We start from the raw sequence: 93,593 nt of genomic DNA, 5'->3' as shown, positions 1-93,593 counted from the left end.
ACCGGCTGGCTCCACCCGCTGTCCTCACCTGCTGATCCCACCCGGCGGCTCCACCGGCTGGCTCCACCCGCTGTCCTCACCTGCTGATCCCACCCGGCGGCTCCACCGGCTGGCTCCACCCGCTGTCCTCACCTGCTGATCCCACCCGCCGACTCCACCCGCCGACTCCACCCGCTGACCCCACCGGCGGAGCCCACCCGCCGACTCCACCGGCGGAGCCCACCCGCACCGCCCCGGAGGGGAACCGGCCACCCCACCCCTCCCGTCACACCGTCATGGACAAGCAGCGACTGACCCTCAGCGTCCTGACCCTGCTTCCGCTCGCCGTGGCCTGTGGCACCGAAACGGGGGGCGGCGGCTCCGTGGGGACCGGATCGTCCCCGGTCACCGGCGTTCACTGGAGCGTCGACACCTTCACCACGCATGGCCGGACCCGGCAGGCGCCGGACAGCGCGTATCTGCGGATCGGCGAAGACGGTCGCGTCAGCGGCAACCTCGGCTGCAACACTTTCGGCTCGACCGTCACCCTCAAGGGTGACCGTGTCGACTTCGGGAAGATCGAGGCGACCGACATGGGCTGCCAGAAGGACCCCATGAGCTTCGAGCAGAGCCTCAGCCGCGCCTACGTCGACAACACGTTCACCAGCGAGGTCAAGGGCGACAAGCTGACGCTCACCACCGACGGCGGCGACCGCGTCAGTCTCACCAAGGAGCCGGACGCACCCCTGTACGGCACGAAGTGGACGGTCACCTCCCTCGGGGACGGTGGCGTGGCCCAGTCCCTTCCCGAAGGGGCCGACGCCCACTTCACCCTCGACAAGGCGAACGGCACCCTTTCCGGACGCCTCGGCTGCAACCAGGTCACCGCCAAGGCCACCGTCCGCGACGGACATATCACCCTCGGCGCCGCCAAGACCACCCGGATGATGTGCGACGGCTCACTCATGGACACCGAGAGGACCTTGCTGGGCCTCTTCGGCAGCACGGTCGTATACGACTTGAACCACCGATCCATCGCGCTGACCAGCACAAACGGAAAAACCGTCCAAGCCGTCGCCGACGAGTGATCCGTCAAAGATCCGTATCCCCAATTCGGACCAGTGGTCGATCTCGCCTACACTCGGTGGCGTGCCACGTGGTGACGGTCGACTCAATCATGATCTGCTCCCCGGCGAGAAAGGCCCCCAGGACGCTTGCGGCGTCTTCGGAGTCTGGGCCCCGGGTGAAGAGGTCGCCAAGCTCACTTACTTCGGGCTGTACGCCCTCCAGCATCGAGGCCAGGAATCCGCGGGTATCGCGGTAAGCAACGGCTCCCAGATCCTCGTCTTCAAGGACATGGGCCTCGTGTCCCAGGTCTTCGACGAGACCTCGCTCGGTTCGCTCCAGGGTCATATCGCGGTCGGTCACGCCCGCTACTCGACCACTGGCGCCTCCGTGTGGGAGAACGCCCAGCCGACGTTCCGTGCCACCGCGCACGGCTCCATCGCGCTCGGCCACAACGGCAACCTCGTCAACACGGCGCAGCTCGCCGAGATGGTCGCCGACCTCCCCAAGCAGGACGGCCGCACCACCCGCGTGGCCGCCACCAACGACACCGACCTGCTCACCGCGCTCCTCGCGGCCCAGGTCGACGACGACGGCAAGCCGCTGACCGTCGAAGAGGCCTCCGCGAAGGTCCTCCCGCAGGTCAAGGGCGCCTTCAGCCTCGTCTTCATGAACGAGCACACCCTGTACGCGGCCCGCGACCCGCAGGGCATCCGCCCGCTGGTCCTCGGCCGACTGGAGCGCGGCTGGGTCGTCGCCTCCGAGTCCGCCGCCCTCGACATCTGCGGCGCGGCCTACGTCCGTGAGATCGAGCCGGGTGAGTTCGTCGCCATCGACGAGAATGGCCTGCGTACGTCCCGATTCGCGGAAGCGAAGCCCAAGGGCTGTGTCTTCGAGTACGTGTACCTGGCCCGCCCGGACACGGACATCGCCGGCCGGAACGTGTACCTCTCGCGCGTCGAGATGGGCCGCAAGCTCGCCAAGGAAGCCCCTGTCGAGGCCGATCTGGTGATAGCGACCCCGGAGTCCGGAACGCCCGCCGCGATCGGTTACGCGGAGGCCAGCGGCATCCCGTTCGGCGCCGGCCTGGTCAAGAACGCGTACGTCGGCCGGACCTTCATCCAGCCTTCACAGACCATCCGTCAGCTGGGCATCCGTCTGAAGCTGAACCCCTTGAAGGAAGTCATCAAGGGCAAGCGCCTGGTCGTCGTCGACGACTCGATCGTGCGCGGCAACACCCAGCGGGCCCTGGTGCGCATGCTCCGCGAGGCGGGTGCGGCGGAAGTCCACATCCGGATCTCCTCTCCCCCCGTGAAGTGGCCCTGCTTCTTCGGCATCGACTTCGCGACCCGCGCCGAACTGATCGCCAACGGCATGACCATCGAGGAGATCGGCACCTCGCTCGGCGCCGACTCCCTCTCGTACATCTCCATCGACGGCATGATCGAGGCGACCACCATCGCCAAGCCGAACCTGTGCCGCGCCTGCTTCGACGGCGAGTACCCGATGGACCTTCCCGACCCCGAGCTGCTCGGCAAGCAGCTCCTGGAGACCGAGCTGGCCGCGGGTCCCGCAGCCACGGCCGCGGCTGACGCCATCCGTCGCCCGTAAGCGCCGCAGAGCCCCGTTTCACCAACCCGAAAGATCCCAGGCAATGTCTGCTGTATCTGATCAGTCGACTTCGTCGACGGGCACTGCTTCCGGTGCTTCCTACGCGGCTGCCGGCGTCGACATCGAAGCGGGCGACCGCGCCGTAGAACTGATGAAGGAGTGGGTGAAGAAGACGCAGCGCCCCGAGGTCCTCGGCGGCCTCGGCGGCTTCGCCGGCCTCTTCGACGCCTCCGCCCTCAAGCGTTACGAGCGCCCGCTGCTCGCCTCCGCCACGGACGGCGTGGGCACCAAGGTCGACCTCGCCCGTCGGCTCGGCATGTACGACACCATCGGCCACGACCTGGTCGCCATGGTCATGGACGACATCGTGGTGTGCGGCGCCGAGCCGCTCTTCATGACCGACTACATCTGCGTCGGCAAGGTCCACCCGGAGCGCGTGGCGGCCATCGTGAAGGGCATCGCCGAGGGCTGTGTGCTCGCGGGCTGCGCCCTGGTGGGCGGCGAGACGGCCGAACACCCTGGCCTGCTCGGTCCGGACGACTTCGACGTCGCGGGCGCCGGTACGGGCGTGGTGGAGGCCGAGCGGCTGCTCGGCCCGGATCGTATCCGTACGGGTGACGCGGTGATCGCCATGGCGGCCTCCGGTCTTCACTCGAACGGGTACTCGCTCGTCCGGCACGTCCTCTTCGACCGGGCGAACCTCAGCCTGGACCAGCACATCGAGGAGTTCGGCCGCTCGCTCGGCGAGGAGCTCCTGGAGCCCACCAAGATCTACTCGCTGGACTGCCTGGCGCTGACGAGGACCACCGAGGTGCACGCGTTCAGCCACATCACCGGCGGCGGGCTCGCGGCCAACCTGGCCCGGGTGATCCCGGACGGGCTGCACGCGATCGTGGACCGCGAGACCTGGACGCCGGCCCCGGTCTTCGACCTCGTCGGCAGGACGGGCGAGGTCGAGCGTCTGGAGCTGGAGAAGACGCTGAACATGGGCGTGGGCATGATCGCGATCGTCCCCGAGGAATCGGCGGACGCGGCGCTGGCCACCCTCGCGGACCGCGGCGTGGACGCCTGGATCGCCGGTGAGATCACCGAGCGCGGCGATCACGCGACGGGCGCGGCCCTGATCGGCGACTACGCGAGCTGAGGCCCTCGGGGCAGCACAAAACCCGGTCCGGCGTTGAGGCCCCGGACCGGGTGAAGTGCGGTTGCTACGAGAAATCCGCCAACAGAGATCTGCTCACCGCTACAGCTACGAGAGATCGCGGAAACCGCGAGGGACGCTGGTGCGTCAAGCGCCGCGACGTTGAGACTGTGGACCGGACTCGTCCTCATCCTCATCGTCGTCGTTGTAGAGATCCGCGTACTGGGCGTACGGGTCGTCTTCCTCGTCGTCGTCCTCGAACGGCTCGCCATTCGGCGGCTGGCTCGAAGTCGAAGCGCCCAGCTCATTGGCCAGACGCGAGAGGTCAGTCCCGCCGCTGCTGTACTTCAGCTGGCGGGCGACCTTCGTCTGCTTGGCCTTTGCCCGGCCGCGCCCCATGGCTCGACCCCCTCGGATACGGGGCTCGGTGGCCCCAGAGTCTTGACACGCGTTCATGATCTGGAACGGGCTCTCCGTGGAGAGACCGGTCCGTAGGGCTTCCACGGTACCTGAGCCCGCGCCCATACGGTACGTCGCCCGCAGGACGCGCCTTGGCCCAGAACCTGCGAGGTGCCCTGTCCTCGCTGGTCAACCGCGATTTTAACCTCTTCTTGGCGGACGACCCGCCGACGGGAGTGAGAGTTCTCTCGAAGTGTCCCCTCGGCGGGTCCCTGACAAGCGTCGAGACGCACGCGGAATGCGACGGAATGGAGGGTTCCGTTATCCGCGGCGGCGCGCCTCCGCCATCCGCTGCTCGGCGATCCGGTCGGCCGCGGCGGCCGGCGGAATCCCGTCCTCCTTCGCACGTGCGAATATGGCCAGCGTGGTGTCGAAGATCTTCGTGGCCTTCGCCTTGCACCGGTCGAAGTCGAAGCCGTGCAGCTCGTCGGCGACCTGGATGACACCGCCCGCGTTCACCACGTAGTCGGGCGCGTAGAGGATCCCGCGGTCCGCGAGGTCCTTCTCGACACCCGGATGCGCGAGCTGGTTGTTGGCGGCGCCGCACACGATCCGCGCGGTGAGCACCGGCACGGACGCGTCGTTCAGCGCCCCGCCCAGCGCACAGGGGGCGTAGATGTCCAGGCCCTCGGTGCGGATCAGCGCCTCGGTGTCCGTGGCGGCCGTGACGCCCGTCGGGTGCTTGTCCAGGATCCGCCGTACGGACTCGTCGCGTACGTCCGTGATCACGACCTCGGCGCCGTCCTGGCGTAGATGGTCCACCAGGTGGTGGCCCACCTTGCCGACGCCCGCGATGCCGACCTTGCGGCCGCGCAGCGTCGGGTCGCCCCACAGGTGCTGGGCACTGGCCCGCATGCCCTGGAAGACCCCGTAGGCGGTCAGGACCGAGGAGTCGCCGGCGCCGCCGTTCTCGGGCGAGCGGCCCGTCGTCCAGCGGCACTCGCGCGCCACGACGTCCATGTCGGAGACGTACGTACCGACGTCGCACGCGGTGACGTAGCGCCCGCCGAGCGAGGCCACGAACCGGCCGTAGGCGAGGAGCAGGGCCTCGCTCTTGATCTGCTCGGGGTCCCCGATGATCACGGCCTTGCCGCCGCCGTGGTCGAGACCGGCCATGGCGTTCTTGTACGACATCCCGCGCGAGAGGTTCAGCGCGTCGGCGACGGCCTCCTCCTCGTTCGCGTACGGATAGAAACGCGTCCCGCCCAGGGCGGGGCCCAGAGCGGTGGAGTGGATGGCGATGACGGCCTTGAGGCCGCTGGCCCGGTCCTGGCAGAGCACGACTTGCTCATGACCCCCCTGGTCCGAATGGAACAGGGTGTGCAGGACGCCGTCGGTTACGTCGGTCACGGTGGTGACTCCCAGGTAAGTAGCGGCGGTTGTGGACGGTGCCCGTGCGGATGGCGGGCTTCCGTGGGCATGAGATTAGAGCCTGTGCCCGGTCGCCATCCGCGCAGTGTTCAGGATCACCTCCTCCTGGAGTACGTTTCCGCACGGTCGTGGGACGATTTGCAGTGATTTCCCGGTCGCCCGCGTGCCGCTCGCCCGGGATCCAGCCCGGGTTTCGTGTCCGGTCCGTTGGGGAGGGAGCAGGGGTGCCCAAGGTGTCCTCGGTGATCGTCCCGTACGCGTCCTATCTGCGCGTGTACGAACCGCTGGCCGCCTTCCCGGAGCCTGAGCGGACCCACTGGGCGCGTTACGCACGGCGCGCCGAGCGCCCGTCGTACCAGGACGAGTTGCGCCGCTCCCTGGCCGACCTGCTGCCCACCCCGCCGATCCCCGTGCCGGTGCACGAGAGCGCGGACGCGTTCGTGCTGAGCGTCGACGGGGTGCTCTGCGTCTGTCCCTGGCGCACCCGGCTGCGCGGCTGGCAGGCGCTGGAGGAGCTGGCCGACGAACTTCCCGTGTCCGTCCTGGACGCGGTCCTGCCGCCGCTCGTACGCCGCCAGACGGCCCTCGACTACGAGCGCTGGCTGGCCCGCAACCCCGACGCCCGCCCCTGGATCCGCACCTCGACCTGGCAGGTGCCGCTGAACTGGTTCGTGCTCGTCACCGACGAGGAGCGGCGGTACGAGAAGGGGGCGGGCGGCGACGGAGCCGCGCCCTCGCTGCGCTACCGGACGCCGATGGTGCAGGCGCGGCGGCGGACGGCACGCGCTCTGAAGACCCTGCGGGACACCCTGGACGAGGGACCCCTCATCGACGGTCTGGTGGACGTGGGGCGCTGGCTGGAGGAGTTCCATCCGCGCTCGCTGGTCGAGCTGGACTACGGCGGGCTCGTGCACGCCCTGCCGGCCGGGCACCTCGAGGACGACCACTCGGCGGCCGACGTCGCCGAGGGCATCGAGGCGCTGCGGCACGGGGACGGGGCGGCGGCGGGAGAGGCGTACGGGCGGCTCGTGGAGCGCTGGCGCTCGGTCCGGGACCGGCGTTCGGCGAACTGAGGGGCGTCCAGGGTCTTTGGGCCCGCGGGGCGCGTGGGTCCTGTGTGTCGCGTGGGTTCTGTGGGTTCTGTGGGACCGGTGCGTTCTGTGGGGTGTCTGAGTGCCTCGGGACGTTTGAGCGCCTCGGTACGGCTGGAGCGGGTTTGCCGCACGAGAAGTGTGATGTGCTTCTCACTGGTGTTCGCCCGAACTGACGTATGGTCCTCGCACGCTGAAGAACCCTCACTGCGGGAGAAGACCACGCAGGCCGGGACCTAGGTCCCGATCCGGTCTTTTGTGTCAACGATGTGTCAAGCGTGACGTATGGCACTTACCTGGCTCTTGCATCGCTTGCCCTTCCTCGTGCCAAAATAGGACAAGGAGCCCGGGGGAGGGCTCCATCCGTCCATGTTCGGACGGGAATCTCGGTATTGCGCGCTATGGGGGGTCTGACGACTCCTGATCGCCCTGTGACTGATCGTCACAGTGGCGTGACTGTCCGCTATGGCATGGTCCATCGGCTTCCGTCGCTGATGAACACCTGGGAGGGCAATTCCATCGGTTTGGCCGACGCGGCTGGACGGATGGTGTAGTTGTAGTGCCGAGGACAAGCCGTTCGTCCTATAACCGACTCGACTCGCGTCCGCCATTTCGGGCAACGCGGGTCAAGGTGCAGAATTTAGAGGAAAGAACCGAGAAGGTTCGGTTCTCCCGAGGAGGCCGCTCATGACCGCTCGCACCCCTGATGCCGAGCCGCTGCTGACCCCGGCTGAGGTCGCCACGATGTTCCGCGTCGACCCCAAGACGGTCACGCGGTGGGCGAAGGCCGGCAAGCTCACATCCATCCGCACGCTCGGCGGGCACCGCCGCTACCGCGAGGCTGAGGTCCGCGCGCTACTCGCGGGTATCCCGCAGCAGCGCAGCGAAGCCTGAACAATCGCATAACCGGGCAATTCGGCGGGTCCCCCAACCTGTCAAGACGCCCGAACCACAGCTCCAAGCGACGCGGGTCCTGCCCCAACAGGGCTCACGCCCGACCCAGTTACACATGCGACAAGGGTGCGTCGTCGATCGCGCTGGACTCCGCCGGGTCCAGCGCGATTTTTTTTATGCCCTGCTCAGGTGCCGAAGGGGCTCGGGTGTGGGCCGTGCGGTGGGCCTGTGAGCGGCCTTGTCGGAGTCTGGGGAGGGCTGTCGGATCTCCTGTGGGAGCCCTCGGAGAGTGGTGCAATTGCACATATTAAATTGACCAGTTGTAGGTGGGGTGTAAGTTCCGCACTTCTGAAAACTTATGCGGTGACACCCGTCACATGCCAGAGTCCTTGTTGCCTGAGACGCGTCTGCGCTAAAGGAGTTGGGCGGATGTTCCCTCCCGCGCGAGGTCACGCATGGGAGGAGGTTTCGTCCTCGGCCGCCATCTCGTCCTCCTCGCCGTGCGCGGAGGGCTCCATGGCCAGTCTCAGGAGCTGATGGCAGATCGGGCAGTGCCGCGTCAGATGGCGGTACCCGGAGGCGGCCGACAGATGGGCGCGGAGCAGCGCGCGCGTCTCGTGCCGAGCGGACGCCGCCATGAACCACCTCCGGGAGGTCGAGTGCCCTGGATTCCGGGGTACCCGCCGAATGTGACGGCGTCAAGGTGCGGGGAGCTCCGCCGGTGGGGGCGGGACTGCGTCCGGCGTTCGGTGGGAGGGCCTGGGGGGGCGGCCGTGTGGAGGTGGGGGCGCGTGAAGGGGCGTACGCGGCGCTCGGAGTCTGCGGATGCGCGCCCAGGGGCCCGAGCGTGCGCTGCCGGGCGCTCGGTCCGCGCGGGGTGGTTCGCGCGCGGGTGGGTCGGGAGTCCAGAGGCGCGAGGGGTCCGTGAGTTCGTACGGCCGCGCGGAGCGTGTACGCACGAGAGCCCGGGTCCGAAGACCCGGGCTCTCGTATCTCTTGCGGTCCTGACGGGATTTGAACCCGCGGCCTCCACCTTGACAGGGTGGCGAGCACTCCAAACTGCTCCACAGGACCAGGTTTCGCAGTCACTTTCTTGCGCTGTGCTGCGAGAAGAGACTGTACAGGAGGGTGAGCCCGGGGTCGAACTCACCCACCGTGCAGGTCCGGTTACGGCACCGCCGCGTCGATCGCCTTCACGATGCGCTTGTCGGAGACGGGGTACGCCGTGCCGAGCGCGTGGGCGAAATAGCTGACCCGGAGCTCCTCGATCATCCAGCGGATGTCCAGGACCGATGAAGGGATCGGCCGGCCCTGCGGCATCTGCTCCAGGAGCCACGCGTATTCGTCCTGCATCTCGTGGACCTTCTCCATGCGGGTGGTGTCCCGCTGGACGCCGGTCGGCATCTGCTGCAGGCGGCGGTCGGCGGCGACCAGATAGCGCATCAGGTCCGGGAGCCTGCGCAGCCCGGTCGCCGTGACGAAGCCGGGCTTCACCAGGGCGTTCAGCTGCGTCCGTACGTCCGTGAGGTTGGCCAGCAGGGTGGGGCTGCCGGTGGCCTTCAGACGGCGCTCACAGGCCTGCCAGGCGGCGAGGACCTGCTGCACCTGGCCCACCGTCCGGACCGTCGTGTCGACGATCTCGGCGCGCACCTTGTCATACAGCTTCCGGTACGACTCCTCGTCCCACGCCGGGCCCCCGAAGTCGCCGATCAGCTTGTCCGCCGCCGCCGTCGCGCAGTCGTCGAACAGGGCCTGCACGGAGCCGTGCGGGTTGGCGGACAGGGCGAGCTTCTGGGCGTTGGTGAGCTTGTCCGAGGCGAACTTGGCAGGGTTCACCGGGATGTTGCGCAGGATCAGCCGCCGGGTGCCCGTCCACATGGCCTGCGCTTGCTCGGCCTCCGTGTCGAAGAGACGTACGGAGACGGTGTTCGCCGTCGGGCCGTCGTCGACCAGGGCCGGGTAGGCCTTCACCGGCTGACCGGCCCGGCGCGTCTCGAAGACACGCGTCAGCGTGCCGATCGTCCAGTCCGTGAGGCCCGTGCGTTCCAGGGACTCGCCGCCCTCGCGCTCCGCCGTCGCCGCCGCGGCCTGCGAGATCGCCTTGCGTGCCTTCGGTTTCAGCTGGAGCTGGAGGGTCGGGAGGTCCTTGTCCTCAGCCAGTTTGCGGCGCCGCTCGTCGACGATCCGGAAGGTGATCTTCAGGTGGTCGGGGACACGGGGCCAGTCGAAGTCCTCGGCCGTGACCGGCACACCCACCATCCGCTTGAGCTCGCGGGCGAGGGTCGTCGGCAGCGGCTCCTGAAGGGGCACGGCCTGGTCGAGGAACCGCTTCGCGAAGTTCGGGGCGGGGACGTAGTTGCGGCGTATGGGCTTGGGGAGGGAACGGATGAGCTCGGTCACCACCTCTTCGCGCAGACCCGGGATCTGCCAGTCGAAGCCCTCGTCCGTCACCTGGTTCAGGACCTGGAGCGGGATGTGGACCGTCACGCCGTCGGCGTCCGCGCCCGGTTCGAACTGGTAGGTCACCCGGAACTTCAGGCGGCCCTGACGCCACGAGTCGGGGTAGTCGTCCTTGGTGACCGACCCCGCCTTCTCGTTGATGAGCATCGAACGCTCGAAGTCGAGGAGCTCGGGCTCGTCATGGCGCTTGTGCTTCCACCAGGAGTCGAAGTGCGCGCCGGACACGACGTGGGCCGGCACCCGCTGGTCGTAGAAGTCGAACAGCGTCTCGTCGTCGACCAGGATGTCCCGGCGGCGGGCACGGTGCTCCAGCTCCTCGACCTCGGTCAGGAGCTTGCGGTTGTCGGCGAAGAACTTGTGGTGCGTGCGCCAGTCGCCCTCCACGAGGGCGTTGCGGATGAAGAGGTCGCGGCTCGTCTCGGGGTCGATACGACCGTAGTTGACCTTGCGTTGGGCGACGATCGGGACGCCGTAGAGGGTCACCTTCTCGTACGCCATCACGGCCGCCTGGTCCTTCTCCCAGTGCGGTTCGCTGTAGGTGCGCTTGAGGAGGTGCTCCGCCAGGGGTTCGACCCACTCGGGCTCGATCCTGGCGTTCACCCGGGCCCAGAGACGGGAGGTCTCCACCAGCTCGGCCGACATCACGAAACGCGGCGGCTTCTTGAACAGGGCCGAACCCGGGAAGATCGCGAACTTGGCGTTGCGGGCACCGAGGTACTCGTTCTTGCCCGTGCTCCTCCCGCTCTCGCCCCCGGTCTCCTTCACGTCCTTCATGCCGACGTGCGAGAGCAGGCCGGCGAGGAGGGAGACATGGACGCTCTGCTCCGCCGCGTCGTCCTCGTTGAGGTGGATGCCCATCTGCTTGGCGACCGTGCGCAGCTGGGTGTAGATGTCCTGCCACTCGCGGATGCGCAGGAAGTTCAGGTACTCCTGCTTGCACATGCGGCGGAAGGCCGACGAGCCCCGCTCCTTCTGTTGTTCGCGGACGTAACGCCAGAGGTTGAGGAAGGCGAGGAAGTCGCTCGTCTCGTCCCTGAAGCGGGCGTGCTGCTGGTCCGCCTGCGTCTGCTTGTCGGCGGGGCGCTCGCGCGGGTCCTGGATGGAGAGCGCCGCGGCGATCACCATGACCTCGCGCGCACAGCCGTTCTTGTCGGCCTCCAGCACCATGCGGGCCAGCCGGGGGTCGACGGGGAGCTGGGCGAGCTTGCGGCCGGTGTCCGTGAGGCGCTTGCGTACGTCCTTTTCGGACGGGTCGAGCGCGTTCAGTTCCTGGAGGAGCTGGACGCCGTCTCGGATGTTGCGGTGGTCCGGCGGGTCGATGAAGGGGAACTTCTCGATGTCGCCGAGGCCGGCCGCCGTCATCTGGAGGATGACGCTCGCCAGGTTCGTACGGAGGATCTCCGCGTCCGTGAACTCCGGGCGGGTGTTGAAGTCGTCCTCGGAGTACAGGCGGATGCAGATGCCGTCCGACGTACGGCCGCAGCGGCCCTTGCGCTGGTTGGCGCTGGCCTGCGAGACCGGCTCGATGGGCAGGCGCTGGACCTTGGTGCGGTGGCTGTATCTGGAGATACGGGCGTTGCCCGGGTCGATGACGTACTTGATGCCCGGGACGGTGAGCGAGGTCTCGGCGACGTTGGTCGCCAGAACGATCCTGCGGCCGGTGTGGGGCTGGAAGACGCGGTGCTGCTCCGCGTGGGAGAGGCGGGCGTAGAGGGGGAGGACCTCGGTGAAGCGGTACTGCTTCTTGGTGAGTGCGTCCGCCGTGTCGCGGATCTCGCGTTCGCCGGAGAGGAAGACCAGGATGTCGCCCTTGCCCTCGGCCTGCAGTTCCTCGACCGCGTCCGTGATCGCGGTGATCTGGTCGCGGTCGGCGTCGTCGCCGTCCTCCTCGAGGAGCGGGCGGTAGCGGACCTCCACGGGGTACGTACGGCCGCTGACCTCGACGATCGGGGCGTCGCCGAAGTGGCGGGAGAAGCGCTCCGGGTCGATCGTGGCCGATGTGATGACGACCTTGAGGTCCGGGCGCTTGGGGAGCAGCTGGGCGAGGTAGCCGAGCAGGAAGTCGATGTTGAGGGAGCGCTCGTGGGCCTCGTCGATGATGATCGTGTCGTACGCGCGCAGCTCGCGGTCCGTCTGGATCTCGGCGAGCAGGATGCCGTCCGTCATGAGCTTGACGAAGGTGCCGTCCGGGTTCACCTGGTCGGTGAAGCGGACCTTCCAGCCGACGGCCTCGCCCAGGGGGGTGTCCAGTTCCTCCGCCACACGCTCGGCGACCGTGCGGGCGGCGATGCGGCGGGGCTGGGTGTGGCCGATCATGCCGCGGACGCCGCGGCCCAGTTCGAGACAGATCTTGGGGATCTGGGTGGTCTTTCCGGAGCCGGTCTCACCTGCGACGATGACGACCTGGTGGTCGCGTATGGCGTCGGCGATGTCGGACTTCTTCTGGCTGACCGGGAGCTGCTCGGGGTAGGTGACGGCGGGCACACGGGTGCGGCGCTCGGCCATGCGGGCCTCGGCCTTGGTGACCTCCGCGTCGATCTCGGCGAGCACGGCGGCGCGGGCTTCGGGCTTGCGGATCCGGCGCGCGCCCTCGAGCCTGCGGCCGAGCCGGTGCGCGTCGCGCAGGGACAGCTCGGCCAGGCGGGGGGCGAGGTCGCCGAGGACGGGGGCAGGATGCGTAGACATACGCCGTCCAGGATCTCACCTCGCCGAAATTACTGGCGAGTGCTTTATCTCGGGCCCCGTGGGGTGCCTTGCGCGGGTCCGCTGTCCGCGGGTGCCGGGTGCCGGGTGCCGGGTGCCGGGTGCCTGGTATCGGTGGTGGGTGCGCCTGGTGCCGGTGGGTGGGGCGGGGCCGTGGCGGTACGTCGAGCCCGTCGCCGCTGGATCAGACGTGGGCCGGGCATGGGAGCCGCTGCTCGATCCGGACGTAAGCGACGGGCTTGCGACGTACCGCCACGGCCCCTCGCGTCGCAGGGCGGCCTCGCGTCGCAGGGCGGCCTGGCGTTGCAGGGCGGACTCGGGTGGCAGGGCGGCCTCGGGTGGTCGGCGGCCATGGGCTGTGGGTGGTCAGGGGTGCGGGTGGTCAGGGGTGCGGGGGGATGGAGGCGTGGGGGTGGGTGTCTCGGCGGGTGTGGTGGGCGGTGTCGGCGTCTCGGCCGGGGGCGTCGGGGTGCGGTGGGGGGTGCCCTGGGCCATCGCCTGGGCGGTGTTGGAGACGGCCTTGATGCCCAGGTACGCCGTGGTCATGGTGCTGACCGCGGTGAAGGCCGCCGTCAGTACGCCGATGATCACCGACTTGTCGCCGCCCAGGCGCCATACGCCGACGATCGCGACGGCCACGATCGCGAAGTTGCTCAGGACGACCGCCGTCAGCCCGTACAGGGCCCGGTATCGCTCCAGGTCGAGCTCCCTGATCGGCTTCGCCCTGTCCTTGCCCACCCTCACTGGTCCCCCTTGCTCACCACACGACGTCGGTCAGCCAGAACGTAGTGTCCTGCCCGGGGCATGCCAAGCTCGGCTCGCATCGGAGGTACGACGAAGGCCCCGTCCGTAATGGACGGGGCCTTCGTTGTGGTGGCTGGGGCCGGGGTCGAACCGGCGACCTATCGCTTTTCAGGCGATCGCTCGTACCAACTGAGCTACCCAGCCACGAGGTTTCATAGGAAACCTCAGCGGTCCTGACGGGATTTGAACCCGCGGCCTCCACCTTGACAGGGTGGCGAGCACTCCAAACTGCTCCACAGGACCAAGCTGTTGCGTGCGACGCGTAAACAGTGTCGCACACGGTGTTGCGTGCCCCCAACGGGATTCGAACCCGTGCTACCGCCTTGAAAGGGCGGCGTCCTAGGCCGCTAGACGATGAGGGCTATCGGCCCGCCTGGGCGCTTCTCAGCGCGTCGGGGACGTCAGAAGCATATGGGATGGCGGGAGGTATCGCCAAAACGGTTTACGGGGCGGTCGTGGAGGTGGTCGGGGAGGGGGAGGAGGACTGGGGCGCGCCCGGTTGGTTCTCCTTCGGGAGGTGGCGGCTGACCTCGGCCGTCGTCAGGCCCAGGCCGCCCAGTTTGATCTCGTCCCAGGCCTGGAGGTGGCGGGTGTCACGGTCGACGTAGAGGACCGAGGCCTCGATGGGGTCCGGGTACGTGCCCTCGATCGCGCGCAGGCCGCTGCCGCCCGTCGAGCCCTCGACGCGCAGGCGGGTTCCGTACTTCATGACCTCCGTCTGTTCGTGGTGGAGGTGACCGGCCAGGACGAGGGGCACCTCGCCGTCCGTCCCGCGGGCCGCCGACGGCTCGTGGGCGATGGCGATGTCGACGGGGGTGCCTGCCGTGCGCTGGTCGCGGAGGGCGGAGGCCAGGCGGGCGCCGGCCAGATCCTCCGCCGCGCCGCCGCCCGGGGTGACCGAGCGGTCGGGGGTGAACTGGGGGTCGCCGATGCCGGCGAAGCGCAGGCCCGCGACCGTGACCGCGCGGCCGTCGTCCAGGACGTGCACGTTCTTCAGGCGTTGCAGGTAGCGCTGGGTGACGAGGCTGTCGTGGTTGCCGCGCACCCAGATGTAGGGCGCGCCCAGGTCGGGGATGGGGTCCAGGAAGCCGTTCTCGGCCGAGGTTCCGTGGTCCATGGTGTCGCCGGAGTCGACGATCACGTCGATCGCGTACTGCTTCACCAGTGACGCGATGATCTTCCAGCTCGCGGGGTTGAGGTGGATGTCGGAGACGTGCAGGACCCGGATCGTGGACGGGTCGGGCTCGTACGTCGGGAGCGTGGAGGTGACGTCGTACAGCTTCGTCACGTTCGTCACCAGACGCGCCAACTCCTTCTGGTAGACGTCGAATTCACTGACGATGTTGCGGGCGTTGCCGACGAGGGAGGGGGCGGAGGAGAGCAGTCCGGAGAACCTCGGTTCCAGCACCGAATTCGGGTTCCAGGTGGCGAAGGCCGTCGCGCCGGAGGCGGTGAGCAGGGTGAGGGCCAGGCCGCCGGCGGCCAGGGCGCGGCGCGGGCGGCGGTAGACCGCGAGGCCGAGGGCCGTGGCGCCCGAGACGACCGCGACGCAGGACCGTACGGCCAGGTCGAGCGTGCCGTGCTCGACGTCCTGCGCGACCTCGTCCTGAAGGCCCGAGAGCCGCTCGGGGTGGTCGACCAGGGCCTGCGCGCGGACCGGGTCGAGCTGGTCGACGTTCACGTCGAGGCGGACCGGGGCGATGTGGCTGTTCAGCTCCAGGGCGCCGAGCGGGGAGACGTTGATCTTGGTGCCGCCGCTCACCGAGGGGCGCAGGGTCATCGTGGTGTTCATGGGGCCGACCGGGACGCGCACATTGCCCACGATCAGCAGGCCCAGCCAGGCGCCGAGGAGGACGACCGCCATCAGGCCGAGCGCCCGGGCGTACGGGTTCGGCTGCTGGACGAGTTCCTCGGTGACGGGGCGGAAGCGGCGGGTGTGGCGGAAGTGGCGGGAGCGGAGGGTGTGGTGCTTACGGGTCAGGGCGGTGGTGACGGCGGATATGGAGGTGGTGACGGCGGATGTGACGGCGGATATGGAGGTGGTGACGGCGGATGTGACGGTGGTGACGGCAGCGGGGACGCGGGCCATTGGTCCCGTATGCCCAAGTGCGGGGGTGGGTATGCGGGGTGTCCGGGGCTGTCGTCGACTCTCCTGCGAGCCGGTCGTGCCGGACAATGGCCGTGTGCTGGAGATGACGCGCGAGGAGTTCGAGGAACTGGTCGCCGAGGCGCTGGACCGGATTCCGCCGGAGCTGACGCGGTTGATGGACAACGTGGCGGTGTTCGTCGAGGACGAGCCCGACCCCGCCGATCCCGAGCTGCTCGGGCTCTACGAGGGAACTCCCCTGACCGATCGCGGGGAGTGGTACGCGGGGGTGCTGCCGGACCGGATCACGATCTACCGGGGGCCGACCCTGCGGATGTGCGAGACGCGGGAGGACGTGGTCGCGGAGACCGAGGTCACCGTGGTGCACGAGATCGCGCATCACTTCGGCATCGATGACGAACGGTTGCACGCGCTCGGCTACGGGTGAGCGAGCGGGGAGGGGGCGGCGGGGTCCGGCGCCCCCTGGGGCTCGGGACGCGTGTCATGTTCCCGCGTGTCCTCTTGCGGGCGGCGGGAGTTGGGCAGGGGGACTCCCCGATCCATCCCCAGGCTCTCGGCCTCGCCGAGCAGGGGAGACCCCCTCCGGAGGTGGCTGCCCGTGCGCGCCTTGTACGTACCCGTCCGTCTGGCCGCCACGGTCATCGTCGTCGCGTCCGCCGCTGGCTGTGTGAGCGTGGGTGACGACGCGGGCCGGCCCGGGCCCGCGCACTCGGCGGGGCGGCACGGCGGCCAGGCCCCCGACGGGGGGTCCGCGGAGAGCGGGGGCGGTGGCGGGTTCCACGGAGGGACGGGTGTGAAGGGCGGCGCCTCCGCCAAGCCCGGTGAGCAGGCCTCCGGGTCGGCGTCCGCGTCGGCCTCCGGCGGCGCGAAGCCGTCCGCCGGGGCGACGGGCAAGGGGGACGGCAAGGGGCAGCCGGAGCAGCCTCCGCCGTCGAACGGGGTGCCGAGTTCCACGCACGCCACGTCCGATCCGACTCCGCCGCCCCCTCCTCCGCCACCGCCCGTGTCGCCGACGCCCGATCCGACCACGGCGGAGCCCTCGTCCTCGGCGCATGAGCAGACCACGCAACTGGTGGATCGGGAGCCGGCGCCGCGGGCGGGCCAACCGGCGTGAACGGGGTGGTGGACGGGCGGCGGGGAGGGGCGGAGGAACGACGAGCGGAGGGGTGGCGGGAAAGTCGGCGGAGGCGGCGGGAATACGCTCGGCCATCGCTGGTGTTGGAAGCCCTGCCAGCAGACGTAAGACCTCCCCTGCATGCCTGACCTGCCCCTTTGGGGGTCAGTTTGCCTTCAGGGGTGGGGGGTGCGTATGGTGGTAGATCGTTTGATCCCATTTGCCCGGCGCCATTGCAGAGAGCGCCGCGTGTGGCGCGTACTCTCCCTTGCCGTGGCCGGACCGCATAGAGGCGGTCGATTGCGACTTCACGGAGTTTGGGCGCGTGCCGAAGAACTCCGGAAGGTTCGCATTTCGCATGTCTGTTTCCAGTACTGATCACGTCGTCGTGCCCGAGAACAACGAGAACGACAACAACGAGGGCGTCCAGGCCGCCGTCGAGACCGTGGAGACGGTCGAGACCGTCGAGGCCGTCGACGCCGCCCCCGAGATCACCTTCGACTCCCTCGGCCTCCCCGAGGGCGTCGTCCGCAAGCTCGCCCAGAACGGTGTGACCACCCCGTTCCCGATCCAGGCCGCGACCATCCCGGACGCCCTGGCCGGCAAGGACATCCTCGGCCGTGGCCGTACCGGCTCCGGCAAGACCCTCTCCTTCGGTCTGCCGACCCTGGCGCGGCTCGCCGGCGGTCACACCGAGAAGAAGAAGCCGCGCGCCGTCATCCTCACGCCGACCCGTGAGCTGGCCATGCAGGTCGCCGACGCGCTGCAGCCCTACGGCGACGTCCTCGGCCTGAAGATGAAGGTCGTCTGCGGCGGTACGTCGATGGGCAACCAGATCTACGCCCTGGAGCGCGGCGTCGACGTCCTCGTCGCCACCCCGGGCCGCCTGCGCGACATCATCAACCGTGGCGCCTGCTCGCTGGAGAACGTCCAGGTGGCCGTTCTCGACGAGGCCGACCAGATGTCCGACCTGGGCTTCCTGCCCGAGGTCACCGAGCTGTTCGACCAGATCCCGGCCGGCGGTCAGCGGATGCTGTTCTCGGCCACGATGGAGAACGAGATCTCCACGCTGGTCAAGCGCTACCTGACCAACCCGGTCACGCACGAGGTCGACAGCGCCCAGGGCAACGTCACGACGATGTCCCACCACATCCTCATCGTGAAGCCCAAGGACAAGGCGCCGGTCACCGCCGCGATCGCCTCCCGCAAGGGCCGCACGATCATCTTCGTCCGCACCCAGCTGGGCGCCGACCGTATCGCCGAGCAGCTGCGCGACGCCGGTGTGAAGGCCGACGCGCTGCACGGCGGCATGACCCAGGGCGCGCGGACCCGGACGCTGGCCGACTTCAAGGACGGTTACGTCAACGCGCTCGTCGCGACCGACGTCGCCGCCCGCGGTATCCACGTCGACGGCATCGACCTCGTCCTGAACGTGGACCCGGCCGGTGACCACAAGGACTACCTGCACCGCTCCGGCCGTACGGCCCGTGCGGGCCGCAGCGGCACCGTGGTGTCCCTCTCCCTGCCGCACCAGCGCCGTCAGATCTTCCGGCTGATGGAGGACGCGGGCGTCGACGCCGCGCGTCACATCATCAACTCCGGTACGGCCTTCGAGCCCGAGGTCGCCGAGATCACCGGCGCCCGGTCGATGACCGAGGTCCAGGCCCAGTCGGCCGGCGACGCCGCGCAGCAGGCCGAGCGTGAGGTCTCGGAGCTCACCAAGGAGCTGGAGCGCGCGCAGCGTCGTGCGGTCGAGCTGCGTGGGGAGGCCGACCGTCTGGTGGCCCGTGCCGCGCGCGAGCGGGGCGAGGACCCGGAGGCGGCGGTCGTCGCGGCCGCCGAGGCACTGGCGGAGCAGGCGGTGGCGGAGGCCCCGGCCGAGGCCCCGGCCGTGTCCGAGCAGCCCGTCGCCGAGCGTTCGTCCTACGAGCCGCGTCAGCGCCGTGACGAGCGGGGCAACTACGAGCGCCGCGACAACGACCGCGGTGACCGTGGTGGCTCTGGTTTCCGTCGTGACAATGACCGTCGTGATGACCGTGGTGGTCGTTCGTTCGAGCGTCGTGACGACCGTGGTGGCTCCGGTTTCCGCCGTGACAATGACCGTCGTGATGACCGTGGTGGTCGTTCGTTCGAGCGTCGTGACGACCGTGGTGGCTCTGGTTTCCGTCGGGACAACGACCGTCGTGACGACCGTGGTGGTCGTTCGTTCGAGCGTCGTGACGACCGCGGTGGCTCCGGTTTCCGTCGGGACAACGACCGTCGTGACGACCGTGGCGGCTTCGACCGCGACCGCCGGGACGGCGACCGTGGTGGTCGTTCGTTCGAGCGTCGTGACGACCGCGGTGGCTCCGGCTTCCGCCGTGACAACGACCGTGGCACCGCCGGCCGCTCCTTCGAGCGCCGCGACGACCGTGGCGGTCACCGTGGCAGCGACCGTCCCTTCAACCGCGACCGCCAGGACAACCGTCCCTCCAGCGGTTTCCGCGCCGGCAGCCACGACCGCCCGTACGGCCGTCGCGACGACCACCGCGGCACCGGCACGGGTACCGGCACCGGTTCCTTCGGCCGCCGCGACGAGAAGCCCCGCTGGAAGCGCAACGGCTGACGTCCGATGACATCTGCTGACGTCCGCTGACGTCCGCGCATGCTGAACGCCGTGGCCCCCACCGATCCGGTGGGGGCCACGGCGTTTTCCGTATCCGTGGCTGTGCCCCACTCGTCATGCCTTCGTGCGCCTGCGTCTCGGCGCGGCCTCCGCGGTGCTGGCGGCCGGCCTGAGCCCGCTGCGGTCGCGGACGCGGACGAAGGTGGCCGCGGGCTGGGGCGGGTCGTACAACGTCGTCGTCGGCGCCGGAGACATCACGGGTGACGGCAAGGCGGATCTGGTCGCGCGGGACACCGCGGGGAATCTGTACCGTCAGAACGGCACCGGCAAGGGGTCGTTCGCGGCGCGGGTGAAGATCGGGAGCGGCTGGCAGGGCCACAGGGGTCTTTTCTAGCCAACCCCACGTCTTGATCGGTGCATGCCGATCCCCCGGCGAGGGAATCGCTGGTGGCATGACAGATGACGCCAAGGCGAGTGGGCTGTCGGACGAAGAACGGCTTGCCCAGCTCGGCTATACGCAGGTGCTCGCCCGCCGCATGTCGGCGTTCTCCAACTACGCGGTCTCGTTCACGATCATCTCGGTCCTTTCGGGGTGTCTGACGCTGTATCTGTTCGGCATGAACACCGGCGGCCCCGCCGTGATCACCTGGGGGTGGGTCGCGGTCGGACTGATGACGCTGTTCGTCGGGCTGTCGATGGCCGAGATCTGTTCGGCCTATCCGACCTCGGCGGGGCTGTACTTCTGGGCCCACCGGCTGGCGCCCGCGAGGTCGGCCGCCGCCTGGGCCTGGTTCACGGGGTGGTTCAACGTCCTCGGGCAGGTCGCGGTGACCGCCGGGATCGACTTCGGTGCGGCGTCCTTCCTGGGCGCGTATCTGAACCTTCAGTTCGACTTCACGATCACGCCGGGCCGCACGATCCTGCTCTTCGCCGGGATCCTCGTCCTGCACGGGCTGCTGAACACCTTCGGGGTCCGGATCGTCGCCCTCCTCAACGACATCAGCGTGTGGTGGCACGTGCTGGGCGTCGGGGTGATCGTGGGCGCGCTGGCCTTCGTGCCGGACCACCATCAGTCGGCGTCCTTCGTGTTCACGCACTTCGTGAACAACACCGGGTGGGGCAGCGGCGTGTACGTGGTCCTCGTCGGCCTGCTGATGGCGCAGTACACCTTCACCGGGTACGACGCCTCGGCCCATATGACCGAGGAGACCCACGACGCGTCGACGGCGGGCCCGAAGGGCATCGTGCAGTCGATCTGGACCTCGTGGATAGCCGGATTCGTCCTCCTGCTGGGCTTCACCTTCGCCATCCAGTCGTACGACAAGGAGCTGGGCTCGGCGACGGGCGCGCCGCCGGCGCAGATCCTGCTCGACGCGCTGGGGGCGACGGCGGGCAAACTCCTGCTCCTGGTCGTGATCGGCGCGCAGCTCTTCTGCGGGATGGCGTCCGTCACCGCCAACAGCCGCATGATCTACGCGTTTTCGCGCGACGGGGCGCTGCCGTTCTCCCGGGTCTGGCACACCGTGAGCCCGCGCACCCGCACGCCGGTCGCGGCGGTGTGGCTGGCGGCCCTGGGCGCGCTCGTGCTGGGGCTGCCGTACCTGATCAATGTGACGGCGTACGCGGCCGTGACGTCGATCGCCGTGATCGGGCTCTACATCGCGTACGTCATCCCGACGCTGCTGCGGCTGCGCAAGGGGGAGGCGTTCGAGCGGGGGCCGTGGCACCTGGGCCGCTGGTCGCGCGCGATCGGCGTCGTCTCGGTCGCCTGGGTCGTCGTGATCACGGTCCTGTTCATGCTGCCGCAGGTCTCCCCGGTCACCTGGGAGACCTTCAACTACGCCCCGGTCGCGGTCCTCGTCGTCCTCGGCTTCGCCGCGACCTGGTGGCTGGCGTCGGCCCGCCACTGGTTCCTCAACCCCGACCACGCCCGCACGCTCGCCCGCGTGGCGGCACGCAAGGACGCGCCCGAACCGGTTGATCCATAGGGCTGTTCGCTGTTGGCGTGGCCGGGACGCGGATACCCGATCGGACTCCCGGCCACGTCCGGCTATGCTCGGGGATGCATCGGCACGGGATCGATACGGGCCGACGTGTGGACCCTTAGCTCAATTGGCAGAGCAGTGGACTTTTAATCCATTGGTTGTGGGTTCGAGTCCCACAGGGTCTACCTGACGATCAGCCCCCGACCTGCGGCGCGAGTGCCGGAAGGCCGGGGGCTCAGTCGTTTTCCGGTGGGCAGAGATCGTTAGCTCGGCCGATGCTCGGACGAAGTGCAATGGATCAAGACATGAGGAGGCCCCGGCCGGGGATGATCCGACCGGGGCCTGGTCCCGCCCGCCCCGAGGGAACTGCTTGCCGTCGGCGGGCGGGAGTCGTTACGCCCACGTGCTCCCGGACGTGTCCGTGAGGTTCGTGCGGCCGTTGTGGCGGTCTTCGTGCCGGCCGCCATGACCGGGCGGGCGGGTGCACCGGCCCGCCCTGCCCGGGTTCCGTGCCCAGCAGTAGCCGGCCGCCCCCCGGCTGCGCGGGACTTCTCCTCGTCGTTTCCGCGGGTCTTCACCGGGTGCCTCCCACACAGGCCGTGCGCCGTACCGCTGACCACTGCCGGCGCAGTGCCCCGGCTCGGGGGCACTCCCGCTCAGGCACGGCCCGGCACGAGTAGCACTTCACGCCGTGGTCCAGGAGCGCCTGGTACTCGGCATACGCGGGGGGTGTGATGGTCCGCTGACTCATGACCGCACCTCGACCCGGGGCGTGGGCTGGTCGGCGAGCGGGACCAGGCCGTACCGGATCTGGCACGGGTGGCACGCGAACTTCTGGCGGCCTGCTCCCGTGCCGGATCCCGTCTCTTCGATCTGGATCAGGCGGACGTCTCGCGTGACCCCTTTATGCCAGGAGCAGTAGGCGTAGGCCGCCGGGGTGGTGGGTGCGCCCGCGGCCTGCGTAGGGTTTGCCATGTCGACTCCAACCAGTCGGCCACACCCCGGGGCCGTTCACGCGGTCGCCGGGGTTCGTCGTACCTCCCGACGCTAGAAGCGTGAACAACGGCATTGCCAGGAATGTGCACCGATGTACACGTGACCTGATTGCGACCTTGACCAGCACAGCCAGGCACAAGACGGTGGTGTACATCTCTGAACACGGCATACGTCGGAGGCAACCGTGGATCTACAGTTCATCGGGATCGACCCGAACACCGGGGACGGCGAAAGCCCCACCGTGTGGATCGACCAGGAGAAGAACGAACTCGTGCTCCAGGGCTGGAAGCCGGGCCCCGAACTCGAAGAGCGGTGCGCCGCGTTCGAGGTACCCGGCCACGCGGTGGGCATCCCGGACCACGAGGCAGTCATCCGTATCCCCGCCAGGATGGCCCCGATGATCAGGGAGGCGTGCGATGCCCTCGAGCGTCCCGACGTTCCCTGAACTCCTCGGCTCGGCAACCAGCACGGCCGTCCACCTGGAGATGCGCGACAGCTACGCGGTCGACTACGAGAAGGGCCCCTTCGTCGACTGGCGGGCAGGACACCGCCCCGACCCGGCGGACCGTGCCTCCTGGTGGCGGCCATGGCTCGACCTCATCCAGGAGACCGTGGGCCGCGGGGTCGTCGTCCGCCGCGCCCGGATCGTGTCCGAACCGGTCAGCGAATACACCCGCTTCCTCTACGACGGCACCTTCACCAACGTCGCTGCGGGCGAGCGGGTGCGGTGGCTGCCGCGCCGGCGCGCCTCGGACATCCCGCTGCCGGGCAATGACTTCTGGCTGATCGACGGACGGCTGATCCGGTGGAACCACTTCACCGGCGAAGGCGCCTCGGGAGGCGGCGAGATCAGCGAGGACCCGGCCGCTGTGAAACTGTGCGCCGACGCCTTCGAAACGGTGTGGTCGCGCGCCGTCCCGCACGACAACTACCAGATCAGCTAACGAGAAAGCGCCCAGGCCAGCTCATGCCCACCTCTCCGTCATCCTCGGCCCAGGCCGCCCGCGAAGCAGTCGCCGGACGCCTGAAAGAACTCCGCGCCGACGCCGGAATTACCGGGCCTGAGCTGGCCGCACGCTGCGGCTGGTCCCATCCGAAGACGTACAGGATCGAAGGCGCCCGCACCCCGCCGTCGCCAGACGACATCCGTCGCTGGTGTGAGGCCTGCGGCGTAGCTGGGCAGGCGGACGACATCATCGCTCAGTCCCGCACCGCCGAGTCGATGTACGTCGAGTGGCGGCGCAAGGTTCGCACCGGATTGAAGCAGCTGCAGCACAGCTATGTCCCGCTGTTCAAGTCGACGAAACTGTTCCGGGTCTACTCGCCGACCATGGTGCCCGGCCTGCTCCAGACCGAGGGGTACGCGCGCGGGCTGATGACGTCGATCACCCGCTTCCGGGACATCCCAGACGACGTCGCCGACGCGGTGGCCGCCCGGCTCGAACGGTCCCGGATCATCCACGAACCGGGGCACCGGTTCGCCATGGTCATTGAGGAACCAGTGCTGTACTACCGGCTCGGCGACCAGGACGCGATGGCTGCCCAGCTCGGCTACCTGCTCACCGCCGGCGCCTTGCCGCAGGTGTCGCTTGGCATCATCCCCAGCGCGACCGCGGAGCGCTCCCTGTGGCCGCAAGAGCTGTTCCACGTGTACGACGAGACGCTCGTCTCGGTCGAACTGCTGGCGGCCCGCGTGCAGGTGACGCAGCCATCCGAGATCGCCCTGTACGTGAAGGCGTTCGAGCAGCTGCGCGGCACGGCGGTGTACGGCGCGGATGCGCGTGCCCTGATCGTGAAGGCTCTCGGCGCACTGCACTGACCCTGGACGCACGAAAGCGGCCCCGCCCTCCCGAAGGAAGGCGGGGCCGCTTGTCAGGGGGGTCACGCGTACTGGCGCCGGCTGGGCACGAGGCCCATCGACAGCAGGCCTCCACCCTTCTGCGGTGTCGGCTGGGGGGCGCCATCGCGGCGGCAGATGAGGGCGTCTGGGTCGGAGGCGGGCGCCTGGAGGCTGTACCCGTCGGGACAGGCCGGGCCTGCGGGCCCCTGCTCTCCCTGCGGTCCTTGCTCGCCCTGCGGTCCGGTCTCACCCCGAGGGCCCTGGGGTCCGGCTGGTCCTGCCGGCCCGGTGGGGCCGACCGCTCCGGGGCTTCCTGCACTGCCCGGCTGCCCGGCCGTTCCGGACTTCCCGTTCGTCCCGGGCGATCCCGACGGGCCTGGCGTGCCTGACGGGCCCGGGTCGCCCTTCGGCCCCGGCGGTCCAGGAATGGGCACCGGCACCTCAGCGCGGTCGGGCAGGTCCTTGACGGCCGTGGTGGGGTCCGGGGCAACCGGCGTGCCGCCCTTGGCCTTGACCTGCTGGCGCAATGCCCGGACGTCCCCGGCGAGCGTTGATACGGCGGTGCCGCGCAGGTCCGCCTCGGCGGCCAGCTGGTCGGCGCGCGTGGCCTCGGCCTGGACGCGCACGTACACCAGGAGCACGGCGCCGGTGAGCGCCAACAGGAAGGCCAGGAGAGCCATCGGCTTCCACCGGCGGGCGAGCACCCGTTCGGCGCGCGTCATGAGGTGCCTCCCAGCGTCTGCACGATCAGCCGGAGCCGCGCCGACTCTGCCCGCTCTTCCGCGAGTTCTAGCTTGAGCGTGGCCACCTCGGTGCGCAGCTCCTTGCGCTCTTCCTGCAGCTGGTCCGTGAGGCTGTTGAAGCCGTTCACCGCGTTGCCCTCCCGTTGGGCGCGCCCCGAGATCCGGGATCCGTACATGGCTGCCGCCCCGGCCACGACGGCGCTGCCGATCACGCCGAGGGCTGTGACGAGGGCGGCGTCCATGCCACCTCCAAGACGCTCGCATCGTGCAGGGTCAGACGCCCTTGGCCAGCGACGCGCTGTTCTTTGTGCCGAACGCTCTGGCGAGCATGCCCTTGAGCAGGGAGCCCCCGGCGGCGACTCCGGCCGCGCCCATGGTCTGCCAGAAGCTCGCGTGGAACATGTCGGCCGGTCCCGCGGCGACGCCGACGCCAGACGCCGCGACGACGAACGTGGAGAGGGTGCGCTCGGCGAGGTCGCGGCCGTAGGTTGCGGCGGTCTTCACGACGGTGTTGACGTTGGGCAGGTTGATCTCAGACATGGTCAGTCTCCTTCTGCTCGGCGAGCCAGCGCCGGACGGTCTGGTTGTGGCGGGCGTCGGCGAGCGCGTTGTGCTCGCCGGATTCCTGCTGCGGCAGGTCGTCCCAGCGGAAGCCGAGCCGGGCGCGTTCCTGCTGGATGTCGTGGGTGAACATCGGCACCCCGTCGGGGAGGGCGATCATCGGCCCCCAGAGTTGAGCGAGGCAGACGTGGTCGTAGGCGCCGTAGTTCGCCCACAGTTCGACGTCCGGTCCGGCGGCGCGGATGAAGTCCATGACGTCGTCCGCGATTTGATCGCGACGCTTCACGACCGGGTCGGCGTAGTCGAACAGCCAGGACTTCGGTACGTGGTTCCGCCGGTCTCCGTGCCCCTTCGGCAGGCCCGGTACGACGTTCTCCATCAGCCACGCGTGCTTCCGGATCTTCCGGACGGGCATGTCCCGGTTGACGGCGTAGTACTCGCGGCCGTCGTCGCACACCATGCCGATGGAGATCAGCTCGATGGTCCGGCCGTCCTCCAGGAATTCGAGATCGTAGAACAGGTCCGTCACGGCTCACCTCAGACGTTGGGGACGTGGAGGCGGCCCCACGAGGTTGGGCCGGGTGTTCCGTCGGCGCCGCTTCCGGCGTAGCCGAGCTTGCGCTGCCAGGCGGCATACGAGCGGACGTCGCCGGGCCCCCACACGTCGGCGTTGGCCGAGCTGGAGTACTTGTTGCAGCCCTCGGCGACGAGCCGCTTGTGCATCGCGGCGATGATCGGGGACTTGCGTCCGGCGGTGAAGAAGCTGGTGCCGGGGAACGGCTCGTCCTTCGGCTTCGCGGGCGGCGTGGCAGGCTTCGGCGCGGTCGCGAAAAGGTTCGGCATCGGGCCCGGGTCGACGTGGCTGTTGCCGGGGATCTGGTTGTGGCCGTAGTGCCCGCCGCGGCTCGTCCACGTGTCGAGGGAGACAGTGTCGCGGGCGAACGCGGTGGGGGCGCCTCCGGGCCACGTGTCGGCGATGCCGAGGCTCCGCAGCCACGCCATGATGCCGTCGAGGCCCTTGCATGGAGTGTCCCGAACGGTGGCGTACTTCTTGCCGTTGACGGTCTCATCTGCGGTGAACACCGTCTCGATCTGCACGCAGTACTTGCCGGTGCGGTTCGTCTTAACGGCGCCCGCGTTCTGCAAGGAGAGACTGCGGCTGTCGGCGGGGAAGAACTGCGCGATCTCCCCGGTGAACGGTTCCCACAGCAGGTGGGGGGCGACATCGGCGCCGCCGCCGGTGAACCAGCCGAGTTCGTTCTTGAACGTCCAGTCGTGCTCGTTGCTGGTGATGTGCCAGACGGCCCGCGCGGGGCCGCCGTTCATCGCCCCGGTGTTGCCGACGGCATGCCGGGTCGCACTCGGCATCCACAGGTCAGGCATGGACTCTCCAAAAATGACGAAAGCCCCGGCCATCAGGCTCGGGGCTGCGGGGTGGTGCTGAGGTCAGGAGAACTCGGGCTGGGGGTCGAGGAGGGTCGCGGTGAGGATCTCCATGTTCTGGCGGCAGATGCCGCACTGCACGTAGTAGTGGATGCCGTCGTTGGAGTAGAACGGGTTGACATCCCAGGTCGTGTCGAAGTTTCGGCACTCGGGGTTGTTGTCGCGGGCGGTGACGGCGTAGTACAGGGCGGGCTCGAGGACGGGCGCTGGCGTGCTCATACGGCGACCACCATCCAGCTGATTCCGGTGCTCGTGTTGTTGGTGCGGGTCAGCCACACCGTGAGGCCGGTTGCGCTGACGTTCTGGACGCCGACGCCGGTGACCTGGGTGCCAGGCACGGTCGTCTGCGCGGTGACGAACGCGGTGAAGGTCGTGCCCTTCAGGCTCAGGCCGCCGATGGTGAACGAGGTCGGCACGTTGGGGGACGGGGTGATGTTGATAGTGCCGTAGGCGATGTTCGAGGCGGTGAAGACGCCGAGGACGTCCATGTTGCACTGGTTGGAGTTCTCGGCCTGCACGTACACGTAGGGGCTGCCGCCCTCGAACGTCGACTCCAGCGTGAGCATGGCCCGGTGGGCGGACGGGGCGACGTTCCCGGAGGTCAGGATCAGGTCGGTGTACTGGAAGGCGTCCGAGTCGTAGGTGATGCCCGCGGGCATCGCGACCCGGTTGTCCTCGACAGGTCGGAACTGCAGCTGCCCGGAGGACAGGTAGGCGCTCATGTTGATCGGGTCCTGTAGGCCGCGCGTCCACAGCCCGCCACCACCGTCGGCGCCGGCCTCTGGGCCCAGCTCTGCCAGCAGGGTCGTTCCGTCGTCCGCGTACACCTTGAGGGTGCCGACGGACGCAGCCGTCATCCGGCGCGCGGCCCGCAGCTCTTTCACCTCGCGCTCGAGCGCGGCCAGGCGGCGCGCCAGCGAGGTGGCGTCCGGCGGGAGTTGGTCGATCTGGCGGGGCATTCAGCCCTCCTCTACCAGGATGGGCCGGACGCGGTCGGCGCCCGGGTCGAGCTCCCACGACCAGCAGCGGGCCACGGTGTCGGTGCCCTGCGGGTGACGGGGCGAGCGTTCGACGGCGAGGTGGATGGTGTCGCCGAGCCCCCAGTCCCGGCCGAGCCGGGGCGAGCGGGAAGCGACCGCCTCGAGCGTCCACACCTGGGCGCCTTGCTGCATGAGGGCCAGCGACTGTGCGGCGTGCGCGTCGAGCTGGTCAGGGTCCGTCACGCCTGTCGCCGGGGTGAAGCGGTACTCCCAGCGCGGCCAGCCTGCGGCGAGGAGCGCGGTCGCCTCGTGCGGGCTGGACGTGAGCCGAGATGATCCCTCGCCCTCGCCTCGGGCCAGGACGACGGTGGCTCCCTTTCCGTCCTCGTAGGACTCGGAGAGCGTGTACGTCGAGACGCAGCCCGGGAAGTCGAACGTCACCGTCGTGGCGGTCTGGATGCCGATCTTCGGGCGGACACGGAGTGGGAACTGGAACCCCGAATGGCTGGCGTTCCAGACGACGTCGATCGTCCACTCGGGGCCGCCGTCCAGGCCCATGACCTCCTGCAGGCACGACAGGATCGTCTTGTCGTCGCCGTCCTGGACGTAGTAGTCCATGACCACTCCAGTGCTGGGGGCGTCGATGGCGATCGGCGGCCCGGCGGTGAGGGCCGGTGTCACGAGTGCGGAAATGACGGCGGCCTGGTCGGTGCCGACGAGGGTCTGAGCCCCGGGGTACCGGCTGTTCAGGTAACGCTCCAGGGTGGCCGCGCCGAGCTGCACGCTCTGCACGCTCCCGGCATCTCTGGTCAGGACTGCACCGCCCCACACCGGGGTGTCGGTGGCGGTGTCGACGGCGACCAGCAGACTGCTGCCCGGCACGGTCGCCTCATCCCAGTTCGCGGCAGCCCCGGGCAGGTTGAGGTCGAACTGCAGCGTTGTCGAGTCGCCCAGTTTCCTTGCCAGCGCCCCGGTCGGCTTGAGGGAGGGCAGGTCCTCGACGATGCCGCCCGTCCCCAGGTCGCAGCCGTACCAGGCGAGCTGATAGGGCGTCTCCGTCATCAGACCGACTCGTAGGAGCCGGTGATGCGGACCTGGGTGGTGCTGTTCATGGTCTCCGGCACTGTCCCGCTGTGGAAGGCCAGTCGGCAGTCACCCAAGGCGGGCGGGAAGAACGTGCTGATGCTCGTTGCCGTGGGCGAGACCACGATCTGTCCTGCCCACCGGTTCGTGCCGAGCAGCTGGGCGACGCCGATCATGCTGGCGCCCAAGTTGGCGGCCGTGAACGGCAGCGTCCAGTTGTAATTGCCGGAGCCGAAGGTGGTGTTCGTCCCGCAGGTGAGGTTGATGTGAAACCGCACGTCGCGGCCGATCTTCTGGTACCGGCCGATCAGAGTGCCGTTGGCGCCCACGTTCGGGTTGGTGGTGGATCCGGTCCACACCGGGGTGTACGGGATCCAGGCGGCCGGCACTTTGTAGTACGTGTCCCAGGAGCTGCCGTTCCAGCGGAGCAGGTCGGTGCCGTTGTCGTAGTACTGGCCCGTATATGGGCTGGACGGGGCGGCCGAGCTGGGCAGGATGCCGCCCGGGGCCACGGTGTTCGGGCGGACCGCGGTCGACACGGAGGCGGTGCTGCCGTTCGACACGGACAGCACGCTGATCGTGGCGAGCGGCATGTAGATCTGCGTGCCCGCCGGAGTCGGGGCGACCGGCGTCGACGACGGAGTGCCCGCCAGGTAGACGATGTCCCCCTTGTTCAGGCCGGACGCGTCGACGCTGGTGTCCCACACCCGCAGATATACGAGGTCGATGCGGTTGAGGGTGGCGTGCGGGGCCGTGTACGTACCCGGGGACACCGATGACGGGAAGGCGACCCGGTACACGCCCTGGCCGCTGTAGGCGACCGCGGCCACGCCCGCGCTGCAGTTGATCGTCGTACCGGCCAGGGTGACCGTGAGGCCCGGGTCGCCGGGCCGGACGCCGGACACCGAGCCGAGCGCGCTGCCGTTCGCCATAACCGTCATGGCCTCGACATTGCGGGCCTCCAGGCCCGAGAACGTGAGGCTGTCGATTGCCCATACGTCTACCGGCATAACTGCCTCCTCACATCCACGCCGAGCGCCACGTGGCGGTCAGCATCGCGAGCGCGTTGTAGGTCCCGGACTGGAACTGGTAGTTGACGCTGCTGGCCGCCGGGACGGTGGGCCAGCCGGACGGGACGGTCATGAAACGGCGCCTCGACGTGCTGCCGTTCAAGATCACGGTGTGGGCATCGGTGTCGATGGTGAGGACGTCGCCACTGGCCAGATCCAGGGAGTAGATGAGCTGCCGCACCGTGCCGTCCGCGTAGAGGGCGGAGACCACGGGCGCCACGACGGGCCCGGCGATCGTCAGCACCGGCCTGGTGTCCATCGAGCCAGAGTTCGCCGCATTGATCTGCCCGGACACTGTCGTCGCCGAGAACGTGATCGGAAACGCGACCGGGAACGTCAGACCACCGGTCGTGGCCGGCAGCCCCGTCGTCCCGGACTGCAGCGTGGTGCTGTACCGGCGCGGATCGGCGGCCGTCACGAGCACGCTGTAGGTGGCGACGCGGTCGGTGACGTACTGCGCCAGCACCTTCCCGGACCGTCTGACGGTCGCCTGCTTGGGAGTGGCCTCCCACACCGTCAGCGTCGTGTCCGTCAGGGCCGCCGCCGCGTACAGCTGGTCCAGCGCGCCATCGAGGGAGGCACGGTCCGGCGCCTCCACCGTCCCCGTCAGGGTGATGGGCCGGGACCCGAGGTAGACGGTCGAGGCCCACGAGCCGTGATCCGCCTCCCGGTCCTGCAGCTCGGCCCGCACCTCGGGGCTGTCCCAACCCTCCACGCCCTGCAGGAACCAGGCCACCCCCGAGCTGTCGACCGCGCCGAGGCGCAGCGTGCCGAGCGTGGCCTGACGGCCGTCCATGTCCGTACCTGGGATGTAGGCCACCCGTACCTCCTCTCAGCCGACGAACGCCATGTGCCGGGCAACGTCCATCGCCTGCTCGGCGGTGGTCTGCTTGGCGCCATACAGGTTCACCGTGATCTGCCGGGTGACCTCCCGGGCCATGGCCGCCGCGGACACCGGACCGCCCGCGTACCGGCCCGCCGGGGTGAGCCGGTAGCCCATCGCGGAAGCCGTCTTGGCGAGCAGCGCCCTCGAGCGCGCCGAGCCATTCCAGGGGATCCACGACTCGCGGTCGCCAGCCTCCCCGCCGAGGACCATCGTTGGCCTGGACAGGATCCCGCCGGCCGCCATCGCCTTGCCGCCCTGGGCGACCCACTGCCGCACGAACGTCGCCTTGTTCGGTGCGGGCAACGAGCCGATCTGTGCGGTCATCTTCGGCACCAACGCCTTGATGGTCGCGGGGTCCAGGCCTGCCGCGATCAGGTCGGCGTATCCGCGGCCTGGTCCGCCGCGCAGGGTGGACAGCAGGACCAGGCTGTTGGCGAGGTCATCGCCGGTGAGCGTGTTCTGCGCCTTGCCCACAGCCGCGTTGGCGGACGCGGCCTGCGTCTTGCTGCCCGCCGCCTGGTGGGCGAGGGTCTGGGCGTTGGAGTCGCCCTGCGCGGCCAGGGCCTGGGCGAGGTCGCCGAAGCCTTGTGAGGCGAGGGTCTGTAGATCCTTGGCGAACTGCTGATTCTCCGCCGTCGACGCGCCGAGCTGCTTGGTGAAGTCCTGCAGGGTCGCCTTGGCGAGCTCCCCGGTCTTTTGCAGCTTCGTCGTGATGCTCTTGAACTGCTTGTCCGAGGCGCCGGCGAGGGAGTTGACGAGGGCGTAGCCGTCCTCGCCCATCCCCTCGAGGAGCGTCTGCAGTTCCTTGCCGCCCCGCTTGCCGATCTTGTTGAGGTTGCCGCGCCACTTCTCCGTCGCGGCCACCGACTTGTTCAGCTGTGTCTCGTAGGCCGCCAGGTTGAAGCCGCCGGGCGCCTTCGCCCCCTTCTTCACGCCGAGGGCCTTGTCGGCGGCGTTGACGTCCCCGCGCTCCTTGCGGACGGTCGCGTCGGACGCCTTCTTCGCCGACTTCGCCTTGTCGACGCGAGACTCGGCGGCCCGCAGCTGGGCCGCCGTGTGGTGACCGTGGCGGACCCGGGCGAGGTTCTTCTCAGCGTCCTTGAGGGCGTCGGCCTTCTTCTTGGCGTCCTTCACCGCTGTGTTGAGGTCGTCCCAGGCCTTCTTGAGGGCCTCGACGGCCTTGTCGTACCGGCTCTTCGCGTCCGACGGGCCACCCAGTACCGCCTGCGCGGCCGGGGCGTAGTTGAAGCCGGCCAGGCCGCCGGACGCGTACCGCTTGGCGTTGAGCCGGTCGAACATGGCCACGCCGTACTTGCGGACTGCGTCCGCCTTGATGACGTACTCGCCGTTCGAGACCAGCGCCGGGATACTGTCCGAGGTGCCCGTCCCCGGGCCCCTGACCGCCCCGCCGAACGGGATGACCTGCACCGTCCCGCCGTCCGCGTACCGGCCGATCAGCCCACCCCGGGCATTCTTGGTGATGCCCGGGATGTGCGGGCCTTCCTGGACCTTCTTGTAGTGCTCGACGGTGTAGACGCCGATACCGAGGGTCTTGCCCGACATGTTGTTGATCGCGCCCTGAATGATGCCGATCGCGTTCTTCGGCGGGCCGGTCGGGATGGTGATCGACACCTTCCCGTTCTTCATGTGCGTGACCTTGAAGCCCAGATCCTTGAGGTTCTGCTCGGCGGTCTTGGTGAGGGCGTTGACCGTCACGGTCCGGCCCTTGGTGCCGCGGAGCTTGTCCTGGACGATCTGCAGGTCCCTGACTGCGCCCTGCGTCTTCACGTCGACCTTTGTCGATACGTTGTCGGGCAGCTTCAGGTAGGCCGCGGCGAGAGCGTTGACCGCGTCCTTGGAGAAGCCACGCGCCAGCATGTCCTTCTTCAGCAGGTCGATGTCCTTCGAGAGGACGGCCTGCCCGGCTTCCTGGCTGCCCTTCTGCTCGGCGACCGCCTGGGCGTGCGCCATGGCGGCCTTGGCCGCGTCGAGGAACGCGCCCTTCACTTTGCGGCCTGCCTCGGTGGAGACGTTCAGCGAGTGGCCGTTGTCCTTCACGGCGCTGTTGAGGTCGGCCACGCTCTGCCGGAAGGAGATCTCTGCCTCGGCGGAGTTGATGGCCACGCCGTTCAGCGTGTTCAGGGCGTCCGTCAGCTTCTCGGCCTCGGTCCGCTGGTCCTGCATCTCGTTGGCCGTCAGCCCTGCCGCGGCGCCGAGCTTCGCCTGCGAGTCGGCGGTGAGCTTCGACTGCGTGTCCGTGGACGCCAGCGCGTCCGAGTAGCCGGGCAGCAGCGTCATCAGCTTCTCGGTCGACGTGCCCTGGGCCTGGGCCTCGATCGACAGCTTCGCGAACGCGTCCGCGGCGGTGTCCGCAGCCCCGCCCGACACCAGCCCCGCCAGCGCATCGTCGACCGACTTGATCTGGTCCCGGGCATCCTGCAGAGCAATGTCCGACTCGGCAACGCCTTCGGTCAGCCCCAGCGTCAGTGAGTTGACGATGTCGGTCGCCCGGTTCGCCCCGGTCGGGTGGGCGACACGCTGGACGGCCTTGCCGAAGCCATCGAGGTTCTTCCCGAAGATCCGTGCTGCCTCGCCGCCGACCTTCCCGCTCTTGCCGAGGTCGACGAGGCTGTTGGCCATCTTCGATACCGACGGCGGCGCGTCCTTGAACTGGTCGGTGATCTGGTGTGCGGCGTATGACACCAGCTCCAGGCCGGCGACGACGGCGCCGATCTGCCCGAGTCGCATCATCGCCGTGCGGGTCCGTGCGGCCGTGATACCCATGGACGCCATCGCGGCCCGGGTCGAGGCGATCCGGGGCAGCAGGAGCACGAAGCCGGTGACCGCGAGGGTGGCGGCGCCCCCGACGCCGGTCAGGAGCGTGACGGCCTTCTGCAGCTCCGGGGGGAGACTGCTGTAGGCGTTCACGGCCTTCGTGATCCACTGCGTCATGGTGCGCAGGGCCCCGTTGGCTGCCGAGCCGCCCTCGATGAGCGCCACCTCGATGGCGCCCCGGAGGCGTTCCAGGTCGCCGACGAGGTTGTCGGTCTGGATGGCGGCCATACGGCCGGCGGCGCCCTGGTCGTTGACGCTCTTGACGTACTTGTCGATGCCCTCGGAGCCGAGCTCGTACAGGATCGTCGCCGAGCGGACGGCGTCCGCACCGAAGATCGTTGCCATGGCCGAGTTGCGGGCCTCTGGCGTGAGCTTGCTGAACGACGTCTTCATGCGGCCCGCGAGCTCGGACAGGCCGACGAACTTGCCCGAGGCGTCGTAGGCCGAGAATCCGATCTTGCTCATGGCGGCCTTGGCCTCGTCCGACTGCGGGACGAGCCTCTGCAGCATGACCTTGAGCGAGGTACCGGCGTCCGAGCCGATCAGGGCGTGGTCGGCGAACGCGGACAGGGTGCCCACGGTGTCTTCCAGGCTCAGGCCGGTCTGGTGGGCGAGCAGGCCGCCCATCCGCAGGGACATGCCGAGCCCGTGGACGTCGGCGGCGCTCTTGTTGGCGCCGGCCGAGAGGACGTCGGCGATGTGCGTGACGTCCTTGCCCTTCAGGCCGAAGGTGTTCATCGCCTGCGCGCTGATGACCGCGGAGTCGGCCAGGTCCATCTGTCCGGACGCCGCCAGGGCCAGGGAACCCTTCAGGGCGCCACCGGTGATGTTGGCGACGGAGACGCCGGCGCGCGCGAGTTCGGCCTCTGCGTTGGCGGCCTCCGTGGCCGTGAACGAGGTGCTCTTGCCTGCCTCCAGGGCCGCCGCCCGGAGCTTGCTCATGTCCTTGGATGACGCCCCGGTCACCGCGCGGACGTTCGACAGGGCCTTGTCGAACTTTGCGGCGGCCGCCGCGGCGATAGCGAAGCCGGTGATCATTGCCGTGCCCACGGCTGCGCCGGCGCCCGCCAGGCGAGAGGTCTGGTCGGCTGCCGTGCGCATGCCGCGGGTGTAGCTGCTGATGTCGGCGCGCAGCCGGACGGTGACAGTACGGGTCGCCACAGGTCACCTCCGGTCGCGTTCGACGTTCACATGCAGGCCGTCGGTGTCGCCCTTGCCGTCCTGGTGGGCACGGACTGCTTTTGCTGAGATCGCGCAGGCGTGGCACTTCACGAGGTCCGCCCTGTAGGCGTCCTCGTTGTCCGGGGCGGTGGCCTCGCTCCACCGCTGGCCGCAGTCGGGGCAGGCGTCCGCCTCGACCTCGGCGAGGGCGAGAGCCCACCACCGGTCCTCGGGCAGCCACAGCGGCTCGCCGTCGCCGACGACCCGCCCGAGGAACACGGAGCGCGGCACGCCCCAGGAGCGTGCCGCCTCTACTTCCCGTCGATGAGGGAGGCCAGGAGTGCGGAGGCGGCCAGCGAGAAAGGGATGACGTCACTGCTGTTGTGGACGTCCCAGGCGGCGTCGAACAGCTTCTTGATCTCGCCCTCGTTGATGACCTCGAACAGCTCGATGACCTGCTCTTCCGTCATCTCCGGCTGGACGCACGAGGCGGCGACCAGAGCCCGCGGGAACGTGACGCTGTTGAACGCCTCCTGGTCGTTGTCCGCCGGGTGCGCGGCCAGCAGGTCCGAGTACGCCCGGTCGCCGATGTACCGCAGCGTGAACGGCTCCTCGGCCTCCCGCACCTGCGCGTGCACCGCCTTGAGCTGCTCGGCGATCGCGCGCCCCGGGTGCACGGCGGTGAGGTCTGCCGGTTCCCAGTCCTCCGAGACCTGCGACAGCTCGTCCTGCAGGCGTTCGGCCTCGCCCGCCAGGTCGCCCCGGACGCAGATCTTGACGGTCTTCTCGCGGGGCTTGGCGGCCTTGAGGATGTCCTCGATGCTCTTGGGCATCAGGCCACCGTCGCGGCGGTCGCCGGAGCCGAGGTCACCTTCATGGGCGAGGTGAACTTCATGACCTCGTTGGAGGCGGGGGCGTTGTTCATCGGCTCGCCGCAGGTGATCGGGTACACCTCGCACTTCTGCGACGTGGCCCAGGCGGTGGCGTAGGCGACGCCGCGGCGCACGACCAGGTAGCCGCTGACGCCGTACTTCAGCGTCGTGTACGGCAGGTCCTCGCCGCCGGTGGTGCCGCGCTTGAAGGTGACCTCTGTGTCGTAGGAGATCCGGCCGACGGTCTTGGTGTCGAAGGTGCTCGCCAGCGAGCTCGTGTCGACGTCTGCCGTGCTGGGGTCGAGCTTGAGGCCGTCCGGGGTGATGCGCGGCGTGTAGTCGGCGCCCGCGTTCAGCTCGGTCGTGGTCGGGGCGTTGATGTTGGCGATGGTCGACGCCCAGACCACCTTGGTCATTCCGTCGTTGATCAGATCGGACATGGGGCCCTCCTCGGGGCATAAAAAAAGCCCCGGTCAACGGGGCGGAGCGGGACGGGGGAGCGTCAGATGACGAGGCTGGCGACGGTGACGCTGGTCGTCGACGAGTAGGTGATCGACGCGCTCACGCCGTCCGCGGCGGAGGCGAAGAGCTTGCTGGTGAGCGGGCCGATCATCTTGTCGCCCGTGGTCGCGGGGACCGTGACCACGAGATCGGTCACGGGCTGGCCGTCGACCTGGGCGGTCGCCGTGACCGTGACGGTCATCGAGCTGCCGTTGGTGTTCTTGACGTGCAGGAACGAGCGGTCGCCGCACGTCACCGTGGTGGACGCGGCGGCGGCCGAGTAGGTCGGGGTCAGGCCTGCGCGCGCAATGGCCTGTTGGGCGAGAAGTGCCATGAGGGGATCTCCTGTCAGGCGGGCATGGACATCAGCCGGTACTGCACCGGCACGAACCAGGACGGCGGATTGGTGTCGTCGTCGCGCTGCACCGGAGGCCCGCCCAGATCCTCCGGCCGCCACGTGGTCCGCCCTGCCACCGCCAGCGGCGCCGACAACGCGCTGCGGGCCTTGTCAGCCGCCCACAGCGCACGCTCCATCGAGCCGCCCACACAGGTGATCTGGAAGGTCGTGGTGAAGTCGGTGCGCTCGTCCGCGAGGGACTCCCGCACAGCCGCGCCGGGCTCCGGGTAGAGCACGACGTACAGCTCCGGCGGCGACCAGCTGGAGGCGGTGGGCGCGCCGCCGAGATAGACGGTCAGGCCCGCGTCCTCGAGCGCGGCCTGCACCGCGTCCACGTGCGGCAGGACGGCCGGTGTACTCATCTGCTCACCACCAGGCCAGGCCGCGTTCGGCGATCAGGGCGAGCTGGGCCTCGAAGCGCGGCTCCTCGACGTCCAGGGCGCGGCCGCCGTCCCGGTGCGGCGGGTTCTTCACCGAGCCGTACTCCAGCAGGTTGCCGAGCGCTCCCTGCGGGCCGCCCTTGTCGGGGCCGATCGTCGCCATGACGATGTCCCGGCCGTAGCCGGCGATGTCGTAGCCGATCGACTTCGGGTAGTGCGGGGCGTGCTTCGGCGCGGACGCACGGGCGTTGGCCCGCCAGTCCTTCTTGATGTTCAACGCGCCCCGCACGACCACCGCGCGGGTGTCCCGGCGGGCCCGGGGGACGACCCGGGCGAGGTGCGCCTCCAGGCGCCGCACATCGCGCATGTCGAATTGGGCACCGCTCACGATCGGTCCTCCACTCTAATCCGCCACGCTGTGGACTGGTCGCTGAACGAGGCGCTGAGCACCCACAGGAGCAGCCCGACCATGCGGGCATCCGGTGAGGCCGTGACCTCGATACGGGCCCCCGGCAGGACCCGCGTGCCGGGCGGGAGAGGCGTACTCCAGGGCAGGGACACCTCGTACTCGCGCAGCAGGACTTCCCGCTCGCCAGCCTCGGTGTCCACGCCGGTGGCCGCCGCGACGGACTTCACTCGGGCCTTGCCCGCGTACAGCTCCGACTGCGGCCCCGACACCGTGGTGCCGTTGCTGCGGTCGAAGACATCGGGGCCCTGCGTGTACAGGCGCACCGTGTCCCGCATGCGGTCCTCGGCTGCCGCGCGGCCCGATGCGAGGGCGCCGTCGACGTTCACGTGGCCCCCAGCACGATGCTGAACGCGCCGCCGCCAGGCTGGGGCCGCAGCTCGGCCGCCTCGTCGTCGGAGAGATAGACCTCGCCGCGCGAGCGTGACGAGTCGACCGTGTACGAGTAGTCGTCCACGGCCTCCTGGCGCTTCCCGTCCGGGTTCGTCAGGACCCGCAGCACCATCGCGCAGCACACCTTGGTGGAGATGTCCGTGGGCAGGCTGGCGTACTGCGGGAACCGGGCCAGGATCAGGGCAGAGGCGTCGGTGAGCCAGGCGGTGGCCCGACGCTCCTCGGAGGCCGTCAGGTCTCGGCCGAGCCGGTCCGCCAGGTCCATGAGGGTCGCCAGTGCCACGGCCGCCTCCTACTTGTCGTCGCCGCCGGCGGACTTGGCGGGGGCCTTGGCCTCGGCGATGCCCTCGTCTTCCGGGATGGCCCGCAGCCGCTTGATGACGCCGGCGTCCGAAGTCTCGAACTCGCCGTCCTCGAACTGGGCCCAGATCCCCTTGTCGTCCTGCAGGGTCAGGGCCGGGTACTTGCTGCTGGTGAACGTTGCCATGACGGCGGTCTCCTTACGAGAGGTCCTTGATGATGCCGTGGTAGGACTCGGCGCCGTACTCGAGGCCGACCTCCCCGTACAGCTGCCACTTCTCCGAGGCGCCCACCTTGGCGATCGGCTCGGCGAACAGCAGGCCCTTGCCGGGGATCTCCAGCCACACCGGGGCGCAGACCGAGAGGTCGACGACCGCGATCTGCCCGGTGGGCATCCAGCGGTTGAGCATGACGCCGAAGGTGCCGAAGTCGGTGACCAGCGTGTCGACGGCGACGCCACCGATGTTGCGGGTCATCGTCGGCTGGTTCAGCGTGGCCGTGGTGTAGAGGTTCGAGAGGTTGACCTTCTGGCCGGGGCCCGTCATCAGCACGGTGGAGTCCTGCGGCAGCTTCGCGCCGCTGGCGAACATCGTGGACAGGGTCGCGTCCACAATCGCCTTGGACAGGGCCCGCGGGGTGCCGCCGTTGGCGTTCACGTTGGTCGTGATCGCCGTGAGCAGGCCACGGGTGCGGCGGGCCGTCGAGTTGTTCGCCGGCTTCTGGTAGGCGCCGGACAGGAACGACAGCTCGACGTCGACCGCCATGGACTCCAGCTCGGCCGAAATCTGCGCGGTGAGCTCGTCGTCGATGGGGTTGTCGTCCATGCCGATGTTGATGCCCGAGTACATGCCGGTCGCGGCCTGCCGGGTGTAGGACACCTCGACGGCGGACTGGTGGATCTCGACGACGTTCGAGACGGCCGCGCGCGAGCGGGCCACGCCGGTCGGTGCGGCGGCGCCTTCCACGACGGAGTTGTTCGCGGTCGACGCCCGGCGGTCGATGGTCTGCCACTCGAACTCGACGGACTTGGTCCGCTTGCCGCCCGACAGGCCGCCGATCGCGGCGAGGAACGGGGTCTCGGTCGGGGTGACCGAGTACAGCTGCCCGTGGTAGTTCGGCAGGTTGTAGGTCGTGCCCTGCCCGCTGACTGCGCCCATTGAGGGCTCCTTCCTGAGGGTGAGGGCGTGGCCTGCGGCCTGCCCTTACTTGCCTGGTTGCTTGATCTCGCGCAGCTGCTGCGTCTTGAGCGCCAGCGCGAGCTTGGTGTTGCCCGCCTGCTCCGCTTCCGCGATGCGCTGCGGGAGGTTGGGGGGAGTGCCCGGACGGGCGCCCTGGGCGGGATCCGGGCGCGGTGTGCGCGGGCCGGGCTCCCCTGCCGCCCAGTGCGGCTTGCGGGTCAGCAGGTCGTCCAGGGCCGTCGTGATGGCGGCCGCGTCGACTGCGCCGTCCTCGCTGACGTAGGAGCCGCCAGACAGCGCGTCGACGGCGTCCTGAGGGTCCTGGAAGCGGCCCGCCGCCAGCGCCTCGACCTTGGAGGACACGGCGAGGCGTGTCGCCGTCTCCGCGCGGGTCTCCGCCGCCTTGAGAGCGTCGGCCTGCCGCTCCGCCTCGGTCTTCTGGGCGTCCTCGAACGTCTTGAGGCGCGCGGCCTGGTCCTTGGTGAGCTGCTCGGCTTCCTTGGCGCGCTTCTTCCACTCCGCCAGGGCCTTTTCTCCCGCCGGGCCGAGCTGGGGATCCCCGTCGCCGCCCGAGGGCGGCGTGGCGGGATCGGCCGGCGGCTGCGGCTCGGGCGGGACTGCCGGAACGGGCGGCGGGTTGCCCGCTGCCGGATCCGTGATCGGTTCGGTCGGGGTCGGTGTACTCATTACGGCTCCCGTTGCAGGAGGTTGGGACCGCGGCGTTGCACCGCGGTCAGGTCAGGTAGCCGAAGCGCCGCAGCATGACGAGCGCCTCGTCCCGGCTTTCGGCGAGCCGGAAGATCTCCTCGGGCATCAGGCGGGGCGTCGTCAGCCGGTACTGGCGCCCGATGTTGGCGGGCACCCGGCCGCGGGCGATGTCCCGAGCCCGTTCCTGCCGGTAGAAGGCGCCTCGCGTCGTCGCGCCCTCGCGGGTTGCTCCCAGGCGGCGGCCGTAGGCGTCGGCGGTGTACATGCCGCGGCGGGCGTTGACGATCTGGCCCATGTCGCCGCCCTCACGGATTGCCCGTGCGCCGGCCTCGCCGAAGACGCGGTCCTGCTCCGCCCGGGACAGGCCGTTGAAGTAGGTGCGCGGGTCGATGAACCCGGGCGATCCGCTGCCCGGCCTGGTCGTCGGCGAGAAGCTGTCCGACCCGATCCGGTCTCGGTGCTGGTGGCGGGCGATCAGCGTGGTCGGCAGGTGGATGCAGTCGCACCGTGGATGCCGCTGAAAGCCCGAGTTCCAGCCGTACTCCTTGCCCGCCAGGATCACGCACCGGGCGCAGGCCGGAGGCTGCACCACCCGCACGTAGCCCTGGATCGTGCGCCGCCCTGCCATCCCCACACTCGTCGCCCCGCGCCCAGCATCCGCAACCTGCGTTGAGGTGATCCGCAGCGCGCTGGACAGGGCGCCTCGGGCCGCGTCCTGCATCGACTGCCCGGCCAGCATCCGCACCTTCCAGTCGATGACCGGCTGGTAGAGCAGGGACAGCAGCGGGCGGCCGTCGGAGGCCGTCCCGGCGAGCGATCCGGGCACGACCCGCCCCTCGGCCGTCGGGTCCGCGCCCTCGGCGGCCAGGACGGCGTCGAGGTACGGATCGGCGAGCCGAGCGGCCTGGGTCTGGGCGTCGATGACGGCGCCCATGAGCATCGGGGAGAGCTGCTGCCAGGAGCCCGTGATGTCGCCGCGGTCGATCTGCTGCCAGATCGCCTGAACGCGGTTGACGGCCATTCGGACGATGACCTGCTGGCGCCGGTACTGGTCGAGTGCGATCGCGCGCAGGGCCTGGTCGACCATGGCCTACGCCGCTCCGGGCGGCGCCACGTCCGCCGCTCCCTGGTCCGGTTTGGGCCCGTATCCGGCGGCCAGGTCGCCGCCCATGGCCCGTCCGAGGGCGTCGTCGTCCATCTGCCGCATCCGCTGCCGCTGCACCGCGGTGTAGCCGAGGTCCTCGCGGCCCTGCTCGACGGGCAGGATGTTCGCCTGCACCAGCTTCACGATGGCGTCCGCCTTCTGCGCGAACGTCGGCGTGCTGGGGTCCCGCCAGAGCGTCTCCAGGTTCATCGCCCGCGGATCCCAGCTCTTGTCGCGGAAGCGCAGGATCAGCCGGTTCATGTCCTCATATGAGCCGCCGAACGACCGTTGGCGGCGCTCGGCTCGCTTCACCAGGCGCGTCTCTGCGGACCGGATGGCGTCCGCGGAGGGCGGATTGTTCGTGTCCAGGCCCAGGAAGTGAGGCGGCAGGCCCGCCAGTCCGCCGACGAGCCGGGCGAGCAGCTCGATGGTGGCGTGGAAGTTGCTGAGCTGGGCTTCGGGGAACTGGACGACGTCGGCGCCGTCCTCGCCGCCCTTCTTCTTGGACATGGCCCAGATGCGGCCGGCGATGCGGGACCACTTGGAGACCTTGTTGCCGTTCTGGTCGACGAAGTCTTCCTCGTCGACGCCGAACGCCACGCGCCTGGGGACGGCGTGGAACTCGGCGGACACCATCATGTCCGTGGCGATCTTGCAGGCGGCGTCACTGAGGGGCAGCACGCGCGCCAGCTCGGAGACGCCGTTCGGCTTCATGATGCGACCGCGGTTCACCAGCGGAACGACCGGGACCTGACCCAGCTTGTGCTGATCGCGTTCCGTCTCCGCCCAGGACGTCACCGACGTCTGCCGGTAGTAGACCGTCTCGTCGGGCAGGTACAGGGCCGCGTACCGGTCCGTGACGGCGTCGGTGATCGGGTCCTGCTCGTGCCACCGCTTCAGGGCCGCCCGCACGCACCGGGTCCGCGGGTCGCGGTCGACCTGCATCTGCAGCGGCGATTCGACCGTGACCAGCGGCATAGAAGCGTCCTTCTCGTTCGTCCCGACCACGAGGAAGGACCGCCGCATCACCAGGGCGTCCACGTGGGCCTGCTGGGACTTCTCGTCCATGCCGTTGGCCTGCCAGATCGCCCACAGGTCCTCGGCCGCGGACTCGTCGTCGGCGTACCGGAACCCCTCGACGTCCAGGCGCTCCTCGAGGGAGTCCACCACCAGGGAGGGCCAGTTGATGACCACCTGCCGGATCTGGTCCCCGAGCTCCTCGAGCAGCTCCGGATTGAGGTAGGACAGTTCCTGTTTGCCCTCGTAGTACCGGTTCAGGTCTTCCAGGCCCGACTGAAGGCCCTCATGGACGCGGGCGAGGTAGGCCACCCAGTCGGCAGGGGTGCGGTCCTTGGCTTCCACGGCTGCACCCCCTTTCACAGGACGATGACGGTGGATTTCCGCTTCGGCTTGTTCAGGCCGGCGGCGATGGCGTCGCATGCGGCCTCGTGGGCGAGGGTCGAGATCACGGCAAGGTCGATCTTCTGGACGTGCGTTGCCTTGCGCAGGACGTAACGCTTCGCCGGTCGGGCCGCCTTGCGGGCGTTCCGGACATGGATGGACGTGGACTCACATCCGTCATGCCGGAACGTCGTGTCCTTCTTCGTGACGTCCGTCAGCAGCTGCTCGCAGGCCGCATGCATCTGCACGACTCGGTAGGTCTGCCACTCGGTGACGCGCTTCTCGCCGTAGCGGGCCTGCCACGCGGCGACCTCGCTGGTCCAGTACGGCGGATCGCAATAGAAGCGGACGACGTTGTAGCGGCCCATGAGTTCGTCTACGGCAGCGTCGACCTCGAGGCGCGGCACCTGGCCATCCCACTCCTCCGGGTTCCAGATGCACGGCCTGTTGTCGGGGCCGTAGGTGGGGGTGAACTGGTAGCCGTCCAGGGTCTCGGCCCTGATGCCGGTCCAGTCGTCGACATCGGAGCCGTCGAAGCCCAGAACGAGGGTCGTACCGTCCGGCACGTCCTCCAGGGCGATGCGGGCGTCCCAGCGGTCTTGCAGAAGCCAGGCACCCATACCGGCGGTGATCCGGTTGCCGTAGAAGCGCTCCGCCTCCGCCGGCTCCTTCTCCAGCAGCTCGGCGGCCTCGCCCTCGATGGCGTCGAGGTCGATGTGCGTGCTGCCCAGGTACACGGCGCCGTGGATCCGACGCCGCTCGGCCTTGTTGGTGTACGACAGGCCTTTCGGCGGCAGCCGGTGGTACCGGTAGACGTCCTCGACCTTGGTCTCCGCGGTCTTCTGCGCCACGGCGTTCTCTGTCGGATCCCAGGCGTTCGTCGTCTCCAGCGAACGCCCGGACATGCCCGCCAGGCCGCGCCGTTGGGTGGTCGCGACCTTCGTCATGCCGTTGCCCTCGGTCCAGATTCCGGTCTCGTCCATCACGGCGAACGTGATCGGGTTGCCCAGGCGAGACTGGGCACTGGAGGTCACGACGTCGATCCGGCCGTCGTTGGGCAGCCGGATGAACTGCTCCCCGACCTTCATCACTTCGGACAATGGCCCGTTGCGGATCATCGCCTGCAGCGGCCGGTACGTGTTGTCGGTCTGGTCCTCGGACGTCGCCGTGATCTGGATCAGCGGCTGATTCCACGGCCGGCCCATCGGCTCCCCCGGCTCGTACTCGTACAGCCAGCCGCAGCCGCAGCGGTGATCCGCGCAGCGGTACCTCTCACCGCCCTGCGCCCAGCCGTTGAACAGAACCGGTCCAACAGCCTCGGCGGCCACCACGCTCGCAGCCCACGGTCCTTTCCCAGACTTTTGGGGTGCCACCGCCTGCGCCCGCCGGTAGTGGAAGGCGGTCGACAGCTGGCCGAGCTCGGCGGTTGCCCTGACCCGGTACAGGTTGGCCGTGATCCGCAGCTGCCAGTCGTACATCTCGAACGGATGCGGCCTGTTATCCAGACCGCCGACTGACTGGAGGCGGCAGTGCCGGGCAATCCAGTCCGGGACGACGTACAAGGTAGGGAAGTCGAGGGACCAGGTCCCGTCGTCAGCCGCTACCACCGGACACCGCCCTCAGCCTGGCGCGCGCCGAGTTCGGGGCGATGGTCGGGACCGTGTCGGGCCCGGCCGGCTGCTCGTCCTGCTCGCTGGACCGGTCGACGCGCCACCGGTTGGCGCGCATCCCCGGCGTGGACAGACCGAGGGAATCGGCCAGTTGCCGGACCAGCGTCGACAGGGCGACGGAAGACTCCCGAGCCTCCGCCTCGGCCAGGCGGCGCACGTACAGCGCCACCTCAATTTCCTGGCCGTACCGCTCCCACATGAGGGCCTGCGGCATCTGCCAGAGCCGATCCCACAGTTCGGCCTCGCGTTCGGTCCGCTCGGTGAGCGGCCATTCAGGCATTGCGCCTTCTCGGCCCTCGGCAGGCAGGATCGTCCACTCGCCGGCGTCCCGTTCACGCCGCAGCGCGTCGGGATCGGGCGCCGGGCCGGACCTGGTGCGTGCTCCACCCTTCGGCATATTGATCACTCCAGTTGGCCGCGTTGCGCGACGTCAGTGCCATCACATTGCGTGACAGCGGAGTCAAGATCACCAAGGCTCTGAACCCGCCAGACCAGGGAGTCACCTCCCCGGCGGTCTTTGTTGGATCTTGGTTTGGGGTCCCTCCCCCGGGGTGATCATGGTGAATGTCACCCAGAGTCACGGACCTTCGCCGGCCAGCCTGGACGTCCCGGACTCCATGCTCTCGGCGATCCGAAGCATGCCGGCGCGCTCGATCCAGCCGAGACCGTCCGAGTAGGCCATGCTCAGGCGCACGTCGCCGTCGGTGTCGATCACCTTGAGCAGCACCACGGCGCCGGCCACCAGCTCGCCGCTGGTCTCGTCGAGGGTCGCCTCGATGCCGAGGCCGTCGAGGACGTCACCGATGGGCCTCGCTTCCTCGTTCACCCTTCGGCGTCCTTCGGCGGCGTCCAGCCGAGCACCTGCAGCGCCTCGGCCACGCCGTTGCCGAGCACCACGTCCGCTTCGACGCTGCCCAGCTCGGTGACGTCGATGAGCTGCAGGTCGAGGCGCAGCGTCGGGCACTGCTGGTCGATGCCAGCTGTGAACGACAGGTTGGTCACGGCCTTGGCGATGTCGTGTCCGTCGATGAGGACTTGGCCGCGTGTGCCCTCGGTGCGGATCTCTACGTGGTGCCGTGCCATCGGTTCGCCTTCCCTGTCTGTGGTGCGAGCCGTGGTTGTCACCAGATGTAGAGCGCGTCACCGTCGAGGTGCTGGTGCTGGTGGTCGGGGGTGCCGGGCGGGAGGTCGGGGTCGGGTTCCGGCTGAGTGCATGTGACGTGGGTGAGAGCGGGCAGGAAGTGCGGCTTCCCGCACAGCGACTGCGTCACCTCGGTCGGCTGCGCCTCGCTGATGTCCTGCGGCGTCTCGTCGTCGGCCTTGGCCTTGGCCTTCGTGGTCATCGGTTCCATCCTCCTGGCTGCTCGCGTGCCGTGCTGCTGCTGTGGCATGGACCGCACAGACCACGACCATGCTCCGGATCGTTGGGGTCGAGGCCTGCAGCGACCAGCTCGCGCCGGCTGAGTGGCCAGTGGTCGGCGTGCACGCTGGGCTGACCGCACGGTCCGCGGTGTCCGCACGTCTCGTTGGTGCACACGCACAGTGGATCGCGGGCGAGGACACCAGGACGGAAGCGGGTCACGTGGCCCTTGCCGTAGCCGCGCTGCCGTGCGCTGCCCCGCTGCTTCTCCGCCTCGCGGCGGTGGTCGTCGCACTTCCCGTGCTGCGTGTACTCCGGGCACCGGGGTACCGAGCAGACGCGCCAGCTCTGGGACTTGGGCATGCCACCTCCGCTACCGTGTCCGCTCTTGGGGGTGGTGGACATGAAGAAGTTGGACGTGCCGCTCGGCATCGTCGTGGCTGGCCTGGTGTTGATGATCGGCTGCCGGTTGATCACGTGGTGGCCAGGCGTGATCGTGGGGGCCGCGGTGATCCTCGGCGTCCTGGCCTCAGCGGCGATGAAGCGGCGACCGAGGGGGTAACGGCGGCGCGGGCAGGCTCCCTTCCTGCACGCTGACGGCCGCTACCCGTCCTCCGCGCCGCCGTTCGTTCATGGTGTCAGCTGGCCGCTGCCCACACGTTGTTCGCGTCCGGGGTGTAGCCGGACAGCGTGATGGTGGCGGGCAGGGCTGTCTGTCCGGCGGCGCTGCGGCAGAACCGGTAGGCGCCTGCGGTGAGGTTGGCGTTGCCCGGGGTGAAGGCTGCGCCGAGCGTGGACCCGCAGGCGAAGGTTGGGCTGGTCGTTCCGTTGAACAGGAACGCGGCGTACACCTTCCCGGCGGGCGCCGAGTACGGGGCCAGCAGGTTCATGGCCTTGTTGCCGGCGCTGTTCCACACGGCGGACTGGTCGGCGGTGAGGCCGACTCTGTTGCCCGCGGTGTCGTAGTAGCCGGCCAGGCACTGGCTGGCGGTCAGGCCTGATCCGGCGGCGCCGAGGACGGCGTGCACCTTGTTCAGGGTCGTCGGCTGGCGGAGCTGCAGCTCGACGAGGTAGATGAATCCGGCGGACAGCGTCGTGCCGGTGGTGGACGACGAGGCCGGATCGAAGGACCACGCCGAGAGTCCGTGGTCTTGGGGTGTCCAGGCGTTGATGGGCGGTGTCGCCGTCTGCCAGGTGCCGGGCGTACCATCCGCCGTGCACAGGTACCAGGCGCCTGCCGAGTCGAGGATGGCGTCGCCTGCGGTCCACGTACCAGTGGTGGGAGCGCCAGTGGTCGCGCGCCTCCCCGCGAGCCTGATGTTGGTCAGCGCGTTCTTCGCGCCGAGGCCAGCGACGCCGGTGGTCGCGTCGATGTGGTGCACCTCGTCGAACGGGCCCGTGCCGAAGACGCTGCGGCCGATGAGGTGCGGGCCAGCGCCCTCCCACCGCATCACGTTGGTCTGGGCGCCGGTGAAGTCGGCGTTCGCCCACTTGGACACGAAGACGTCGAGGCCTGCGATCTCCAGGTCGAGGCCGGAGCCGGTGACGCGGAAGCGGTAGCCGCCGGTGTCGTCGGCCCGGGTCACGGTGAGGTTCGCGCCGTCGATGACGAGGTCGCCTGTCAGGGTGCCGCCTGTCTTGGCGAGCAGTGCGGCAAGGGATGCGGCGAGGCCGGTTACTTGCGACTGTGCGACCGTCACGGGGTCGGTCCCACCTGAGCCGTGCGTGGCCGCGTGTGCGGTCGGCGTGCGCGCGTCCGCCAGGCGGGGATCCGTGGTGGTGACGAACGAGGCGGTGGTCGCCGCGGACAGCTGCGGGTTGGGGTACGAGCCGGTGAGCGCTCCTCCGGCGGGGCCGGTGGGCGGGAGGCTTTGGCCGCTGCCGTCGGGCGCGGAGACCGGGGCCAACTGCGAGAGGTCGACCGACGCTCCGAGCGTGGAGGGCAGGTCGATGAAGTAGGGGGGACGCCGGGTGCCGCCTGCGGGCCGCTCGTCGACGCGCCAGCGCCAGCCGGTGGGCTGGATGTCGGTGTCGTCGTTGCAGAGCAGCAGGGCGCTGAAGTGGCCGCTGGCGTCGAGGGCGACTGGCCCGCCGCCGCTGTAGATGGCGTGCTGGGTGGAGTCGACGAGGACTGCGGTCGGAGTGAAGATGACCTCCCCATCGCGGGCGGTGCCGCCGACGGGGACCGGGAAGGTGCCGGTCAGTGTGATCGTGGTGGCGCCGGCGGGGAAGGGCATGGCCACCTCCAGGGCGTCGCGGGCCGGGTGTTGCTGACACGACGAAGCCCCGACCGGGGGGACCGAGTCGGGGCTTCGCGTGCGTCTGTGGTGCCGGTTGAGGGCACAGTTGTACACCCGGATCGTGACACGGCCCTGACCTGCGGTCAAGCGGCGTTGCGGGTGGCCCTCTTGAGGGCGAGCGCGGTGACGTCCTGGACGGCGTACCAGGGCTGTCGGGGGCTGCCGCCGGAGCGTGTGAGCTGGCCGCGTCGGACGAGCTGGCGGACGCCGTCGAGGCTGATGCCGAGGGTCCGCGCGGTCTGGTGGGCGGTGAGGTGGCCGGGCCGGATGTTCAGCGACTCCATGGCCTCCATGATGCCGCCTGGGGCGCCTGGTTGGGGGGTACCGCGTACCCCCTCTACCCCCATGACCTTGCAGGTGGGCGCCCATGACCGGGGGCATGACCTTGGTAATGGGCCCCCATGACCATGGAGCTTGTGGTGATGGGGGCCGAGGAAGGGCTTCGGTAGAGGGGCGGGTAGAAGGGGTGGCCTCTACCGGGCGGCGAGGAGCTCGACGGGGACGGCGTCCTCGACGTCGCGCCGCTGATATCCGGCGAGGGACTTGCCCTCGATCTTCACCTGCTTACTGGCCCGGTTGACGCCGGCCTTGTCGAGCTCGTAGGCGAGCTTCTCGGCGTCCCAGTCGCCGTAGGTGTCCTCGTCGAGGTTCACCAGGCCGGAGAGCAGGTCGACGGTGAACATGCGGCTGGAGTGCCGCATGACCTCCAGGACGTCGGTGATGACGGCCGGGATGTTGATGCCGCACTCCTCGGCTGCCGCGGTGACGTCGCTCGCCGCGTCGCCGGTGAGCTGGCCGACGGCCTGGCGCAGGGCGCGCCCCTTGGCGCAGATCGCGGCGAAGCCGGGGCCGTCGAGCAGGTCGGCCTTGACGGTGACGAACGAGGCGGGTCCGGTGACGAGGACGCCTACACCCCGGTGTTCCTCGGACAGGACGGACGCGTCGGCGCCCTGGGACGCCTTGCCCTTGCCGAGGACCATGTCGGAGGACGTCTGGTCGACGACCTGGGTGGAGTACCGCAGGGTGATGATCTCGCGGAGCTTGGTGGGCACGGATTCGGCGTCGGGCCGCTGGCTGGCGAAGTTGCAGATGAATCCGGCGGCGGGGCCGCGGCGGGCGACGCGGCACAGGTCGGAGATGACCTGGTCGCGCTCCTCCTTCTCCATGGCGGTGAGGTATTCCTGCAGCTCGTCGACGGTGACGAAGATGAACGGCAGCTTGTACTTCTCCACGATCTGCTTGGTGAGCTTGCCCTCGGGGCACAGCGAGGTGGGCAGCGACCTGAACAGGGCGAACCGGTATTCCATCTCGGCGATGAGCTCTTTGAGCATCGCCTTCAGTGCGGCGATGGCGTCGTCCTCGGCGCCCATGACGAGGCGGTGGGCGACGGCCTTCGCGGGCATCCAGTCGGCTCCGCCCTTGCCGTCGGCGACGTAGTGCCGCACCCACGGGTCGAGGATGCCGGCGGCGGACATGAGGCGCTGGGTGAAGGTCTTGCCGCGTCGGGGCAGGCCGCCGAAGAACATGGACTGCCAGACGACGGGGACGTCGATGCGGCGTCCTCGGGCGTCCTGGCCGAAGGGGATCGGGTCCCACACGCTGAACGTATCGAGGCTGGCCAGCGGTGAGGGGACGGGGTCGGCGAGATAGGGGTCGTCGTCGGCGACCCACATGTTGACGCGTCCCGCGTTGCCGCCGCCGTGGGCGCGGACGCGGCTCATGATGACCTGGATCTCGTCGACGCCCAGCTCGGCCGCGATGGCGGTGCGCTTGGCGAGGACGTCGGCTGCGGTCTTCCCGCCGCCCTTGGGCAGGTCGAAGATGACGGACCAGCCGTTCCCGTCGCGAAGCGGCCCCATCATGCAGTTGACCCTGGGGCCTTCGTCGTCGCCCTTGCCCTGCTTGAGCAGGCCGGTGGCGCGCAGGGCGTCGTTGAGCTGCTGGGCGTCCATGGCGATCCGCAGGGGCGGCGTGCCGTGGTCGAGGATCTGGGCTTCGTCGGACCAGCCGATCGCGGAGAGCCCGCCGCACGTGAGGCAGCTGGCGGCGAGCTGCAGGCCGAGGCTGGCGTAGTTGAGGGCGACGGATGCGGCGGCGGCCAGGCCGAGGGCGGCACCCCAGCGCCAGCGGCGTGCAAGGGTGCGGTCTCGGTGGGCGACCTGGTAGCGCAGGGCGAGCGCCTCGTCCTCGGGCTTGGCCTTGGACTGGGCGGCGAGAGCTTTGACGGCGCGGGTGTGGTCCTGGGCGGCGAGGACGGGCCACAGGCGGCGGCCGCCGCGGAATGCGCCGCGCGCCGAGTATCCGGCGATCTTCACGCCGTACTTGGGGCTGCGGAGGGCGTGGTAGCGGGTGTGCCACCAGGTGACCTTGGCGAAGGCTCCGCTGTTGGCGCGGACGGATGCCCAGTTGCGTGCCCAGGCGGGCAGGATCGGGGCGTCGGGGACGGTGAGCCAGTCGGCGAGGGGGTTGTCAGGACGGTCGACGGCCTCGACTTCTGCGATGGCGTCCTGGGCGTCCTCGGGTGCGTCCTGTAGCGGCTTGACGAGGGCGATTGTCATGATGGGGGCTTCCTGCCTCGTGATGGGTGCGGGACGCCCGGGGACGGCGGTCTTCTTGGCAGCGGACGCCGTCCCCGGGGTGGATCTACTTGCCGCGGGCGGCCCTCTTGCGGGCCTGCTCGCGGACGCGCTCGATGCGGCGGTCGATGTCGGGCTGGTGCTCGATGCCGGCGGCGGCGCGTTTCACGCCCTGCGCCTCGATGGCGACGATGCGGGCTCGGTCCCAGAACGTGAGCTTCGGCTTCGGCTCAGACATCGGTGTCCTCCTGGGCGTCCTCGGGCAGCAGGACGGCGATGTCGGCGTGGCCGCGGGCGATGGCCACCCACAACGCGCCGGCCGCGGCGAGGGGCTGGGCCCTGTGGCGGGACTCGCTGTGGCGGGCGTGCAGCTCGGCGTCGCGGGCGAGGTCGGCGGCCCTTTCCATCGCGGCGTTGGCCATGGTCAGACGCTGTTCACGGGTCACGGTCTCTCCTCAGGTTGCGGGCCGGACTGTCCGACCCCACCGCGCCCCCGCAGTCGTTGCTCGGAAGGCAACGACTGGCGGAGGACGGAAGGGCCGTCAGCCCTTGCGCTGGATGTCGCGCCAGATGGAGCGCAGGATCAGGGCGAGGATCGCGACGGATACGGCGCCGATGGCGACGGCCACCGCGAACAACGAGGCCACCAGGCCCCCGGCGATGCCGAGGCCGCCGATGGTCAGCCACTTCTTGGCGTCGAACTGCGGCGCCGGGGCGGGCGCCTGGACGGGCGCCTGCTGCTGCGCGGTCGCCGCCTTCGCCAGCTCGACAGCGGCCAGCGCGATCTGTACGGCCGCGGTGTCGACCGCGGCCTCTCTCGCTGCGGCCTCGGCCTTGGACAGTGCGTCGCTCATCGGGCCCACCCCCGGACCGTGCGGGCCACGCGCGGCCACAGCAGGACGCCGGCGGCGAACACCAGGACCGGGGGCTGCGAGACGACCGCGGCGACGACGGCCAGGACGATGGCGCCGAGCGTCGGGTAGGCGACGAGGAGTCCGAGGATGGCGCCGAACAGGATGCGCATCATGCGTATCCGCCTTCCATCGGTGTGGCCGGGGTGTCGGGCTGGTCCTTCTTCGCGGCCCTCGACAGGGCGGTGCGGATGTACGGCTCGGTGACGACTAGGCGTCGGTGCCGGGCGACGTGCTCGGCGATCTCGCGAGCCTTGGCGTCAGGGCCGAGGATGGATGCGGCCTCGACGACGGCGGCCTCCAGCGTGACGGGCTCCAGCGCTGCGACCTGCTGCGCATCAGCCGCATCAGGTCGATGCACCTCGTACTCCGGGGCCGTCTGGCCGAGGACCAGGGCGACCGCTACGGCGTCCACGGGAACCCCGTAGGTGCCGAGGAGGTGGGCGAGTTCGACGGGGGCCGCATCAGGTCGCGCATCGTGTGCGAGGCGGATGGCGTCGGCCGGGTCCATGTCTGCGAAGCGGGCGCGCAGCACCTCCGTGGCAGAGGCGGACCGAGGTCGCTCAGCGGGACTTACTTCCTGCTGGGAAGTCTGTCCGCCGTACATGGATGCGAGGGCCGCATCAGCTCCGTCGCGGACGCGGATGCGCTGGACGTCGACCAGGCCGGCGCCGAGCTCGGTGTCCCCGACGCCGACGTATCTGGCGAGGCGCCAGTACCGGCGCACGGCACGCTTGCGCTTGCGCTTGTCGGGGTGTCCGTCGGCGACGGCGCGGTGGAAGGCCAGCTGCCGGGCGGCATCGGCGTTGTGGCGCATCACCTCGGCGTCCACGCCGGTGCGGTAGACGACGATGCTGCGGGCGATCAGCCCGAGCCCCTCGGCCGCGCCGGACATGGCGAGCGGGGTGACCGCGTACACGGCGGCCTCGCGGGTGTCGTTGGCGATGGAGATGCCGATGCAGCTGGCGGACACCGGGGCGACCCACATGCCGCCCCGGACGACGCCGGGGGACGCCTGGTTGAGCATCGTCCGCCCGAGCATGATCAGGGCGAGGATGAGAGTCAGGCCCTCGCCCGCGGCGACGACGCCGGCCGCGGTCGCCTGGCGGTGGAACTCGGCGACGGCGTTGCTGTACGTGCCCCAGGCGCCGAAGCCTCCGACGACGACCATGGCGACGGCCGCGGCGCCGAGGACGACGCCCTGCCCCCTGGTGAGCTCCCGGGTCGTCATCGGGCACCCCCGTTGCGGAGGCGCTCGGTCTCGGCGGCGACACGGTCGATGCGGAGGGATGCGACCCGGAGGGCCTGGGCGACCGTGCGGGCGTCCTCGGGGGTGGCGTCGAGGTCGAGGTCGAGGTGCAGGGAGAGCAGCGGGTGCGCCTCGGGGTGCAGCTCGCCGTAGGGGGCGTGGCTGATGTAGGCGTCCAGGAGCTCGAGGTAGCCGTGTGCGTAGGTGGCGGCCCCGGCTCGGACGTGTACGCCGTTGTGGGTGAGGTCGGCGAGGTGGCCGACGTACTCGTTGTCGTGGCCTGTGCACCAGACGGGTTCCGGCACGGCGACTTCGCCGTGGTCCTCGGTCTGGAGGGTGACCGTGCCCTGCCGGTAGCGGGGCGACTGCGGGACGCGGGGCGGCTCGGTGCTCACTGGCCCTCACCCCGCTCGGCGGCCACGGCGGCGAGCAGGCCACGGACGCGGCAGTTGAGCGCGACGGCGGCCTTCAGCATGTCCGTGTGGTCGTGGATGTTGAGGGCTGCGGTCTCCTCGAGGATCCGCCGGGTGACGGCGATCTCGATGTCGAGGGACGCGGGCTCCGGGGTCACGTCGTCCGGGCCGTGCAGCGGCTCGTAGGCGGTGTTGCTCTCGCATGCGGGCATGGAAAGATCGGCCATAGCCGTCTCCTTGCTTTGATCAAGGTTGGCGGTCAGGCCTCCGTTCGGTGTTGGTAGCACCGGCGGGGGCCGTATTCAGTTGTGGCACCTGGGCGCTTGCCCGGTGTCATGACACCCACCGTAGACCCTGGTGTCATGACACCGCAAGGGCTAACCTCGGGGTGTCATGACGAGACTGGAGAGCTGATGCCGAACGTCGAGAAGACGCCCCGCCAGACGGTCCGGGTCGAGAAAGATCTGTGGGCCAAGGCGGGCGCCGCAGTCGGCGCCCGCAACAGAGGCGCCGCGATCCGCGACTTCCTGCGCTGGCTCACACACGAGACGGACGAACTTCCGAAGCGTCCCCCGAAGCCGGAGTAGCCGCCTCCTTCTGTCGGGCCGCGAGGGCCTCCTTGTTGTCGTCCTGCGCCTGGGCGAGGACGACCCACTTCTCCGGCGGCCACTCCGCGCCGCACCAGCTGCATGACACCGACGTCCGGCCCGGCAGCAGCGCGACCACGGCTCCGCACAGCACCTCGTCAAGCAGGGTCGGGCAGTAGCCCAGGCGGCGCGGCCGGTCCTTCGGGTCGCGCGGGTTGACGATCGACGCGACGTCCCGCTCCAGGTCCCGGATCTCCTCGGCGAACGCGCCGGCCATGGGCCAGCTCGCCGCGATCCATTCGAGGTTGATGGACAGCGCACGTGCGGCGACGGCGATCCGCCGCCCGATGGTGCCCTCGATGGCGGGCTGGCCCCAGCCGCGGTCGGCCTGCATGGCGCTGCGCCAGTCCTCCAGGACGCCGACGATGCCACCGGGCCCGCGGAGGTTGAACGCGGGCTCGGATATGGGCAGGGGCGCCTCAGCGGGGCGGGAGCGGCCCAGCTCGGGGCGACGTCCACCGGGGTGCAGGAACGCGGCGAGGGCCTCGTACAGTCGCGGCGCCCGGTCGAGGCGCTCGGCGAGGGCAAGCGTGTCGCCCGGGCAGAGGTAGCCATGCTCGAGGCCGCGCTCACAGAGCCCGCAGGACGCAGTCACGCCGCGGCCCTGCTCTGCGAGGCCTTCAGCCGGGCCTCGGCCGCGCGGACCACCTTGCGGTCGCGCCGGTCGTCGAGGATTCCGAAGAGGATCTGGACGAGCAGCATCAGGTCCATGCCGATGGCGATGCCGATGATGAGCAGCTGGAGGTCGTGGTCGGTCATGGCGGTGTCCTTTCGGTAGCTGGCGGTCAGGCGGCCCGGCGGCGGGCGCGCTCGTACTTCTCGCGGGCAGCGATGAAGGCTTCGCTGGTACCGCCGCGGTCGGGGTGGGCGTCAGCCATGGCGGCCTTCAAAGCCTTGAGGTCGGGCAGGGCCGGGTCTGGCCAGCGCCGCCGGGCACGCACAGCGCGGGCTGGTGGCAACTCGGGCGGCTCGGCGAAGAGGAGATGCCAGTACGGGACGTGCACGGAGCCGTGCTGTTCGAGGTCCTGCCGGTCGACGTAGCCGGGTTCCCACTCCAAGGGGCCGCGGGGTCGCAGGTAGTAGATGCGCTTGGCGGTCTTCTTGGTGATGGGGAAGTTGACGATCCGGCCGTGGATCCACGTCTGGTCGTCGAGGTCGTAGCGGCCGGGCTCGATCGCGTACAGGTAGCCGACCGCGCTGGGCGGCGGGACGGATTCCGTGTGTGCGCTCCTCGGCGGCCTGGCCGACCGTTTCTCGGCGTTGAGCACCTTGAGCCGTCTGTCTGCGACGCCGTGCAGGATCTGGATGTTGGCGTACCGGCCGGCGGCGAGCTTGACGGCGGCGGCGTTGGCGCGGCGGGCGGCTTCGTCTTTGGTTTCGGCCCATCCGTGGGCCTGGTCGCCGTCGTGTTCGCTGGCGGTCCAGAACCAGCGGCGCCCGGACCGGCAGCGCCCCCAGAAGATCAGCGGCGGATCATCGCGGTCGCTCATGCTGCGAGCCCTTCCGTGTCGGGCCACTGGCATCCCTCGAGGCCGCGGCGGTTGTCGTCCGGCAGTACCGCGAGCGGCCAGCCGAGGTGGTGCAGGCCCATGGCGCACAGGACGTAGGCGTCGGCCTGGTCGTAGCGGCCAACCCCGTCGCAGTCGACGCCGTAGCGGGCGCGCACGGCGTCCCGAACGGCGCCTTTGGAGCCGGAGCCTTTGCCGGTGGCGTACAGGGCCCGACAGGACGGTGGGACGACCGCGTAGGGGATCCCTCGGCGCCAGCAGGCGTGACGCACCATCACGCGCAGGCCGGCGAGGTCTTCGTGCCGGTGGGCGACACCGCCGCCGAACGACGGGCCCTCGATGACGACCAGCTGCGCGCCGCCGATGTGGTCGACGACCCGCTCGACGATGAAGGCGAGCCGGGGGTGCCCACGCAGTCCGGCCTTGGGGCGGATGATGTCCGTCCAGCCCTCGCCTGCCACCCCGGTGCACGTCAGGCTCAGGTCCAGCCCGATGACGCGGGGAACCTGCGTTGCCGCCTGGGCAACCGTGACCGTCTCGGTCACGACTGGCGGGTCAAGCAGGTCGGGGCTGATGGCGCCGCCGATAGATATCCACAGGCTGTGGGCTTGGGCTGTGGTGAAGTCGCGGCGGCGGGCCTGGTCTTCGAGCTCGGCGTAGGTCAGGCCGAGCCGGGCGAGGGCGGCGGAGGCGGAGGCGTGGAACTCGGCCTCGGTCACCTCGATCACCACGTCGTCGGGGTCGGCAACCGTGGGCGTTTGCCCCACGGTTGTGGGCGGGCGGCCTACACCTGCGTGGCCTGCTGCCCCATCCAGGTCGTGAACCGTGGGGATATCCCCACGACTGAAGTCGTGCTGCACGTCGAACTCCCTGCCGGTCATGCGGCCATGGCCCTGGCGTTGAGGCGGCCGAGGATGGTGGTGAACTGATGCACGGCCTGAAGGTCGGACACCTCGCCCGCCGTGGCGCCGGGCGGGACCGGAATCTGCTTGAGGCGGCAGAAGTTGAGCTGCTTGACGCTCGCCGGCTTGCTGCGCCACGGGGCCGAGCGGGTGGCAAGCCACCGTCCGCCCAAGGCGCGGGCCTGCTGCTCCAGCCACGCCTTGGCGGCCGTCAGCGGCAGCGCGACGTCGTTCTTGGGGGCGACGAGACCGTTGTTGATGTCGAAGCGGCGCAGCCAGTACGTCCGGTCGACCGGGTTACGGACCAGGAAGACGTAGGTGGCATCGGCGACAGGTATGAACCAGACGCCGCTGTCCGTCTTCAGCCAGCGGGATGACGACCCGTGGAACAGGTCGATCTCCTCGACCTGCACGCGGGACAGGTCGATGCGCCGCTGCGCCTTCTCCTCGGCCTCCCGCACGGCCTCGCGAAGGGTCTGATCCTCGGCCGGTTCGGGAACTTCACGGCCGGTGAGGTCGACGATCGACGCCAGCTTGTGCCGGGTCGAGGCGCCCATCACGTCGAGGATCAGCGCGTCCTTCTTGCCCTCGAACAGGCGCAGCGCCCGGCCTGCCATCTGGCAGTACAGGCCTGCCGACTTGGTGGGGCGGGCGATGACCGCGCACGACGTCCACGGTGCGTCAAAGCCTTCTGTGAGGACCATGCAATTTGTAAGGATCTGGAGGTCTCCGGCCCGGTACCGGTCGAGGGTGGCGGCGCGGTCGTCGCGGGGCATGTCGCCCCAGACGGCGGCCGCGGGCAGGCCGGCGGCGGTGAAGGCTTCGGCCATCGACTGGGCAGTGTCGACGGTGGGCGTGAAGACGACGCCGGGCCGGTCGGCGGCGTGCTCCTGGTAGGCCTTGGCGACGACCGGGCCAGCGTCGGAGTCCTCGAGGGCCTGGCCGAGTTGCCCGTCCTGGAGGTCACCGTGGCGGGTCTTGACTGAGTCGAGGTCGAGGCCGTCGACGATGACGCGCTTCCCGCGGACGTCGCACAGGTAGCCGTCCTCGATCATCTCCAGGATGTCGAGGGTGAAGACGACCTCTTGCCAGACGTCGGCGAGGCCGCCGTCGGCGCGGGTCATCGTGGCCGTGAACCCGGCGACGGGTACGCCTCGCCAGGCGCCGAAGTGCTCGAGCACCGTCATGTAGCTGGAGGCGGCGGCGTGGTGGCATTCGTCGACGATGACGAGGCCGATGTCTCGGATGGCCTGGCGGCGGCGTTCGACGGCCAGGGTCTGGACGCTGGCGACGATGACGTCGGCGTCCTGGTGCTCGTCGCGCTCGGCCTTGACGATGCCAACTCGCAGGTCGGGGCGGACGGCGCGGATCTTCTCGGCGGCCTGGCCGATGAGTTCTTCGCGGTGCGCGATGACGAGGGCGCGGTGGCCGTTCAGCTGGTCGAGGAGCTCGCTGATCAGGTTGGCGAAGACGACGGTCTTCCCGGCGCCGGTCGGGAGGACCACGGCGAGCCGGTTGTTGGGGCCCTGCCAGCCGGCGGTGAGCGCCTTGATGGCGTCGACCTGGTACGGCCGCGGGGTGAACGTCTCGGGCGTTTCAGACATGGCGGTCACCTCGGTTCGTCGCTGCGGGGTTCTGCGGGGATGCTGCGGGGTTCTCTGCGGGGATGTCGGAGCGAGCCCAAACCGGCTCTGAGCTGCGACCAAGCAGGGTTTGCGGGGTTCTCCGGAATGTTTTGGAGGTCTTGACATATAGAGACCGGAGATTTTTTTGGTGACGCACTGCACCGTGTGTTGCACATGGTGTGTGTGATGCGTTCCCTATACGGGTGAGGTAGCGCCACTCCCCGCAATTCCCCGCATCCCCGTGAACGCGCAGGTCAGGGCCGCTTTTCGGGTTGCGGGTAAACCCCGCGGATTGCGGGGTTCTCGTCGCGGCGGTCACCGCTCAGCCCGCCCGGTGCCCTTGTCGACGTGCTGCTCGACGCGCCAGGTGTTCTGCTTCAGGTGACTGTCGTAGACCAGGACGACCTTGAGGTCCTCGAAGTAGCGGCCCTGCCGCGCCTTCAGCCAGTGGCCCAGCTGTTTCCCGGACGGCAGGTCGCCGTTGTGCAGCTGCGGCACCGTGTCCTTCAGGCCGAGCAGCGCCTTCGTGGTGACCGGGTCGGTGCCGATCTTCTGGTGCCAGTCCGTCAGGAAGGCCGCCCACTCCTGGGCCTCGTCGTCCAGTGCCGCGCTGGCCTCGCCTCGGTCGGCGAGCCAGCCGGGCACCTTGAGGTAGTCGAGGATCCCGGCGATGACGGATGCCCAGGGCGAGTAGTCGCCCATGCGGGTGTTGATGGTCTTGGCGCCGTCGGCGAGCCAGCCGCGGACCATGGTGACGAGGGCGGCGACGATCGTGGAGGCGTTCTCCGCGAGCCAGATGCGGAGGTCGCCGACCGTGAAGTTGTCGCGCTGGTCCGGGTTGGGACAGTCGGGGTCGAGGCGAACCCAGAGGGTGCGGCGCCCGTTGTCCCCGCCGGTGCGCAGGTTGTTGCCGGTCAGGACCCACAGCCGGTCGTTCGGCATGGTGACGCTGCTGGTGCTGCCGAGCAGCCTGTCGCTCCAGGTGGCGCTGGTGACGAGGGACGACAGGATGGGGCTCTTGATGATGTGCCCGTTGGGCAGGTTGTCCATGGCGATGATTGGGTCGCCGCAGTCCCACATCTTTGCCGTGATGGCCTTGCGCAGCTCGGCGTCGTTCTCGGCCCAGGGGGTTTCGGCCAGGCCGTAGAGGCGCCCGAACACGTCCTTCAGGAGGGTCTTGCCGGAGGCCTGCGAGGTGCCGGTGATGACGACGAGCGGTGTCGGACCGGGAACGTAGGGCCGGATGATCGGCGACAGAAGCGCGCCAAGATACTGCGCCCGATCGGAGTTTGCGACGAACGGGAAGTCGGCGAGCATCTGGTTCAGGACGATGTCCTTGGCCCGCTCTACAGATTCCTTCGATACCTGCGGCTGCAGGCGGCGGAGCGGCACGCGCGGGTGCATATACAGGCCGGTGCCCCGGTCGTAGCCCGGTGCTTGCACGAGAGATCCGTCGGGCCGAACGACAGGCGAGGTGACGATTCCGCGGAGCGGCATCAGGGGCCAGTCCTTGCGGCCGAGGATCGTCCCGCAGGTCTTCGGCATGAAGAGCTCGCGGACTTCCTTGGTGCCCTCGGTGAAGGGGTCCTTGACGACTTGGTAGGTGGTGACGTGGTCGCCGAGGTAGGCGCGCAGGTTGTCGGTGCCCAGCTGCTTGACGAGCGGGTTGCCCTGGTCGTCCTCGTACACCCAGCACGGGCCGCTGGACCGCTTATACAGGTCGGGCAACTGGTTGGCACGCATGATGTCGAGCAGTCCGTCGATGGCATCGGCCTCATTGGTGATGTCCAGCTCGGGCTTGTTGACGACGATCCGGAGGTCCGGTCCGGCGCTCGCCGTCTCCTGCTCGTCGGGCACCGAGCCCGGATCGATGGCCGAGGACCCGTCCGTGAAGTGCCCGCCGGCCTGGCGGGGCACCGACTGCAGTCGCTGGCGCGGCGGCTCGGAGCCGAACCCTCGCCCGCGCAGCTCGGCGGCGGCCCGCTTGAAGTGCTCGGTGCTGGTGCCACCCTGTGTCAGGTGCGTGTAGGCGGCGAACTTGTCGTAGGGCGTCTCGGACTCGAACACCGTCGAAGTGGTGAAGACGTACAGCCGGTCCCGGTCCGCCGCGTGCCCGGTCGTTGCCGAGATCCCCTGGTTCTTCCCCTTGCGACGCCAGTACGTGGTGTTGCCGCGCGTGAAGATCGGATCGAGCTCGTCGCCGATGATCTCGGGCCAGTCGGTCCGGTTCTCGAAGTCGTCGCCCGGCCGGACGTGGCCCGCGGGCAGTTCGCGCTTGGGCCGCGGAGCGGTCTTCGCCTTCTCGTCGGTCGGCATCGCGTCGTGCGCCTGGCACAGGGCGTACAGGGCATCGAGGTCTTCCGGTTCGACGACGGCCATGGTGGAGGGGCCACCGGAGACCCGGACATACGGCTCGCCGCTCGGGTGAGTGGAGCCGTGCGACGGCGCGATGACGACGAAGCCGCCCTCGCCGCGCGTCTCGATCAGGACCCGCACGATCTTCGCGTTGGGCTTCTCGGCGACACGCTGGCGTTCTTCCGGCGTGTACTCGTCCTCGCGGGCGAGGCGACGGGCGAGCTTTGTGTTCCCAGCTGCGGGCCTGCCCTTGACGATGACCTTGTAGTGGACGCCGCCAGAGGGCGACCGGTCTGCCCAGCCGGTTGTGACGGCTTCCCAGAGGTCGCCGAGTCCGCTGTTGGCAGCGAGCTCGGCGACCTCGTCGAGGACGCCCTCCCGAACGGCCAGGCCCTCGAACTCGATCAGTTCGATGTTGCCGGAGACGGCGCCAGTGACGACGCCGATGCCGGTACGCCTGCCGTCTCCGAACCAGTCGTCGTGCTCCTCCGGCGTGGACCTGTTGACCTTGTATGGGGTCCAGGACCGGACGTCGGGGGCCTTACTGCCGTCGGCCTTGACGGGAAGGACGCAGAGGCCAGCGTCGTGCAGCTCGCGAGCGGAAGCCCGGAGGTCAGGTGTCTGTGCGTCGTTCACGAACACTGCTCCTGGCGGTAGATGGGCCAGCCGGGACCCGGCTGCGGCTCGGGCTTGCCCTGCAGGGCGGACGGGGTGTGGGCGGGGCAGCGGTGGCCCTGGATGTACAGCCGGACGCCCTTGCCCTCTCGGCAGTGGCGCTGCTCGGCGCCGATCCAGTGCTTGCAGTCGGGCTTCGGCTTGCCGTCGGCCGGACGGCCGGGGGCGGGTGTAGCTACGCCCCCAGCCGTCGCGGTGTTCTGCTGGACGGTCACGCCTGGCGCTCCTGCTCGTCGGCGGTGTCGTCGTAGCCGCGCTCAAGCCAGCCGCCCGGGTTCGGGCGGAGCTGCACGGCGCTGAGGTCGAGGCCGCCGGGGCCGACAGTCATGACGGCGAGGCCGGCCTGCGCCTTCAGCTGCTCGACCAGTTCGGCCTCGACCTCCTTGCGGGTGACCTCGTCGCCGTCGTCCTCGTCGGTGGGCCAGGCCGTGACGGCGGTCGGCCCGAGGATCGGTTCGACCCAGCTCGCGCAGGTCTCGCAGACGGGGATGCACCGGCAGTTGGTGGCCCGCGATCCGGCCGGGCGCCAGTCGGCGGGCGCGTCGTCGGGCCGCAGCGGGTCGGAGCAGCGGGGGCAGATGCCTGCGTCGATCGCCTTGGTGATGCGCTCGGCGTTCAGGACTGCGAGCTCGGCCGCGGTGTCCGGCAGCAGAGTCTCAAGGAGCCGCGCGGTGGACTCGACCACGCACTGCGGCCGGTACGGGTGCGCGCCGGAGAAGGTACGGATGCTCATACCTGCACCCCCGCCTGGTCCGCCAGGTCGTTGACGAGCTTGGCTATGGCGTCGACCCGCTCGACGGGGTCCTGCCCCTGGGGCACCCACACGATCTGGCGGCCGTTCTCCTTGCCGGACCAGCACTGGAGGCGGGCGGCCAGGTCGGGGCCGAACTCGGCGACCTCGTCCATGGCGACCTCGACGAGGGTCAGGTCGTGCTCGGCGAGGATGGCGCGGAGGGTGTCCTCGGCCTCGTACCTACGGGCGAGGCGTTCGATTGCGTCGAGCGTGGCGCGGGCGTCGGCGACCATGCGGCGCAGGCGGGCGGGGGCGACCGGCTCGCACGCGAGCTCGTCGGTGGTGACGACGAGTTCGTCGGGGCCGCCTTCGAGGTCCTGGAAGATCTCGGCTTCGAGGACGAGGCGGACGCACTGGGATCTCGGGGCCGGCATCGCCGTTGACGCCGCTGAGGGCTGTGCTTGAATTGCCATGAGGACGTTCTCTTTCCGGCGGCGGCGCTAATGGGGTGGCTAGACCCCGGGCGTCGCCGTCTTGCTGGTTAGCGCTGGTGGATGAGGCTGTTCTCGTCAGACGGCTCCGGGTGGCTAGACCCGGGGCCGTCGCTGTTGGGGTCGATCCCCAGGGCGCGCAGCAGGTCGGCGCGCGTCACTCGGTAGGCGCGTCCCACCCGCAGGATGCGGACCGGGTACTCGCCGCGCTTCGCCAGGTCGAACCCCTTGGTCCGTCCGAGCTGCAGGGCGCGGTTCGAGGTGTCCAGGTCGAACGCGACCGGCAGAGCGAGCAGCTCGGCAAGCTGCATGCCGCGCTCGGCCGGCGTCTTCTGCATGGTCTGTGCGGTCATTTCTCCCTCTTTGGGGCTTGCGGTGGCGCCGTTCGGATGTCGTTTCACATCAGCTGACATCCATCAGATCCGCTTACATCAGTCCAGATCCGCTTAGTTTCTCGTGCCGTACTGGACTAGTGGGACGACTGTACCCCCGAGTGCACCCATGTCAAGTCGTTCTCGGTCTAAGTTCTTCAGTCCATGTCGGACTGTGACAATCCAGCCGACTCCGCGAGGTGTGGCGCGTAGGTGTTGCGATCAGTCGGTGGGGGGCTGCTAAGTTCAGTCCATGCCGAACTATGACGCTCAGTCCGACGAGAAAGAGGCGGACGAGTTCGCCGAGTACGCGAAGCACACCGAGGCGGTCTCCCACGAGGTGGATGAGCACCTTGAGCCGACGGATCCCATCAAGAACGCGACCCGAGGCCAGCTCGGTGACGCCGGGGATATGGAGCGGCTGGCCAGCTTCAACCTGCGGCGCATCCGGCAAGCCCTCGGGCTGTCACAGCAGCAGGTCGCGGACAAGCTGGCCGAGAGGCCCGACCGGGTCAGGCTGAGCCAGTCGCAACTGGCGAAGATGGAGCGCGGCGAACGCCCCTGGAGGGTTAACGAGCTGTGGGACATCGCCGACGCCCTCGGTATCCAGTACATGGAGTTCTTCTCTGGCCAGATGCGTGAGGACAGCCCCGAACTCCAGGTACTGGCTGCGCGGCTCAAGTACCAAGCCGCCTGGGAAGAAGCCGGGCGGGTTGAAGAGGACTACAAGAAGGCGGTTCGGAAAGCACTGGAAGCCGGCCGGAAGCTTGTTCATACCGCCGCCCATTTCGGCGTCAAGGATGACCACGCCATGCACATTCTTGCAGCTCAGGCCAGCAGGGCCGAAGAGGTTGAGTACACCGTCAAGGACATCAACAGCGACCGCCCGCTGATCAGTCGCGAGGAACTCAAAGAGCGTCACAAGCAGATGGCAGAAGAGACGGCACGCCACGAGGCCTGGGCTGAGGAAGAATGGAAGCGGCTGACCCTCGAGATTGAGGAACTGAAGAAGAAGCAGGACGAGGATGAGTCGCTCTAATTCCTGAAAGGGGTCACATGCCCGCGTCCCGCCGCGCCGGCGGCATCAGTAAGCGGTGCGAGTGCCGTGGCACGGACGGCAGGCGGCTGGGCGCGAAGTGCCCGCAGCTGTCGAAGCGTTCGCACGGCAACCACGAGCTGCACCAGGAGCTGCCCGTCGACGCCGAGGGGAATCGGCGGCGTTTCCGGCGCACCGGCTACGCCAAGGTCACCGACGCGCAGACCGACCTCGACCGGATCCGCGCCATCCTCGACCTGCCCGGGGACGACGAGGACGGGCTGCAACGTGTCGGCGACCTGCTCACCGGACTCATGAAGACGCGCGGCGACATCCCCGAACCGACCGAAGTGTCCCGCAAGCTAGGCGTTGGCGTGCCGCTCGACGGCAAGATGACCGTGGCCGAGTGGCTGGACGTCTGGCTCGCTGCCAAGAAGACGCGCAAGACGACGACGAACAGCTACGCCTCACACGTCCGTGTCCATCTCAAGCCGCGCATTGGGCACTTGCGGCTCGACCGGCTGAATGTCGGCCACCTGGTGGAGATGTTCGACGGCATCGACGAGGACAGCGAGACGATTGCCGCGGAGAATGCCGCGAGGCGCGAGCAGGTGAAGCGGTGTACGCGCGGCCGGCCCGGTTCACCGAAGGCGGCTGAGCGGGCGGCCCTCGAGGAGGAGCGCGCCAAGCTTGCCGAAATGAAGCCGTACCGGCGCATCACGGGACCCGCGTCGAAACAGTCCATACGGCGCACGCTGCGGACCGCGCTGAACGCGGCGATCGCACGGCAGCTCATCACCTTCAACGCCGCGGCCCATGTCGAACTCGGCTCCGGACGGCGACCGAAGCCGCAACTATGGACGGAGGAACGGGTCGCACGGTGGCGGGAAACGGGCGAGAAGCCGGGACCCGTCATGGTGTGGACCCCAGTCCAGTTCGGCGCGTTCCTCGACGCTGCGGAGAGCGAACGGCTGTACGCCTTCTTTCACTTGGTCGGCTTCCGTGGGCTGCGGCGCGGCGAAGGCGTCGGCCAGGCCTGGGCGGACGTGAACCTCGACGAGGGCCTGCTGACCGTCGCGAAGGAGATCGTGGTGGACGGCTGGACTCCTGTGGAGACGGAGCCGAAGACAGACGGCAGCGCGGGCACGATCGGCCTGGACAGCGTCACGGTGCAGGTGCTGCGCGAGCACCAGGCCAGGCAGCTGCAGGAGAAGGAGACGGCCGGCGGCAAGTGGGTGGAGACGGGCAAGGTCTTCACGACGGAGACGGGCGAGTGGCTGCACCCGGACGTGGTGTCGAAGACGTTCCGCCGGATCTGCGCAGGCACGAACCTGCCGCCCATCAACTTGCGGGACCTGCGGCACGTGTCGGCGACGGTGCAGCACGCAGGCGGCGGTGATCTCCACTCGATCAAGGAGACGCTCCGGCATTCCACGATCACGCTGACGTCAGACACGTACACGAGCCTGCTGCCAGAGGTGGACAAGGAGATCGCCGAGAAGGCGGCCGCGCTTGTCCCCCGGACGCGCAGGGGTGACTCGGCTCCGGCTGCGGAGTAGCCTTGTTGGTGGAACAAGCGAGGCCTCGTCACTGCAGGTGGCGGGGCCTTTCTGCTCGGCCATTGCTCGGCCGAACGTCCCGGAACAGTCCGATACGGAGCGGCACAAGACGGCATGGCGAGGGGTACTCAGATTGTGAGTACCCCGCCGTGACCAGCACTTACCGGTGAGCCCCGGCATGGGGCGACATCAGCCGGAATTGGGCGGTCCGAGGGGTCCGCAGACTTTTAATCCATTGGTTGTGGGTTCGAGTCCCACAGGGTCTACCGAAAAGCCCCAGGTCAGAGGGAATCTGACCTGGGGCTTCGGCGTGTCCGGGGGGTGTGGGGCCCGGTGGCTCAGCCTGCCGTGAGTTCCGGCAGGGGGAGTGTGTGCTGGGTCTGGAGGACCTTGGCGCGCAGGTAGCGCACGTTGTGGGCCGTGGTGAAGACGCCCGTCGGGACGCGGTGGGAGACCGTGACGCCGAGGTCGCGCAGCTGCTCGGCCTTGTCCGGGTTGTTGGAGAGCAGGTCCAGGTCGTCGATGCCGAGGGCCTGGAGCATCTGGGCCGCCGCGGTGTAGTCGCGGCCGTCCTCGGGCAGGCCGAGGGCGGCGTTGGCGGCGTAGGTGTCGAGGCCCTGGTCCTGGAGGGCGTACGCGTCGAGCTTGTTGTAGAGGCCGATGCCGCGGCCCTCCTGACGGAGGTACAGGAGCACTCCGCCGCGCTCCGCGATCTGCTCCACCGCCTCGCGCAGCTGCGGGCCGCAGTCGCAGCGGGCCGAGCCGAAGACGTCACCGGTCAGGCATTCGGAGTGGAGCCGCACCAGCGGGGTCGCGCCGGGCTTGCCGAGCACGACGGCGAGGTGTTCCTTGTCGTCGGTGAGGCCGTGGAAGGTGACCAACTCCGCGTCGACCGAGTAGCCGTCGCCGAAGCGCAGGGGCACAGTGACGCGGGTGCGCACCGTGGCGGTGGGGAATTCGCGCATGTTGTCTCTCCGGTCCAGCGGGTGTGGTGCGAGTTGTGCCGGTGGTGCTTCAGTTTTGAAGCACTGCCTCGGAGACAGACAGTACACGGTGCTTTAAAGTTCAAGCAACGGTTTTGCTCGGTTCTGTGTCGCACGGCTCACCAAGAGTGCTGCCGTACGGCTCACGGGGAACGCCGTCGCCGACTCACGAAGAACGCCGTCGCCACGGCAGATCTTCCCCGCAGGCCCCGGGATTCTCCCCCTGGATGCCGCGGGTGATGGCCTCGCAGATCTCCTCCAGCTGCCCCACCTGCTCAGGGGTCAGCCGGTCGAAGACCGCCGTCATGACCTGCTCCGCGTGACCCGGGGCCGCCCGCTCCAGAACGGCCATCCCTTCGTCCGTGAGGACCGCGACCTGGGTGCGTTTGTCGCTGTGGCAGCCCTCCCGGCGCACCAGACCGTCGTTCGCCAGCCGGGTCACGCCGTACGTCAGCCGACTGCGGGTGATCTTCAGGGTCTCGGCGAGATCGGTCATCCGCAGCCGCCGGTCCGGTGCCTCGGACAGCATGGCCAGGATGGAGTAGTAAAGGTGGGGCATGCCGGTCTCGGCCTGGAGCTGCCGGTCGATCGTGTCCTCCAGGAGCGAGGCGGCGCCGATGTACGCGCGCCAGGCGCGCTGCTCGGCAGGGGAGAGCCAGCGGGTCGTCATGCCGACAGTCTAGGTATTGTTTAAAACTTGAACCACTAGGAGCCCTGCGCTCGGAGCTGGAGAGTGCGCCTCATGCCCCACCCCTATGTCCTGTTGTCCGCCGCCGTCTCCCTCGACGGCTTCCTGGACGACACCGGCCCCGAGCGCCTGCTGCTCTCGGGCCCGGCCGACTTCGACCGGGTCGACGAGGTACGGGCGTCCAGCGACGCGATCCTGATCGGCGCCGGCACCATCCGCGCGGACAACCCCCGGCTGCTGGTCAACTCCGCCGAGCGGCGGGCGGCGCGGGTCGCCGCCGGGCGCCCGGAGTACCCGCTCAAGGTCACCGTCAGCGGCTCCGGCGATCTCGACCCGGACGCCCAGTTCTGGCACACGGGCGGCGAGAAGGTCGTCTATACGACGGACAAGGGCGCCGAACGCGCCACCGACACCCTGCGCGGACTGGACGTCGACGTGGTCCCGACCGGCGCCGAGCTGGACTGGCGCGTCGTGCTCGCACACCTCCACGACGTCCGCGGAGTGCGGCGGCTCATGGTCGAGGGCGGGGGGCGCGTGCACACCCAGCTGATGACACAGGGGCTGGCGGACGAGCTGCAGCTCGCCGTCGCGCCGCTCTTCGTGGGGGAGCCGCACGCGCCACGGCTGTTCGGACCCGGGGGATATCCGCCGGGCCGGATGCGGCTGGTGGAGACACGGCCGGTCGGGGACGTCGTCCTCATCCGCTACGTCCCCACCGCACCCGGGGAAGGCGCCCTCGCCTCCGCCGCGGACCGGCACTGGCTGGGAGTCGCCTGCGAGCTGGCGGCGCTGTGTCCGCCGTCGGAGACCGCGTTCAGCGTAGGGGCGGTGGTGGTGGCGGCCGACGGCACCGAGCTGGCGCGAGGACACTCGCGGGAGGGCGACGACCCCGTCGTGCACGCCGAGGAGGCGGCGCTCGCGAAGATCGATCCCGCGGATCCGCGGCTGCGCTCCGCCACCGTGTACAGCAGCCTGGAGCCGTGCGCGCGGCGGGCGTCCCGGCCCGCGCCCTGTGCGCGGCTGATCCTCGACGCGGGGGTACGGCGGGTGGTCACCGCGTGGCGCGAGCCCGACACGTTCGTGACGGAGGCCGACGGGAACGGTCTGCTCGTGGCCGCGGGGGCGGACGTCGTCGTACTGCCGGAGTTCGAGGAGCGGGCCGTGGCGCCCAATCGTCACCTTCTCGCGGCCGGGTAGCGGCGGCCTCGCGGTCGTCCGCGAAAAGCCTGGTGAATCGGGCCCCGTGGATGGCGTACACTAATTTCAACGACGCGGGGTGGAGCAGCTCGGTAGCTCGCTGGGCTCATAACCCAGAGGTCGCAGGTTCAAATCCTGTCCCCGCTACTGAAGGCCAAGGGCCGGAACTCGGAAACGAGTTCCGGCCCTTGGTTTTTTCCCGTTCACCGTCCCGGTTTTCCTGCCGCCCGGTTTTCCCGTTCACCGTCCCACCCCGGTTTTCCCTGCCGACCCGACTTTCTGTAGTCTTCCGCTCACTATGAGTCGTCCTCGGTGGCTGGTCCGGCGCGCGCCGGCGCTCGCGCTGCTGCTCGCCGTGTGCGCGCTGTTCCTCGGGGCCTGTCACGGCGGTCATGACTTCGTGCCGGACGGCGGGACCGTCGTCGCCCCGGCCGGGCACCACCACGGGCGCGGCGGAGCGGGCGGCGTCCGGTGGTCGGCCTCGGACTGACGCGTCCCCCGGTCGGCCCCCCACCGCTCGCCCCCCGCCCCCGTGCCGGGAAGCCTGGACGGGTGGGGCAGCAGCAAGGAGGCGCGCAGCGGGCCGAGGCGCCGTACGGCGAGCCGTACGAGAAGCCAGGTGACGAGCAGTACGACCGGTCCGGTGGGCGGCTGCCCGAGGACCCCGTGCCCGATCCGGGGCTGGGGGACGAGCCGGTGCCCCGCCGGCCCGAGGCGGACCGCAGCCGGATCTCCTGCGCGCGCAGCCTCGTCCGGGTGCTGCCCGCGCTGCTCATCCTGGTCGGCGCGTTCTACGACTACTTCACCCCGATGGCCTTCACCGCCGGCCCCCTCTTCACGGCCGCGCCGCTCGTGGCCGCCCCGCTCTTCTCGCTGCGCGGCACCGTGCTCACCGGCGTCACGGCGCTCGCCGTGGTGCTCACGGTCCACATCCGGCTCGGCATCGTCTTCAAGGTGGACGCGCTCACGGAGGGCGCCACCGTGGCGACCGTCGGCGTGCTGGCCGTGCTCATCAACATCCTCGTCCGCCGCACCGACGAACGACTCGCCTCGGCCCACCAGATCGCCGAGGCGGCCCAGCGTGCCGTCCTGCCGGAACCCGACCAGCGGATCGGCGGCCTCGACGTCGCCGCGCGCTACGAGGCCGCGCAGGCGGGCGCGTTCATCGGCGGCGACCTGTACGCGGTGCAGGACTCCCCGCACGGCGTACGGCTGGCCGTGGGCGACGTACGCGGGAAGGGCATGGACGCGGTGGCCGCCGTCGCCGTGGTCATCGGGGCGTTCCGGGAGGCGGCCGAGCAGGAGGTCGCACCGGAGGCGGTCGCGCAGCGGCTGGAGCGTGCGCTGGCCCGCGAGGGCACCCGGCGCGAGGGCCTCGACGCCTTCGAGGGGTTCACCACCGCCGTCCTCGCGGAGATCACGCACGAGGGCGGCCTCGTGAGGATCGTCAACCGCGGCCACCCGGCGCCGCTGCTTCTGCACGCGGACGGAACGCTGGTCACGCTCGCCGCCGCGCACCCCGCGCTGCCGCTGGGCATGGGCGAGTTGGGCAGCTGGCCGGACCGCGCCGAGGAGACGGAGTTCCCGCACGGGGCCACGCTCCTCTTCTACACGGACGGACTGTCAGAGGCCCGCGACGTGCAGGGGCGCTTCTACGATCCGGCCGCGCGCCTGGCCGGACGGACCTTCCCCGGCCCCGACGCCCTGCTGGCCACGCTCGTGGAGGAGGTCCGGCTGCACACGGGCGGCGCCCTGACGGACGACATGGCGCTGCTCGCCGTACGGCGGCCGTAGCCACGGAAAGGGGCGTTCTTGATCGATATCACGAGGGGTGATCGGTCGATGCCCCTCCGCATAACAACTGATGCACCGTCAAATAACTGCCAGGTAGGGAGGCGCGGCCAACTCGCCCGATTTCCGCCGGTCATGGGCGGTAAGTCCTGGCCAAAAGTGGTTAATGATCAGTACGAACAGCTTGGAATCCGGTACCCGCGTCTATTAACGTTCGATAACGCAGCGCGGTCGTCCCAGCCGTCACAAGAGTCGGCTCCGTGCGCACGCGCCGAATCCCGCGAGGGAACCGGGGAACCACCAACTTGGGGTGAATCGAGCGTCTTTCACGGTGGAGACACCGTGGGTTGACGCGCGTAGGAGACCTTCCTGCTCCGAACCCGTCAGCTAACCCGGTAGGCGAGAAGGAAGGAAAGGAGCACGCCCACGTGGCGTCCAACCGGCCTGCCCAGCCCACTTCGTTCCCGCCGAACGACACCCAGACTTTTGGCTACGCCTACGGCAAGGACGAGGGCCCCTGGGAGGAGTGGAACCCCACCGAGGATTCCCTTCGTCCCCTCCGTGGCCGGCACCGCGTCTCCAAGCAGCGCGGCGGAGGACTCGCCCGCAGCTCCACGGTCCTGGGCGTCGGCGTCATCGCCGCCGTCGGCGCGGGCGGCATGGCCACCGCGGCGCCCGGCAAGCCGCCGGTCTCCATCTCGCTGCCCGACCTCTCCTCGGTCACCGAATCGGCCAAGGCGCTGATATCCGACGGCGGTTCCAGCACGCCGAAGGGCTCCGCCACCCCGCTCACCAGCGCCGGTGTGACCAGCGCCGACGCCGCGCAGGGCAACACGGACGCGGGCGAGGCGCTGCGTGCCCGCATCATCCAGCAGGCCGAGTCGCAGCAGGACCAGATCGACAAGGCGGCCCAGCACGCCGCCGAGTCCGCCGCCGCGAAGAAGGCGGTCGCGCTGGCCGCCCAGCAGAAGGACGACGCCGAGGCCAAGGTCGCCGCCGAGAAGAAGAAGGCGGACGAGGAAGCCAAGCAGAAGGCCGAGGCCGCGCGCCTCGCCGAGCTCGCCAAGAGCTACTCGCTGCCGACCTCCTCGTACACCCTGACCTCCCGCTTCGGTGACGCCGGCTCCATGTGGTCCTCCGGTTACCACACCGGCCTCGACTTCGCGGCCCCCACCGGCACGCTGATCAAGGCCATCCACAGCGGCACGATCACGGAGGCGGGCTGGGCCGGCTCGTACGGCTACCGCACCATCCTCACCCTCGACGACGGCACGGAGCTGTGGTTCTGCCACCAGTCCTCCATCAGCGTCAGCGTGGGGCAGAAGGTGGCCACCGGCGACGTCATCGGGCGCGTGGGCGCGACCGGCAACGTGACCGGGCCGCATCTGCACCTGGAGGTTCACCCGGGCGGCGGCAGCGCGATCGACCCGATGGCGTGGCTGCACAGCAAGGGCCTGAACCCCTGATCGTTTCCGGGGGCCGTATGCGGAATATGGGAATCCGCTACGGCTGTTGAAATAAGGCATGACTTCTCTACGCAAGCTCGGCTCCTCCGACCTCGAGGTCTTCCCGCTCTCCCTCGGCGGCAACGTCTTCGGCTGGACCGCCGACGAGGCGCAGTCCTTCGCCGTGCTCGATGCGTACGCGGCCGGGGGCGGCAACTTCGTCGACACCGCCGACGGCTACTCCGCGTGGATCCCCGGCCACACGGGCGGTGAGTCGGAGACGGTCATCGGCAAGTGGTTCGCCGCGCGTGGCAACCGCTCCGACATCGTCCTCGCCACCAAGGTCAGTACCCACCCCGCGTACAAGGGCCTGTCCCCGGCGAACATCAAGGCCGCCGCCGACGCCTCGCTGCGCCGCCTCGGCACGGACTACATCGACCTCTACTACACCCACTTCGACGACACCTCGGTGCCGGTCGAGGAGATCATTGGCGCGCTGGACGAACTGGTCCGGGCCGGCAAGGTCCGGGAGATCGCCGCCTCCAACATCTCCGCCGAGCGGCTCGCGGAGTCCGTGGAGTTCTCCGACCGTGAGGGCCTCGCCCGCTACGTCGCCCTCCAGCCCCACTACAACCTCGTCTCGCGCGACACCTACGAGGGTCCGCTCCAGGAGGTCGCCTCCCGGACCGGCCTGGCCGCCATGCCGTACTTCGCGCTCGCGTCCGGATTCCTCACCGGCAAGTACCGCCCGGGTAAGACGGTCGACTCCGCGCGGGCCGAGGGCGCAGGCAAGCACCTCGACACCGAGCGCGGCATCCGCGTCCTGGCCGCCCTCGACGAGGTCGCCGGGGCCCATGACGCGGAGGTCGCCACGGTCGCCCTCGCCTGGCTCGCCGCCCGGCCGACGGTCGCGGCGCCCATCGCCTCCGCACGGACGGTCGAGCAGCTGCCGGCCCTGCTGGCGGTCGCCGACCTGACCCTGACGGACGCGGAGGTGGCCAGGCTGACGGAAGCGTCCGCCTGAGGCCTACGACTGGTAGGGGTTGTACGCGGGGTACGGCGTCGCCGGGGCGGGATACGGGGTCGTCGCGCCGGCGGGGTACGGGGGTGCGCCGGCGGGGTTCACCTGGCCGGGCACCGGCGCGTAGCCGTACCCGGGCCACGGCGGCGGTAGCTGCGGCGGCACCGGTACGGCCGGGGCCGACGCGTGGGCCGCGTACGCGAGGGAGGGGCGGGCGACCTCCCGGCGGCGCCACAGCTCGTGCAGCAACTCCCGCTCCCGTACGACGAAGTCGGCGTTGGCACGGCCACTGCGCCCCCGGTGCCGCAGAAACGCCAGCGAGGTCGCGTACGCCTCGTACTGCGCGACCGAGCGCGCCGCCGCCCTGCCGTAGTGGTGGGCGGCGTAGTCGCGGGCCAGCCGCCGCGCCCGCATCGAGCCGAGCACGTACGGCTCGGGCGGGGTGAGCCACCCGGCCGCCGCGTACGCCGGAAGTTCGGTCCGTACGGTCTTCAGCTCCCGCTGCCGCGTCCAGATGACGAGGAAGGTGAGCAGACCGAACGCGGGCACCATGAACGCCCCGTACACCGCGTAGAAGCCGTACTCCCCGAAGTTCGACGAGCCGTTCCACATCGAGTGCATGCCCATCGCGAGCAGCAGTCCGGTCAGGGGCAGCAGGACGCGGCGCACGTGCTGGCGCTCGGCGGACAGCGCCGCGACACCGAAACCGATTCCGGTGAGCACCGTGAACAGGGGGTGCGCGAAGGGCGACATCACGACGCGGACGAAGAAGGTCGCGGCGGTGACGGAGGCCAGGCCGCGGTCGCCGTTGAGCTGGTCCGTGCCGAAGGCGGTGCCGAGATAGAGGATGTTCTCGGTGAAGGCGAAGCCGGTCGCGGTGACTCCGGCTATGACGACCCCGTCGACGATCCCCGTGAAGTCCCGGCGGCGGAAGAGGAAGACCAGGAGCACGGCGGCGGCCTTCGCGGACTCCTCCACGATCGGCGCTATGACGGTCGCGCCGAGCGTGTCGGCGCTGGACGGGTCGGCGGTGGCGGTCGCTACCCATCTGGTCGCGAAACTGTTGGCGACGATCGCGATCAGCGCCGCCGCGCAGGCGCCCCACGCGAAGGCGAAGAGCAGATTGCGCCAGGGGCCGGGCTCCACCCGGTCCAGCCAGCGGAACGCGGCGACCAGGAGCGGCACGGGCAGCACGGCGAGGCCGAGCCCGACCAGGAAGCCCTCGGTGCCGGTCTGTTGGCGGACCAGGGCCAGGATGACGAGGCCGGAGAGCGCGAGCAGGGTGATCAGCGCGCCGTAGCGCACCCACTTCCGCTGCCACCAGTGCGCGTGCCGCAGCGCACCGTCGGCCGGCCCACCGGTGGGACCGCCGGGATACGTCGGGTACGGGGGGAAGGTGGCCACGGCATTGACCCTAACGAGGGAGGGGCGCTGCCCGCGACGGCGCCTGGTGGTGTTCGTCCGCGGGTCTTCAGTCGCCGGATGTGTCCTGGTCCCGGTGCTGTACGCGCCGGAACAGGAGGTCGTTCACCACATGACCCTTCTCCAGTCCCTGACCCTCGAAACGGGTCAGTGGCCGGAAGTCCGGACGAGGCGCGTAACCGCCGTCCGGTCGGGTGTTCTCGAAGTCCGGGTGCGCGCTCAGCACTTCCAGCATCTGCTCGGCGTACGGCTCCCAGTCGGTCGCGCAGTGCACGAGGGCGCCGGGCCTGAGGCGGGTCGCGGCGAGGCTGAGGAACTCCGGCTGGATCAGCCGCCGCTTGTGGTGCCGCTTCTTGGGCCAGGGATCGGGAAAGTACACGCGCAGCCCGCTCAGGGAATCCGGCGTGAGCATCTCCCTGAGCAGAATGATCGCGTCACCGTTGCCGACGCGGATGTTGGTGAGGCCGTTCTGGTCCGCGAGATTGAGCAGGTTGCCCTGCCCCGGCGTGTGCACGTCGACGGCGAGGATCCCCGTCTCAGGGTCCTCCGCCGCCATCCGCGCGGTGGCCTCACCCATCCCGAACCCGATCTCCAGCACGACGGGCCGCTCGCCCCCGAACAACTCCGCGAGATCGATCACCCGCTGCCCGTCGATGTCGAGCCCCCATTTGGGCCACAGCCGCTGCAACGCGTCCGCCTGGCCCGTGGTGACCCGGCTGCGCCGCGGCTGGAAACTCCGGATCCGCCGCTCGAAGTGCGATCCGGCGGGGTCGGCCTTCGGCCCGTCGGGGAACCGGGGCTCCCCTTTGGCCCGGACATGCCGATGGGGCTCACCTCCGGCGACGGAGCTGGACCGGGGCTCTTCGGGGGAGTCAAGGGAGTCAGACACAGTGAGGACGATTTTACGGCGCCCCCGGGAGCAGCCTGCCGCCCCTGCCCGTCCCACTGGCTCCGCCCCGGACTTTCGAACGGCTGGACGGCCGAGGCTTTCGGGGGCGCGGGGAACGGCGCGATCGGCCCCCACCGCCCGCGGGCGAAGAACCCCCACCGCCCCGCGGGCGAAGAACCCACGGGCCTGTCACCCCGTCACGTCCCCGCCAGCACCCCCAGCGCCCTGCGCGCAACCTCCCGGCCGATCGGGAGCGACGCCGTGGCGGCGGGAGACGGTGCGTTCAGGACGTGTACGGTCCGAGGGCCCTCCTCGATGAGGAAGTCGTCCACCAGGGTGCCGTCCCTCAGGACGGCCTGGGCCCGGACACCTGCCGAGGCCGGGATCAGGTCGTCCGGCGTCACCGCCGGCAGCAGCCGCCGCACGGCCCCGGTGAACGCCGCCTTGGACACCGACCGCCGCAGCTCCCCCGCCCCGTACCGCCAGTGCCGCCGCGCCATCCGCCAGGAACCGGGCCACGCCACGGCCACGCCCACCTCACGGGGCCGGACGATCCCCCACCCGTACCCCTCCCGGGCGAGTGCGGGCACCGCGTTGGGCCCGATGTGGACGTCTCCGTCGATCCCCCGGGTGAGGTGCACGCCGAGGAAGGGGAAGGCGGGGTCGGGGACCGGGTAGACCAGGCCGTGGACCAGCTCGGGACGCGCCAGGGAGTAGTACTCCCCGCGGAAGGGGATGATCCGCATGCCGGGCTCGTCCCCGGCCAGGCGCGCGATCTCGTCGCAGTGCAGCCCGGCGCAGTTGACCAGCACCCGTCCCCGCACGACCGCCCCGTCCTCCATGCGGACGGCGACACCGAGCGCGGGCCGGCGGTCGATGCGCACGACCTGCGCCCCGTACCGGATCTCCGCCCCGGAGGACTCGGCGAGCTGCCGGGCCACGGCGACGTAGTCGCACACCCCCGTCGTGCCCACGTGGATCGCGGCGAGCCCGCGCACCTGCGGCTCGTACTCCGCTATCTGGGCGGGGCCCAGCTCCCGCACCGGAATGCCGTTCTCCCGGCCGCGCTGCACGAGCCCGTGCAGACGGGGCAGCTCGGCCTTCTCCGTGGCGACGATCAGCTTTCCGGTGACGGCGTGCGCGATGTCGTACTCCGCGCAGAACTTCACCATCTCGGCGGCGCCCCGCACGGCGTACCGCGCCTTCAGCGAGCCGGGCCGGTAGTAGATCCCGCTGTGGATCACCCCGCTGTTGCGCCCCGTCTGATGCCGGGCGGGGCCCCGCTCCTTCTCCAGCACCGTCACCCGCGTGCCCGGCGCGGCGCGCGTGATCGCGTAGGCCGTCGCCAGGCCGACGATCCCGCCGCCGATCACCAGCACATCGCAGTCGTAAGCGACCCGCACCTGTTCCACCTCCCGGCTTCAAGAGTGCACTGCGCCACTGACAATGCCTTCAAACCCAGGAAGCGGGCCGCGTCCCCGAAGGGGCGCGGGGCTGCGGCATGGTGCGGATCCGCCGCGTGGGCGCGACAGGCCCTAGGCCGGGGCCATCAGCAGCGGCCGTGCCCGCTCCCTCAGCTCCACCACACGCGGTTCGTCGCCGTAGGGCTCCAGACGGTGCAGAAGGTCCTTCACGTACTCCGTCGTGCGCGCGGAGGAAATCCGCCCGGCGACCTCCACCGCCCGTACGCCCTGCTCGCATGCCGCGTCGAGATTGCCCGACTCGAGCTCGGCGACCGCCGACACCACCAGTCGCAGACCGTGGGAGCGTACGAACTCCTCCGTCGGCTTCGACAGTGCCTGCTCGGTGAAGCGGCGCACCTGGCGCGGTGCCTTCAGGTCGCGGTAGCACTCGGCCGCGTCGGCCGCGAAACGGTCGTACGAGTAGAAGCCGAGCCAGCTCGGGTCGTGGTCGCCGTCCCGGGCCCGCTCCAGCCAGCCCTCGGCGGCCTTCAGGGCCCCGCCGGCCGCCTGGGCGTCACCCGCGCGTGCGTGGGCGCGTGCCTCGACGAGGCGGAAGAAGCTCATGGTGCGGGCGGTGGCGAGCCCCCGGTTGCGCTCCAGGGCGGCCTGGGCGAGGTCGACGCCCTCGTCGCCGAAGCCGCGGTAGGTCGCCTGGAGGGACATGGAGGCCAGTACATAGCCGCCCAGCGGGACGTCGGCGGCGGCTCGGGCCAGGCGCAGGGCCTGGATGTAGTAGCGCTGGGCGGCCTCCTGCTGGCCCGTGTCGAAGGCCATCCAGCCCGCCAGGCGGGTCAGCTCGGCGCTCGCTCCGAACAGGGCTCTGCCCACTTCGTCGGAGTAGGCGCCGAGCAACAGCGGTGCCGCCTCGACCCGCAGGCATTCCGGCACCATTGACGAACGCCAGTCGCCACCTCCGTACTTGGAGTCCCAGCGCCTGGCGTCCTCTGCTGCCTCGCGGAGCTTCTGCACATCGCTGTGGCCGACTTTCAGTGGTGCCCCGGAGCCCTCGGAAGGGTTCACGTCCCGCGCCACCGAACTGTCGGCCGGGGTTATCAGCCACCGTGAGGCGGGAGTCGCGTAAGCGCTCACTGCGAAGGATCCCGCCAGGGACTGCCAGATGCCGCCGCTGCCGGCCCGGCGGCCGGCGAGATCGAGGCGGTACAGCTCGGTGGCGGACCGCACCGCCTGCCCGACGTCACGGGGGAAGGCGAGGCCCACTTCGGGCGCGGGATCCGCGTCCGCCAGGCCGATCTCGTGGAGCGGCACCGGGCGGCCGAGCTTCTGACCGATGGCGGCCGCGATGAGATGTGGCGCCGCACCCTGCGGCACCATTCCCTTCGACACCCAGCGCGCCACCGACGTCTTGTCGTAGCGAAGAGTCAACCCGCGTTGAGCGCCAAGATCGTTGACGCGCCGCGCGAGTCCTGCATTGCTGATTCCCGCGAGGGCGAGAACGGCGCCGAGTTTTTCGTTCGGCCCGCGTTGCTCCCTGGACATGCGCCACCCCTCGACACAGACGGCTGCCGCGCTGGCATAACCATGCGGCATTCGTAAACCCAGCGTAGTTCGCCGCATCCCAAGCGTTAAGGGGCGTTGTTCCGGATGGCGGGATTGTGGTCCGTACGGAAGTACGGACGGTTGCATCGTGCTCCCGCTGTGTGGCCGTGCGCCCGTCCGTGCGCTCTTCTCCGGCCACCGGGGGAGCGCTTCCATGGATCGTGCGTGGGTCGGCCCGCTGTACTGGATCCAGTGGGCTGGGGGACACCGCCGCCTACATCCCCGCGGGCGGCGGACCGGTCCGGGAGGCGAACTCCGCCTCCCGGACTGTGCGTTGTCGGAGCGGCGTGCTGGGCCTGTACGGAGCGTGTGCACGCCTGTCCGCCCGCAGCCGATTTGGCCGAAAATCGACGGTGGCCTTTGCGGGCAAATATCGCTCCTACCACGTCACTTGAGGGCGCATGAGGTGCTTTCGGGGAGCGTACCGGGGGCGCATTCGCGTCGCCGATCCACCCCCGCCCACTCGTCGTTCCCAGTGAATCCTTCGTGATCGCCTTGCCTCGGGCGGGTGTTCGCATCTGCTTCGGATCGGCTTTGCAGCGGCCTCCCAACGGCGCGAACGTATTCGCGGGGGCGCATTCCAGGGGGCGCAAGCCGCCCCAGGGGCCCTCCCGTACGCGGTCTTCGTGGCAGCATGGAGCCGAGTTCGTGCGGTGCACTGGTTGTCCACAGCCTGTGGAGGCGTCGATGCGGTGGTTGGTGGGGTGGAGCAGTACCGCCGCCAGAGCGCCCGAGATCGGCATGGCGGGCGCCACCGGAAGCGACGGCGAGACCGTGCACCCGGTGGGCTCCCAACTCCTGTGGGGCGACCCTGATCCGCTCTGGGCGGTCGGCGACTGGCGCCCCGACGAGGTTCGCGTCATCAAGGCCGACGCGCAGAACCGGATCGCCGTCCTCGGCACCTGCGGGGCGAGCGACGAGGAACTCAAGGTCGGCCTCTTCGCCGCGCGCGGCGGCGCACTGCGCCACCTCACCGCCTGGTCCGGCAGCTACACCGCCGTCGTCCAGGTCGGCCGCCGCACCACCGTCGCGGGCGACCTGGCGGGCGCACGGCCCGTCTTCCACACCCCCTGGGCGGGCGGTACGGCCTACGCGACCGCCGCCCTGCCGCTGGCCGACCTCATCGAGGCCAACCTCGACTTCGGGCACCTGGCGGCCCTGCTCGCCGCCCCCGACGTACCGGCCGCGGTCCACGACTCGACCCCGTACGAAGGCGTACGACGCATTCCGCCGGGGCACGCGCTGATCCTGCGCGCGGGTGCCCGCGAGGTCGCCGGCTACGAGCCCGTCGCCTCCCTCGCCGTCGCCGCGCCCAGCGCGGACCCCGACAGCGCGGTGGACGGCGTCCGCGACGCCCTGGTGGAGGCCGTACGCGCGCGCCTGGCCGCTCCCCGGCACGTACCCGGGACCGACATCGACCCCGGGCCCGTACCCGGGATGGGGCCCGCGGAGCGGCGCGCGGCGCGCGGGATGCCCGTACCGGGCATCGGCGCCGACCTCTCCGGAGGGCCCGCCTCCGGGACGCTGGCCCTGCTCGCGGCGGGGCTGCCGGGGGCGCCCGGCACGGTCCTCGGGCACGGCACGGGCGCCGGTGAGCGGCTCCTCGCCGTCACCTTCAACGACCTCGCCGTGCGCGGACGGGAGGCCGAGGTGGAGCGCGCCGGGACGCTCGCCGCGAACCCCCGGCTGCACCACGTGGTCGTCGCCGGGGGCGAGGAGACGCTTCCGTACGCCGACCTGGAGGGGCCGCTGACGGACGAGCCGGGGCCGTCGCTGGTGACGGCGGCGCGGCATCGTGCGCGGCTGTCCTCCGGCAGCGCGGACCACTTCACGGGGTACGGGGCCCGGCAGGTCCTGGACGCGCACCCCGCGCGCCTGGCCGACCTGCTGATGGACCGCAAGAGACGCCATCTGGTCCGGCCCGTCGCCGCGTTGGCGAAGGCGGACGGGTCCGTCATGGTTCCCGCGCGCGTGTACGGCGCCGCGCGCAAGCTCGCCCGCACGCCGTACCGGACCGGCGTCGACGTTCTCGCCGACCGGCTGCTGCACCGGCGCTTCGACGAACCGGGCGGCGCGGTGGGTGCGTCTCTCGCCGCGCTCACCTGGGCCAGGCCTGGTCCCGCGGCGCGTTGGCTGACCGGTGAGGCGCTGGCTGAAGTATCGGTTCGCCTACAAGGAGCCGCAGGTCGGACGGGGGTGGTCGGTCCCGGGCAGCGACCCGGTGACTTCCGCGCCCGGGCGGCGCTCGCGCGCCACGCCGCCGATCTTCGCGTCCTGGAACAGGCCGCCGAGATCCGCTTCCAGCGGCTGCACGCGCCGTTCCTGGACAACCAGGTCGTCCGCGCGTGCCGTGAGTTGCCGGAGGCGCTGCGGGTTCAGCCCGGGGCGCGCGCCGCGATCCTGCGGACCGTCCTGGAGGGTGCCGGGGTGGCCGACCTGCCGCCCGGCTGGGGCGCGCCCTCGCACGCGTCCTCGGCGGCGGCCGCGCGGACGGGGTTGCGGGTGGCCGCGGATTCTCTGATCGCTTTGTTCGACACTCCTCTGCTGGCGCAGGCGGGGCTCGTCGAGGCACGGGTCGTCCGCAAGGCGCTGCGGGCGGCCGCGGCGGGGGAGCCGCTGCCGCTGGACGGGCTGGCGGATCTGGTCTCCCTGGAACTGTGGCTGCGCCGTCTGCTGGCCCGCCGCGGCACGTGCTGGACGGGCACGCCCGCCCGCCAACGGGCCGTGCCCGCGGGGATCGTGCCGCAGGGGCGGGCGTTGGGGGCGGGGGCCGGGGGGCGGGGCTAGCGGGCGGGTCGTCTCTGAGGTGTCTGGGCCGTCTGTGCCGTCTCTGGGTCGCTCGGGGCCGTCGTTGGGTCGGGGCCGCGCCGGTACGTCGAGCCTGTCGCCGCCGGATCAGGCCTTGCCCTACAGGGAGCCGCTTCCGGACCCGAACGTAAGCGACGGGCTTGTGACGCACCGGCACGGCCCCTTCGGCAGGTGGGCGGCTGCGGGCCGGTGACGGCGATCACGCAGTCCCCCGTGTCCCTGGGATCGGGGCTGGGCTCCGGTTCCCCGTCGACCGTGAGTCGTTCGTGCAGTTGTCCGTGCGCCTGAGGGTCGCTTCTGCCGGTGCAGGTCAGGCCGGTCGGGGGTTTGGCGGCGGAGCCCCCAAGTGGGGATGGGACGGGTAGGGGCGGCGGGGGCGGGGAACCTGAGCGCGGGCCCGCCGGGGAAAGCCTCGGCCCTGCGCACCGGGCGAGGTGAGAATAGGCGGGTGCGGTACAGAATCCTGGGGGTCGCCCAGGCGGAAGATGAACAGGGTGCCCCGGTCGCGCTGGGCGGCCCCCGGGTACGCGCCCTGCTCACGGCGCTCGCCCGACGTACGGACCGCACGACCACCTCCCAGACCCTGATCGACGAGGTATGGGCGGATGATCCCCCACTGGACGCCCCGGCGGCGTTGCAGGCCCTGGTCGGCCGCCTGCGCCGAGCGATCGGCAAGGACGCGGTCGCCTCGGAGGCGGGCGGCTACCGGTTGCGGGCCACCAAGGACGACGTGGACCTGTTCGTCTTCGAGCGGCAGGTACGGGACGGCAAGGCCGCCCTCGATCGCGGCGACGCGTCCACCGCCGCCCACACCCTGCGCGCCGCCCTCGCCCTGTGGCACGGCCCGGCCCTCGCGGACCTCCCCGGCCGAGACGCCGCCACCCGCTGGGACGCGCTCCGCCTGCAGGCGACGCGCACCCGCATCGACGCGGACCTGCGACTGGACCGCGCCTGCGACGTCGTACCGGAGTTGAAGGAGCTGACCACCGCCCACCCGTACGACGAGGCCCTGCACGCCCTGCTCATCCGCGCCCTGCGCGACGCGGGCCGGGGAGCGGACGCGCTGTCCGCGTACGAAGGGGTGCGCCGCGCCCTCCAGGAGGGTCTGGGCGCGGATCCCGGCGGGGAACTGCAAAGGCTGCACGCGGAGTTGCTCGCCCCGGCGGGAGCGGGCGGGCCGGGGGCCATACCCGTGGACGCCGACCATCGCGTACGACGGGAAGGGGGCGGGGTGGAGGCGGCCACCCGCAGCGGCTGGCGTGTCGACGCCGGCTCCTCTGGAGAGCGGCCGACTCCGCAAGCGGCCGAGGACGGACACTTCCCCGACCCCCGCCTCGACCCCGAACGCACCGGCAACCTCCGCCCCCGTCTGAACTCCTTCGTCGGCCGGGAACCCGAACTCGACGCGATCCGTTCGGATGTGCAGAGGGCACGCCTGGTCACGCTGACCGGACCGGGCGGTTCGGGAAAGACCCGCCTCGCCGAGGAAGCCGCCGCCGGGCTCCCGCAGGCCTGGCTGGTCGAGCTGGCCCCGCTCGACCGGCCCGAGGCGGTCCCGGGCGCGGTGATCAGTGCCCTCGGTCTGCGCGAGACCGTGTTGATGACCCACGAGATGGCGATGGCCGGCCAGGACGACCCGCTCGGCCTGCTCGTCGAGTACTGCGCCCCGCGCAGCCAGCTCCTGATCCTCGACAACTGCGAGCACGTCATCGGCGCGGCCGCCGAACTCGCCGAGACCCTGCTCACCCGCTGCCCGGGGCTCACCATCCTCGCCACCAGCCGTGAACCGCTCGGCGTCCCCGGCGAGTTGGTGCGCCCGGTCGAGCCCTTGCCGCCCGACCCCGCGCGCCGGCTGTTCATGGAGCGCGCGGCGGCGGTACGTCCTGACGCCGACGCCGCGCTCCACGACACCGAGGCGGTGGACGAGATCTGCCGGCGGCTCGACGGCCTGCCCCTGGCCATCGAGCTGGCCGCCGCGCGCCTGCGGCTGCTGACACCACGCCAGATCGCCGACCGGCTCGACGACCGCTTCCGGCTGCTCACCTCCGGAAGCCGCACGGCGCTGCCCCGCCAGCAGACCCTGCGCGCGGTCGTCGACTGGTCCTGGGACCTGCTCGACGAACGCGAGCGGGCCGTGCTGCGCGAGGCGTCCGTCTTCGCGGGCGGCTGGGACCTCACGGCCGCCGAAGCCGTCTGCACCGGTTCCCTCACTGCTGCTCTCGCCGGTCCGGTCGCCGGTGGCGTGGCCGATCTCGTCGGGGCGCTCGTCGACAAGTCACTGATCGTCGCGACCCCGTCCGACCCGTCCGACCCGTCCGCCCCGTACGACGAGGACGGTGGTGGCGGCATGCGGTACCGCATGCTGGAGACGATCCACGAGTACGCCACCGAGCGCGCCGCCGAAGTCCCTGAGCTGCGCGCCGCGGCCGAGCGGCGCCACCGCGCGTGGGTGCGTGACCTCGTCGAGGAGGCCGAGCCACTGCTGCGCTCCGCCGCGCAGCTGCCCTGGATCCACCGTCTGGAGAACGAGCTCGACAACATCCGGGCGGCGCTGCACCGCGCGATCGTCGCCGGTGCGGAGGAGGATACCGGTGCGATCGTCCTCGCCATGGGCTGGTTCTGGTGGCTGCGCAACTTCCGTCACGAGGGCAGGGAATGGACCGACCGCCTGCTGCGGCTGGGCGCGGCGCTCGACGCGAGGCGCGTCGTGTCCGAGGCGAACCGGGCGCACGGCGGGGAGAGCGGCGACGGTGGTGAGGGGTACGAGGGTCGCGGCGGTGGCGACCTCTTCGCCGACCTGGACCGGTTCGACCCACTGGCCGCTTTCCTCGACGCCCCGGACCACGAGGAGTCGCATCCGCTGCACGGCATGCGGATGCGGGCGCGCATGCTCCACCTGTTCATGCTGGTGGACACCGATCCGTTGGACGCAGGTGAGTACCCGCGGATTCAGGAGTACATCCTGCGGGTGCGGGACTTCTTCGAGAAGGGCGGCCCGGACGCGGCGACCATGCCGGGCATCGTCTGGCCGATGACCGCCTTCTTCCTGAGCGGTTGGCACGACGTGCGTCCCTCGATGGACGCGGCGCTCACCAACTGCCGTGCGTACGGCGGTGAGTGGGAGATCGGCGTCACCCTGATGTTCCGTACGCACATGGTCGTCGATGCCCCGGGCGGCATGCCGGGCGTGGACGACGACCTCGCGGAGCTACGGGTGCTCAGCCGGCGGGTGGGCGACCGCTGGGTGCGCGCCCAGGTGTGCAGCGCCGCGGGGGAGGCCGCCATGGCGCGCGGTTTCTACGACGAGGCCAAGGGCGAGTACGAGGAGGCACTGCGGCTGGCCTTCGAGGTGGGCGCGTACGCCGAGACGCCCTTCCTCATGGCGCGGCTGGCCGAGCTCGCCTACCGAGCGGGCGAGCGCTCGCAGGCGCTGGCCGCCCTGGACGAGGCGAACGCCGCGGCCGAGCGGTACAGCGTCACGGACTCCGGCGCCTTCGTCCGTCTGCTCCGCGCCCAGCTGGCCCTGGACGACGGCGAGGTCGCCGTCGCGCGTGAACAGTGGGAGCAGGCGTGCGAGATGACCGCCCGCGGCACCCCGCCGCCGCAGTTCATGGCGGCGCTGAACTGGGTCGAGGCGCTCGTCACGGCCGTCGAGTCCGGCGCGGAGCCCGGCCTGCGCAAGATGGCCGACGCGTTGGCCGGGGCGGTGACGGGGCGGTGCGCCGATGTGGTGACGGCGAGCCTCGTCGAGAGTGCGGCGGGCCTGCTGTCCGAGCTCGGCGACCATCCCCGAGCGGCCCGTCTGCTCGCGGCCGGTACGTCCTGGCGCGGCGGTCACCCCCGTCCCACCCAGGAGCGCACCTGTGCCGAGCGCACGGAGACCGCCGCGCGTGCCGCTCTGGGTTCCGTCCGCCATGAGTCCGAGCGGACGACGGGGGCGGGCTTCACCCAGGCCGACGCCCTGCGGGAGCTCGCGGAGGCGCTGAAGGAGTAATTCACCTCACTGGCACTGGAACGTGGACTCCGCCCAGTCCGCCAGGGCCACCGCGTCGAATCTCGTGTGCGGTTCGACGGCCAGCCGAATCGTTGTGCGGCCGGTGAGGTTCACATGCACGGGGATCGCGGGTTCGCCGCCCTTGATCAGCGGCGACTGCCACAGGCGCGCTCCGTCGGCGTACACGGAGAAACTCACCTGGCCGAGGCCCAGCGTCAGGTCGTCCACGCCGACCAGTGCGTCGTACTCCGAGCAGCTGCGGTTGAGGTCGATGGTGACCGAGGACCGGCCGTGCACGGTCACGCCGTGGGTGTACCGCTGACCCGCGATCGAGACTCCCCACCGCTGCCACACCCAACTGCTCTCGCCGAGCCGCATCTCGGGCTTGGTGTGGTCACCGGTGACGTCGTACGCCAACTCGTTCCACTGGTAGACGACCGGTGCGGGAGGCGGCGGCGGGGTGGGCGTCGGAGTGGGGGCCGGTGCGGAGGTGGGATTCGGCTTCGCCTGCGTCGGGGTGGGTGTGGGTGTGGGTGACGGCTTGGACGTGGGCTTCGGGGTGGGCCGGGGGGTCGGGGTCGGGGTCTGGCCGGGCTTCGGTGCGGAGGCCACCACCGGGGCCCCTTGCGCGGGCTTCTTCGACGGAGTCGGCGTCGGCGTCGATGTCGGTGTCGGTGTCGGCTGTGGCTGTGGCTGTGGCGCTTCGACCACCGGCGAGGTGGCCGACGGCTTGGCCTCGGGCTTCTTGGCCGGGCTGCCGTTGCCGACGAGGGCCAGTGCCACCGCCGCCGCTGCCACCGCGACGACTCCCGCCGCGATACCGGCCTTGACCGGCGCGCCGAGCCCCTCCGAGGCGGCCGCGCCGCCCCCGGCGCCCGCCCCGCCCGCCCCGCCGCCAGTCGTCCCGGCCGCCCCGCCCGCCGCCCCGCCCGAGACCGCCGCCCCGCCCGAGCCGCCGCTCGCCGCCGCTGCGCCCGCCGCCCCGGCCGCTCCGGCGCCACCGGCGATGAGCGCGACGGCCTTCGCGTACCCGGCGGCACCGAACCAACCGATGACCGCGACCGGCACGACCGCGGGGATCCCGCTGGCGACTTCCTTGATCTGGCCCGCGGCCAGCCGGCACTTGGCGCACTCCTCCAGGTGCTTGCGCAGTCCGCGCTCGGCCCGGGTACGCAGGCCGCCGCGGGCATAGGCGCCGAGCCGGTCGGCGTAGCGCGCGCACTCCTCGTCCATGATGAGCGTGGCGCTGACGTGTGCCTGGAGGTAGGCCTGCTTGAGGCCCTCGCGGGCGCGGCTGGCCAGGACGCGGGTGCCGTTGGCGTCGAGCCCGAAGAGCGTGGCGACCTCGCTCGGGGACTCGTCCTCGACCTCCGTGTGCCACAGCACGGCCTGCCAGCGCTCAGGCAGCGACCGGAACGCCTGCATGGCCATCGACTGTTCGGCCTCGTGCATCGCCCGTACGTCGGCACCCAGGTCCAGCGTTTCGTCGTCGGACACCTCGGAGGTGCGGGAGGACTGCGCGGCGAACACCGCGAAGTCCTCGACCAGTTGTTCCCGTTTTGCGGACTTCGTCCAGCTCGCGGCGACGCGGCGGACCGTGGTGAGCAGATACGCGCGTACGGCGTGCTCGGGGCCGTGGCCGCGGCGGACCGCCTGGAGCATGCGGGCGAACACCTCGGCGGTGAGGTCGTCCGCGGTGTGCGCGTCCCGGCAGCAGGTTCGGGCATAGCGACGGACGGCTTCGGCGTGACGGCGGTACAACTCCTCGTACGCCGTGTCGTCGCCGGCCCGCATCCGCCCGATCAGATCGGCGTCGGAGGGCGGCGGCTCGATCGGGGAGGGCAGGACGCCGTCACGCCGGTCGAACCGGTCGCGCTGCGCCGGAACGCTAGCGTCCCGCGGGGCACCCGAAGTACGTGAAGCACCCGAAGTACCCGAAGTGCCTGGAGCATCCGGTGGACCCGAGGGTTCCGGGGTCATGCCCGACGGACCGCCCTGGCTCGGTACCTGCCGCGAGGGCGGCCCGCCGGCCTCCGCGCCACCGTCACCGAGTGACTCGTCCCGCCCGTCAACGCTCATCGCGGAAAGCCCCCGCCTGCACACTCGGACCCGAATACCGGGACAGAGTGCCACACGCTTCAGTGACGGGACCCCACCGCACGGACCAACCACTCGTCCGTGGGGACTTGCCACACGACAGCACTAGTGGTCACCCTTTTGGGGAATAGTCAATAAACGCTCCCCACAAGGCAGTTGCGCCACGGCCGGAATGCCCGGACTCCGAACTGCGTCACCTCGGACTCCGTCACCCCGGCCGCCGTCACATCGGCCGCGAGCGCAGCCCCTCCAGCAGGATGTCCAGCAGCCGGGCCGAGGCCGCGGCCTGCTGGGCGGCATCCGGCAGCGAGGGCGCCGCCGTGGCTATGACCAGCAGTACGTCCGCCACGGTCACGTCCGCCCGCAGCTCGCCCGCCGCGCGCGCCCGATCCACCAGCCGGCCCACCACGTCGAGCAGCGCGGCCGCACCGGCGTCGTCGGCCACCGCGGTCATGGCCTCTTCCTCGGGCGCCGACCGCTGTTCGACGAGCCGGAGCTCGGGGGCGAGCTGGGACCGCTGCTGCGGCACCCGTGCCTCGTCCGCCGAGGGCCCCTCCTCCGCGACGCCGACCCGCAGCACCTGCGGCGGCAGCAGCCGCCCGGCACCCGAGGCCACCGACGTACGCAGGAAGCGCGAGAGCGCCGACCACGGCTCGTCCTCCTGACCGAGCGCCGCGCGCGCCTGGTCGGTCAGCCGGGAGGTCTCCTCCTCGGCTATCCGACGGACCAGGACGTCCTTGCTCGGGAAGCGCCGGTACACCGTGCCGACGCCGACCCGGGCGCGCCGTGCGACGTCCTCCATCGGCGCGCCGTACCCCAGCTCGCCGAAGACCTCGCGCGCCGCGCGCAGTACGTGTTCCAGATTGCGCTGTGCGTCCACCCGTAGCGGCGTCGTCCGCGATCCGTCCACCGGACCGCGGCCATTGCCGCCCGTTGCCGCGCCGACCGTGCCACCGGACGCGATGGCAGACGCGGAAGACCAATGAGCATCCTGAATGTGCATAAGCGTTCCCCCGGTAATGACGTCTCCCCCCGGAGACTCTCCCCGCCATTGGAAGCCGGAGCGAGCGGAACAAGCTTGATTCACGAACCCGTCGTGCGGACTCGTCGAGCGCATCCCCCTACACCCCGTCGACACACGAACATAGTTGAGTGGGGGTCAATTCAGAAGGGGCAGGTTCCGCACGGAGCGCCCCCCGATCGGAGTACGGGTCGGTTACCTCCCGATTACGCCCCCTCCGAACCCTCCGATCACCCCATCTGACCTGCGCACTCTTCCCGCACTCCGGCAAACCGGCCAACCCCCCGGGCCCCCGGCCGTCGGTCACACAAATTGTCGAGCCTGTGGACAAACTCAAGAGCGGGGTGCGTCATGGGATGGTGAAGGAACCTGTGCGCATTCTCATCGTCGGCGGCGGCTACGTCGGGATGTACACCGCCCTGCGCCTCCAACGAAAGTTGAAGCCGGAACTGAATCGGGGCGAGGTCGAGATCACCGTCGTCTCCCCCGACCCCTATATGACTTATCAGCCGTTCCTTCCCGAAGCCGCCGCAGGCCTGATCTCGCCGCGCCACGTGGTGGTCCCGCTGCGCAGGGTCCTCGACCGGTGCCGGATCGTGATCGGCGAGGCCCACAGCATCGACCACGCCAAGCGCACCGCGACGCTCAGCACGCTCGCCACCGCCGAGGAGGGCGCGGGCACGGAACAGATCACGTACGACGAGCTCGTCCTCGCCCCCGGCTCGGTCTCACGCGCCCTCCCGATCCCCGGACTTGCCGATTACGCCATCGGCTTCAAGACCATCGAGGAGGCCATCGGGCTGCGCAACCACGTCATCGAGCAGATGGACATCGCCTCCTCCACCCGCGACCCCGGGATCCGCGACGCCGCCCTGACCTTCGTCTTCGTGGGAGGTGGTTACGCGGGTGTGGAGGCGCTCGGCGAACTCGAGGACATGGCCCGCTACGCCGCCCGCTACTACCACAACGTCAACGCCGACGACATGAAGTGGATCCTCGTCGAGGCCTCGAACCGCATCCTCCCCGAGGTCGGCGAGGAGATGGGCAAGTACACGGTCACCCAGCTGCGCCGCCGCAACATCGACGTACGCCTCGAAACCCGCCTCGACTCCTGCGCGGACCGGATCGCCGTCCTCAGCGACGGCGCCCGTTTCCCCACGCGCACGGTCGTGTGGACCGCCGGTGTGAAACCGCACCCGATCCTGGCCGCCACCGACCTGCCCCTCAACGGGCGCGGCCGCCTCAAGTGCACCGCGGAGCTGACCGTCGACGGCGCCCCGCACGCGTGGGCGGCGGGAGACGCCGCCGCCGTCCCCGACGTCACCGCCGGGGAGCCCGGCAAGGAGACCGCGCCCAACGCCCAGCACGCGGTACGCCAGGCCAAGGTCCTCGGCGACAACATCGCCCACTCCCTGCGCGAGGAGCCCCTGGAGACGTACTCCCACCAGTACGTCGGCTCGGTCGCGTCCCTCGGGCTGCACAAGGGTGTCGCGCACGTCTACGGGCGCAAGCTGAAGGGCTATCCTGCCTGGTTCATGCACCGCGTCTACCACCTGAGCAGGGTCCCGACCTTCAACCGCAAGGCCCGCGTACTCGCCGAATGGACCTTGGCGGGGCTCTTCAAAAGGGAGATCGTGTCCCTCGGATCGCTCGAACATCCTCGAGCGGAGTTCGAACTCGCGGCCGGTGGAAAGCATCCTATCGACCCGAAGCTCGACCCGAAGGGGTCGTCCTGACCGGACCCAGGAACTCCACCGATCAGGCAGGCGTCTGACGGATGTCGGTCCGGTCGGCCAGACTGGTCCCGACCTTGGGCGGGCCGACGGTTCGCTCATTCGCACCCACAGGCTTCTTCCCCAGCGCCGCATTTCCCGGATTCCGATCAGGGAGGCAGCGCTCCAGTGGCTCCGGCCGCGGGCCGGACCCCCGGCCGGATTCCGGAGCCGACCGGAGACGACCATCACGAGGCAAGGATTCGGTGAACTTCACCCGCTGGAGCGCCCGGCTCCCCGGAACGCAGCGCCGCGCCGCGGCGCGGACCGAACACACGGCCTCCCCGGACCGTCGAGGCGAGGGCTCCGTGCCCGCGGCCCGCGCCGAGCAGCTGACCGACGACGCGCCGCCCGTCCCCGCCGTCGACGACCTGCCCGTGCGTGAGGTCCTCGACCGCGTCCCGGCCCTCGTCGCCCTCGTGCACGGCCACGACCACCGCCTGGCCTACGTCAACGACGCCTATGTGGCGGCCTTCGGCGCCCGACCCGTCGGCGAACCCGCACGCGAGGCGCTGCCCGAGCTCGCGGAGATCGGCCTGCTCCCGCTCCTCGACCAGGTGCTGCGCAGCGCCAAGCCGCGCACGGTCAAGTCCCGCAAAGCCCCCGGCGGTCGCTCGTACACCTTCACCTGCACGCCCGTCGACGCCACCCCGGACGGCCAGGACGGCGGTGTACTCGTCTTCGCCACCGACGTCACCGACCACGCCGAGGCCGCCGAGCGACTGCGCGCCAGCGAGCGCCGCCAGCGCGAGACCGCCGTCACCCTCCAGCGCTCCCTGCTCCCCCAGGAGCTGGAAGAACCCGACGACCTGCGCGTCGCCGCCACCTACCAGCCCGGCGGCACCGAGGCCGCGGTCGGCGGCGACTGGTACGACGTGATCACCCTCGGCGGTGGCCGCACCGCGCTCGTCATCGGCGACGTGATGGGCCGCGGAGTGCGGGCCGCGGCCGTCATGGGGCAACTGCGCACCGCCGTACGCGCGTACGCCCGCCTCGACCTGCCCCCGCACGAGGTCCTGCAACTCCTCGACGGACTCGCCACGGAGATCGACGCCAACCAGATCGCCACCTGCGCGTACGCCGTCCACGACCCCAACGAGGGGCGGCTCGTGTACGCCTCCGCGGGCCACCTCCCGATCCTCGTCCGCGACGAGCACGGCATCGTGATCCGCGCCGACGAACCCACCGGACCACCGCTCGGCACCGGCGGCTGGATGCACGCCTCGGGCTCGGTCCCGCTGGGCCCCGGCTCCACGGCCGTCCTCTACACCGACGGCCTGGTCGAGCGCCGCAACGAGGACCTCGACGAGGGGATCGCGTCCCTGGAGCGCGCCCTCGCGGGGGCGACGGGCGCGCCCCAGGTCGTCTGCGACCGCCTCGTCCGCTCCGCGGGCGTCACCGCCGACCACGACGACGACGTGGCCGTCCTCGTCCTCCAGCACCCCGCCCGTACGGGCCCCGACGGCGAGCTCTTCCGCAACGCGGCCCTGGAGCTGCTGGGCGGGGTGGAGGCGGCGCCACGCGCGCGTGCCTTCGCCTCCGGCGTGCTGACGAGTTGGCGTTTCCCGTCCGACCTCCATGATCTCGGCGTCCTCGCCACCAGCGAACTGGTCGCCAACTCCCTCCAGCACGGCACCCCGCCGATGCGCCTTCGGCTGCGCCGTACCGACCGCCGCCTCATCATCGAGGTCACCGACGGCGACGACCATCTGCCGCGTCGGCGTCGCGCCGAGCCCGCCGACGAGGCCGGCCGCGGTATCGCGATCGTCGCGACGATCGCTTCCGGTTGGGGGTCGCGGCGTACGCCCGGGGGAGGGAAGGCGGTCTGGTGCGAGTTCGCCCTGCCCCGCACCGCCGGCTGACCCCGGCCCCGGGTGTGTTCCTCGAGAAACCCCCAGGGCGTTCCCCGAGAAGCAGCAGACGGCTGCCGCCACGGTGAAACGTGGTGACAGCCGTCGTAAGAACGTCGTACGAACCTCCGTCAGGCGCTCGCCGGTACCGGCTCCGCGGGTGCCGCCCCGCCCTGAGCCACCACCCGGCTCTTCGCCAGCCACGGCTGGTTCTGTACGGGGCTGAGCTGCCGCCCGAGCCGCAGCGCCAGGAACGTGATGCCGAGCGAGAAGAGCAGAAACGTCACGACGTAGGGACCGTGCAGCGAGGCCCCCATCGGGCCGCCCACCGCAGGACCCACGGCCAGCGCGAGCTGCTTCACCAGGGCGAAGGCCGAGTTGTACTGGCCGGCCAGTCCCGTCGGCGCGAGATCCGCGACCAGCGGCGCGACCGTCGGCGACAGCATCGCCTCGCCGAGTCCGAACAGCGCGTACGTCGAGACGAACGCCGCCGTCGCCATCGTCTGGCTGCCGTGTCCCAGCCCCGCGTATCCGGCGGCCAGCCACGCCACGGCCCAGATGAGGCCCACCGCCGCGATCACCCGTGACCGCTTCCGGCGCTCGACGAACTTCAGCACCGCGAACTGCGCCACCACGATCATCGCCGTGTTCGCCGCCATCGCCGTACCGAGCGCGGAGGTCGAGATCCCGGCCGCCTCGACGCCGTACGCGGACAGCCCCGACTCGAACTGCCCGTAGCAGGCGAAGAACAGCACGAAGCCCAGCACGGACAGCTGCACCATGGCCCGGTTGCCCAGCAGCTGCTTCCAGCTGCCGCCCTCGGCCTGCGGCGCTTCCCCCTCGATCCGCGGCGCGTGCGGCACCCGTACGGTCGCCATGATCACGACCAGCACCAGGAACATCGCCGCCTCGATCGCGAACAGCAGCGTGAACGAACTCGCGCGGGTCGTGTCGACGATGTGGCCGCCGATCAGGCCACCCACGCCGAGCCCGAGGTTCTGCAGGAAGAACTGTGTCGCGAAGGCGCGCGACCGCGTGTCCGCCGTCGAGCAGTCCACGATCATCGTCGCCAGCGCCGGCTGCATGACCGCTTGTCCCGCACCGAGCGCCGCCGCCGACAGCAGTACGGCCGTGGCGTTGCTCGCGAGCCCCAGGCTCAGCGCCCCGACGGCGGCGGTGACCAGGGCGGTGAGCAGGACCGGCAGCGGGCCGCGCAGGACGATGGCCCGTCCGGCGAACGGCAGCACCACGAGAGCGGCCACGGCGAAGACGGCGAGCACGAGGCCCGCCGTCATGGAGCCGAGTCCCCGTACCTGCGCCACATAGACGTAGAGGAAGGGGACGGTAAAGCCGAGCCCGAACGCTCCGAGTGCGTTGCCCACGTGGATCCGGCGCATCGCTGCGCCCATCGCCCTGGTCACTTTCACCTGCCTTGGTCGTGAAGCTTCGGCGTGCATGGATGCAGGCCTGAAGACTTCGAAGCTAAAGTTAGATGTTGAACTGTACAGCTTCAAGGACTTCAATGCCAAGCGAGCCCGTGCGATACTTCGGACATGGGCGACACCCCCGGCCGCACCGCGCCGACAACCGAGCCGACACTCGACGAACAGATCGCCGCCTACCAGCGCGAGTTCCGGGACCTCGACCCCCAGGTCGAGAAGATCGTGGCGGCGCTCGGCCGCCTCAACCGCCGCATGAACGTCGCCTACGGCCGCCAGACCGCCACCCTCGGCATCAGCAACGCCGAGTGGGAGGTCCTCAAGGCCCTCGTCCTGTCCGGCGAGCCGTACCGGATGGGCCCCAGTGACCTCGCCAAGCGGCTGGGCCTGACCCCGGCCGCGATGACCCACCGGATCGACCGGATGGTCGCGGAGGGTCTGGTCACCCGGGAGCGCGACGAGGCGAACCGTGTCCGCGTGATCGTGGAGCTCACGGACGAGGGGCGCGAGAAGTGGCTGGAGGCCATGCGCCTCGCCACGGTCTTCGAGGAGGACCTCCTCCAGGACCTGTCCGCGGACGAGCGCGGTGTCCTCGGCGAGGTTCTGACGCGTCTCCTGCGACGCGTGGAGCACGCTCAGCCGGACGCGGGCGGCCGGCTCAGCGACCTCGATTAAAAGATCTTGACAGAGATGGTTGACACCACCCTGCTGGATCCGTAAGGTTCTTCGAGTTGCCACGGGGCCGTAACGGTTCTGCGGTAGCACCTCCGCCGCAGAAGCGGCACCCCAACCATCAGCACGATCTCCCAAACGGGTGAATTCGGCGTGCCCGAATTCAATTCGTCTGGGACACGGCGGTCCGATTAGGAACTGCCGAGAGGATCCGCTAAAGTTTGGGACGTCGGAACGGCCCAAGGGCTGGGAAGACAAGCCCCGCTGACTGGGAATCAGGACCGAAAGGATCTGATAGAGTCGGAACCGCCGGAAAGGGAAACGCGAAAGCGGAAACCTGGAAAGCACCGAGGAAATCGGATCGGGAAACGGTCTG

Annotated in this window: 93 protein-coding genes, 6 tRNA genes and 1 riboswitch; of the genes, 28 read left to right on the top strand and 71 right to left on the bottom strand. The window is 70.2% G+C overall.

The genetic code is table 11. The features are described 5' to 3' along the window. Nucleotides 1–275: 275 nt before the first annotated feature. The 3 genes from ACIRA5_RS45980 (at nt 276) to purM (ending at nt 3,799) form a co-directional block, all read left to right on the top strand. Nucleotides 276–1,067, top strand: coding sequence for an META domain-containing protein (locus ACIRA5_RS45980; protein WP_403702297.1), 792 nt, complete (start codon nt 276–278; stop codon nt 1,065–1,067). A gap of 61 nt (nt 1,068–1,128) precedes the next feature. Beyond that, nucleotides 1,129–2,655, top strand: coding sequence for an amidophosphoribosyltransferase (gene purF, locus ACIRA5_RS45975; protein WP_403702294.1), 1,527 nt, complete (start codon nt 1,129–1,131; stop codon nt 2,653–2,655). Between the two features lie 43 nt (nt 2,656–2,698). Then, nucleotides 2,699–3,799: a phosphoribosylformylglycinamidine cyclo-ligase gene (gene purM / locus ACIRA5_RS45970; RefSeq protein WP_403702291.1), complete on the top strand. Its 1,101-nt coding sequence runs from the start codon at nt 2,699–2,701 to the stop codon at nt 3,797–3,799. Between the two features lie 144 nt (nt 3,800–3,943). Here the strand turns inward: purM and ACIRA5_RS45965 are convergent, their stop codons facing one another. Together ACIRA5_RS45965 and ACIRA5_RS45960 are read right to left on the bottom strand one after the other, a co-directional pair. Further along, nucleotides 3,944–4,195 (bottom strand): DUF3073 domain-containing protein, encoded by a 252-nt coding sequence (locus ACIRA5_RS45965; protein ID WP_067377246.1) that lies wholly within the window; start codon nt 4,193–4,195, stop codon nt 3,944–3,946. A 321-nt stretch (nt 4,196–4,516) separates the two neighbouring features. Then, on the bottom strand, nt 4,517–5,605 hold the full coding sequence (locus tag ACIRA5_RS45960) for a Glu/Leu/Phe/Val dehydrogenase dimerization domain-containing protein (RefSeq protein ID WP_352053576.1): 1,089 nt from the start codon (nt 5,603–5,605) through the stop codon (nt 4,517–4,519). A 245-nt stretch (nt 5,606–5,850) separates the two neighbouring features. On the opposite strand from ACIRA5_RS45960, the gene ACIRA5_RS45955 reads away from it, so the two are divergent. After that, nucleotides 5,851–6,699, top strand: a complete 849-nt coding sequence (locus ACIRA5_RS45955) for a hypothetical protein (RefSeq protein ID WP_403702286.1) — start codon at nt 5,851–5,853, stop codon at nt 6,697–6,699. A gap of 705 nt (nt 6,700–7,404) precedes the next feature. Then, nucleotides 7,405–7,611: a developmental transcriptional regulator BldC gene (bldC, locus tag ACIRA5_RS45950; RefSeq protein ID WP_003949541.1), complete on the top strand. Its 207-nt coding sequence runs from the start codon at nt 7,405–7,407 to the stop codon at nt 7,609–7,611. A 449-nt stretch (nt 7,612–8,060) separates the two neighbouring features. Here bldC and ACIRA5_RS45945 read toward each other — a convergent pair whose 3' ends face one another. The 8 genes from ACIRA5_RS45945 to ACIRA5_RS45910 all read right to left on the bottom strand — a co-directional run bounded on the left by ACIRA5_RS45945 (nt 8,061) and on the right by ACIRA5_RS45910 (nt 15,667). Beyond that, on the bottom strand, nt 8,061–8,249 hold the full coding sequence (locus ACIRA5_RS45945; RefSeq protein WP_403702283.1) for a DUF6274 family protein: 189 nt from the start codon (nt 8,247–8,249) through the stop codon (nt 8,061–8,063). 361 nt (nt 8,250–8,610) lie between these two features. Next, nucleotides 8,611–8,685: transfer RNA gene (locus ACIRA5_RS45940), tRNA-Asp, on the bottom strand. A 93-nt stretch (nt 8,686–8,778) separates the two neighbouring features. Further along, nucleotides 8,779–12,756, bottom strand: a complete 3,978-nt coding sequence (gene hrpA / locus ACIRA5_RS45935) for an ATP-dependent RNA helicase HrpA (RefSeq protein ID WP_403702280.1) — start codon at nt 12,754–12,756, stop codon at nt 8,779–8,781. Between the two features lie 384 nt (nt 12,757–13,140). Continuing rightward, nucleotides 13,141–13,512, bottom strand: a complete 372-nt coding sequence (locus tag ACIRA5_RS45930) for a hypothetical protein (RefSeq protein WP_403702277.1) — start codon at nt 13,510–13,512, stop codon at nt 13,141–13,143. 133 nt (nt 13,513–13,645) lie between these two features. After that, nucleotides 13,646–13,722 (bottom strand) — tRNA-Phe (locus tag ACIRA5_RS45925). Between the two features lie 24 nt (nt 13,723–13,746). Then, a tRNA-Asp gene (locus tag ACIRA5_RS45920) sits at nt 13,747–13,821 on the bottom strand. A 46-nt stretch (nt 13,822–13,867) separates the two neighbouring features. Beyond that, nucleotides 13,868–13,940, bottom strand: a tRNA-Glu gene (locus ACIRA5_RS45915). Between the two features lie 80 nt (nt 13,941–14,020). Beyond that, nucleotides 14,021–15,667 carry a metallophosphoesterase gene (locus ACIRA5_RS45910; protein ID WP_403702275.1) on the bottom strand — a complete coding sequence of 549 codons (1,647 nt, stop codon included), beginning with the start codon at nt 15,665–15,667 and terminating at the stop codon, nt 14,021–14,023. Between the two features lie 94 nt (nt 15,668–15,761). On the opposite strand from ACIRA5_RS45910, the gene ACIRA5_RS45905 reads away from it, so the two are divergent. From ACIRA5_RS45905 to ACIRA5_RS45880, 6 genes are all read left to right on the top strand, one after another. Next, entirely contained in the window at nt 15,762–16,112 is a 351-nt protein-coding gene (locus tag ACIRA5_RS45905; RefSeq protein WP_067377126.1) for a metallopeptidase family protein, read from the top strand. A 171-nt stretch (nt 16,113–16,283) separates the two neighbouring features. Further along, nucleotides 16,284–16,799: a hypothetical protein gene (locus ACIRA5_RS45900; protein WP_403702273.1), complete on the top strand. Its 516-nt coding sequence runs from the start codon at nt 16,284–16,286 to the stop codon at nt 16,797–16,799. A gap of 358 nt (nt 16,800–17,157) precedes the next feature. Further along, nucleotides 17,158–19,404, top strand: a complete 2,247-nt coding sequence (locus ACIRA5_RS45895; RefSeq protein WP_403702270.1) for a DEAD/DEAH box helicase — start codon at nt 17,158–17,160, stop codon at nt 19,402–19,404. Between the two features lie 124 nt (nt 19,405–19,528). Further along, nucleotides 19,529–19,798 carry an FG-GAP repeat domain-containing protein gene (locus tag ACIRA5_RS45890; RefSeq protein WP_403702267.1) on the top strand — a complete coding sequence of 90 codons (270 nt, stop codon included), beginning with the start codon at nt 19,529–19,531 and terminating at the stop codon, nt 19,796–19,798. 58 nt (nt 19,799–19,856) lie between these two features. Further along, complete coding sequence (locus ACIRA5_RS45885) at nt 19,857–21,392, top strand: amino acid permease (RefSeq protein WP_099942178.1); 1,536 nt, start codon at nt 19,857–19,859, stop codon at nt 21,390–21,392. Nucleotides 21,393–21,501: 109 nt separating this feature from the next. Next, nucleotides 21,502–21,574: transfer RNA gene (locus ACIRA5_RS45880), tRNA-Lys, on the top strand. A gap of 389 nt (nt 21,575–21,963) precedes the next feature. Here ACIRA5_RS45880 and ACIRA5_RS45875 read toward each other — a convergent pair. Next, nucleotides 21,964–22,140 (bottom strand): hypothetical protein, encoded by a 177-nt coding sequence (locus ACIRA5_RS45875; RefSeq protein ID WP_403702264.1) that lies wholly within the window; start codon nt 22,138–22,140, stop codon nt 21,964–21,966. Next, nucleotides 22,137–22,364: a hypothetical protein gene (locus ACIRA5_RS45870; protein ID WP_403702261.1), complete on the bottom strand. Its 228-nt coding sequence runs from the start codon at nt 22,362–22,364 to the stop codon at nt 22,137–22,139. The genes ACIRA5_RS45875 and ACIRA5_RS45870 overlap by 4 nt, the downstream gene beginning before the upstream one ends. A 205-nt stretch (nt 22,365–22,569) precedes the next feature. Here ACIRA5_RS45870 and ACIRA5_RS45865 point away from each other — a divergent pair, with 205 nt between their 5' ends. The 3 genes from ACIRA5_RS45865 to ACIRA5_RS45855 are packed head-to-tail and all read left to right on the top strand — an operon-like array spanning nt 22,570 to nt 24,204. Then, nucleotides 22,570–22,830: a hypothetical protein gene (locus ACIRA5_RS45865; RefSeq protein ID WP_403702258.1), complete on the top strand. Its 261-nt coding sequence runs from the start codon at nt 22,570–22,572 to the stop codon at nt 22,828–22,830. Further along, nucleotides 22,802–23,329, top strand: a complete 528-nt coding sequence (locus tag ACIRA5_RS45860; RefSeq protein WP_403702255.1) for a DUF6879 family protein — start codon at nt 22,802–22,804, stop codon at nt 23,327–23,329. Before ACIRA5_RS45865 ends, ACIRA5_RS45860 begins: the two co-directional genes overlap by 29 nt. A gap of 23 nt (nt 23,330–23,352) precedes the next feature. Beyond that, nucleotides 23,353–24,204, top strand: a complete 852-nt coding sequence (locus ACIRA5_RS45855) for a helix-turn-helix domain-containing protein (RefSeq protein ID WP_403702252.1) — start codon at nt 23,353–23,355, stop codon at nt 24,202–24,204. A 62-nt stretch (nt 24,205–24,266) separates the two neighbouring features. On the opposite strand, the gene ACIRA5_RS45850 is transcribed toward ACIRA5_RS45855, so the two are convergent. The 30 genes from ACIRA5_RS45850 to ACIRA5_RS45705 all read right to left on the bottom strand — a co-directional run bounded on the left by ACIRA5_RS45850 (nt 24,267) and on the right by ACIRA5_RS45705 (nt 46,120). Continuing rightward, nucleotides 24,267–24,947, bottom strand: coding sequence for a collagen-like protein (locus ACIRA5_RS45850; protein ID WP_403702249.1), 681 nt, complete (start codon nt 24,945–24,947; stop codon nt 24,267–24,269). Then, the gene (locus tag ACIRA5_RS45845) at nt 24,944–25,210 is read right to left on the bottom strand and encodes a hypothetical protein (protein ID WP_403702246.1); all 267 of its coding nucleotides are present in this window, start codon (nt 25,208–25,210) and stop codon (nt 24,944–24,946) included. The genes ACIRA5_RS45850 and ACIRA5_RS45845 overlap by 4 nt, the downstream gene beginning before the upstream one ends. A gap of 31 nt (nt 25,211–25,241) precedes the next feature. After that, the gene (locus ACIRA5_RS45840; protein WP_403702243.1) at nt 25,242–25,508 is read right to left on the bottom strand and encodes a hypothetical protein; all 267 of its coding nucleotides are present in this window, start codon (nt 25,506–25,508) and stop codon (nt 25,242–25,244) included. Continuing rightward, entirely contained in the window at nt 25,501–26,058 is a 558-nt protein-coding gene (locus tag ACIRA5_RS45835) for a 3'-5' exoribonuclease domain-containing protein (RefSeq protein WP_403702241.1), read from the bottom strand. The genes ACIRA5_RS45840 and ACIRA5_RS45835 overlap by 8 nt, the downstream gene beginning before the upstream one ends. An 8-nt stretch (nt 26,059–26,066) precedes the next feature. Next, nucleotides 26,067–26,912, bottom strand: coding sequence for a peptidoglycan-binding protein (locus ACIRA5_RS45830; RefSeq protein WP_403702238.1), 846 nt, complete (start codon nt 26,910–26,912; stop codon nt 26,067–26,069). A gap of 63 nt (nt 26,913–26,975) precedes the next feature. Beyond that, nucleotides 26,976–27,191 carry a hypothetical protein gene (locus ACIRA5_RS45825; protein ID WP_403702236.1) on the bottom strand — a complete coding sequence of 72 codons (216 nt, stop codon included), beginning with the start codon at nt 27,189–27,191 and terminating at the stop codon, nt 26,976–26,978. Continuing rightward, nucleotides 27,188–27,931 (bottom strand): hypothetical protein, encoded by a 744-nt coding sequence (locus ACIRA5_RS45820; protein WP_403702233.1) that lies wholly within the window; start codon nt 27,929–27,931, stop codon nt 27,188–27,190. Before ACIRA5_RS45820 ends, ACIRA5_RS45825 begins: the two co-directional genes overlap by 4 nt. Beyond that, nucleotides 27,932–29,014, bottom strand: a complete 1,083-nt coding sequence (locus ACIRA5_RS45815) for a hypothetical protein (RefSeq protein WP_403702230.1) — start codon at nt 29,012–29,014, stop codon at nt 27,932–27,934. Further along, nucleotides 29,014–30,045, bottom strand: a complete 1,032-nt coding sequence (locus tag ACIRA5_RS45810; RefSeq protein ID WP_403702227.1) for a hypothetical protein — start codon at nt 30,043–30,045, stop codon at nt 29,014–29,016. Before ACIRA5_RS45810 ends, ACIRA5_RS45815 begins: the two co-directional genes overlap by 1 nt. Before the next feature lie 10 nt (nt 30,046–30,055). Then, nucleotides 30,056–30,925 carry a hypothetical protein gene (locus ACIRA5_RS45805; protein WP_403702224.1) on the bottom strand — a complete coding sequence of 290 codons (870 nt, stop codon included), beginning with the start codon at nt 30,923–30,925 and terminating at the stop codon, nt 30,056–30,058. 12 nt (nt 30,926–30,937) lie between these two features. Continuing rightward, nucleotides 30,938–34,987 (bottom strand): phage tail tape measure protein, encoded by a 4,050-nt coding sequence (locus ACIRA5_RS45800; protein WP_403702221.1) that lies wholly within the window; start codon nt 34,985–34,987, stop codon nt 30,938–30,940. Nucleotides 34,988–34,990: 3 nt separating this feature from the next. Next, entirely contained in the window at nt 34,991–35,278 is a 288-nt protein-coding gene (locus ACIRA5_RS45795) for a hypothetical protein (protein WP_403702218.1), read from the bottom strand. Nucleotides 35,279–35,298: 20 nt separating this feature from the next. Next, nucleotides 35,299–35,820, bottom strand: a complete 522-nt coding sequence (locus tag ACIRA5_RS45790) for a hypothetical protein (RefSeq protein ID WP_403702215.1) — start codon at nt 35,818–35,820, stop codon at nt 35,299–35,301. Next, complete coding sequence (locus tag ACIRA5_RS45785; RefSeq protein WP_403702213.1) at nt 35,820–36,299, bottom strand: hypothetical protein; 480 nt, start codon at nt 36,297–36,299, stop codon at nt 35,820–35,822. Before ACIRA5_RS45785 ends, ACIRA5_RS45790 begins: the two co-directional genes overlap by 1 nt. Nucleotides 36,300–36,361: 62 nt before the next feature. Further along, entirely contained in the window at nt 36,362–36,694 is a 333-nt protein-coding gene (locus tag ACIRA5_RS45780) for a hypothetical protein (protein WP_403702210.1), read from the bottom strand. Nucleotides 36,695–36,708: 14 nt separating this feature from the next. Then, entirely contained in the window at nt 36,709–37,119 is a 411-nt protein-coding gene (locus tag ACIRA5_RS45775) for a hypothetical protein (RefSeq protein WP_403702207.1), read from the bottom strand. A 4-nt stretch (nt 37,120–37,123) separates the two neighbouring features. Then, a complete protein-coding gene (locus tag ACIRA5_RS45770) occupies nt 37,124–37,525 on the bottom strand; it encodes a hypothetical protein (protein ID WP_403702204.1) in 402 nt (133 codons plus the stop codon). Next, on the bottom strand, nt 37,522–37,932 hold the full coding sequence (locus ACIRA5_RS45765) for a DUF6093 family protein (RefSeq protein ID WP_403702202.1): 411 nt from the start codon (nt 37,930–37,932) through the stop codon (nt 37,522–37,524). Before ACIRA5_RS45765 ends, ACIRA5_RS45770 begins: the two co-directional genes overlap by 4 nt. After that, nucleotides 37,929–38,279, bottom strand: coding sequence for a hypothetical protein (locus ACIRA5_RS45760; RefSeq protein WP_403702199.1), 351 nt, complete (start codon nt 38,277–38,279; stop codon nt 37,929–37,931). Before ACIRA5_RS45760 ends, ACIRA5_RS45765 begins: the two co-directional genes overlap by 4 nt. 9 nt (nt 38,280–38,288) lie before the next feature. Next, nucleotides 38,289–38,483, bottom strand: coding sequence for a hypothetical protein (locus tag ACIRA5_RS45755; RefSeq protein WP_403702196.1), 195 nt, complete (start codon nt 38,481–38,483; stop codon nt 38,289–38,291). Nucleotides 38,484–38,496: 13 nt separating this feature from the next. Beyond that, nucleotides 38,497–39,453 (bottom strand): DUF5309 family protein, encoded by a 957-nt coding sequence (locus ACIRA5_RS45750; protein ID WP_403702193.1) that lies wholly within the window; start codon nt 39,451–39,453, stop codon nt 38,497–38,499. A gap of 45 nt (nt 39,454–39,498) precedes the next feature. Next, complete coding sequence (locus ACIRA5_RS45745; protein ID WP_403702190.1) at nt 39,499–40,161, bottom strand: hypothetical protein; 663 nt, start codon at nt 40,159–40,161, stop codon at nt 39,499–39,501. 46 nt (nt 40,162–40,207) lie between these two features. Further along, on the bottom strand, nt 40,208–41,269 hold the full coding sequence (locus tag ACIRA5_RS45740; RefSeq protein ID WP_403702187.1) for a hypothetical protein: 1,062 nt from the start codon (nt 41,267–41,269) through the stop codon (nt 40,208–40,210). A 3-nt stretch (nt 41,270–41,272) separates the two neighbouring features. Beyond that, complete coding sequence (locus ACIRA5_RS45735; RefSeq protein WP_403702184.1) at nt 41,273–42,688, bottom strand: phage portal protein; 1,416 nt, start codon at nt 42,686–42,688, stop codon at nt 41,273–41,275. Nucleotides 42,689–42,702: 14 nt separating this feature from the next. After that, a complete protein-coding gene (locus ACIRA5_RS45730; RefSeq protein WP_403702181.1) occupies nt 42,703–44,205 on the bottom strand; it encodes a hypothetical protein in 1,503 nt (500 codons plus the stop codon). Between the two features lie 115 nt (nt 44,206–44,320). Continuing rightward, nucleotides 44,321–44,677: a hypothetical protein gene (locus ACIRA5_RS45725; protein WP_403702179.1), complete on the bottom strand. Its 357-nt coding sequence runs from the start codon at nt 44,675–44,677 to the stop codon at nt 44,321–44,323. A gap of 297 nt (nt 44,678–44,974) precedes the next feature. Continuing rightward, nucleotides 44,975–45,223 (bottom strand): hypothetical protein, encoded by a 249-nt coding sequence (locus ACIRA5_RS45720; RefSeq protein WP_403702176.1) that lies wholly within the window; start codon nt 45,221–45,223, stop codon nt 44,975–44,977. Next, nucleotides 45,220–45,480, bottom strand: a complete 261-nt coding sequence (locus ACIRA5_RS45715; RefSeq protein ID WP_403702173.1) for a hypothetical protein — start codon at nt 45,478–45,480, stop codon at nt 45,220–45,222. Before ACIRA5_RS45715 ends, ACIRA5_RS45720 begins: the two co-directional genes overlap by 4 nt. Before the next feature lie 38 nt (nt 45,481–45,518). Further along, a complete protein-coding gene (locus tag ACIRA5_RS45710) occupies nt 45,519–45,740 on the bottom strand; it encodes a hypothetical protein (protein ID WP_403702170.1) in 222 nt (73 codons plus the stop codon). Then, nucleotides 45,737–46,120 (bottom strand): holin, encoded by a 384-nt coding sequence (locus ACIRA5_RS45705; protein WP_403702168.1) that lies wholly within the window; start codon nt 46,118–46,120, stop codon nt 45,737–45,739. Before ACIRA5_RS45705 ends, ACIRA5_RS45710 begins: the two co-directional genes overlap by 4 nt. A gap of 31 nt (nt 46,121–46,151) precedes the next feature. Here ACIRA5_RS45705 and ACIRA5_RS45700 point away from each other — a divergent pair, with 31 nt between their 5' ends. Further along, nucleotides 46,152–46,319, top strand: a complete 168-nt coding sequence (locus ACIRA5_RS45700) for a hypothetical protein (protein ID WP_403702165.1) — start codon at nt 46,152–46,154, stop codon at nt 46,317–46,319. A 76-nt stretch (nt 46,320–46,395) separates the two neighbouring features. Here the strand turns inward: ACIRA5_RS45700 and ACIRA5_RS45695 are convergent, their stop codons facing one another. From ACIRA5_RS45695 to ACIRA5_RS45600, 20 genes are all read right to left on the bottom strand, one after another. Then, nucleotides 46,396–47,994 (bottom strand): hypothetical protein, encoded by a 1,599-nt coding sequence (locus ACIRA5_RS45695; RefSeq protein WP_403702162.1) that lies wholly within the window; start codon nt 47,992–47,994, stop codon nt 46,396–46,398. 146 nt (nt 47,995–48,140) lie between these two features. Beyond that, nucleotides 48,141–48,341, bottom strand: a complete 201-nt coding sequence (locus ACIRA5_RS45690) for a hypothetical protein (protein ID WP_403702159.1) — start codon at nt 48,339–48,341, stop codon at nt 48,141–48,143. Between the two features lie 189 nt (nt 48,342–48,530). Next, nucleotides 48,531–50,615 carry an FtsK/SpoIIIE domain-containing protein gene (locus tag ACIRA5_RS45685; protein ID WP_403702156.1) on the bottom strand — a complete coding sequence of 695 codons (2,085 nt, stop codon included), beginning with the start codon at nt 50,613–50,615 and terminating at the stop codon, nt 48,531–48,533. 85 nt (nt 50,616–50,700) lie between these two features. Further along, entirely contained in the window at nt 50,701–50,871 is a 171-nt protein-coding gene (locus tag ACIRA5_RS45680) for a DUF6257 family protein (RefSeq protein ID WP_403702154.1), read from the bottom strand. Continuing rightward, nucleotides 50,864–51,079, bottom strand: a complete 216-nt coding sequence (locus ACIRA5_RS45675) for a hypothetical protein (protein ID WP_403702152.1) — start codon at nt 51,077–51,079, stop codon at nt 50,864–50,866. The genes ACIRA5_RS45680 and ACIRA5_RS45675 overlap by 8 nt, the downstream gene beginning before the upstream one ends. A 96-nt stretch (nt 51,080–51,175) precedes the next feature. Further along, nucleotides 51,176–51,487, bottom strand: coding sequence for a hypothetical protein (locus ACIRA5_RS45670; RefSeq protein WP_403702149.1), 312 nt, complete (start codon nt 51,485–51,487; stop codon nt 51,176–51,178). Then, nucleotides 51,484–51,660 (bottom strand): hypothetical protein, encoded by a 177-nt coding sequence (locus tag ACIRA5_RS45665; protein WP_403702146.1) that lies wholly within the window; start codon nt 51,658–51,660, stop codon nt 51,484–51,486. Before ACIRA5_RS45665 ends, ACIRA5_RS45670 begins: the two co-directional genes overlap by 4 nt. Beyond that, complete coding sequence (locus ACIRA5_RS45660) at nt 51,657–52,775, bottom strand: hypothetical protein (protein WP_403702143.1); 1,119 nt, start codon at nt 52,773–52,775, stop codon at nt 51,657–51,659. Before ACIRA5_RS45660 ends, ACIRA5_RS45665 begins: the two co-directional genes overlap by 4 nt. Next, a complete protein-coding gene (locus tag ACIRA5_RS45655) occupies nt 52,772–53,188 on the bottom strand; it encodes a DUF6907 domain-containing protein (protein ID WP_403702140.1) in 417 nt (138 codons plus the stop codon). The genes ACIRA5_RS45660 and ACIRA5_RS45655 overlap by 4 nt, the downstream gene beginning before the upstream one ends. Further along, complete coding sequence (locus ACIRA5_RS45650) at nt 53,185–53,433, bottom strand: hypothetical protein (RefSeq protein WP_403702137.1); 249 nt, start codon at nt 53,431–53,433, stop codon at nt 53,185–53,187. Before ACIRA5_RS45650 ends, ACIRA5_RS45655 begins: the two co-directional genes overlap by 4 nt. Nucleotides 53,434–53,743: 310 nt before the next feature. Further along, nucleotides 53,744–54,448 carry a hypothetical protein gene (locus ACIRA5_RS45645; protein WP_403702135.1) on the bottom strand — a complete coding sequence of 235 codons (705 nt, stop codon included), beginning with the start codon at nt 54,446–54,448 and terminating at the stop codon, nt 53,744–53,746. Beyond that, nucleotides 54,445–54,612 (bottom strand): hypothetical protein, encoded by a 168-nt coding sequence (locus tag ACIRA5_RS45640; RefSeq protein ID WP_403702132.1) that lies wholly within the window; start codon nt 54,610–54,612, stop codon nt 54,445–54,447. Before ACIRA5_RS45640 ends, ACIRA5_RS45645 begins: the two co-directional genes overlap by 4 nt. 26 nt (nt 54,613–54,638) lie before the next feature. Continuing rightward, nucleotides 54,639–55,343 carry a hypothetical protein gene (locus ACIRA5_RS45635; RefSeq protein WP_403702129.1) on the bottom strand — a complete coding sequence of 235 codons (705 nt, stop codon included), beginning with the start codon at nt 55,341–55,343 and terminating at the stop codon, nt 54,639–54,641. Further along, a complete protein-coding gene (locus ACIRA5_RS45630) occupies nt 55,340–56,128 on the bottom strand; it encodes a hypothetical protein (protein ID WP_403702127.1) in 789 nt (262 codons plus the stop codon). Before ACIRA5_RS45630 ends, ACIRA5_RS45635 begins: the two co-directional genes overlap by 4 nt. Nucleotides 56,129–56,238: 110 nt before the next feature. Further along, complete coding sequence (locus ACIRA5_RS45625; RefSeq protein ID WP_403702124.1) at nt 56,239–57,867, bottom strand: DEAD/DEAH box helicase; 1,629 nt, start codon at nt 57,865–57,867, stop codon at nt 56,239–56,241. A 336-nt stretch (nt 57,868–58,203) separates the two neighbouring features. Then, a complete protein-coding gene (locus tag ACIRA5_RS45620; RefSeq protein WP_403702121.1) occupies nt 58,204–60,879 on the bottom strand; it encodes a bifunctional DNA primase/polymerase in 2,676 nt (891 codons plus the stop codon). Beyond that, the gene (locus ACIRA5_RS45615; RefSeq protein ID WP_403702118.1) at nt 60,876–61,133 is read right to left on the bottom strand and encodes a hypothetical protein; all 258 of its coding nucleotides are present in this window, start codon (nt 61,131–61,133) and stop codon (nt 60,876–60,878) included. The genes ACIRA5_RS45620 and ACIRA5_RS45615 overlap by 4 nt, the downstream gene beginning before the upstream one ends. Further along, a complete protein-coding gene (locus ACIRA5_RS45610; RefSeq protein ID WP_403702115.1) occupies nt 61,130–61,651 on the bottom strand; it encodes a hypothetical protein in 522 nt (173 codons plus the stop codon). The genes ACIRA5_RS45615 and ACIRA5_RS45610 overlap by 4 nt, the downstream gene beginning before the upstream one ends. Beyond that, nucleotides 61,648–62,085 carry a hypothetical protein gene (locus tag ACIRA5_RS45605; protein WP_403702112.1) on the bottom strand — a complete coding sequence of 146 codons (438 nt, stop codon included), beginning with the start codon at nt 62,083–62,085 and terminating at the stop codon, nt 61,648–61,650. The genes ACIRA5_RS45610 and ACIRA5_RS45605 overlap by 4 nt, the downstream gene beginning before the upstream one ends. A 107-nt stretch (nt 62,086–62,192) precedes the next feature. Further along, nucleotides 62,193–62,480, bottom strand: a complete 288-nt coding sequence (locus ACIRA5_RS45600) for a hypothetical protein (protein WP_403702370.1) — start codon at nt 62,478–62,480, stop codon at nt 62,193–62,195. A gap of 286 nt (nt 62,481–62,766) precedes the next feature. Between ACIRA5_RS45600 and ACIRA5_RS45595 the strand changes: the two genes are divergently transcribed. Beyond that, nucleotides 62,767–63,552 carry a helix-turn-helix domain-containing protein gene (locus ACIRA5_RS45595; RefSeq protein WP_403702110.1) on the top strand — a complete coding sequence of 262 codons (786 nt, stop codon included), beginning with the start codon at nt 62,767–62,769 and terminating at the stop codon, nt 63,550–63,552. Nucleotides 63,553–63,569: 17 nt separating this feature from the next. Then, nucleotides 63,570–65,108, top strand: a complete 1,539-nt coding sequence (gene xerC / locus ACIRA5_RS45590; protein WP_403702107.1) for a tyrosine recombinase XerC — start codon at nt 63,570–63,572, stop codon at nt 65,106–65,108. Between the two features lie 338 nt (nt 65,109–65,446). On the opposite strand, the gene ribA is transcribed toward xerC, so the two are convergent. Then, nucleotides 65,447–66,073 carry a GTP cyclohydrolase II gene (gene ribA, locus ACIRA5_RS45585; RefSeq protein WP_352053426.1) on the bottom strand — a complete coding sequence of 209 codons (627 nt, stop codon included), beginning with the start codon at nt 66,071–66,073 and terminating at the stop codon, nt 65,447–65,449. A 184-nt stretch (nt 66,074–66,257) separates the two neighbouring features. Next, entirely contained in the window at nt 66,258–66,761 is a 504-nt protein-coding gene (locus tag ACIRA5_RS45580; RefSeq protein ID WP_403702105.1) for a MarR family winged helix-turn-helix transcriptional regulator, read from the bottom strand. A 72-nt stretch (nt 66,762–66,833) separates the two neighbouring features. On the opposite strand from ACIRA5_RS45580, the gene ACIRA5_RS45575 reads away from it, so the two are divergent. The 6 genes from ACIRA5_RS45575 to ACIRA5_RS45550 all read left to right on the top strand — a co-directional run bounded on the left by ACIRA5_RS45575 (nt 66,834) and on the right by ACIRA5_RS45550 (nt 72,236). Next, nucleotides 66,834–67,976 (top strand): dihydrofolate reductase family protein, encoded by a 1,143-nt coding sequence (locus tag ACIRA5_RS45575; RefSeq protein ID WP_403702102.1) that lies wholly within the window; start codon nt 66,834–66,836, stop codon nt 67,974–67,976. A gap of 73 nt (nt 67,977–68,049) precedes the next feature. After that, a tRNA-Met gene (locus ACIRA5_RS45570) sits at nt 68,050–68,123 on the top strand. Between the two features lie 151 nt (nt 68,124–68,274). Continuing rightward, nucleotides 68,275–68,466: a hypothetical protein gene (locus ACIRA5_RS45565; RefSeq protein WP_403702099.1), complete on the top strand. Its 192-nt coding sequence runs from the start codon at nt 68,275–68,277 to the stop codon at nt 68,464–68,466. A 176-nt stretch (nt 68,467–68,642) separates the two neighbouring features. Further along, nucleotides 68,643–69,770: a PP2C family protein-serine/threonine phosphatase gene (locus tag ACIRA5_RS45560; RefSeq protein ID WP_403702368.1), complete on the top strand. Its 1,128-nt coding sequence runs from the start codon at nt 68,643–68,645 to the stop codon at nt 69,768–69,770. A 256-nt stretch (nt 69,771–70,026) separates the two neighbouring features. Continuing rightward, nucleotides 70,027–70,184, top strand: a riboswitch (cyclic di-AMP (ydaO/yuaA leader). Between the two features lie 11 nt (nt 70,185–70,195). Then, nucleotides 70,196–71,233, top strand: a complete 1,038-nt coding sequence (locus ACIRA5_RS45555; RefSeq protein WP_403702097.1) for a M23 family metallopeptidase — start codon at nt 70,196–70,198, stop codon at nt 71,231–71,233. Between the two features lie 58 nt (nt 71,234–71,291). Beyond that, nucleotides 71,292–72,236, top strand: coding sequence for an aldo/keto reductase (locus ACIRA5_RS45550; protein ID WP_403702094.1), 945 nt, complete (start codon nt 71,292–71,294; stop codon nt 72,234–72,236). Between the two features lie 3 nt (nt 72,237–72,239). On the opposite strand, the gene ACIRA5_RS45545 is transcribed toward ACIRA5_RS45550, so the two are convergent. From ACIRA5_RS45545 to ACIRA5_RS45530, 4 genes are all read right to left on the bottom strand, one after another. After that, nucleotides 72,240–73,637: a PrsW family intramembrane metalloprotease gene (locus ACIRA5_RS45545; protein WP_403702092.1), complete on the bottom strand. Its 1,398-nt coding sequence runs from the start codon at nt 73,635–73,637 to the stop codon at nt 72,240–72,242. 67 nt (nt 73,638–73,704) lie between these two features. Further along, on the bottom strand, nt 73,705–74,544 hold the full coding sequence (gene trmB, locus ACIRA5_RS45540; protein WP_403702089.1) for a tRNA (guanosine(46)-N7)-methyltransferase TrmB: 840 nt from the start codon (nt 74,542–74,544) through the stop codon (nt 73,705–73,707). Between the two features lie 197 nt (nt 74,545–74,741). Further along, nucleotides 74,742–75,947: an L-2-hydroxyglutarate oxidase gene (lhgO, locus tag ACIRA5_RS45535; RefSeq protein ID WP_403702086.1), complete on the bottom strand. Its 1,206-nt coding sequence runs from the start codon at nt 75,945–75,947 to the stop codon at nt 74,742–74,744. Nucleotides 75,948–76,079: 132 nt separating this feature from the next. Beyond that, nucleotides 76,080–77,504, bottom strand: coding sequence for an MFS transporter (locus ACIRA5_RS45530; protein WP_099921857.1), 1,425 nt, complete (start codon nt 77,502–77,504; stop codon nt 76,080–76,082). A gap of 747 nt (nt 77,505–78,251) precedes the next feature. Between ACIRA5_RS45530 and ACIRA5_RS45525 the strand changes: the two genes are divergently transcribed. After that, nucleotides 78,252–80,351: an asparagine synthase-related protein gene (locus ACIRA5_RS45525; RefSeq protein WP_352053435.1), complete on the top strand. Its 2,100-nt coding sequence runs from the start codon at nt 78,252–78,254 to the stop codon at nt 80,349–80,351. Nucleotides 80,352–80,820: 469 nt separating this feature from the next. Continuing rightward, nucleotides 80,821–84,366, top strand: coding sequence for an AfsR/SARP family transcriptional regulator (locus ACIRA5_RS45520; RefSeq protein ID WP_403702082.1), 3,546 nt, complete (start codon nt 80,821–80,823; stop codon nt 84,364–84,366). A 6-nt stretch (nt 84,367–84,372) separates the two neighbouring features. Here ACIRA5_RS45520 and ACIRA5_RS45515 read toward each other — a convergent pair whose 3' ends face one another. Further along, nucleotides 84,373–86,445: a sigma-70 family RNA polymerase sigma factor gene (locus tag ACIRA5_RS45515; protein WP_403702080.1), complete on the bottom strand. Its 2,073-nt coding sequence runs from the start codon at nt 86,443–86,445 to the stop codon at nt 84,373–84,375. Between the two features lie 241 nt (nt 86,446–86,686). After that, nucleotides 86,687–87,466 (bottom strand): TetR/AcrR family transcriptional regulator, encoded by a 780-nt coding sequence (locus tag ACIRA5_RS45510; protein WP_403702077.1) that lies wholly within the window; start codon nt 87,464–87,466, stop codon nt 86,687–86,689. A 374-nt stretch (nt 87,467–87,840) separates the two neighbouring features. Here ACIRA5_RS45510 and ACIRA5_RS45505 point away from each other — a divergent pair, with 374 nt between their 5' ends. Both ACIRA5_RS45505 and ACIRA5_RS45500 read left to right on the top strand, forming a co-directional pair. Beyond that, nucleotides 87,841–89,220, top strand: coding sequence for an NAD(P)/FAD-dependent oxidoreductase (locus tag ACIRA5_RS45505; protein WP_403702074.1), 1,380 nt, complete (start codon nt 87,841–87,843; stop codon nt 89,218–89,220). A 242-nt stretch (nt 89,221–89,462) separates the two neighbouring features. Further along, on the top strand, nt 89,463–91,118 hold the full coding sequence (locus ACIRA5_RS45500) for a SpoIIE family protein phosphatase (RefSeq protein ID WP_403702071.1): 1,656 nt from the start codon (nt 89,463–89,465) through the stop codon (nt 91,116–91,118). Between the two features lie 119 nt (nt 91,119–91,237). Here ACIRA5_RS45500 and ACIRA5_RS45495 read toward each other — a convergent pair whose 3' ends face one another. Continuing rightward, nucleotides 91,238–92,515: an MFS transporter gene (locus ACIRA5_RS45495; RefSeq protein WP_403702068.1), complete on the bottom strand. Its 1,278-nt coding sequence runs from the start codon at nt 92,513–92,515 to the stop codon at nt 91,238–91,240. A 144-nt stretch (nt 92,516–92,659) separates the two neighbouring features. On the opposite strand from ACIRA5_RS45495, the gene ACIRA5_RS45490 reads away from it, so the two are divergent. After that, nucleotides 92,660–93,220, top strand: coding sequence for a MarR family winged helix-turn-helix transcriptional regulator (locus ACIRA5_RS45490; RefSeq protein WP_403702065.1), 561 nt, complete (start codon nt 92,660–92,662; stop codon nt 93,218–93,220). Nucleotides 93,221–93,593 lie beyond the last annotated feature (373 nt).

This window comes from Streptomyces sp. NPDC096311 (assembly GCF_044763085.1).
GTDB lineage: Bacteria > Actinomycetota > Actinomycetes > Streptomycetales > Streptomycetaceae > Streptomyces.
The sequence above is the reverse complement of the archived record's forward strand: the minus strand, read 5'-3'. Positions and strand labels throughout refer to the sequence as shown.

What these genes read in the sequence shown, in the direction of transcription:
- ACIRA5_RS45980 (WP_403702297.1), top strand. Translation starts at nt 276, where the DNA reads ATGGACAAGCAGCGACTGACCCTCAGCGTCCTGACCCTGCTTCCGCTC.
- purM (WP_403702291.1), top strand. Translation starts at nt 2,699, where the DNA reads ATGTCTGCTGTATCTGATCAGTCGACTTCGTCGACGGGCACTGCTTCC.
- ACIRA5_RS45965 (WP_067377246.1), bottom strand. Translation starts at nt 4,195, where the DNA reads ATGGGGCGCGGCCGGGCAAAGGCCAAGCAGACGAAGGTCGCCCGCCAG.
- bldC (WP_003949541.1), top strand. Translation starts at nt 7,405, where the DNA reads ATGACCGCTCGCACCCCTGATGCCGAGCCGCTGCTGACCCCGGCTGAG.
- ACIRA5_RS45945 (WP_403702283.1), bottom strand. Translation starts at nt 8,249, where the DNA reads ATGGCGGCGTCCGCTCGGCACGAGACGCGCGCGCTGCTCCGCGCCCAT.
- hrpA (WP_403702280.1), bottom strand. Translation starts at nt 12,756, where the DNA reads ATGTCTACGCATCCTGCCCCCGTCCTCGGCGACCTCGCCCCCCGCCTG.
- ACIRA5_RS45910 (WP_403702275.1), bottom strand. Translation starts at nt 15,667, where the DNA reads ATGGCCCGCGTCCCCGCTGCCGTCACCACCGTCACATCCGCCGTCACC.
- ACIRA5_RS45895 (WP_403702270.1), top strand. Translation starts at nt 17,158, where the DNA reads ATGTCTGTTTCCAGTACTGATCACGTCGTCGTGCCCGAGAACAACGAG.
- ACIRA5_RS45885 (WP_099942178.1), top strand. Translation starts at nt 19,857, where the DNA reads ATGACAGATGACGCCAAGGCGAGTGGGCTGTCGGACGAAGAACGGCTT.
- ACIRA5_RS45875 (WP_403702264.1), bottom strand. Translation starts at nt 22,140, where the DNA reads ATGAGTCAGCGGACCATCACACCCCCCGCGTATGCCGAGTACCAGGCG.
- ACIRA5_RS45870 (WP_403702261.1), bottom strand. Translation starts at nt 22,364, where the DNA reads ATGGCAAACCCTACGCAGGCCGCGGGCGCACCCACCACCCCGGCGGCC.
- ACIRA5_RS45860 (WP_403702255.1), top strand. Translation starts at nt 22,802, where the DNA reads ATGCCCTCGAGCGTCCCGACGTTCCCTGAACTCCTCGGCTCGGCAACC.
- ACIRA5_RS45855 (WP_403702252.1), top strand. Translation starts at nt 23,353, where the DNA reads ATGCCCACCTCTCCGTCATCCTCGGCCCAGGCCGCCCGCGAAGCAGTC.
- ACIRA5_RS45850 (WP_403702249.1), bottom strand. Translation starts at nt 24,947, where the DNA reads ATGACGCGCGCCGAACGGGTGCTCGCCCGCCGGTGGAAGCCGATGGCT.
- ACIRA5_RS45845 (WP_403702246.1), bottom strand. Translation starts at nt 25,210, where the DNA reads ATGGACGCCGCCCTCGTCACAGCCCTCGGCGTGATCGGCAGCGCCGTC.
- ACIRA5_RS45840 (WP_403702243.1), bottom strand. Translation starts at nt 25,508, where the DNA reads ATGTCTGAGATCAACCTGCCCAACGTCAACACCGTCGTGAAGACCGCC.
- ACIRA5_RS45830 (WP_403702238.1), bottom strand. Translation starts at nt 26,912, where the DNA reads ATGCCTGACCTGTGGATGCCGAGTGCGACCCGGCATGCCGTCGGCAAC.
- ACIRA5_RS45825 (WP_403702236.1), bottom strand. Translation starts at nt 27,191, where the DNA reads ATGAGCACGCCAGCGCCCGTCCTCGAGCCCGCCCTGTACTACGCCGTC.
- ACIRA5_RS45820 (WP_403702233.1), bottom strand. Translation starts at nt 27,931, where the DNA reads ATGCCCCGCCAGATCGACCAACTCCCGCCGGACGCCACCTCGCTGGCG.
- ACIRA5_RS45815 (WP_403702230.1), bottom strand. Translation starts at nt 29,014, where the DNA reads ATGACGGAGACGCCCTATCAGCTCGCCTGGTACGGCTGCGACCTGGGG.
- ACIRA5_RS45810 (WP_403702227.1), bottom strand. Translation starts at nt 30,045, where the DNA reads ATGCCGGTAGACGTATGGGCAATCGACAGCCTCACGTTCTCGGGCCTG.
- ACIRA5_RS45790 (WP_403702215.1), bottom strand. Translation starts at nt 35,820, where the DNA reads ATGCCCAAGAGCATCGAGGACATCCTCAAGGCCGCCAAGCCCCGCGAG.
- ACIRA5_RS45785 (WP_403702213.1), bottom strand. Translation starts at nt 36,299, where the DNA reads ATGTCCGATCTGATCAACGACGGAATGACCAAGGTGGTCTGGGCGTCG.
- ACIRA5_RS45780 (WP_403702210.1), bottom strand. Translation starts at nt 36,694, where the DNA reads ATGGCACTTCTCGCCCAACAGGCCATTGCGCGCGCAGGCCTGACCCCG.
- ACIRA5_RS45775 (WP_403702207.1), bottom strand. Translation starts at nt 37,119, where the DNA reads ATGAGTACACCGGCCGTCCTGCCGCACGTGGACGCGGTGCAGGCCGCG.
- ACIRA5_RS45755 (WP_403702196.1), bottom strand. Translation starts at nt 38,483, where the DNA reads ATGGCAACGTTCACCAGCAGCAAGTACCCGGCCCTGACCCTGCAGGAC.
- ACIRA5_RS45750 (WP_403702193.1), bottom strand. Translation starts at nt 39,453, where the DNA reads ATGGGCGCAGTCAGCGGGCAGGGCACGACCTACAACCTGCCGAACTAC.
- ACIRA5_RS45745 (WP_403702190.1), bottom strand. Translation starts at nt 40,161, where the DNA reads ATGAGTACACCGACCCCGACCGAACCGATCACGGATCCGGCAGCGGGC.
- ACIRA5_RS45740 (WP_403702187.1), bottom strand. Translation starts at nt 41,269, where the DNA reads ATGGTCGACCAGGCCCTGCGCGCGATCGCACTCGACCAGTACCGGCGC.
- ACIRA5_RS45730 (WP_403702181.1), bottom strand. Translation starts at nt 44,205, where the DNA reads ATGTACGACTGGCAGCTGCGGATCACGGCCAACCTGTACCGGGTCAGG.
- ACIRA5_RS45725 (WP_403702179.1), bottom strand. Translation starts at nt 44,677, where the DNA reads ATGCCTGAATGGCCGCTCACCGAGCGGACCGAACGCGAGGCCGAACTG.
- ACIRA5_RS45715 (WP_403702173.1), bottom strand. Translation starts at nt 45,480, where the DNA reads ATGGCACGGCACCACGTAGAGATCCGCACCGAGGGCACACGCGGCCAA.
- ACIRA5_RS45710 (WP_403702170.1), bottom strand. Translation starts at nt 45,740, where the DNA reads ATGACCACGAAGGCCAAGGCCAAGGCCGACGACGAGACGCCGCAGGAC.
- ACIRA5_RS45705 (WP_403702168.1), bottom strand. Translation starts at nt 46,120, where the DNA reads ATGCCCAAGTCCCAGAGCTGGCGCGTCTGCTCGGTACCCCGGTGCCCG.
- ACIRA5_RS45695 (WP_403702162.1), bottom strand. Translation starts at nt 47,994, where the DNA reads ATGCCCTTCCCCGCCGGCGCCACCACGATCACACTGACCGGCACCTTC.
- ACIRA5_RS45690 (WP_403702159.1), bottom strand. Translation starts at nt 48,341, where the DNA reads ATGGAGTCGCTGAACATCCGGCCCGGCCACCTCACCGCCCACCAGACC.
- ACIRA5_RS45685 (WP_403702156.1), bottom strand. Translation starts at nt 50,615, where the DNA reads ATGACAATCGCCCTCGTCAAGCCGCTACAGGACGCACCCGAGGACGCC.
- ACIRA5_RS45680 (WP_403702154.1), bottom strand. Translation starts at nt 50,871, where the DNA reads ATGTCTGAGCCGAAGCCGAAGCTCACGTTCTGGGACCGAGCCCGCATC.
- ACIRA5_RS45670 (WP_403702149.1), bottom strand. Translation starts at nt 51,487, where the DNA reads ATGAGCGACGCACTGTCCAAGGCCGAGGCCGCAGCGAGAGAGGCCGCG.
- ACIRA5_RS45665 (WP_403702146.1), bottom strand. Translation starts at nt 51,660, where the DNA reads ATGATGCGCATCCTGTTCGGCGCCATCCTCGGACTCCTCGTCGCCTAC.
- ACIRA5_RS45660 (WP_403702143.1), bottom strand. Translation starts at nt 52,775, where the DNA reads ATGACGACCCGGGAGCTCACCAGGGGGCAGGGCGTCGTCCTCGGCGCC.
- ACIRA5_RS45650 (WP_403702137.1), bottom strand. Translation starts at nt 53,433, where the DNA reads ATGGCCGATCTTTCCATGCCCGCATGCGAGAGCAACACCGCCTACGAG.
- ACIRA5_RS45640 (WP_403702132.1), bottom strand. Translation starts at nt 54,612, where the DNA reads ATGACCGACCACGACCTCCAGCTGCTCATCATCGGCATCGCCATCGGC.
- ACIRA5_RS45635 (WP_403702129.1), bottom strand. Translation starts at nt 55,343, where the DNA reads ATGAGCGACCGCGATGATCCGCCGCTGATCTTCTGGGGGCGCTGCCGG.
- ACIRA5_RS45625 (WP_403702124.1), bottom strand. Translation starts at nt 57,867, where the DNA reads ATGTCTGAAACGCCCGAGACGTTCACCCCGCGGCCGTACCAGGTCGAC.
- ACIRA5_RS45610 (WP_403702115.1), bottom strand. Translation starts at nt 61,651, where the DNA reads ATGAGCATCCGTACCTTCTCCGGCGCGCACCCGTACCGGCCGCAGTGC.
- ACIRA5_RS45605 (WP_403702112.1), bottom strand. Translation starts at nt 62,085, where the DNA reads ATGCCGGCCCCGAGATCCCAGTGCGTCCGCCTCGTCCTCGAAGCCGAG.
- ACIRA5_RS45600 (WP_403702370.1), bottom strand. Translation starts at nt 62,480, where the DNA reads ATGCAGAAGACGCCGGCCGAGCGCGGCATGCAGCTTGCCGAGCTGCTC.
- ACIRA5_RS45595 (WP_403702110.1), top strand. Translation starts at nt 62,767, where the DNA reads ATGCCGAACTATGACGCTCAGTCCGACGAGAAAGAGGCGGACGAGTTC.
- xerC (WP_403702107.1), top strand. Translation starts at nt 63,570, where the DNA reads ATGCCCGCGTCCCGCCGCGCCGGCGGCATCAGTAAGCGGTGCGAGTGC.
- ribA (WP_352053426.1), bottom strand. Translation starts at nt 66,073, where the DNA reads ATGCGCGAATTCCCCACCGCCACGGTGCGCACCCGCGTCACTGTGCCC.
- ACIRA5_RS45580 (WP_403702105.1), bottom strand. Translation starts at nt 66,761, where the DNA reads ATGACGACCCGCTGGCTCTCCCCTGCCGAGCAGCGCGCCTGGCGCGCG.
- ACIRA5_RS45575 (WP_403702102.1), top strand. Translation starts at nt 66,834, where the DNA reads ATGCCCCACCCCTATGTCCTGTTGTCCGCCGCCGTCTCCCTCGACGGC.
- ACIRA5_RS45565 (WP_403702099.1), top strand. Translation starts at nt 68,275, where the DNA reads ATGAGTCGTCCTCGGTGGCTGGTCCGGCGCGCGCCGGCGCTCGCGCTG.
- ACIRA5_RS45550 (WP_403702094.1), top strand. Translation starts at nt 71,292, where the DNA reads ATGACTTCTCTACGCAAGCTCGGCTCCTCCGACCTCGAGGTCTTCCCG.
- ACIRA5_RS45530 (WP_099921857.1), bottom strand. Translation starts at nt 77,504, where the DNA reads ATGTCCAGGGAGCAACGCGGGCCGAACGAAAAACTCGGCGCCGTTCTC.
- ACIRA5_RS45525 (WP_352053435.1), top strand. Translation starts at nt 78,252, where the DNA reads ATGCGGTGGTTGGTGGGGTGGAGCAGTACCGCCGCCAGAGCGCCCGAG.
- ACIRA5_RS45515 (WP_403702080.1), bottom strand. Translation starts at nt 86,445, where the DNA reads ATGAGCGTTGACGGGCGGGACGAGTCACTCGGTGACGGTGGCGCGGAG.
- ACIRA5_RS45510 (WP_403702077.1), bottom strand. Translation starts at nt 87,466, where the DNA reads ATGCACATTCAGGATGCTCATTGGTCTTCCGCGTCTGCCATCGCGTCC.
- ACIRA5_RS45505 (WP_403702074.1), top strand. Translation starts at nt 87,841, where the DNA reads ATGGTGAAGGAACCTGTGCGCATTCTCATCGTCGGCGGCGGCTACGTC.
- ACIRA5_RS45495 (WP_403702068.1), bottom strand. Translation starts at nt 92,515, where the DNA reads ATGGGCGCAGCGATGCGCCGGATCCACGTGGGCAACGCACTCGGAGCG.
- ACIRA5_RS45490 (WP_403702065.1), top strand. Translation starts at nt 92,660, where the DNA reads ATGGGCGACACCCCCGGCCGCACCGCGCCGACAACCGAGCCGACACTC.